Origin of the sequence: Labrenzia sp. R5_0, assembly GCF_017743835.1 — a bacterium.
Classification (GTDB): Bacteria; Pseudomonadota; Alphaproteobacteria; order Rhizobiales; family Stappiaceae; genus Roseibium; species Roseibium algicola.
On sequence record NZ_JAGHRK010000006.1, the window covers coordinates 56,855 to 172,197 of the forward strand.

Annotated in this window: 92 protein-coding genes (2 of these 92 running past the window's edge); 65 read left to right on the forward strand and 27 right to left on the reverse strand. The window is 59.6% G+C overall.

Annotation, left to right across the window (positions count from 1 at the left end):
- Positions 1 to 1,357: the beginning of an AAA family ATPase gene (locus J7447_RS25570; protein ID WP_209171380.1), read on the reverse strand. The gene continues 1,403 nt to the left of window position 1, outside the view; 1,357 of the gene's 2,760 nt are visible here — the first part of the coding sequence; its start codon is at positions 1,355 to 1,357; its stop codon lies beyond the left edge, outside the window.
- A gap of 218 nt (positions 1,358 to 1,575) precedes the next feature.
- Between J7447_RS25570 and J7447_RS25575 the strand changes: the two genes are divergently transcribed.
- The 15 genes from J7447_RS25575 to J7447_RS25645 all read left to right on the forward strand — a co-directional run bounded on the left by J7447_RS25575 (position 1,576) and on the right by J7447_RS25645 (position 24,279).
- On the forward strand, positions 1,576 to 2,850 hold the full coding sequence (locus J7447_RS25575; protein WP_209171381.1) for a serine hydrolase domain-containing protein: 1,275 nt from the start codon (positions 1,576 to 1,578) through the stop codon (positions 2,848 to 2,850).
- Between the two features lie 14 nt (positions 2,851 to 2,864).
- Positions 2,865 to 4,586: a ShlB/FhaC/HecB family hemolysin secretion/activation protein gene (locus tag J7447_RS25580; protein WP_209171382.1), complete on the forward strand. Its 1,722-nt coding sequence runs from the start codon at positions 2,865 to 2,867 to the stop codon at positions 4,584 to 4,586.
- 93 nt (positions 4,587 to 4,679) lie between these two features.
- Positions 4,680 to 6,242: a serine hydrolase domain-containing protein gene (locus J7447_RS25585; RefSeq protein ID WP_209171383.1), complete on the forward strand. Its 1,563-nt coding sequence runs from the start codon at positions 4,680 to 4,682 to the stop codon at positions 6,240 to 6,242.
- Between the two features lie 290 nt (positions 6,243 to 6,532).
- Entirely contained in the window at positions 6,533 to 7,921 is a 1,389-nt protein-coding gene (locus tag J7447_RS25590; RefSeq protein WP_023003722.1) for a sigma-54 dependent transcriptional regulator, read from the forward strand.
- Positions 7,914 to 9,935 (forward strand): HAMP domain-containing sensor histidine kinase, encoded by a 2,022-nt coding sequence (locus tag J7447_RS25595; protein ID WP_209171384.1) that lies wholly within the window; start codon positions 7,914 to 7,916, stop codon positions 9,933 to 9,935. Before J7447_RS25590 ends, J7447_RS25595 begins: the two co-directional genes overlap by 8 nt.
- A 403-nt stretch (positions 9,936 to 10,338) precedes the next feature.
- On the forward strand, positions 10,339 to 12,078 hold the full coding sequence (locus J7447_RS25600; protein WP_209171385.1) for an OFA family MFS transporter: 1,740 nt from the start codon (positions 10,339 to 10,341) through the stop codon (positions 12,076 to 12,078).
- Between the two features lie 540 nt (positions 12,079 to 12,618).
- Entirely contained in the window at positions 12,619 to 13,635 is a 1,017-nt protein-coding gene (locus tag J7447_RS25605; protein WP_209171386.1) for a substrate-binding domain-containing protein, read from the forward strand.
- 115 nt (positions 13,636 to 13,750) lie between these two features.
- Positions 13,751 to 15,268 carry a sugar ABC transporter ATP-binding protein gene (locus J7447_RS25610; RefSeq protein ID WP_209171387.1) on the forward strand — a complete coding sequence of 506 codons (1,518 nt, stop codon included), beginning with the start codon at positions 13,751 to 13,753 and terminating at the stop codon, positions 15,266 to 15,268.
- Positions 15,269 to 15,339: 71 nt separating this feature from the next.
- Positions 15,340 to 16,284, forward strand: a complete 945-nt coding sequence (locus J7447_RS25615; RefSeq protein WP_051990117.1) for an ABC transporter permease — start codon at positions 15,340 to 15,342, stop codon at positions 16,282 to 16,284.
- Between the two features lie 26 nt (positions 16,285 to 16,310).
- Positions 16,311 to 17,291, forward strand: coding sequence for a sugar-binding transcriptional regulator (locus J7447_RS25620; RefSeq protein ID WP_055661135.1), 981 nt, complete (start codon positions 16,311 to 16,313; stop codon positions 17,289 to 17,291).
- Positions 17,281 to 18,276 carry an aldo/keto reductase gene (locus J7447_RS25625; RefSeq protein ID WP_209171388.1) on the forward strand — a complete coding sequence of 332 codons (996 nt, stop codon included), beginning with the start codon at positions 17,281 to 17,283 and terminating at the stop codon, positions 18,274 to 18,276. The genes J7447_RS25620 and J7447_RS25625 overlap by 11 nt, the downstream gene beginning before the upstream one ends.
- A gap of 60 nt (positions 18,277 to 18,336) precedes the next feature.
- The gene (locus J7447_RS25630) at positions 18,337 to 20,064 is read left to right on the forward strand and encodes a glycerol-3-phosphate dehydrogenase/oxidase (protein ID WP_209171389.1); all 1,728 of its coding nucleotides are present in this window, start codon (positions 18,337 to 18,339) and stop codon (positions 20,062 to 20,064) included.
- Positions 20,055 to 20,897, forward strand: a complete 843-nt coding sequence (locus J7447_RS25635; RefSeq protein WP_031270580.1) for a class I fructose-bisphosphate aldolase — start codon at positions 20,055 to 20,057, stop codon at positions 20,895 to 20,897. The genes J7447_RS25630 and J7447_RS25635 overlap by 10 nt, the downstream gene beginning before the upstream one ends.
- On the forward strand, positions 20,890 to 22,401 hold the full coding sequence (locus J7447_RS25640; RefSeq protein WP_152505467.1) for an FGGY-family carbohydrate kinase: 1,512 nt from the start codon (positions 20,890 to 20,892) through the stop codon (positions 22,399 to 22,401). The genes J7447_RS25635 and J7447_RS25640 overlap by 8 nt, the downstream gene beginning before the upstream one ends.
- Before the next feature lie 258 nt (positions 22,402 to 22,659).
- A complete protein-coding gene (locus tag J7447_RS25645) occupies positions 22,660 to 24,279 on the forward strand; it encodes a GMC family oxidoreductase N-terminal domain-containing protein (RefSeq protein ID WP_209171390.1) in 1,620 nt (539 codons plus the stop codon).
- 271 nt (positions 24,280 to 24,550) lie between these two features.
- Here J7447_RS25645 and J7447_RS25650 read toward each other — a convergent pair whose 3' ends face one another.
- Entirely contained in the window at positions 24,551 to 25,990 is a 1,440-nt protein-coding gene (locus J7447_RS25650; RefSeq protein WP_023003698.1) for a helix-turn-helix transcriptional regulator, read from the reverse strand.
- 131 nt (positions 25,991 to 26,121) lie between these two features.
- Between J7447_RS25650 and J7447_RS25655 the strand changes: the two genes are divergently transcribed.
- Positions 26,122 to 26,424: a LuxR C-terminal-related transcriptional regulator gene (locus J7447_RS25655; protein ID WP_077291702.1), complete on the forward strand. Its 303-nt coding sequence runs from the start codon at positions 26,122 to 26,124 to the stop codon at positions 26,422 to 26,424.
- Positions 26,425 to 26,700: 276 nt separating this feature from the next.
- On the opposite strand, the gene J7447_RS25660 is transcribed toward J7447_RS25655, so the two are convergent.
- Both J7447_RS25660 and J7447_RS25665 read right to left on the reverse strand, forming a co-directional pair.
- Positions 26,701 to 27,639, reverse strand: a complete 939-nt coding sequence (locus J7447_RS25660) for a LysR substrate-binding domain-containing protein (protein ID WP_031270575.1) — start codon at positions 27,637 to 27,639, stop codon at positions 26,701 to 26,703.
- 228 nt (positions 27,640 to 27,867) lie between these two features.
- Positions 27,868 to 28,671 carry a creatininase family protein gene (locus J7447_RS25665; RefSeq protein WP_062486929.1) on the reverse strand — a complete coding sequence of 268 codons (804 nt, stop codon included), beginning with the start codon at positions 28,669 to 28,671 and terminating at the stop codon, positions 27,868 to 27,870.
- 172 nt (positions 28,672 to 28,843) lie between these two features.
- On the opposite strand from J7447_RS25665, the gene J7447_RS25670 reads away from it, so the two are divergent.
- The 6 genes from J7447_RS25670 (at position 28,844) to J7447_RS25695 (ending at position 34,412) form a co-directional block, all read left to right on the forward strand.
- Positions 28,844 to 29,839 carry a putative metalloprotease CJM1_0395 family protein gene (locus J7447_RS25670; RefSeq protein WP_209171391.1) on the forward strand — a complete coding sequence of 332 codons (996 nt, stop codon included), beginning with the start codon at positions 28,844 to 28,846 and terminating at the stop codon, positions 29,837 to 29,839.
- Positions 29,840 to 30,017: 178 nt separating this feature from the next.
- On the forward strand, positions 30,018 to 31,178 hold the full coding sequence (locus J7447_RS25675; protein WP_209171392.1) for an MFS transporter: 1,161 nt from the start codon (positions 30,018 to 30,020) through the stop codon (positions 31,176 to 31,178).
- A 49-nt stretch (positions 31,179 to 31,227) separates the two neighbouring features.
- The gene (locus J7447_RS25680) at positions 31,228 to 32,016 is read left to right on the forward strand and encodes an ABC transporter ATP-binding protein (protein WP_209171393.1); all 789 of its coding nucleotides are present in this window, start codon (positions 31,228 to 31,230) and stop codon (positions 32,014 to 32,016) included.
- 226 nt (positions 32,017 to 32,242) lie between these two features.
- Complete coding sequence (locus tag J7447_RS25685) at positions 32,243 to 32,785, forward strand: MarR family transcriptional regulator (protein WP_062486938.1); 543 nt, start codon at positions 32,243 to 32,245, stop codon at positions 32,783 to 32,785.
- A 149-nt stretch (positions 32,786 to 32,934) separates the two neighbouring features.
- The gene (locus tag J7447_RS25690) at positions 32,935 to 33,174 is read left to right on the forward strand and encodes a hypothetical protein (protein WP_209171394.1); all 240 of its coding nucleotides are present in this window, start codon (positions 32,935 to 32,937) and stop codon (positions 33,172 to 33,174) included.
- Positions 33,175 to 33,431: 257 nt separating this feature from the next.
- Positions 33,432 to 34,412: a hypothetical protein gene (locus J7447_RS25695; protein WP_209171395.1), complete on the forward strand. Its 981-nt coding sequence runs from the start codon at positions 33,432 to 33,434 to the stop codon at positions 34,410 to 34,412.
- Between the two features lie 25 nt (positions 34,413 to 34,437).
- On the opposite strand, the gene J7447_RS25700 is transcribed toward J7447_RS25695, so the two are convergent.
- Positions 34,438 to 35,316 (reverse strand): LysR family transcriptional regulator, encoded by an 879-nt coding sequence (locus J7447_RS25700; protein WP_209171396.1) that lies wholly within the window; start codon positions 35,314 to 35,316, stop codon positions 34,438 to 34,440.
- 117 nt (positions 35,317 to 35,433) lie between these two features.
- Here J7447_RS25700 and J7447_RS25705 point away from each other — a divergent pair, with 117 nt between their 5' ends.
- The 7 genes from J7447_RS25705 (at position 35,434) to J7447_RS25735 (ending at position 45,200) form a co-directional block, all read left to right on the forward strand.
- Complete coding sequence (locus tag J7447_RS25705; protein WP_209171397.1) at positions 35,434 to 35,823, forward strand: glyoxalase; 390 nt, start codon at positions 35,434 to 35,436, stop codon at positions 35,821 to 35,823.
- A gap of 1 nt (position 35,824) precedes the next feature.
- Positions 35,825 to 36,496 carry an SDR family oxidoreductase gene (locus tag J7447_RS25710; RefSeq protein WP_209171398.1) on the forward strand — a complete coding sequence of 224 codons (672 nt, stop codon included), beginning with the start codon at positions 35,825 to 35,827 and terminating at the stop codon, positions 36,494 to 36,496.
- A 20-nt stretch (positions 36,497 to 36,516) separates the two neighbouring features.
- On the forward strand, positions 36,517 to 37,608 hold the full coding sequence (locus tag J7447_RS25715) for an alkene reductase (RefSeq protein ID WP_209171399.1): 1,092 nt from the start codon (positions 36,517 to 36,519) through the stop codon (positions 37,606 to 37,608).
- A complete protein-coding gene (locus J7447_RS25720; protein WP_209171400.1) occupies positions 37,605 to 37,943 on the forward strand; it encodes a hypothetical protein in 339 nt (112 codons plus the stop codon). The genes J7447_RS25715 and J7447_RS25720 overlap by 4 nt, the downstream gene beginning before the upstream one ends.
- A gap of 298 nt (positions 37,944 to 38,241) precedes the next feature.
- Positions 38,242 to 39,975 (forward strand): trypsin-like peptidase domain-containing protein, encoded by a 1,734-nt coding sequence (locus J7447_RS25725; protein ID WP_209171401.1) that lies wholly within the window; start codon positions 38,242 to 38,244, stop codon positions 39,973 to 39,975.
- Entirely contained in the window at positions 39,972 to 43,070 is a 3,099-nt protein-coding gene (locus tag J7447_RS25730; RefSeq protein ID WP_209171402.1) for an AAA family ATPase, read from the forward strand. The genes J7447_RS25725 and J7447_RS25730 overlap by 4 nt, the downstream gene beginning before the upstream one ends.
- A 156-nt stretch (positions 43,071 to 43,226) precedes the next feature.
- A complete protein-coding gene (locus J7447_RS25735) occupies positions 43,227 to 45,200 on the forward strand; it encodes a DNA/RNA non-specific endonuclease (RefSeq protein ID WP_209171403.1) in 1,974 nt (657 codons plus the stop codon).
- Positions 45,201 to 45,288: 88 nt separating this feature from the next.
- On the opposite strand, the gene J7447_RS25740 is transcribed toward J7447_RS25735, so the two are convergent.
- Positions 45,289 to 45,744 (reverse strand): methylated-DNA--[protein]-cysteine S-methyltransferase, encoded by a 456-nt coding sequence (locus tag J7447_RS25740; RefSeq protein ID WP_023003661.1) that lies wholly within the window; start codon positions 45,742 to 45,744, stop codon positions 45,289 to 45,291.
- 133 nt (positions 45,745 to 45,877) lie between these two features.
- Between J7447_RS25740 and J7447_RS25745 the strand changes: the two genes are divergently transcribed.
- From J7447_RS25745 to J7447_RS25760, 4 genes are all read left to right on the forward strand, one after another.
- On the forward strand, positions 45,878 to 46,783 hold the full coding sequence (locus J7447_RS25745) for a DMT family transporter (RefSeq protein ID WP_023003659.1): 906 nt from the start codon (positions 45,878 to 45,880) through the stop codon (positions 46,781 to 46,783).
- A 130-nt stretch (positions 46,784 to 46,913) separates the two neighbouring features.
- Complete coding sequence (locus tag J7447_RS25750) at positions 46,914 to 47,558, forward strand: L,D-transpeptidase (protein ID WP_023003657.1); 645 nt, start codon at positions 46,914 to 46,916, stop codon at positions 47,556 to 47,558.
- 104 nt (positions 47,559 to 47,662) lie between these two features.
- Entirely contained in the window at positions 47,663 to 48,199 is a 537-nt protein-coding gene (locus J7447_RS25755; RefSeq protein WP_228871238.1) for an OmpA family protein, read from the forward strand.
- A 115-nt stretch (positions 48,200 to 48,314) separates the two neighbouring features.
- Entirely contained in the window at positions 48,315 to 49,406 is a 1,092-nt protein-coding gene (locus J7447_RS25760; protein WP_055661151.1) for a LacI family DNA-binding transcriptional regulator, read from the forward strand.
- 156 nt (positions 49,407 to 49,562) lie between these two features.
- Here J7447_RS25760 and J7447_RS25765 read toward each other — a convergent pair whose 3' ends face one another.
- The 4 genes from J7447_RS25765 to J7447_RS25780 all read right to left on the reverse strand — a co-directional run bounded on the left by J7447_RS25765 (position 49,563) and on the right by J7447_RS25780 (position 55,440).
- A complete protein-coding gene (locus tag J7447_RS25765) occupies positions 49,563 to 51,191 on the reverse strand; it encodes a BCCT family transporter (protein ID WP_055661152.1) in 1,629 nt (542 codons plus the stop codon).
- 29 nt (positions 51,192 to 51,220) lie between these two features.
- The gene (locus tag J7447_RS25770) at positions 51,221 to 51,661 is read right to left on the reverse strand and encodes a universal stress protein (protein ID WP_208984754.1); all 441 of its coding nucleotides are present in this window, start codon (positions 51,659 to 51,661) and stop codon (positions 51,221 to 51,223) included.
- A 274-nt stretch (positions 51,662 to 51,935) separates the two neighbouring features.
- Positions 51,936 to 54,107, reverse strand: coding sequence for a diguanylate cyclase (locus J7447_RS25775; protein WP_209171404.1), 2,172 nt, complete (start codon positions 54,105 to 54,107; stop codon positions 51,936 to 51,938).
- Positions 54,108 to 54,258: 151 nt separating this feature from the next.
- The gene (locus tag J7447_RS25780; protein ID WP_077293365.1) at positions 54,259 to 55,440 is read right to left on the reverse strand and encodes a pyridoxal phosphate-dependent aminotransferase; all 1,182 of its coding nucleotides are present in this window, start codon (positions 55,438 to 55,440) and stop codon (positions 54,259 to 54,261) included.
- 230 nt (positions 55,441 to 55,670) lie between these two features.
- Between J7447_RS25780 and J7447_RS25785 the strand changes: the two genes are divergently transcribed.
- From J7447_RS25785 to J7447_RS25805, 5 genes are all read left to right on the forward strand, one after another.
- Complete coding sequence (locus J7447_RS25785; protein ID WP_209171405.1) at positions 55,671 to 56,759, forward strand: GTP-binding protein; 1,089 nt, start codon at positions 55,671 to 55,673, stop codon at positions 56,757 to 56,759.
- A gap of 12 nt (positions 56,760 to 56,771) precedes the next feature.
- Complete coding sequence (locus J7447_RS25790; protein ID WP_152509494.1) at positions 56,772 to 57,749, forward strand: WD40 repeat domain-containing protein; 978 nt, start codon at positions 56,772 to 56,774, stop codon at positions 57,747 to 57,749.
- A gap of 36 nt (positions 57,750 to 57,785) precedes the next feature.
- Entirely contained in the window at positions 57,786 to 58,286 is a 501-nt protein-coding gene (locus J7447_RS25795; protein WP_023003636.1) for a DUF2937 family protein, read from the forward strand.
- A 99-nt stretch (positions 58,287 to 58,385) separates the two neighbouring features.
- Positions 58,386 to 59,285 carry a LysR family transcriptional regulator gene (locus tag J7447_RS25800; protein ID WP_209171406.1) on the forward strand — a complete coding sequence of 300 codons (900 nt, stop codon included), beginning with the start codon at positions 58,386 to 58,388 and terminating at the stop codon, positions 59,283 to 59,285.
- Positions 59,286 to 59,456: 171 nt separating this feature from the next.
- Positions 59,457 to 60,020 (forward strand): TetR/AcrR family transcriptional regulator, encoded by a 564-nt coding sequence (locus J7447_RS25805; RefSeq protein WP_209009354.1) that lies wholly within the window; start codon positions 59,457 to 59,459, stop codon positions 60,018 to 60,020.
- 133 nt (positions 60,021 to 60,153) lie between these two features.
- Here J7447_RS25805 and J7447_RS25810 read toward each other — a convergent pair whose 3' ends face one another.
- Positions 60,154 to 61,227: a Glu/Leu/Phe/Val dehydrogenase dimerization domain-containing protein gene (locus J7447_RS25810; protein WP_023003630.1), complete on the reverse strand. Its 1,074-nt coding sequence runs from the start codon at positions 61,225 to 61,227 to the stop codon at positions 60,154 to 60,156.
- Positions 61,228 to 61,467: 240 nt separating this feature from the next.
- Here J7447_RS25810 and J7447_RS25815 point away from each other — a divergent pair, with 240 nt between their 5' ends.
- On the forward strand, positions 61,468 to 63,387 hold the full coding sequence (locus J7447_RS25815; protein WP_353653819.1) for a DUF1007 family protein: 1,920 nt from the start codon (positions 61,468 to 61,470) through the stop codon (positions 63,385 to 63,387).
- Here the strand turns inward: J7447_RS25815 and J7447_RS25820 are convergent, their stop codons facing one another.
- From J7447_RS25820 to J7447_RS25830, 3 genes are all read right to left on the reverse strand, one after another.
- Positions 63,388 to 64,146, reverse strand: a complete 759-nt coding sequence (locus J7447_RS25820) for a gamma-glutamyl-gamma-aminobutyrate hydrolase family protein (protein WP_023003626.1) — start codon at positions 64,144 to 64,146, stop codon at positions 63,388 to 63,390.
- 82 nt (positions 64,147 to 64,228) lie between these two features.
- The gene (locus J7447_RS25825; RefSeq protein ID WP_031270556.1) at positions 64,229 to 64,897 is read right to left on the reverse strand and encodes a response regulator transcription factor; all 669 of its coding nucleotides are present in this window, start codon (positions 64,895 to 64,897) and stop codon (positions 64,229 to 64,231) included.
- Positions 64,898 to 64,904: 7 nt separating this feature from the next.
- Positions 64,905 to 66,266: a cache domain-containing protein gene (locus tag J7447_RS25830; protein WP_055661157.1), complete on the reverse strand. Its 1,362-nt coding sequence runs from the start codon at positions 66,264 to 66,266 to the stop codon at positions 64,905 to 64,907.
- 189 nt (positions 66,267 to 66,455) lie between these two features.
- On the opposite strand from J7447_RS25830, the gene J7447_RS25835 reads away from it, so the two are divergent.
- From J7447_RS25835 to J7447_RS25845, 3 genes are all read left to right on the forward strand, one after another.
- On the forward strand, positions 66,456 to 67,556 hold the full coding sequence (locus J7447_RS25835; RefSeq protein ID WP_077291725.1) for a TRAP transporter substrate-binding protein: 1,101 nt from the start codon (positions 66,456 to 66,458) through the stop codon (positions 67,554 to 67,556).
- 75 nt (positions 67,557 to 67,631) lie between these two features.
- Positions 67,632 to 68,666 (forward strand): TRAP transporter small permease subunit, encoded by a 1,035-nt coding sequence (locus tag J7447_RS25840; RefSeq protein ID WP_023003617.1) that lies wholly within the window; start codon positions 67,632 to 67,634, stop codon positions 68,664 to 68,666.
- A gap of 21 nt (positions 68,667 to 68,687) precedes the next feature.
- Positions 68,688 to 71,354 carry a TRAP transporter large permease subunit gene (locus J7447_RS25845; RefSeq protein WP_152505488.1) on the forward strand — a complete coding sequence of 889 codons (2,667 nt, stop codon included), beginning with the start codon at positions 68,688 to 68,690 and terminating at the stop codon, positions 71,352 to 71,354.
- An 80-nt stretch (positions 71,355 to 71,434) separates the two neighbouring features.
- Here J7447_RS25845 and J7447_RS25850 read toward each other — a convergent pair whose 3' ends face one another.
- From J7447_RS25850 to J7447_RS25860, 3 genes are all read right to left on the reverse strand, one after another.
- Positions 71,435 to 72,124 carry a hypothetical protein gene (locus J7447_RS25850; RefSeq protein WP_209171408.1) on the reverse strand — a complete coding sequence of 230 codons (690 nt, stop codon included), beginning with the start codon at positions 72,122 to 72,124 and terminating at the stop codon, positions 71,435 to 71,437.
- Entirely contained in the window at positions 72,121 to 72,843 is a 723-nt protein-coding gene (locus J7447_RS25855) for a response regulator transcription factor (RefSeq protein WP_023003610.1), read from the reverse strand. Before J7447_RS25855 ends, J7447_RS25850 begins: the two co-directional genes overlap by 4 nt.
- A gap of 152 nt (positions 72,844 to 72,995) precedes the next feature.
- A complete protein-coding gene (locus J7447_RS25860; RefSeq protein WP_209171409.1) occupies positions 72,996 to 74,966 on the reverse strand; it encodes a PAS-domain containing protein in 1,971 nt (656 codons plus the stop codon).
- Positions 74,967 to 75,134: 168 nt separating this feature from the next.
- Here J7447_RS25860 and J7447_RS25865 point away from each other — a divergent pair, with 168 nt between their 5' ends.
- On the forward strand, positions 75,135 to 77,048 hold the full coding sequence (locus tag J7447_RS25865) for a S8 family peptidase (protein WP_208993453.1): 1,914 nt from the start codon (positions 75,135 to 75,137) through the stop codon (positions 77,046 to 77,048).
- A gap of 33 nt (positions 77,049 to 77,081) precedes the next feature.
- On the opposite strand, the gene J7447_RS25870 is transcribed toward J7447_RS25865, so the two are convergent.
- Together J7447_RS25870 and J7447_RS25875 are read right to left on the reverse strand one after the other, a co-directional pair.
- Complete coding sequence (locus J7447_RS25870; protein WP_209171410.1) at positions 77,082 to 77,342, reverse strand: hypothetical protein; 261 nt, start codon at positions 77,340 to 77,342, stop codon at positions 77,082 to 77,084.
- 56 nt (positions 77,343 to 77,398) lie between these two features.
- On the reverse strand, positions 77,399 to 77,821 hold the full coding sequence (locus tag J7447_RS25875; protein WP_023003602.1) for a MucR family transcriptional regulator: 423 nt from the start codon (positions 77,819 to 77,821) through the stop codon (positions 77,399 to 77,401).
- Between the two features lie 728 nt (positions 77,822 to 78,549).
- Here J7447_RS25875 and J7447_RS25880 point away from each other — a divergent pair.
- The 12 genes from J7447_RS25880 to J7447_RS25935 all read left to right on the forward strand — a co-directional run bounded on the left by J7447_RS25880 (position 78,550) and on the right by J7447_RS25935 (position 92,714).
- Positions 78,550 to 79,680: a porin gene (locus J7447_RS25880; protein ID WP_023003600.1), complete on the forward strand. Its 1,131-nt coding sequence runs from the start codon at positions 78,550 to 78,552 to the stop codon at positions 79,678 to 79,680.
- 238 nt (positions 79,681 to 79,918) lie between these two features.
- Complete coding sequence (locus J7447_RS25885; protein ID WP_023003596.1) at positions 79,919 to 80,947, forward strand: LacI family DNA-binding transcriptional regulator; 1,029 nt, start codon at positions 79,919 to 79,921, stop codon at positions 80,945 to 80,947.
- A 279-nt stretch (positions 80,948 to 81,226) separates the two neighbouring features.
- On the forward strand, positions 81,227 to 83,155 hold the full coding sequence (locus J7447_RS25890; RefSeq protein WP_286189604.1) for an AMP-binding protein: 1,929 nt from the start codon (positions 81,227 to 81,229) through the stop codon (positions 83,153 to 83,155).
- The gene (locus tag J7447_RS25895; RefSeq protein WP_023003592.1) at positions 83,152 to 83,979 is read left to right on the forward strand and encodes an ABC transporter ATP-binding protein; all 828 of its coding nucleotides are present in this window, start codon (positions 83,152 to 83,154) and stop codon (positions 83,977 to 83,979) included. The genes J7447_RS25890 and J7447_RS25895 overlap by 4 nt, the downstream gene beginning before the upstream one ends.
- A gap of 12 nt (positions 83,980 to 83,991) precedes the next feature.
- The gene (locus tag J7447_RS25900; RefSeq protein WP_023003590.1) at positions 83,992 to 84,945 is read left to right on the forward strand and encodes a branched-chain amino acid ABC transporter permease; all 954 of its coding nucleotides are present in this window, start codon (positions 83,992 to 83,994) and stop codon (positions 84,943 to 84,945) included.
- A gap of 13 nt (positions 84,946 to 84,958) precedes the next feature.
- Positions 84,959 to 86,035 (forward strand): branched-chain amino acid ABC transporter permease, encoded by a 1,077-nt coding sequence (locus tag J7447_RS25905; protein WP_023003588.1) that lies wholly within the window; start codon positions 84,959 to 84,961, stop codon positions 86,033 to 86,035.
- A gap of 104 nt (positions 86,036 to 86,139) precedes the next feature.
- Positions 86,140 to 87,471, forward strand: coding sequence for an ABC transporter substrate-binding protein (locus tag J7447_RS25910; RefSeq protein ID WP_209171412.1), 1,332 nt, complete (start codon positions 86,140 to 86,142; stop codon positions 87,469 to 87,471).
- A 61-nt stretch (positions 87,472 to 87,532) separates the two neighbouring features.
- Positions 87,533 to 88,387, forward strand: coding sequence for an ABC transporter ATP-binding protein (locus tag J7447_RS25915; RefSeq protein WP_023003584.1), 855 nt, complete (start codon positions 87,533 to 87,535; stop codon positions 88,385 to 88,387).
- 40 nt (positions 88,388 to 88,427) lie between these two features.
- Positions 88,428 to 89,666, forward strand: coding sequence for an AMP-binding protein (locus J7447_RS25920; protein ID WP_077291732.1), 1,239 nt, complete (start codon positions 88,428 to 88,430; stop codon positions 89,664 to 89,666).
- A 299-nt stretch (positions 89,667 to 89,965) separates the two neighbouring features.
- Entirely contained in the window at positions 89,966 to 91,045 is a 1,080-nt protein-coding gene (hemH, locus tag J7447_RS25925; protein ID WP_209171413.1) for a ferrochelatase, read from the forward strand.
- Between the two features lie 227 nt (positions 91,046 to 91,272).
- Positions 91,273 to 92,262: an SPFH domain-containing protein gene (locus tag J7447_RS25930; protein ID WP_209171414.1), complete on the forward strand. Its 990-nt coding sequence runs from the start codon at positions 91,273 to 91,275 to the stop codon at positions 92,260 to 92,262.
- Positions 92,259 to 92,714 (forward strand): NfeD family protein, encoded by a 456-nt coding sequence (locus J7447_RS25935; RefSeq protein ID WP_077291733.1) that lies wholly within the window; start codon positions 92,259 to 92,261, stop codon positions 92,712 to 92,714. Before J7447_RS25930 ends, J7447_RS25935 begins: the two co-directional genes overlap by 4 nt.
- 53 nt (positions 92,715 to 92,767) lie before the next feature.
- Here J7447_RS25935 and J7447_RS25940 read toward each other — a convergent pair whose 3' ends face one another.
- From J7447_RS25940 to J7447_RS25950, 3 genes are all read right to left on the reverse strand, one after another.
- Complete coding sequence (locus tag J7447_RS25940; RefSeq protein WP_023003573.1) at positions 92,768 to 93,625, reverse strand: flagellar motor protein MotB; 858 nt, start codon at positions 93,623 to 93,625, stop codon at positions 92,768 to 92,770.
- Between the two features lie 126 nt (positions 93,626 to 93,751).
- The gene (locus J7447_RS25945; protein ID WP_023003571.1) at positions 93,752 to 94,519 is read right to left on the reverse strand and encodes a MotA/TolQ/ExbB proton channel family protein; all 768 of its coding nucleotides are present in this window, start codon (positions 94,517 to 94,519) and stop codon (positions 93,752 to 93,754) included.
- Positions 94,520 to 94,676: 157 nt separating this feature from the next.
- The gene (locus J7447_RS25950; RefSeq protein WP_023003569.1) at positions 94,677 to 95,690 is read right to left on the reverse strand and encodes a KpsF/GutQ family sugar-phosphate isomerase; all 1,014 of its coding nucleotides are present in this window, start codon (positions 95,688 to 95,690) and stop codon (positions 94,677 to 94,679) included.
- A 205-nt stretch (positions 95,691 to 95,895) separates the two neighbouring features.
- Here J7447_RS25950 and J7447_RS25955 point away from each other — a divergent pair, with 205 nt between their 5' ends.
- The 3 genes from J7447_RS25955 to J7447_RS25965 all read left to right on the forward strand — a co-directional run bounded on the left by J7447_RS25955 (position 95,896) and on the right by J7447_RS25965 (position 100,019).
- Complete coding sequence (locus J7447_RS25955) at positions 95,896 to 97,359, forward strand: outer membrane beta-barrel protein (RefSeq protein ID WP_055661168.1); 1,464 nt, start codon at positions 95,896 to 95,898, stop codon at positions 97,357 to 97,359.
- 76 nt (positions 97,360 to 97,435) lie between these two features.
- Positions 97,436 to 98,707: a lytic murein transglycosylase gene (locus J7447_RS25960; RefSeq protein WP_055661264.1), complete on the forward strand. Its 1,272-nt coding sequence runs from the start codon at positions 97,436 to 97,438 to the stop codon at positions 98,705 to 98,707.
- 34 nt (positions 98,708 to 98,741) lie between these two features.
- Positions 98,742 to 100,019: a GDSL-type esterase/lipase family protein gene (locus tag J7447_RS25965; protein ID WP_209171415.1), complete on the forward strand. Its 1,278-nt coding sequence runs from the start codon at positions 98,742 to 98,744 to the stop codon at positions 100,017 to 100,019.
- Positions 100,020 to 100,097: 78 nt separating this feature from the next.
- Here the strand turns inward: J7447_RS25965 and J7447_RS25970 are convergent, their stop codons facing one another.
- Complete coding sequence (locus J7447_RS25970; RefSeq protein ID WP_031270545.1) at positions 100,098 to 101,528, reverse strand: glutamate synthase subunit beta; 1,431 nt, start codon at positions 101,526 to 101,528, stop codon at positions 100,098 to 100,100.
- Between the two features lie 91 nt (positions 101,529 to 101,619).
- The gene (gene gltB / locus J7447_RS25975) at positions 101,620 to 106,296 is read right to left on the reverse strand and encodes a glutamate synthase large subunit (protein ID WP_286189605.1); all 4,677 of its coding nucleotides are present in this window, start codon (positions 106,294 to 106,296) and stop codon (positions 101,620 to 101,622) included.
- A gap of 668 nt (positions 106,297 to 106,964) precedes the next feature.
- Here gltB and J7447_RS25980 point away from each other — a divergent pair.
- The 5 genes from J7447_RS25980 to J7447_RS26000 all read left to right on the forward strand — a co-directional run bounded on the left by J7447_RS25980 (position 106,965) and on the right by J7447_RS26000 (position 110,868).
- Positions 106,965 to 107,264 (forward strand): DUF2282 domain-containing protein, encoded by a 300-nt coding sequence (locus J7447_RS25980; protein ID WP_023003557.1) that lies wholly within the window; start codon positions 106,965 to 106,967, stop codon positions 107,262 to 107,264.
- 190 nt (positions 107,265 to 107,454) lie between these two features.
- Positions 107,455 to 108,351: a DUF692 domain-containing protein gene (locus J7447_RS25985; protein ID WP_209171417.1), complete on the forward strand. Its 897-nt coding sequence runs from the start codon at positions 107,455 to 107,457 to the stop codon at positions 108,349 to 108,351.
- Between the two features lies 1 nt (position 108,352).
- Positions 108,353 to 109,138: a DNA-binding domain-containing protein gene (locus J7447_RS25990; RefSeq protein WP_209171418.1), complete on the forward strand. Its 786-nt coding sequence runs from the start codon at positions 108,353 to 108,355 to the stop codon at positions 109,136 to 109,138.
- 43 nt (positions 109,139 to 109,181) lie between these two features.
- Positions 109,182 to 109,766 carry a DoxX family protein gene (locus J7447_RS25995; RefSeq protein ID WP_023003550.1) on the forward strand — a complete coding sequence of 195 codons (585 nt, stop codon included), beginning with the start codon at positions 109,182 to 109,184 and terminating at the stop codon, positions 109,764 to 109,766.
- 43 nt (positions 109,767 to 109,809) lie between these two features.
- On the forward strand, positions 109,810 to 110,868 hold the full coding sequence (locus tag J7447_RS26000) for a low specificity L-threonine aldolase (RefSeq protein WP_209171419.1): 1,059 nt from the start codon (positions 109,810 to 109,812) through the stop codon (positions 110,866 to 110,868).
- Positions 110,869 to 110,976: 108 nt separating this feature from the next.
- On the opposite strand, the gene J7447_RS26005 is transcribed toward J7447_RS26000, so the two are convergent.
- Entirely contained in the window at positions 110,977 to 111,423 is a 447-nt protein-coding gene (locus J7447_RS26005; protein ID WP_023003544.1) for an Hsp20 family protein, read from the reverse strand.
- Positions 111,424 to 111,697: 274 nt separating this feature from the next.
- On the opposite strand from J7447_RS26005, the gene J7447_RS26010 reads away from it, so the two are divergent.
- Together J7447_RS26010 and J7447_RS26015 are read left to right on the forward strand one after the other, a co-directional pair.
- Positions 111,698 to 112,117: a hypothetical protein gene (locus J7447_RS26010; protein WP_145915714.1), complete on the forward strand. Its 420-nt coding sequence runs from the start codon at positions 111,698 to 111,700 to the stop codon at positions 112,115 to 112,117.
- Positions 112,118 to 112,332: 215 nt separating this feature from the next.
- A complete protein-coding gene (locus J7447_RS26015; protein ID WP_209171420.1) occupies positions 112,333 to 113,406 on the forward strand; it encodes an alpha/beta hydrolase in 1,074 nt (357 codons plus the stop codon).
- A 30-nt stretch (positions 113,407 to 113,436) separates the two neighbouring features.
- Here J7447_RS26015 and hisN read toward each other — a convergent pair whose 3' ends face one another.
- The gene (gene hisN / locus J7447_RS26020; protein ID WP_286189607.1) at positions 113,437 to 114,243 is read right to left on the reverse strand and encodes a histidinol-phosphatase; all 807 of its coding nucleotides are present in this window, start codon (positions 114,241 to 114,243) and stop codon (positions 113,437 to 113,439) included.
- Positions 114,244 to 114,511: 268 nt separating this feature from the next.
- Positions 114,512 to 115,343 carry the 3' portion of an N-formylglutamate amidohydrolase gene (locus J7447_RS26025; RefSeq protein ID WP_286189641.1) on the reverse strand. The gene runs 14 nt beyond the window's last position, so the window shows 832 of its 846 coding nt (coding positions 15-846); its start codon lies beyond the right edge, outside the window; its stop codon occupies positions 114,512 to 114,514.

Sequence of the window (115,343 nt, forward strand, 5' to 3'; positions counted from 1 at the left end):
TGACGCTTGCAAGGCGGTCGAGAACCGCTTCGCCTTTTTCCACCTCGAACCGATCATCGCTCAACATGGCAGCGGAAAAGCGAATTCCGGCAACGCTGGCAATGTCGAGTAATTGCCGCTCGTATGGATCCAGCCGACCGATTTCGCCCGCGATGAATTTTCCGGCTCCGCGTGAGATTGCCGAAACGATTTCATTGATGTCCTGCTCGGGTGCCTGCTGATTTTCGGACCTCTCCAGGACCCCGTCCCGATGCCACTGGTCGATGATCGCATCGACCAGGATGGCATGCCCTTCCGTTCTTCGCCTCAACTCGCCCGCAAGGGAGGCAGGCAGTCTGTGGTCCGGAAAGCGTCGCTTGAGAAGGTCTGCCACGGCTGTTTCGTCGAGGCCGTCCAGCGTGACCGGGCTAAAGTCCTGAACACGTTGAAGGTAATGCAATGTCGTTTGAAGATCTCCGGACTTGTCCAGTTCATCAAACCTGTAGGTTCCAACCACAAGGGTTCTGGCAGGAGCGCGGCGCTGAGCCCAGGAAAGAAGCCATGCGAGCGTGCTCTGATCGGCCCAGTGCAGGTCTTCCAGAATGATGACACCGGGCTGCTGCTGAGAGAGACGCTCCATGAGTGCGGTCAGCTCCCGCAACATTGAGTCCGGGTGCGTGTCCGTCAATCTTGTGGGCAGGGGGGCGGGCTCCCGGCCAGAACGAAGCTGAGGCAACAGGTCCCGCCAGGACGGTGCGACATCCTCAAGAAGTCGTAGGACCCGTTTTCGTGACGCACCTTCGGCGAGCTGTGTCACGATCTCGATCAGTGGGCCATAGGGTTCCCGGGCACCTGGATGGGGAATGCACTGCCCCCGGGCAGACCAGAAGTCTGCCGTGCGTGGCAGCGTGGCGGCGAACGTCTCCACCAGCCTTGATTTGCCCGATCCAGCTTCCCCGGCGACAAGGCTCACAATGCGCTTGCCAGCGCGCACTGCCGCTGCGCAGTCCGCAAGGGACTGCAGTTCCGTGGTTCGGCCCACGCAAAGAGGGGCTGTTCCGGTGGTGTCCGTGCCGGAGTTCAGAACCGTGATCTTGCCGACAAGGCGGTAGCCCTGCCTGCCGACCGTTTCGATGAACCCGGGTGTTTCGGCGCTGTCCCCCAGCAAGCGTCTAAGCTCGCGGATACACTGCTTTGGACCGGTCTCGCGTCCATGCTGCTGTCCCCAGATCAGATGTCTCAGCTCTTGCTGGCTGACGACCTCTCCCTCGCGGGCGTGCAGCTCGACCAGCACGGCGAGAGTCTTGGGGCGCAAACGAACGACTTCCCCGTCACGCAGTAGTTCACCGCGAGAAACATCAAGTTCGACTTTTTGCACTGGGACGCAGATTCCGATGTTCCGGTGAGGCACGAGGACCGTGCCCCGATGAAGAATTACACTGATTGACGAACTACTTATACCATTTTTGCACCGTTGCCGACTTTGTTTGCCATCCTGATTTCCCTACCACCAGTCCTCATGGAGACGCGCCCCTGCGGCATGCCCCGCCGCAAGCGCGATCTCCCGTCTGCAACCGGAAAAGAGGACAGCCCAGTTTGACAAGATCGGTCACAACAGGCCCGGTGACAGCACGGGCCGTGCAATTGCTTGCGGTCCTGCTGGTGTCGGTATGCAGCGTTAACCCCGTCGCAGCGACCGTAACATGTGTTGAAGATTTTGACCGGGGTGTGACTTCCGAGGCAGCGGGTGCCAGGCCCGGCACGCTGCTCTCCGCAGCACTCTCGCAAAAGCTGGATGATGCGGTGCTGGCCGCGCTTCCGCTTGCCGAAACGCCGGGCGTCATTGTTGGTGTCCAAACACCAGACGGCACATGGAAAAAGGGGTACGGCGTTGCCGACCCGGCAACCGGAACTCCGATGGGGCCGGGCATGCACACGCGCATCGGGTCCGTGACGAAGACCTTTACCGGAACAATGCTGTTGCAGCTTGCAGAGGCCGGACGGCTTTCTCTCGATGACACGATCGACGCCTATGTCGAGGGAATTCCCAACGGAGACAGGATCACGCTGCGCCAGCTTGCGGACATGACCAGCGGTGTGGCGAGCTACACCGCTTCCGAACGGTTTGTGGAATTGTTTCTCGATCAACCCGGTGTCGCGTTTTCGCCCGAGGACCTTTTGACCTTTGCCGTCGAGAATTCGCCGCTCTTCGAGCCGGGAACGCGATACGATTATTCCAACACGAACACGATCCTCCTTGGCATGGTCATTGAAAAGACCACGGGCCAACCCTTCGAAACGTCTTTGCGGAAGATGATCCTGGAGCCTCTCGGACTGGAGAAAACAGTCTGGCCGGGAAGCAGGACCGAACTGCCGGAGCCCTACGCGCAGGGCGTTACCCTTCAGGGCGTCGATGCACCGCAGGCAGCACCTCTTGTTGCCACACACTGGAACCCGGCTTCGCTCTGGACAGCGGGGGAGCTGATTTCCAACCTTGACGATCTGCTCGTCTATGGCCGAGCCCTTGGGTCCGGCCAAGGGCTTCTCGGTACCGAGATGCAGCAAGCGCGGCTGCGATCCTTCCGTCCGCCTGATGGGTACGGTCTGGCGCTTCGGTGCAACGGAGAGTGGGTTGGCCACACGGGCGAAGTGCCCGGATACACCACGGTCGTTTTCCATAGCCCGCGGACCGACACGACCCTTGTTGTCCAGGCGAACAGCGACATGCCTTCCGGGGATTGCGAGGAGGCAAAGGAGACGCAGGACGTCGACGAAGCCTCGGGTCTGTCCTGCTCGCTGCCTGCCATGCGCATTTTTAACGCCGTCGCTCCGTTACTCGGCGAAACGGCTCCCCAGAACACCGCTGAATAAGAACGGAGCCGTCCGTGACAAGACAGGTGCTGCCTCCCCCGGCAACAAAAACCCTGCGCGGTGCCGCCGCTGCTAATCCCAAATCTACCTTTCGGCTTCGGGCTGCTTCGGTTCTGGCCGTCTCTTTCGTGGCCGCGGTGTTTTCTCATTCTGCACCGGCTCAAACGCTTGATCAGGCCGTCGCCGGGCAGACCGTCATTATCGAACGGTTCACGCCGCCTACAAGGCCGGGCACGGTCGACATCACTGTGCAGGATCAGCGCAAGCGTGTTTCAGAACAAGATGCCGAGAGGGTACGCTTCACCCTCCGCTCGGTATCGATTGCCGGCGCTCATTCGGTTTCGAACACCGATCTGTCGGCCATCTGGCAGGGCAAGATCGGCAAGGACATGTCTCTTGCGGATCTCTACCGGATCGCCGAGGCGGTTGATGCCGCTTATCTGAGAGCCGGCTATTTTTCGATGACCGTCGTTCCGGTGCAGGACTTTGCGTCCGGCGCGGTCTCGCTCCGGGTCTACGAAGGCTATGTTGAAACCGTCGAGATCACCAGTTCCATCCCGCGCATCAGGGAGCGCCTGGCGCCCTATATCAACCGCCTGACCTCCATGCGGCCCATTCGGATCAAGGAAGCGGAACGCGTCCTGCTGCTGATGAGCGATCTCGCCGGTCTGCAGATCGAGGGAACAATTGTGCGCCCGGAAACGCCCACAGGTGGCGGTACGCTGAAGCTCGCGGTTGATTTCAGCCGATACAACGCCGGCGTCGGTCTCGACAACCTTGGAACAGATACGGTCGGTCCGCTGGAACTTTCCGGAAATGCCACGGTCAACGACATCTTCGGGTTGTTCGAAACGACAAGCCTGGTTGGGGTGACCGTTCCGGACGCGCCCGAGGAAATGGTGCTGCTGCAGGCTTCGCAGTCGGTTCCAATCGGGTTCAACGGGCTCTCCGCTGGCTACGACCTGACCTATGTGACACAGAAGCCCGGCGCAGACCTGAAAGAGCAGGACATCCACATCGAAACCGTTATCGGTTCGGCTCATCTCCAGTATCCGCTCATTCGCACCATCGACCAGAGCCTTTACGGCAAGGTGGAAATCAATCTTCGGAACGACCGGATCGACGTGATGGGCGCACGGGCTGCCCGTGAACAGGCGCGTTGGGCGACGGTGTCCCTCCGGTACGACCTTGATGCAGGCCCTGCCTCATTTTCCGCTGGAGCCGAACTGGGTCAGAGCCTGAACCACAAAGGTGAAATGGAAATTGACCCGGACGACTATCGCTTTGGCCGGTTCAACTTCGGCGTCTCATACGATCTGGCGTCCATCGCTCGGCTTCAGCTGCGCACGGCCAGCCAGTATTCGCCGACACCGCTGCCCGGTGCGGTCCGGTTCGCTCTCGGCGGCGATCCCTACGGCTGGGCGTTCGATGGCGGCAGCCTCTCCGGTGACAGTGGCTTTGCGTCGGCGTTTGAAGTCAGTCACGACATCGAAACCGGATGGTCTGCGCTTCCCGGTCTCACCCTGACGGCCTTTGCCGATTATGGTGTCGTCTGGAACGTGGATGAAGCCGCCGACTTTGCCCGCGACGAACTCGGTTCAGCCGGTGTCGGTGTCAGTGGCATGGTTGCCGACCGGGTGAATTTTCAGGTTCTCACCGCCACACCCTGGCATCGGCCGGAAAACGCCGAAGATCCGGGGACCCGGGTTTTCTTCAGGCTGGGGCTGGCGCTTTGACGACACAGGAAAGTATCGCCCCGGCCGGACCGGCCGAAACCCATCTGCAATGACCTGCACGCGCGAACAGCAAGACTGATTGAGAGGTTACACATGTCGTTCTTCCAGCTCACACGGCGCCGGTTCCTGGCGTCCGCGTCTCTCGCGGTTCTGGCAGCACCAGCCCTTGCCGAGGACCTGCCGCCATCCAGAACGGCGGGAACCGATGTTCCGCCTGGCCAGATCGACAAGGCGATCGCCGGGCTTGACGGGATCGTTGAAGACATCAAGGCACGCAGCAAGGTGCCGGGCCTAGCGGTTGCCGTCGTCCACAAGGGAGAGACTGTCTACGCGAAAGGCTTCGGAAAGCGGGGCGGCGAGGGCGATCAACCGATTGACGCCGACACCGTTTTCCAGATGGCTTCCGTGTCCAAGTCGATCGGAGCAACAGTCGTTGCCCGGCAGGTCACGCGCGGCGTTGTTTCGTGGGACAGCAGGATGCGCGACCTGCTGCCATGGTTCAGCCTTGCCGATCCCGATATTACCGAACGTTTGACAGTGGGGGATCTCTACAGCCACCGTTCCGGCCTGCCGGACCATGCTGGTGACGATCTGGAAGACATCGGCTTTGACAGGCAGACGATCCTCGAACGTTTGCGTCTGCAGCCCCTGCGCGCCTTCCGCACGAGCTACGCCTACACGAATTTCGGCCTGACCGCCGGCGCCGAGGCGGTTGCCGAAGCATCCGGGGCCGAATGGGCCGACCTTTCTGACGAGGCCCTGTTTCAGCCGCTTGGCATGACCAGGACCAGTGCGCGGTTCGATGATTTCATGGCACGGGAAAACCGCGCGGTGCCGCATGCCAGAAGCGGCGACGGTTTCGAGGCGCTGTACCAGCGGCAGCCGGACGCCCAGTCGCCCGCCGGCGGGGTGAGTTCTTCCATCAACGACATGGCAAGATGGATGAAGATGGTTCTGGCCGATGGTGGAGAGCTTATTTCTCCCGAAGCCTTGCAGCCTGCAATCAGTCCGCAGAGCTTTTCCAGCCGTCCCCATACGCCTGACGAACGCGCCGGGTTCTACGGCTATGGTTTCAATGTCGGCACTGACCCGTCCGGCCGGGTAATCCTCAGCCATTCAGGTGCTTTCATCCTTGGTGCGTCGACCTATTTCCTGATGATCCCCTCGCTCGACATAGGGATCGTGGTCCTGTCGAATGCGGCTCCTGTCGGTGCCGTTGAATCCATCGGCGCATCCTTCTCCGACATGGTTCAGTTCGGGCGTGTGACCCGAGACTGGTTCTCCGGATACGAAGGCCTGTTCGCTTCCTTCTATACGCCTGCCGGTTTCACGGCCGGTGAACCTGCGCCTGCTGCTGCTGCACCTGCTCCTGCGGCTGGCTATTGCACGGGCCGTTACGGCCATCCCTACTTCGGCACGGTCGAGGTGCAAGAGGAGGACGGCGGGCTCGTCCTGCTTGCCGGTCCCCAGCCAATAAAGCTGCCGCTGCATGCCTGGGACGGGTCGATGATGGTGTTTGACATTGCGAACGAAAATGCCGTGGCGGGTTCGCGCTCGACGGTGACTTTCTCAGGCGATGGCAAGGAAGCAAGCACCCTGGAAATCGAGCTCTTCGTGCTGAACGGGCCTGCGCGGTTCGAAAGGCTTGCGCAATAGAGTGAGCTGATTCTGCGACGCACATTCAAACCCCGCAGGGACATCCTGCGGGGTTTTTGCTTTCGCACACCCTCAGCACCTGATCCGCAGAGAGAACAAGCAGAAGACGTCGGGATACTTGAGAGCTCCGGTGCTGAGGCAGCTTCCCGTTCGGGCAATTGGTCGCGCGATTTCGGATAGTTGCAATTGCACGTGCGTCTCCGGAAGACATTGCATACTGGAATATGCAATGCTCCGGGCCGGAGGATGGACCATGACAAAAGAACGGATGAAACTGCCGGGGAGGGGCTATGAAGAGCGGTGTTTCCAAACGTCCTGAAGAGGCAGATTCACAGCCGGAATTCGGTCCCTGGCTACCGCAGGCGTCGATCTTGATCGTCGACGACGAGCCTGGCATGCGCAATTTTCTGGTCCGCACGCTCGAGCCTTATTGCAAACGCATCGAGCAGGCCGCCGACACGGTCGAGGCCTCGGCGCTTCTTGATACCCACCATTATGACGTGGTGATCCTCGACAATATCATGCCAGGCAAATCCGGCGTGGAATGGCTTGGCGAACAGCGGCGGATCGGGTTTTTCGCCGATGCGATCCTGATGACGGCCTATGCGGATCTGGAAACCGCGATCCAGGCCTTGCGGGCAGGTGCCGTGGATTTCATCCTCAAGCCCTTTCGGTCCAACCAGCTGCTGAACGCGGTTGCCAGGTGTCTCGACCGGGTCACGTTGCTTCGGGAAAACCAGCTGTTGCGCCACCAGTTGCAGGCAACATCCGACCATCTTCTTCTGCGTGACAAGCTGATCGGGCATTCGCGCCAGATCGGCGAGATCCGCGAAACGATCTCCCGCGTCGCGCCACTGCCGACATCCGTTCTGATCACGGGGGAATCCGGGACCGGAAAGGAAGTTGCTGCCAGGTCGCTTCACGATCTTTCTGATCGGGCGGACAAACCCTTCGTTCCGGTCAATTGCGCCGCCATTCCCGGAGACATGATCGAAGCTGAATTGTTCGGACATCTCAAAGGCGCTTTCACCGGTGCCGGTTCCAGCCGCGACGGCCTGTTCATGCACGCGCATGGCGGCACGCTGTTTCTGGACGAGATCGGCGAACTGCCCATGGCACTACAGAGCAAGTTGCTGCGGGCAATCGAAGACCGGAAAATTCGGCCGGTCGGATCCGAGCGTGAAGTGCCTGTCGATCTGCGGTTCGTGTTCGCGACCAACGCAAATCTGGAGCAGGCCGTGGAGGAGGGCCGGTTCCGGGCGGACCTCTACTACCGGGTCAACGTGCTTCAGCTCGAAATGCCGCCGCTGCGCGAGCGTGGTGACGACATCCGTGAACTTGCCTCGCTGTTCATGCAGAAGCTGTCCGTGCAGCTTGGAATGCCGCCTGTACCGTTTACCGATGAGGTCGTCTCCGGGCTGCTGGCTTATGAATGGCCGGGCAATGTTCGCGAACTGCGCAACACGATCGAACGAACCTTGATCCTTGGCCGCTTTCCGGCGGAGTTCCACAGCACGCAGAGCCTGTTGCTGCCCGGCGGGGAAACGCTGCAGGACATGGAGAAGCGTCATATCCTGATGGTGCTCGAGGAAGCCGGTGGAAACCGTGCCGAAGCGGCGCGGCGGCTCGGCATTTCGCGCAAGACCATCGACAGGAAGCTGATGGACTGGAATGGCTGAGGAGAGACGACGCCGGAAATCGGGAAGCCGCCTGTCCGTCAGGGTCAGGCTACTGGCCATCGCCCTGTTGCCGACACTTGTGGTTCTGCCACTCTTTCTCGGCTGGGCGATGGTGCGCTGGAACGCGAAGTTCGATTCCCTGTTGATCACCAAGGTCAATGGCGACCTGACCATTGCCCATCAGTACTTTTCGAGGATCCTGGAAAATTCGGGTGAAAAGATCGATGCGCTGGGCCAGTCGGCCTCCTTTCGCGACGTTGCAGACAGTGGTGATGCCGCACTTCTGGCAGGGCTGCTGGAGCGTCGGCGTGAGGAGCTGGGTCTCGATTTTCTGTATGTCGTGCGCAGGGACAGGACAGTTGAGGCGGCCGCTCCGCCAAGTGCCGTTCCGCCGGTCTCCAAGGACTGGCCGGTCATCGAACAGGCTTTTGCAGGATCTGCCGCAACAAGCGTGGATATCTTCGAAGCAGATGATCTGACGGCGATTTCTCCGGCACTAGCAGATCGGGCCCGGCTGGATCTCGTCCCGACACCCAATGCGGTGCCGACCGAGAGGGCCGCGGAAACACGCGGCATGGTGGTTCACTCCGCAAGCCCGGTCACCGTGCCGGGAGCGCCCGTGGCAGCTCTGGTCGGTGGCATTCTGCTCAACCAGAACCTCGTCTTTATCGACACGATAAACGATCTCGTCTACCGCGAGGCGAGCCTTCCCGAAGGCAGCCAGGGCACCGCGACGCTGTTTCTCGAAGATGTCCGCGTCAGCACCAATGTCCGCCTGTTCGAAGACAAGCGCGCGCTTGGGACGAGGGTGTCCGCCGCCGTTCGCCAGAAGGTGCTGGGCGAGGGGCAGGTCTGGCTGGACAGCGCGTTCGTCGTCAACGACTGGTACATCTCGGCCTATGAACCGATCACCGACAGTTTCGGCGAGCGGGTGGGCATGCTTTATGTCGGCTTTCTGGAAACGCCGTTCCGGGAAGCCAAGCTGGCGACACTGGTCGCGCTGCTGCTGGGCTTTCTTGTCGTGACCGCTGGCAGCGTGCCGCTGTTCCTGAGGTGGGCTCGCGGCGTTTTCAAGCCACTGGAAAAGATGACGGACACCATTGCCAGCGTCGAAAAGGGAGACCTTGGCGCCCGCACGCGGTCCGAAGGCAGCGGTGACGAGATTGCGCGTGTCGCCCAGCATCTCGATCATCTGCTCGACCTGGTTCAGGAAAGCGACCGGCAGCTCAGGTCCTGGAACGAGGAGCTGAACACCCGCGTCGAGGAACGCACGCGCGACCTCAAGATGGCGAACAGGCAGTTGGAAGACACCACCAAGCAACTGATCATGTCGGAGAAGCTTGCCGCCATCGGCGAGATTACAGCCGGTGTTGCCCACGAGATCAACAATCCGATTGCGGTGATCCAGGGCAATCTGGAAGTGCTGCGCATGCTGCTCGGCGAGCATGCAAAGGTTGCCAGTACGGAAATCCGCCTGATCGACGAGCAGGTGGACCGGATCAACCAGATCGTCATGAAGCTGCTGCAGTTCGCCAAGCCCGACGAATATGCAGGCTATGCCGATCGGCACGCGCCGGACGAGGTGATTTCTGACTGTCTTCCGCTGGTCCGCCATCTCTTGCGCAAGACCGATATCGAGGTTGTCCGCGAGGCCACTGCCTCCCGTCTGGTGCTGATGAACCGGACGGAACTGCAGCAGGTGCTGATCAACCTCATCGTCAATGCCATCCATGCCATGCCCGGCGGCGGCACGCTGACGATGAAAACCTGGGATATGAAAAAGGAAGATGTCGCCGGAGTGTCGATCGAGATTTCGGACACCGGCGTCGGCATGAGCGCGGATGTTATCGCGCGTATATTCGACCCCTTCTACACGACGAAAAGCCGGCAGGGCACCGGATTGGGGCTTTCGATTACCCAGACGCTGGTCAGCCGTCAGGGCGGCGATATCAAGGTGGAAAGCATCGAAGGGACCGGGACCGTTTTCACAATCTGGTTGCCTGAAAGCGCTTGACGTTGCGGGTGGGCTGCCCCTGAGTTGCGCCCGGCATCTAGGCCGTTTGGGCGATCAAGGGCTTCTGGACAGATTGTCCCAAACGGCCGGAAAACAACTTTTGAATGTGGACAAAATGTCCACTCATCGTTCTTCCTGAAAATCTAACTGTCTGAAATTCAACAGAAAAGAAACTGGCCCCGAACTTGCCATCAGCAAGGAGCTGCCGGAAGGCGCGGGACGGTGCAACCGTTCCTGCGCTGCGGACCTGAAGCGGGAGGCTTCGACAGGTGCGCGTCTGCCGGGAGCGGGGCATCCGGCTTTGTCTTGCCGGACCGGGGGAGACATGACAGGCCGGCCGCAAAGGGACCGGCACCTTCCCGGAGGAATGCCCGACAACCGTGCATGGGAGGAAAATAAGTGCATGTTTGATCGGTTGAAAAAGGAACATATCGTCGCAGAGGACGGTTTTAACCGCTGGAAGGTTCCGCCAGCATCCATCGCCATCCATCTTTGTATCGGCTCCGTCTACGCCTGGAGCATCTTCAACCCGCCTCTGATCAAAGAGTTCGGGGTGGTTGCCGCAGCGCCGGAAGACTGGAGCCTGTCTTCGGTCGTCTGGATCTTTTCCGTTGCCATCGTGTTTCTCGGGCTTGCGGCCGCCTTCGGTGGCAAGTGGCTTGAGGAAGTCGGCCCTCGCATGGTCGGCGTCGTTGCCGCCATCTGCTGGGGCGGCGGATTCATCATCGGCGGCTTCGGCATCATGACGCACCAGCTCTGGCTGCTTTACCTCGGTTACGGCGTGATCGGCGGCTGCGGTCTGGGGCTTGGGTACGTATCACCCGTTTCCACCTTGATCCGGTGGTTCCCGGATCGGCGCGGCATGGCCACTGGCATGGCCATCATGGGCTTTGGCGGTGGAGCGATGATCGCAACGCCGATCAAGGAATATCTGCTCGGTCTGTTCTACAAGGCGCCGGAATACCTGGGGCCTGAAGGATCTGTTGCCCTGATCACCGAAGGCGGCAAGCGCCTTGCGGAAGTCAACGGCCAGATGGTGGAAGTGGTTATCGCAGGCGCCAAGCAGGTGGCAGCAGCGCCTGTTGCGCTTCAGGAGGGGATCTATGTGGTCGGTACCGGTAACACCGGGGCTGCAGGGACGTTCTTCACGCTCGGCATCGTCTATCTGGTCGTGATGATCATCGCGGCCTTCTCCTACCGGGTTCCGCGCGAAGGCTGGCGTCCGGCCGGCTGGACACCACCAACTGCCGATGCTGCGTCCCGCAAGATGATCACCCACAACAACGTTCACATCGATCAGGCACTCAAGACACCGCAGTTCTATCTGCTGTGGATCGTGCTCTGCTTCAACGTGACGGCGGGTATCGGCGTGATCGGCGTTGCCAAGACCATGATGACGGAAATCTTCGGCACCACCTTGCCGCTGATCGTGAATTCGGCCTTTGCGGCAACCTATGTGTTCATGATCTCGGTCTTCAACATGGTCGGACGGTTCTTCTGGGCTTCCACTTCGGACTTCATCGGCCGCAAGAACACCTACCACTGCTTCTTCGTGCTCGGGATCATCCTTTACCTATCGATCCCCTTTGCAGCAGAACAGGTGAGCGTCAATCCGGCCGTCACCTGGCTCGTGATGTTCTATGCAGCCACCATGATCATCTTCACGATGTATGGCGGCGGCTTTGCGACCATCCCGGCGTATCTCGCTGATATCTTCGGCACGAAATATGTCGGTGGTATCCATGGGCGTCTGCTGACGGCGTGGAGTACGGCAGGCGTTCTGGGGCCGCTGGCGATCACCCAGCTGCGGAACATGTCCCTGAACAATGCGATCACGGATCTTGCCGCCAAGGTGGACCCGAGTGCCTTTGCCGAGAAATTCGGTGCGGGTGTCGATCAGCTCGACCAGCTGGTGGCCGCAAAGACGGTGACTGTTGCCCGGCTGATGGAAATCGCTCCGGCCGGCACGGTGGATCCCACACCGAGCCTCTACAACACCACCATGTATGCCATGGCAGGCTTGCTCGTGATCGCGTTGATCGCGAACTCGCTGGTGAAGCCGGTGCACGACAAGCATCACATGGAAGCCGGTGCCGACGGGACCAGCCCGGTTCCGGACGGTGCGGAGCCGGCGAAGGCCTGATCAAGGCTTCTGCCATCACGATCAACCGGCCCGGAAGCATCCGCTTCCGGGCCTTTTTTTGTGTTCATATGCATCACAAAGCTGAGGGGCTGGGGGTCGGATTTCGGCTTCGTCAGGGGCGTTCCATCAGTTTGCCGGCACGTTCATGGTGAGCGATTTCAAGTGGTCAGGTGCAGCGCCTGCCACGAAAAGATATTTTCTCTCAATGGCTTGTGTTCTCTTTCTGGTCTTCACTCGGCAATGTCTTATTTGAGGTGTTGGTTGAAATAAATTTCAGAAAAAGAAATAAATACCAAAACAGTTTGACGGCTTTCGGGGGCTGCCCTTATCCATGGTCTCGCTGGGATAAAAACCAGTGTTTGAAATTTCTTGCAGTGAGCTGATCTCTTTGACAGGCTGACCTGCAAGACCGGGAGGAGCAGCGTCAGGCTCCCTGCGTTGAGAGGAACGCAGACTGGATGTCCTGACAATCTGAAATCGATCACCCATCGGGCATTCGACCGTTCGCGGTTGGCAGCCCGTTGGTCCAGGGAGGAAACCATGGGCACTTCTATCTTCAAGGGAATTCTCGCGTCGACCATACTGTCGGCTGCAGTTCTGACCGCAGCTCCGGCCGCGGCAGACGGTTTGAAATGCGAGCCGGGCGAAACCTACATCATGAACGTGATGGTTTCCGGCCATCCCTACTGGGTGCCGGTCTATCAGGGCTTCAAGCAGGCTGCGTCCGCATTCGGCTGCGAGACGATCTTCTCCGGCACGCCGGACTATGACATCACCAAGCAGATCGCTTCCTTCGAGCAGGACATGGTCAAGCAGCCGGCTGGTGTCTTGCTGCACCCGATGCAGTCCGATCCGTTTATCGAGCCGATCGACCGGGCCGTCGACAACGGCACGCAGGTCGTGACCTTCGCGGCGGATTCTCCGAAGTCCAAGCGCAGTGCCTATATCACCTCCGACAACCTTGCCGAAGCCAAGTTTGCCGCCGAAGAAATCGTCAAGCAGGTTGGTGACAGCGCGGAATATGCGGTTCTTGAAAACCCGGGTCAGTCGAACCACGATCTGCGCGTGACCGCGCTGCTCGACTACATGGGAGAGCACTACCCGAACATGAAACTGGTCGGCCGCCAGGCGACCAACCAGGACAGCAATGCCGCCTACCGGGCAACGGCCTCAATCCTTCAGGCCAACCCGAACCTTGCCGCTCTCTGGATCCCGGAAGCGGGCTCTGCGGAAGGAGCTGTCGCAGCGGTGCTGGAAGCGGAAGCGAAAGTGCTGATCATGCATGCCGATGTGACGCCAACCACTCTTGAGCACATCAAGGCGGGCAATATCCACATGGCGCTTAATCCGAACCAGGGCATGCAGGGGTTCATGGGCTTCATGGCCGTGTTCCTCGCCGCGCACTCCGACGTGTTCGATCCGTTCAACGACTACAAGGTGTCCGGCTACAACCCGGTTCAGATCCCTTACGTCGACAACGGCTTTGCCGTGATCACCAAGGAAAACGCCGACAGCTTCGACCTCAACGCCTACATGGAAGGCCGCGACCCGAGCTGATGAACAGACCGGGGCTCCTTTGGAGCCCCGGGTGATACGGCGGGCTGCCTGCAATCGATGCAGCAGATCAGGCAGCCCGTTCCTTCTCCGGAATTGCGAGCAAATCGGCCCTGTCATGACTGACGATGTGATCCTCAAGATCTCCAACCTCTCGAAATCCTTCGGGCCGGTTCAGGCGCTCAAGGGGGTAAGTTTCGAATTGCGCAAGGGCGAGATCCATGCGCTTGCCGGGGAAAACGGCGCCGGCAAATCGACGCTGATGAATATCATCGACGGCATCCTGCAGCCGGACAGCGGAGAAATCCGCTTCGATGGCGAACCGGTGGTCATTTCATCTCCGGCGATGGCGCAGAAGCTCGGCATCGGCTTCGTTCACCAGGAGATTGCCCTGTGTCCCGATGTGACGGTTGCCGAAAACATCTTCATGGCGACGACCAATGTCAGCCGTTCGTTCCTGATGAATTATCGTGCTCTTGAAAAGAAGGCCGCTGAAGTGCTCGGCCAGCTTGGTGACATCGAGCCGACGACACTCGTGCGGGATCTGTCGATTTCCCACCAGCAGCTCGTCGAGATCGCCAAGGCCCTGACACTCGATTGCCGGGTGCTGATCCTGGATGAGCCGACCGCGGCGCTGACAGAGAAAGAAGCGCAGATCCTCTTCAAGATCATGCGCCGTCTTGCCGACAAGGGCATCTCGATCATCTACATCTCCCATCGCATGGTCGAGATCTTCGACAACTGCGACCGGGTCTCCGTTTTCCGGGACGGCACCTACATCACTACCCGCAATGTTGCGGAGATCCAGCCCGATGACGTGGTCAATGCCATGGTCGGCCGGGTGATCGACGAGCTTTACCCGCGCAAGCAGTCCGAAAGCGAAAAGACGGACGATATCATTCTGGACGTTCAGAACCTGAGTGAACGCACGCGTTTCAAGGATGTCTCGTTCCAGCTCCGCAAGGGCGAGATCCTCGGGATTGCCGGGCTGATCGGTGCCGGGCGCAGCGAGATCGTGAAGGGCATCTGCCGGCTTGAAGGCGACGTGACCGGGGAGGTTTCGCTCAATGGTCGCAAGCTGTCGCTGAAGACCTATCGGGACAGCATCTCCGAGGGCATCGTCTATTTGTCCGAAGACCGCAAGGGTGACGGCATCTTTCTGGATATGTCCATTGCCGCCAATGTCTCCGCCCTGAAGCCGGAACAGGTCGCGAATGCCTTCGGTCTGATTGCCGGAAGCCGGGAGGAAGCGCAGGCAGACACGCTTGGCAAGCGTCTCAATCTCAAATGTGGCTCGCTGTCTGACCCGGTGTCATCGCTTTCCGGAGGCAACCAGCAGAAGGTTGCGATCGCGAAAATGCTGTCGGTCAATCCGAAGCTGATCTTCCTGGATGAGCCGACGCGTGGTGTCGATGTCGGCGCAAAGGCCGAGATCCATCGCATCCTGCGCAATCTCGCCGGCAGCGGGGTCGGAATTCTGGTGATCTCGTCGGAGTTGCCGGAACTGATCGGCGTTTGTGACCGTGTGCTGGTCGTCCGGGAGGGACAGATCAGCGGCGAAGTCACGGGCGATCAGATGACCGAAGAAAACATAATGCACCTGGCGTCCGTGGGCGCCCAGGCAACCATAAACTAATCGTGGGGGAAACCATGGAAGACGCCGTCTCCCTGACAGACGCGCCGAACGGCAAACCGGCAGACGTATCGATGATCCGCAAACTGTTGCGCATGCGTGAAACGGGACTGATCGCGATCATCCTAGTGCTGTTCATCGTGATGTCCTTCGCCTCGCCCTACTTCCTGACCTGGGTGAACATGCGCGCCATGGTCATGGCCTTTGCGGTGGAAGGCATCGTGGTGGTCGGCATGACCATCCTGCTGATTTCCGGCGGGATCGATCTTTCGGTTGGCTCGGTGACAGCGCTGGCCATGGTGATTGCCGGCTGGCTGTTCCTGAACGGGGTCGACCCCTGGGTCGCATCGGCGATTTCGATTGCCGCCTGCACGGCCATCGGGGCGTTCATGGGGTTCTTTGTCACCCGCGTCGGCCTTCATCATTTCATCGTGTCGCTGGCGATCATGGTGATCGCCCGGGGGGCGTGTCTTCTGGGTACGGGCGGGCGTCCGCTCGGTCTGTTCACGCTGCCGCCCGAGTTCAAGTTCATCGGCCAGGGGTCCATCGGACCGATCCCGGTCGTGATCCTGATCTTCCTTGTGGTGGTGATCGGCTTCGACTTCCTGCTGCGCCGCACGACCATGTTCCGCAAGGTGTTCTATACCGGCAGCAACGAGAAGGCCGCCGCCTATTCCGGCATCCGCACCAAGCGCGTGGTGTTCTTCACGACCACCCTTTGCTCGGCTCTGTGTGGTGTGGCCGGCATCATCTACATGGCCCGCTTTGGTTCTGCCCAGCCGACCTTCGGCATCGGCATGGAACTGAACGTGATTGCGGCGGCCGTTATCGGCGGGGCGAGCCTCAAGGGTGGTTCGGGTACCATTTTCGGAGCGATCCTGGGGGCGGTGCTGCTTTCAGTGGTCTCCAGCTCGCTCGCGCTTCTGGATGTCTCGGTCTATTGGCAGGACATCATCCGCGGCTCGATCCTGCTGGCGGCGGTCTCCATAGACCACTATCTCGTCAAGAAACGCGCCTGACCCGGCTCCAGCGAAGAGGCAACCAGATGGCGGACAAGAAAAACGATATCGAGCTGATGCGCCAGATGCACACGGTTCTCGTGCTGCATTTCCTGGAAGGCAAGAAACAGTCGGAAATCGCCGAACTGCTCAACCTGTCGACGTCCAAGGTGAACCGTCTGATCACCCAGGGCCGCAAGATGGGCATGATCAAGATCGATATCGAGAACCCGTTCCAGCGGTTGACGGATCTGGAAAACCTGCTGGAACAATCGACGCCCCTTTCAAAAGCGCTGGTCACATCGTCCGTCGAAGGCAGCCCGAACACGACGCTGAAGCAGGTCGGGCTTGCCGCTGCCAACCATCTGGTGGAGACCATCCGCGATGGCGACATCATCGCCATCACGGGTGGCAAGGCCGTCGGGGCGGTGGTGCAGAACATCGAGACCGACCGGAAGTTCGACGTCACCGTGGTGCCGCTCACCGGAGGGGTGCAGGGCAAGTACCACACGGATGTCAATCATCAGGCCAGCCTGATGGCCGAGAAGCTGGGCGGCAAGGCGCTGCAGCTTCATGCGCCGCTCTTTGCCGAAAGCCGGGAACAGCGCGACATGCTGATGGAAGTCGGCTCCATTCGCGAGGTCCTGGACCTGGCACGGCAGGCAACGATCGCTCTGGTCGGCATCGGATCCATCGCGACGCCCGGCTCGAGCTACTACGACCTGCATCCGATGCCTGAATCGGACCGCAAGATGCTGGTTGGCAGCGGTGTCAGCGCCGAATTCCTTGCCTACCTGATGCGGCAGGACGGCACGGTTGCCGACTACGCCCTCAATTCGCGGCTGGTCGCACTGGCGCCAGAAGAGCTGCGGCGCTTCAAGCGCGTCATCGGGGTGACCTCGGGCGACGAAAAGATCTGGCCGATCCGGGCCGTCCTCAACGGAAACTATCTGAATTCACTCATCTTGGACGAGGACACCGCGGGAGCGGTCCTTGCAACCATGGAAGGCAAACAGAATGTTGCATGAAATGCTGACACGCGAGATCGGACGTTCAGGCATCGAGGCGTCGGCTATCGGGCTCGGCACCTGGGCCATTGGCGGCTGGATGTGGGGTGGCACGGATGAAGCCAAGTCGATTTCCGCAATTCAGGCTTCCATCGATGAAGGCATCAGCCTGATCGACACTGCTCCGGCGTATGGCCAGGGGCTGTCGGAAGAGATTGTCGGCAAGGCGATTGCGGGCCGCCGCGAAAAGGTGGTGCTGGCAACCAAATGCGGTCTCGTCTGGCACACCCAGAAAGGCAATCACTTCTTTGATTACGACGGCAAGCCGGTACACCGGTATCTCGGCAAGGATGCGATCGTCCATGAGGTAGAGCAGAGCCTGAAGCGGCTTGGGACCGATTACATCGATCACTACATCACCCATTGGCAGGATCCGACCACGCCGATTGCGGAAACCATGGAGGCGCTGGAAACCCTGAAGACCCAGGGCAAGATCCGCTCCATCGGTGCCAGCAACACGACCGCCGACGATGTGAAAGCCTATGTGTCTGCAGGGCAGCTGGACGCGATCCAGGAAGAATATTCGATGATCAAGCGCGACATCGAGGACACCCTGGTGCCGCTCTGCCTCAAGGAAAAAGTTTCGGTGCTGAGCTATTCATCGCTGGCGCTGGGCCTTCTGACGGGCAAGATCGGTCCTGACAGAGCCTTCGAAGGTGATGATCAGCGCAAGGACAATCCGCGCTTCTCGGTCGAAAACCGCCGCAAGGTTGCCAGGCTGATGGACGCCATCGCACCGATAGCGGAGACCCATGGAGCCACCAAGGCCCAGGTGGTGATCGCCTGGACGCTGCAGCAGCCGGGCATCACCTTCTCCTTGTGCGGAGCCCGCGATCCGGAGCAGGCGCGGGAGAATGCCAAGGCGGGGCGCCTCAGGTTGACCAGTGAAGAAATCGGGCTCATCGGCGATGCCGCCGCGACCCATCTGACCGAACTCGCCGCTTAAGAGACTTCGAAATTGAGATTGGAAAGGGCACCGGGCATCCGTCCGGTGAACGGGGAAGGCATGTCCGAACAACGGCAAGGAAAATGGGACCGTATCGCGCGTGACGGCGCGTTCGACGCCGTTGTCGTCGGCGGCGGTATCAACGGGATCGGGGTCTACCGGGATCTGGCGCTGCAGGGTGTCAGGGTGCTGCTGGTGGAACGGAACGACTTTTGTTCGGGGTGCAGTTCTGCCTTGTCGCGCATGATCCATGGAGGATTGCGCTATCTGGAAAACGGCGAGTTCGACCTGGTGCGCGAATCCCTGCGCGAACGCGACGCACTGCTGGTCAATGCGCCCCATCTTGTCCATCCGCTGCCGACCGTCATTCCCATCGGCTCGCTCTTTTCCGGACTTCTGAACAGCGCGGCAAGTTTCTTCGGCTTTTCAGGTCAGCCCTCCAGCCGGGGAGCGGTTCCGATCAAGCTCGGGCTGACGCTTTATGACTGGGTGACACGCAAACGCCGGTTGTTGCCGAAACACCGTTTCCGTGGAGCGAAGGCGACCCGGGATACCTGGCCTGGACTGACCGGTGCCATCCGGTGTTCGGCCACTTATCACGATGCCTGGATCAGCCACCCGGAGCGGCTTGGTCTGGAACTGGTCAGGGAAGCGGAAGAAGTGGTTCCGGACTGTGTCGCCCTCAACTATGCCTGTCTTGAGCCGGCCGGGAGCGGTTTTGTTGTGCGAGATCAGGTGAGCGGCCGAACGGAAGAGATCTCGGCGAAGATCCTCGTCAATGCCACTGGCGCCTGGCTGGATGATGCCATTGATGAGCTTGCCGGCAATTCCAGCCACGAACGCCTGGTGTCGGGTACAAAAGGATCGCATCTCATTCTCGACAATCCAGCGCTGGAGAAGGCGCTTGGCGGCCATATGGTCTATTTCGAGAATTCGGATGGCCGGGTCTGCATTGTCTTTCCGTTCTTCGGCAAGGTGCTGGCCGGGTCAACGGATATCCGCGTCAAGACGGCCGAACGTGTGCGCTGTGAGCCGGAAGAAGAAGCCTACATTCTGGGCTCGCTCCGGCTGGTCTTTCCGGAGATCGACTTCAATGCGGATGATGTCGTTTTCAGTTACAGCGGCATTCGGCCATTGCCGAAGAGCGATCATGATTTTACCGGCCGGATTTCCAGGGGCCATTTTACCAAGCGTATCGAAGGACCCGTTCCGCAGATCTGCATGATCGGCGGCAAGTGGACAACGTTTCGTGCCTTTGCCGAACAGGCGACGGACGAAGTGCTCAGCGAACTTGGTCGGACCAGGCAGGTCGGCACCCTGTCGCGCCCGATCGGCGGCGGAAAGGATTTTCCTGATGCTGCCGTGATCCTGGAGCGCGACCTGATCTCGAACCATGGCATTGGTCCCGCGCGCGCCGCGCACCTGGTGGCGACCTATGGCACCACAGCGACGGAGCTGCTGGCCTTTTGTCAGGGCCGGTCGGACGACGAGGCACTTTCGCCGCAGACAGAAATCACAGCGGCGGAGATTGCCTTCCTCGCCTCCCGCGAAAGCGTGGTGACCCTTGCCGACATCGTGTTGCGGCGGACGACGCTCGCCATCCAAGGACTGATGCGTGAAGAGCTGCTCGACAAGCTGGCGGTGATCGCCGGTGAAGAACTCGGCTGGTCCGACGCAGAGCGCGGGCTTCAGCGCGACCGGCTGATCGAAGACCTTTCCACCTATCACGGCGTTTCGTTTGAAGATCGCCGGAACCAAGACACAAGCAGGAGCAGAATATGCGTTTGAGCCCCAAAGCCCGGATGAACCGGATGTTCACCCACGGCGGCTGCCTGGATGTCGCCGTTGATCATGGCGTGTGCAACGAACCGAGCTTCATGGTTGGCCTGGAAGACATGGCCGGGGTTGTCGACACCCTGGTCAAGGCCGGGCCTGATGCGATCCAGATGGCCTATGGCCAGGCGGATCTGTTGCAGTCGCGTCCGGAGAAGGACAAGCCGGCGCTGGTGATGCGCATTGACATGGGCAACCCCTACAATGACCAGCGCCACCGGGTGATGTGGTCGCTGCTGCAGAATGCCGACGAGCCGATCATCGGGGCTCTGGAAATGGATGCGGCTTGTGTCGTGGTGAACCTGTTCATGTTGCCGGACGAGCCGGAGCTGTTTCGCCAATGCGTGGAGAATATCTCCAGGGTGCGCGCTGCCTGCCACAAGTACGGCATGCCGTTGATGATCGAGCCGCTGGTGATGCTGCCGAACGACATCCGGGGTGGCTATCAGGTTGATGGCGACGCAGACAAGATCGTGACACTGGTTCGGCTGGCAAGCGAGATGGGAGCTGACATCATCAAGGCGGACCCGACCGATAACGCGGAAGATTTCCACCGGGTGGTCGAAGCGGCGCGCGTTCCGGTTCTGGTGCGTGGTGGTGGCAAGGAAGACCTGAAGACCGTTCTCAGGAAATCCGCTGCACTGATGCGCCAGGGTGCCAAGGGCATGGTCTATGGACGCAACATCTATCAGCACGACAACCCGAAAGCGGTGGTTGCGGCACTCATGGCGATGATCCACAACGGTGCCGACGGTGACGAAGCATGGGACATCTATAATCGTGGCTGACGACAGGACTTATCTGCTGGGGCTTGATGCCGGCAACACGGTGATCAAGGCTGTCCTGTTCGATCTGGCGGGCCGCCAGGTGGCGATGAGCGCACTGGACGGCCAATCGTTTTCACCTGCTCCCGGACATGTTGAACGCGATCTCGGAGAGTTGTGGCGCAATGCGCAAACGGTTATCCGCGAGTGCCTTGACAAAGCCGGTGTCGAGCCTTCGCAGATCGCGGCAGTTGGTTGTGCCGGGCACGGCAATGGTCTTTACCTGCTGGACAAGGACCATGAGCCACTGCTGGGCATCCAGTCGCTGGATACGCGCGCCGCGGATCATGCAGGCAAGCTGCGTGAGGCGCATGGCGACAGGCTGCACGCCCTGAGCCTGCAGGAGCCCTGGCCATCCCAGACCCCGACGCTGCTTGCCTGGATCAAGGATAACCGGCCGGATCTTTATGCCCGGACCGGAACCGTGCTCCTGTGCAAGGACTTCATCACCTTCAAGTTGACCGGAGAACGCGTCAGCGAGATCTCCGACATGTCGGGGTGCGGTCTGCTGAGGTTGCCGGACAATCTCTACGACAGGGAGCTGCTGGAACTTTATGGTCTCGGCGAGGCGGAGCCGATGCTGCCGCATCTGGTCGAACCGGCGGATGTGGCCGGGCATGTCACGGCAGAAGCCGCGGCTGCGACCGGACTGAAGGAAGGGACGCCGGTTGTCGGCGGCTATTTTGACGTGATCGCCAGCGCGCTCGGGTCGGGCGTTGTCCATCCCGGCGAAGCCTCGATCATTGCAGGCACCTGGAGCATCAATCAGGTCTTTTCGGAGGCCCCGATCGTCGACAAGGCAATGTTCATGGCCTCGGGTTTTGCCCCCGGCCGGTTCGTCAATATCGAATCGAGCGCAACATCGGCTGCCAACCTGGAATGGTATGTGCGGGAGCTGGTGGAGCGCGGGAAACATCACGACGATCCGTTCGGCTATTGCAACGCGAGGATCGCGGAGGTCGCGCCCGCGGCGGACGACCCGTTCTTTCATCCGTTCCTTTACGGCTCGCGGCTTGGGGCGGACTTCCGCGCCGGGTTCTATGGTCTCGCCGGCTGGCATTCGGAAGGGCACCTGCTGCGGGCCTTGTTCGAAGGGGTTCTCTTTGAACATCGCCGCCATATCGAGGTGCTCGGGAGAACCGGTGTCACGTTCGACCGGGCAGTGCTCTCCGGAGGCGGGTCACGCAGCCCGGTCTGGCCGCAGATGTTCGCCGATTGCCTGGGCGTTCCGATCACCGTTGCGGAAGCCCGTGAGACGGGTGCGCTGGGCGCGGCCATTGGAGGCGGTGTTGGTGTCGGTCTCTTCCCTGATTACGAGACGGCTGTTGCAGCCATGACGAGGGCGCAGAAGGAATACCTGCCGGTGGCTGCGATGAAATCGCACTACGACCGGCGCTACCGGACCTACTGCAAGCTGACAGATGCTCTTCGGTCCTTCTGGGCCGATATGCATGTCATGGACGAATAGTCCTCTTGGAGGAATTGCCGAAACGTCAGGATCTTCTAGTGTGAGGGAAACAGCCGGGCGAATTCGCATCGGCGAGCGCCCACATATGTCTCTTTTCGAGTTTGCGAAGAAACAGAAAACCTGATCAGGATGAGGGTGTTAAAGGGTCACATCAGTGCCGGCGGAAGATTGCCTGGTCCGGCATGATGCAGATCATCGAAGTTTGGACCGCAGCAGGAAAGACTGCGGACGGGAAATGGGCAGGAAACGGGAAACGACATGAGCGGTCCGACTTCACTCGATGGAACCTACGATTATGTGATCGTCGGAGCCGGAACGGCCGGCTGTGTTCTGGCAAACCGGCTGACCGAGGATCCTTCGGTCAAGGTGCTGCTTCTGGAAGCAGGCGGTTCGGACAATTATCACTGGGTACATATCCCGGTCGGATATCTCTTTTGCATCGGCAATCCGCGCACCGACTGGATGATGAAGACAGCCAGCGAGCCGGGCCTCAACGGACGCAGCCTGGTCTATCCGCGTGGCAAGGTTCTGGGTGGCTGTACGTCCGTCAACGGCATGATCTACATGCGCGGCCAGGCGGCGGATTACGACCATTGGCGTCAGCTTGGCAACGTCGGCTGGTCCTGGGATGATGTGCTGCCCTATTTTCTGAAGTCGGAAGACCATCATGCCGGAAAGTCAGGTTTGCATGGCGGTGGCGGTGAGTGGAAAGTCTCCAAGCAGCGCCTGAAATGGGAAATCCTCGAAGCCGTTCAGAAAGGCGCACGGGAGTTCGGTGTCGAACCGCGTGCGGATTTCAATGACGGCAGCAACGAAGGCAGCGGTTTCTTCGAGGTGAACCAGAATGGCGGCGTTCGCTGGAACACGGCGAAAGGTTTCCTTCGCCCGGCACTGAAACGGCCGAACCTGCGCTTGATCACCCATGCCGAAACCAGGTCGATCCTGCTGGAAGGCAAGCGCGCAACCGGTGTTACCTTCACCGTGAAGGGGCAGGAAAGGACCGCGCGGGCGGAGCGCGAAGTTCTGTTGGCTGCCGGTGCGATCAATTCACCCAAGATCCTGGAGCTTTCCGGCATCGGCAATGGCGCGGTGCTGTCGCAGCACGGCATCGAGGTGAAGCATGAACGTGCTGGCGTTGGCGAGAACCTGCAGGATCACCTTCAGATCCGAACGGTCTACAAGGTCAAGAACGCCAAGACCCTGAACACGATGGCCAACAGTCTTTTCGGAAAAGCCTCGATCGCGCTTCAATACGGGTTGATGCGATCCGGGCCTATGTCGATGGCACCCAGCCAGTTCGGCATGTTCACCAAGTCAGATCCGTCACTTGAAACGCCGGATCTCGAATATCACGTCCAGCCTCTCTCGACCGACAAGCTCGGCGACCCGCTGCATCCGTTCCCGGCAATCACGGTTTCGGTGTGCAACCTTCGTCCGGAAAGCGTTGGTGCGTCACATATTCAGAGCGGTGATAGTGGGCGGCAACCCGACATCAAGCTGAATTATCTGTCGGCGGAAAAGGACAAGCTCATTGCCCTCAAGTCCGTACGTCAGGCGCGGGAGATCATGACGGCCAAGGCCTTGCAGGCCTACCAGCCGGAGGAAATCCTGCCGGGGCCTCAGGTCGACAGCGACGAGGACCTTCTGAAAAAGGTCGGCGATATCGCCACCACGATTTTCCACCCGGTCGGAACCTGCCGGATGGGTCCGGACGAACAGTCGGTCGTCGATCCTCAGCTGAAAGTTCGCGGTCTCGACGGCCTTCGGGTCATCGATGCCTCGATCATGCCGAAGATCGTTTCCGGCAACACGGCTTCGCCCGTGGTGATGATCGCGGAAAAGGCTGCTGACATGATCCAGGCGGAACGGCGGGTCTGAGGGGACACTGGTCGGAGAAATTGGGTGTGGTTGGTCCATTCTGCTGAAATCTGCCCACCCACTGCCTCATCCTGAGGAAGCGCCTTGGCGCTGTCTCGAAGGATGGGCGGCATATTCTGGGCAAGCGGCCCATCCTTCGAGACGGACCTGACGGTCCTCCTCAGGATGAGGGGGAAGTTGGTTGGGCTGAACTGAGTCGCGCTAACATAAGCTGAGCAAACCTGTATTGAGCTGCTTGCAGCGTGTCCGGCAAGCCTCTGAAATTTCACACCTAATCAGCCGCCTTCACCCGATATGGCACAATGCCGCGCTGGCCTGAATCGATGAAAGGTTCCTTGTCGACAGCCGGGAAGGCGCGCTGGTCGCAATTGTCCCTCGGGCAGATGCGGCAGTTGACGCCAATGGGCTCGGGCGAGGAGATCTCGTCGACCGCAAGCCCGTCGGCATAGACGACCGCATCGGCATATTGCACCTCGCAGCCGATACCAAGCGCGTAGCGGCGCTCGCCGCTGCGGTAGTCCGGCTGGTGCTTGGTGATGCTGGTCGCCACGCAAAGATAGCGTACTCCGTCAGGCATCTGGGCGACCTGCGAGGTGAACTTGTTGGAGTTCTGTTCAAAGGCCTGATGGACGTTCCAGCGCGGGCAGGAGCCGCCGAAGCGGGCGAACTGGAACCGGGTTGCGCTGTGGCGTTTGACGACGTTGCCGGCCCGGTCGATCTTCACGAAGTAGAACGGCAGACCTTTGGCGCCGGGGCGTTGCAGGGTCGACAGACGGTGGCAGACGGTCTCGATACTGGCGTCCAGCCGGTTGGACAGAAGCTGGATGTCGTGCCGGGTTTCCGCAGCGGTTTTCAGGAAGTCGTCATAGGCCAGGATCAAGGCGCCCGCGAAATAGTTCCGCAAGGCCAACCGCGCGATGCTTTCCGCCGACTTGGTCTTGAACCTTGCCTTGGTGACCTCTTCCGAAATGAGGTCCCGGACACACAGTTCGGCGACGACTGACCCAAGCAGGAAGCTCTTGGTCGATTGCGGAATGGCACTGTAGAGCGCGATGGTGCGGGCGAAATCGTCCTGACGGATCAACGTGCCTCGATAGTCCGGAAATTCCGTGACTGATATACCGAAGCGTTCCTGAAGCCAGGTGGTCAGGGCGGTGAACTTCGAAGGGGCTTTCGAAAGTCCGATCTCCAGCGAGAGCTTCTCCGCGGCCCGGTCGATGCTGTCGACGTAATTGTCCATGTAGTGGAAATAGTCGCGGACCTCTTCATAAGCGGATTTCCGAGGTCCGGGACCGCTTTCCGGACTGCCGCCGAGCTGGACCAGATCGTCCTCGTTCGCTTCCCGGTCGTGATAGGTCCGCAGCGCGCCGTAAAGATCCATGATCGCCTTGGTGACGCCTGGTGCCCGAGTGACCAGTTCATGCACTTCCTGCCGGCCGACGGAAGCCGTCAGAAACTGGGTGTCGGCGAAAATTTCCTGAAGATCCTGCACCACCCGGTCGAGGTCGTTCTGCTCGAAAGCCGACAGATCGACGCCAAAGATCCTGTTAATCGTTAGCAACACCGAGGCGGTGACCGGGCGGTTGTTGTTTTCGATCTGGTTCACATAGGCGGTGGAAAGGCCGATTTTCTTTGCAAACTCCACCTGGGAAAGGCCGAAATCCGAGCGGATTTGCCTCAACGTGTGGCCGGAATAGAGTTTTTTGCTCACGCTTGGCACCCTTCAGGATCAAATTGCAAAACTTTAACATTATGCAGTATGCATTTTAACATTTTACAATAGCCGGATAATCATGAAAAGTCCTGCCACCACGGAGGAATACAAACCCAAGGAACATAGTGATGACCGCTCATTTCGCCTTGCCGACAAGTTCCGCAGTCAATGGTAGCGCCGGCCCGTTCGCCGCAGGCATCCGTTGGCCGATCAACCTCACCGACCTGGTGACGCCGCGCCAGCTGGAAATCATGGTGAAGCTGTGCGAAGGCAAGGTGAACAAGCAGATTGCCTATGAGCTGGACGTGTCGATTGCGACCGTCAAAGCGCATATCCGCAATGCGATCACTCGTCTCGGGGCGAAAAATCGCACCAATGCGGTTGCCATCGTCGCTGCCAACAGCGCGATTTTCCAGAACGCAGCCGCCTGATCTGGTGACAGACCAGTCTTCCGGACATCCAGCCAGAAACTTGTGGGTGTCCGGAGGTGGGTCAAACTGAAATACCGGTGCAGCCAGCTCGACTTTGTTTGATCAGGCGTGCGTCTGACAGATTGTGCAAGCCCCATCGACCGCGGCATAACGCGAGAAAATAACCGCGAACCGCAGCCTGTTTGACGGCGAGACCGCCGTCAGTCGCTCGCATTTCGTCGAAAACCTGCTCCCCGACACCACTGAACTTACGAGCCGGACGTTTCCGGCAAACTATCAGGCTGTCCGCTTGATCATGGATGTGCGGATGCTTTCCACCTCCGCGGCGAGGAAGTCGCAAAAGTCCTTGGCGACAATGGAAATCGGCCGGTGGGTCGGTGTGAGGATCGACAGGCTGTTCTGAATGCGCGGCCGGAACGGACGAAAGACGATCATGGGCGGGCCCATGCCGAGCCGACCTTTTTCCTGCGCGTTGTAGGCCGTGATCATGTCGCACATCAGGGCGCAGAGGCCTGCTTCGACGAAGCGGAGCCCAAGCCAGGCCGTCTGAAGTTCGAAGCGCTGGTTGAAACGAACTCCGGCATCGCGAAAACGGGCGAGTGTCTGCCGGTGGCTGCGATGTTCTGAATGAAGCAGCGCCAGCGGATATCCATCCAGTTCAGTCGGGGTAATGACTTCCTTCGAGGCCAGGGGATCGGTCGCGGGGATCGCGCACATGCATTCCAGGTCGAAGTCGATCTGGTCGAAGGAATTTCGGGCTCTCGGTGTTTCTGCAAATCCGATATCGAATTGCTGCGCGGCGATCAGTTCCTCGATTTCGGCTGACGTTCTGCTGGCCAGGGCAACCTTGACGCTTGGCTTGTCGGCAATGAACTTCGACAGGCTGTTGGGCAGGAAATCGGCCGTCGCTTCCGGTATGCCTGCGACCCGCAGTTGGCCGTGTTCCCGGTTGGCGAGACCGCGCAGGGTGCGCTTGGAAATTTCCAGCCGCTTGAGAATGGCTTCCGCTTCTTCCAGGAAGAATTCCGCTTCCGGTGTCGGAACCAGACGGCCTTGCTCGCGAACGAACAGTTTCAATTCCAGTTCGGTTTCAAGACCCGCGATTGTGGAGCTGACTGCAGGTTGCGTCCGGCCAAGCGTACGCGCGGCTTCAGAAATCGAGCCACTTCGCATGACCTCTCGAAAGGTCGCCAGTTGTCGAATAGAAAGATTCATGGTTCTGCGAGAACCGCCCTCTCAAATCTCCACCTTTATTAATGTGTCGCCTAAACAGGTGCAGGTCAACACATGCAGAGAATTGTTGTGTATTCTTGTGGGTTTAGCTGAATAAACGCGAATAATACCTGCTTCGATTCCGTAATATTGCTATATTACGAAATCGAATGCTTCCCTTTGCGTAAGCTCAAGCCGTCCCGGCAAGCTCGGGACGATTTCCGGCTGGTCTCAAGGTGCCGGTGACCAGAGCCTTGCAAGATCGAAGTTGTTGACGTCCTCAAGCAGCTCGATAAAGCCGCGTGCTGCGTGATCGAGCGATTGCCGACCCTTTTCAGCCGTGGCCAGCGAGGCGTTGCCGAGCGCGCCCGTTACGTTTAGGTCCTGCGCCTTCCATCCGTATTGGGCTTTGCCGTGGCCACGCAGATGCTTGAATTCCTGCAGATAGGTTTGCTGTTCCGACGGAAAATCGGTGGCAAGCTCCATGCGGACAAGATCAGGACGCAGATGTAACATCAGTGATGTTTCGATGTCGCCGCCATGTATGCCGTAGGTGAATTCCGCGTCGGCATACAGCCCGTCGGGCTGACCGAACCGCAGCCAGTTGGTGGCGGTGACGAACATGTCATGTTTCACGCGTAGCTCCCGCGCCACGATATCCAGAACAGGAACGTTGCCGCCGTGGGAATTGATCAGCACAAGTTTGCGAATTCCGGCACGAGCGACGCTCTCACCCAGCTCTAGCCAGGCACGTGTGACCGTGTCCCAGGCCAGGGTCAATGTGCCGGGTGAAGAGATGTGTTCGTCCGATTTGCCGACGGCCTGTACGGGTAGGAAAGTGACAGGCAGACCAGTGGGCAGAAGCTCGAGTACCCGCTTGACCTGACCTTCTGCAATCGTCGTGTCCGTCGACAGTGGCAAATGCGGGCCGTGCTGTTCGATGGCCGCAACGGGAAGAACCGCGATCCAGTCTTCAACTCCTTGCGACTGAAAGTCGAGGGTTGTCATGTCTTGCCAATACGGCTTGGGCAGCATGGATCCGTTCCGCTTTGAAGATACGTCACTTTCTCCTTTGCATAGCGTGTCCGGGCAGGCAAGAGGCGGCAGAAGAACGGCCATTGAGCGAGTGGGTCTTCACGAACTTATGATGCCGGATTCTTAACCGGTGTTTAGAATTTGCTGACGCCTTTTTGGGACAATCCGCGCCATGATCGGCGCAATCCTGTCAAATACGCCGGCAACGATCCTGAGAGGAAGCGGTGTCGCGGCTGAACGCGATCCTGGTTCTGGGGAAAATACCCAGGGCCGGGACCAGGCTTCTGCGCGCGCGAGCCAGGCAAGTGCCCAGGCAATCTCTGCCCGTGCCGGCAATACGCCGATCCTGACCGCACAAGCCGTGATCGCCCTGCAGGAAGCCGACGGTTCTGCCGATGCGCCGGGTAGATCCCGCCAGGCAACTGCACTTGGAACTCCCGAGAGCGAAGAGACCGAGACCGGAACGCCCGCAAATTCGGCGCCTGCTGGCGACAGTGCTGATGCTGAGACCGAAGCCGCCAGCGGTGGAGCTGGTCAGGCACAGGATGATGCTGCAAAGGACGAAGACCCAGATGGCGACGGCCTTGACCAGGCCGAGGAAAAGCAGGTCGACAAATTGAAACAGCGGGACCAGGAAGTCCGTGCCCATGAGCAGGCACATGCCCGTGTTGGCGGTGCTTATGCCGGGGCGCCCAGCTACACCTTTCAGCAGGGACCGGACGGCAAGCGGTATGCCATAGGGGGCGAGGTCCAGATCGATACCTCCAAGGAACGCACACCGGAAGCCACGATCCGCAAGATGCAGGTTGTCATTCGCGCTGCGACCGCACCTGCCGATCCGTCTTCTCAGGATCTGAAGGTGGCGCAGCAGGCAAGGGCCCAGATTTCCGAAGCGCAGGCAGAAGTCCGGCAGAAGAAGTCGGAAGAACTGTCCGGGGATGATGACGACGGGAATGTCAATTCCGCCTCCGGTCCCGATCTTGAGACTGTCGGTGCGGACAGCACGACTAGCCGGAACAATTCTGGCGGCTCGGATAGTGCCGAGACTGTTGGCGGAACGAGCGGGGACAGGGCCCGGGCGGAAACCGCTGCAGCCATTTCCGCCTATCAGTCCGCAGTGGAGCGGACCAATGAAATCCAGTTCCGTCTGTCCGGGCTGGCCACTTGAGCCGGCAATCCTGGTCCTGCGTAGAATCGAGGGCTGGCTGCAGGCATTTTTTCCTATCGCGGAAGCTGGTTTAAGGCGCTGCTCATTTCACCCGGAATGATGCTTGTCAGGCCGGCACTCGCGTGACAGAAAGACGGCTCCCTTTCGGGCGCTCGCCCTCCCAGAAAATGTTAGCTCCATGTCAGTTTCAATTCAGCGCCAAGCCATTGCCGCGCGTCGTGTCGTTTCGGCGATCTTCTTCATGTGCGGAACCAGTATCGGTACGTGGGCATCACGAATTCCCAATATCAAGTCTGCAACCGGGCTCGATGAAAGCGGCTTCGGCATTCTTCTGCTTGTCATGGCTTGCGGTGCGTTTGTCGCCTTTCCCATAACCGGAATGCTGATCGACCGCCTGGGCGCGGCCCCCATGACAAAGTTGCTGGCGGTCGCCAACATCATCAGTTTCGTTCTGATCGGTCTTTCGCCCAACGTGGCCTTGCTGACAGCGGCATTGTTCCTGGCAGGGCTGAGCATTGGTGCGCTGGATATTTCCATGAACGGCTGGGGTGCTGAAGTGGAAAAGGCGCTGGAGCGTCCGATCATGTCCTCCTATCACGGGCTGTACAGCCTGGGTGCGGGGGTTGCCGCCCTGGCCGGCGGGCTTGCGATCATGGCGGATCTCAGCGTGCTGTCGCATTTTGTCCTGTGGGGCATCGTCGCGGCGCCATTCCTTGTCTGGTATTGGCGCCAATCCTGGCCGCAGTCCAAGACGGAAAACGAAGATGGCAGCAAGGCACCGCTTTTCGCTCTGCCCAAGGGGGCTCTGGTGCTGGTCGGGCTGATGGCGCTGGTGGCAGCGCTGGGCGAGGGCGCAGTAACGGACTGGGCCGCGCTCTATCAGATAGAGGATCTTGGCATTGCCGAGTCGATCGCGCCCGCCGCTTTCACGATTTTCTCTATCGCCATGGTGATCATGCGCCTGTCCGGTGACAAGGTGATCGCCCGCTTCGGGCCCGTGCCGACCGCGCGGGTCAGCGGTATCGTCGCGCTGCTCGGGTGCATCCTGCTGGTCTCCGGCGCAGGTCTGTGGTCTGTGTGGGCCGGCTGTTTCGTGATGGGCCTAGGGTATGCGGTGCTGTTTCCGCTGGCCATGTCGCGGGCAGCCAGTGATCCGCACATGTCGAAAGGGGCTGCCCTTGCGGCCGTTGCGACACTTGGCTATGGAGCTTTTCTGTTCGGTCCGCCGCTGCTGGGCTTTGTTGGCGACTATCTCTCGCTGAGAGCGTCGTTCATCACCGTTGCGGTGCTGACGGTTGCCATTCCGCTGCTTGCAGGGGCGCTCAAGGTCAAGGACTGACGGGCACTGTGGAGACGGTTCACATAACGGGAACGCTGGAAGCGATCACATGACTTCACACAAAAAGGCCCCCGTCGTCGTATCCCTGAACGGTATCGGCAAGGTTTTCGAAAACGGCACGACCGCGCTCGACGATTTCTCCCTGGATGTGCGTGAAGGTGAATTCGTGTCCCTGCTTGGGCCATCCGGGTGCGGCAAGTCGAGTGCGCTCAGGATCATCGCCGGATTGTCAGATCCCAGCACGGGCACCGTTTCCTGGCCGGCGGAGCGAAGCGGGCAGGAGGAACATGAGCTCGGGTTCGTGTTCCAGGAGCCGACCCTGATGCCGTGGGCAACGGTTTTTGCCAATGTCTGGTTGCCACTGCGGTTAAAGGGCGTATCTCGCCAGGCTGCCCGGGACAGGGTGATGGAAGCACTTGCGACCGTCGGACTGGCCGACTTTGCCGAAGACTTTCCCCGTCAGTTATCCGGCGGCATGAAGATGCGGGTCTCGATTGCCCGGGCGCTTGTCACCCGGCCAAAAGTTCTTCTGATGGATGAACCCTTTGCCGCGCTTGATGAAATCACCCGGTTCAAGCTTAACAACGACCTGCTGCACCTGCAGAAGACCTTCGGCTGGACCGTGCTTTTCGTGACGCATTCGGTATTCGAATCCGTCTATCTCTCCAGTCGCATCGTGGTGATGGCCGCCCGGCCAGGCCGGGTGATACGCGAGATGGAAATCGACGCGCCTTACCCGCGAGACGACAGTTTCCGGACTTCCGCCGAATACAGTCAATATTGCCGCGAGGTTTCCGATGCGCTGCATGGCGCACTGGAGCCGGCTGACGCGCTTTGAAAAGGCGTAGATGTCCATGGTAATGGTCTGTATCACCGTTCGACAGAGGCACGTCAGCGGTCGGTACATCAAAAGTTAGCTGGATAACAGGCGCCAAGTCTGCGCAGTCTCAGTAAAATCGACTTTTCCCGGGCGAGTGTCATTTGACGGTTAAATACTCCCGCTAGGGTTCCGCCGCATCATAGATGAACGTGATTCGAGTTGATTGGAAGACGGGGTTGCTGCGATGGCTTTTAATTACAAGAAAAGCATAACGTTTCGGCTGGTTCAGGCGGCGAAGGCGCAGCGGGCCCGGTCCGGGGCGCATCTCATGCGAATCGGGCTGCACCCCGGCCAGGAACTGGTGCTGAAGGTTCTGGCAGATACGGACGGGCGCACAATGAGCCAGCTGGCTCTCGCGCTCGGTGTGCAGCCGCCCACCGTCACCAAGATGGTGACCCGGCTTTCCAGTCAGGGATATGTTCGCCGCCAGGTTTCCGACACGGACGGCCGTCTTGCCCGCGTTTATCTGACCGATGTCGGCCGTGAACTGGTGCTGTCGGTGGACAAGGCTTGGAAGCGTCTGGAACGGGAAGCCATGTCCGGTCTGGAGGACAAGGACCGCAAGAAACTGCGGAAGCTGCTGCGGCAGGTGGAGAAGAACCTGTCGATTTCCGTCGACGACGACCCGGAACACGAGGCCGATTTCGACACAGACGGCGATGAAGTCGCGGAAGCCGAAGCCAAGGAAAAAGACAAGGCCAAGGAGAAGGAACTTTCAGTGGCCTGATCCGCGTCTGGCTCCCGAAACTCCCGTCAGCCGCCAGATGGCACCATGTGCAGGGCGGCCGGGAAAGATTACAAATCCGTCATTTGAAAAGGGGCGTTGTGCTTCTTACCTCCGTCGCAGCCAGACTGGCACATACGGAGGATGCACACATGCAACTGAGGTATCGGACGATAAACGAGGACCGCGGTGCCCGCCGGGCAGCAGAGCTGCGAGACCGGTTCCGGCACGTGTCGGATGCTTCCATCAACCACCCGCAATTCGGATTGAGACACGGTGCGCAAGCCCGCACCTGGAGCGAGGTCAAATCCCGTCAGTCTCAATTTCAGGAGGTCATGGCCTGGAGCGTGCTGGCGGTGGTGATGGTCTTCATCGGATTGATGATGCTCTAGACATCGCTGCCATCCTGGCTTGAAACCCACCGGTGACGCTTCGGACAAAGCGGCGCCGGCACGAGATGAACACGCGGCGAACGGCTGGACCGTTCGCCGCTTTTTTGTGTCTACCGGCCATGGCCCATCTGGGGGATGCAGGGCTCAGGTCTCCGGCGCTAGAGCATTCGCGTATCACAAACGGTTGATCCGGCTTATGAAGATTGTCGAGGACGTCGCAAGCAACCGCTGTCGTCAACAGCAACTGGGGGAATGTCATGAGTGCCACGATGACTGGCGGGAGAAAGAATTGGCTCGGGCAATCCACAGCCGTCAGGCGCGGCAAAGCTGCCCGGCTCTCTGCGACGCTGGATCACGGCAAAACCCTCCGGCCTTTCCTGGCATTCATTGTTCTCCTTGCCGGAACAGGTTCAGCGGCAACCGCGCAGACGCCTGATCCCGAACCGAAATTGCCGGCGGGTCTTGAAGCCGAGATTGCGTCTTGCAAGGCGGATCCAGCGAACCGGATCGGCGGCGCCGCGATTGGCGAGTGCCTGGAGGACCGGGCTGCGGAACGGCGGGCGGAACTGGACCGCAGACGCGAAAAACTCGCTGAACGGCTCTGCAATCCCGCGCATACGAAACAGCTGTTTGAAGGTGGAAAAACCTGGGAGGCGCTGCGCCAGAGCGAATGCGGATTGCTTGGCAAGCTCCCGGGAAATACCGCGTCCTATATCAACATGGCGTCCTGCGAGATGACGCTGGCACTTCAGCAAAGCGAGGCGCTGGCTTTACTGGAGGATTTTGCCAATCCGTGGTGCCCTTCCTACGAACTGGTCGAAGACGCAAGCCGGAAGGGCGAGCCGGTGCCAGGCGAAGCAGTCGAGATTGTGGGCAGCTCCCTGTCGTGGACATTCGAGCCCACGCCAGACGCCCGGATCGTCGTGTCGGACAGTGTGTCCGGAGAGGTTGTTCCACTCGATATCTCTGGCTGCTCGTTTTGTTCGGGTGATGCGGACAATTGCGAGCAGGATGGTATCTACACCATGCGCGAAGACCCGGAACGTCCGCTTTTTGTCGCGGTTTGCCACAAGGGCGCACATTCCCAGCGTCTGACCCTGTTCGACCCGGTTGTCCGGGGCGCTGAACCCGTCGTCGAGAGTACGGGCGAATATTTCATCGAATGGCAGATTCAAAAGGGACGGCTGGAGTACCGGCCGGACGGGGCTGGGGGAGGAGTCTGGCCCGAATACGACTGACCAATCGCTGTCGGCTGGACTGCCTTCATTTGAACGCAGTTTCCAGTTCCTCCAGCAAGGCCTTGATCCGCCGCACCCCTGACCGGCCTTTTGGATAAACAGCCTGTAGCCCGGCGGGGGGCAGCTCGAATTCCCGCAGCAATGGCACGAGTTTGCCCGCTGCCAGGTCTTCAGCAACATCCCACTGGGACTTGCGGGCAATCCCGAACCCGGCGAGACACCAGTCGCGCACCAGCCCGCCGTCATTTGCCGTGCGCCGTCCACTGACCGGGCAGCGCACTATCTTGCCGTCGATCAGGAACTGCCAGGAATTGTCGGGCTCGGAGCCAAAACGCATCAGCAGGCAATCGTGCCGGGCAAGGTCCCGGGGATGGTGCGGACGGCCATGGCGTTCCACGTAGGACGGAGCGGCACAGACAATCCGGGCGTTGGCCGCAAGCTTGCGGACGATAAGTGTTGAATCCTTCAACTCGCCATACCGGATCGCAACGTCGTACCCCTGCGAGGCAACGTCCACGAAACCGTCACTCAGGTGAAGATCGATCGTCACGTCCGGATGAGTTTCCAGAAACCGATCCAGCACAGCCCGAAGGCGTGTTCTGCCGAGGTCAAGAGGTGCCGACAGGCGAATGGGTCCGGCCAGTCTTTCCGCGCCTAACCGGATACGGACATCCAGCTCTTCCGCCTCGGCAAGCAGGCGGCGGGCGCCGTCCAGCAGCAAACGTCCTTCCTCGGTCAGACTGAGGGCGCGCGTGCTCCGTGTCAGTAACCTGACGCCATAGTGAGCCTCAAGTGCTGCCAGCCGCTCGGACGTCGTAGCGGGGGAATAGCCCATCTCCCTGCCCGCGGAGGCAATGCCTCCCGATTCCGCAATGCGCACGAACAGTGCGAGATTGTCCATCATTATTCGAGAATTCCGAATTTAAGTTTCGGAATTGTCTCAATTATCTGGCTTTGTCGCAAGCATTAGGTTCGTGGGCAACAACGGCAGTCCGATGATTGCTGCCGGAAAGGAAACGGGATGCTGCTCGATCATATCACCATTAGAACCCACGATCTGGTGACAACACGTGCCTTCTTCCTTCGGGTCTTCGACGATCTGGAGGAGCGTCCGCGTCCACGCCCCATCCGCCAAATTCCGGGGCACTGGCTCTACTTCGGAAATGAACCGCTCATTCATCTGATCGGAATTCCTCCACACGCAGAAGAGGATCGGCAGGCGGACGGCTGGGACCATATCGGTTTCCGCCTCGAAGGTTACGGGGCTTTCCGGGCAAAGCTGGAACGGCTTGGCATTGCCTATTCTCCCATGGAGCTGCCGGAACTGGGCGAGCGTCGTCTGTTCTTCCGCACGCCCACCGGTCAGCTGATTGAAACCGTCTTTCGGGAAACCGACCAAAGGAGTGCGTGAGATGGCATTTACCCAGGAAACAAGAACCGTCGTCATTGGCGGCACATCCGGCATAGGAAGTGCTGTGGCCGATGCGCTGGAAAGCCGGCCCGGAGAGGTCTTGCGCGCAGGGCGCTCCAATGGACTGGACGTTGAAGACCCGAAAGAGGTTGCTGTCTATTTCACCGCGATCGGACCGCTTGACCATGTGGTTTTCACGGCCGGCAGCCAGGCACCGGGTGGACCCGTGTCCGGTCTTGATCTCGAGGTAGCCAAAACCGCTTTCGACACGAAATTCTGGGGTGCGGTCGCGGTGGCACAGGCTGCGGCCAAGCATGTTCGACCGGGCGGTACCATAACATTCACCAGCGGTTTTCTGGCGCGGCGAACGGTTCCCGGTACCTTTGTGAAAACCGCAATGAATGCGGCGCTGGAGGCAGGTGCCAAGGTGCTGGCGAAGGAGCTTGCTCCCGTCCGGGTTAACGTCGTCAGCCCGGGCCTTACCGATACATCCGCTTACGCCGCAATGGATCCGGCCGCCCGGACAGCCATGCTGAACAAAGCTGCAGAGACCCTCCCCGCCGGGCGGTTCGCAAGACCGGCGGATGTGGCGGCAGCCTATCTCCTTCTGATCGACAACCCTTCCATGACCGGTGCCGTGATCGATGTCGACGGCGGCGCCCTGATCAACTGACGTTTGTGAAAGGACTTTCCATGACCAGCCTGTTCGACCGATATGACCTCGGTCCCCTTGCCCTGCCGTCACGTATCGTGATGGCTCCCATGACGCGCTCGCGCAGTACGCAACCGGGCAATGTGCCCAATGACATGATGGCGGATTACTACGCCCAACGGGCAAGCGCCGGGATGATTGTCAGCGAGGCCACGCAGATCTCACCGCAGGGCCAGGGTTACAGCTTCACTCCCGGCATCCATTCGGCGGAACAGGTCGATGGCTGGCGCAAGGTGACGGACGCCGTTCACCAAAAAGGCGGACGCATGGTGTTGCAGCTCTGGCATGTCGGCCGCATGAGCCATGCCCGGTTCCAGGGTGGAGGTCAGCCGGTTGCTCCCTCGGCCATTGCCCCGGGTGCGTCCATCTGGGCAGTTGATCCGGAGACGGGGCAGGGTGGCATGATCGAATGTCCCGTTCCGCGAGCACTCACGGCTGAAGAGGTTTCTGCCATCGTCGAGGACTACCGGACAGCTGCAGCCAATGCCAGGGCAGCCGGGTTTGACGGTGTCGAGATCCATGCCGCCAATGGGTATCTGATCGACGAATTCCTGCGAACGACCTCCAATCGGCGGACGGATGCTTATGGCGGCAGTCAGGAAAACCGCATCCGGTTTGCGCGGGAAGTGGCCGAAGCCGTTTCAAAAGTCATCGGGGCGGAGCGGACCGGCATTCGCTTCTCACCCTTCATCACCCAGCGTGGCATGGACGATCCGGCCGCACCGCAGACGATCCTGAAGCTCGCCGGGGAACTGGACAAGATCGGTCTTGCCTATGTTCATCTTGCCGAAGCCGATTGGGACGACGCGCCTGAAACACCCGAAAGCTTCCGGGCTGCCTTGCGAGAGGCCTACTCCGGTACCGTCATTGTTGCCGGCGGCTATACCAAGGTGAATGCAGACCGGATCCTTGCAGATGGATATGCGGACCTCGTTGCCTTCGGTCGTCCTTTCATTGCGAACCCGGACTTTCCGCGCCGCCTGGCGGACGGAGTGCCGCTTGCCGATTTCGATGGGTCGACGCTCTTCGGTGGAGATGCCGCAGGTTACACAAGCTATCCGGTGGCAGCATGACCAACCCAATGAGCAAGGCAGAGATCGCAAAGGCGACCGACAGGGTCGGGACGCATCTGGTGTCGGAAGAAAACGGCGTGAAAGTCTGGCATCTTCGACTGGCGCCGGGAGAGACGCTGCCCGCCCACCGGCACGAGCGGCCTTATTTCTGGAGCGTCCTGACCGATGGCAAGGCGACTTCTCGTCAGGCGGATGGCCGCATTCTGGACGTGACCTACAGGGCGGGTGATACCCGGCATATGTCAGATCTGTCGCCGGATACGGCCTTCGTGCACGATCTCACCAACACGGGCGAAGCGGAACTTGTTTTCGTGACCGTCGAATTCGTTCGGTAAACGGGTTTCGGCGTCAGGACGAGTGGAATGAGGACGATACCTGTTGCTTTGCTGCGAGCACAGGATCGTCCTTTTCAGCGTCTGCGGCAGCATCAGGCGGCGTATACTTGTGCGTTTATTTTCAGCTTGAATGACGCTATAATTGTGTCCTTGGGTTCCGAAGCCTGGGAGAACGTGCGGTTGGCCGTATTTTGACCGACAAGACGCATATTCTCATCCGACCGTCGGCGGTTGACTGACGTGTCGGCTCGAAGAGACAGGCTCGATTGATTTAACGATTCTCGATACGGTGTTGGTCATGCCGGTAACCAGTGCAGAGCTGAAGCAGCATCTGGAGCAGAACGAAGCGGCTGTCGACAGGGTGTTGCGCCGGGTTCAGGGGTTCACGGATTCCCTGATGACGCTCGACGCCTTGCGCAGTACGGCGGGCATCACCGGGCAGCCTCTTGAAGAACTGCTGGCTGATTATCTGAACGAGGAAAATCTTGGCTGGGAGTTCATGTTCCACCTCACCCAACCAATCGAGCCGATCAACGCGGCCAATTTCGACCTCGAGGATCTCGGTGATTTCGCGCACAAGATGCTGGGCTTCAAGCTGTATGTTTTCGATGAAATAGGGTTTTGCGGTATCGCGACACTCGTGTCTCACCGGCTCGCGCTGACCGCCTGGCATGTAACAGTCAAGGACAAGCGGAAGGAGCGCCGGTCCGGCCTCACGGTTCGCACGCAAGAAGGGAGCAAGTCGCTGCGCGTGCTTGGTGTGCGTTTCGAGATGCCTTGCCATGACGATCAATGGGATGTCGGTCTGCAGGACGGGGATATCCTGCGTGCCAACCCGGATGTCGCCTTGCTTGCCATCGAGCAACCGATGACAACGTATTACGAATTGCCGGCGAAACCTCCGGCGTGGATCACCGGGCGGAGAAAGCTTTGCCTGAGCCACAGACAGGACGACAACGGCAGGGGTGTCACCTTCGTTACCGGTCGTGCGACGATCGATGATCCGCCTCGTATCCAACTGGAATGGGAGGACGGTGTCACCAGACCCGGGTCGTCAGGCGGGTCGGTTTTCGACACGGATCTTGCATTCGCCGGCTTCCATCAGGGACAGCTGAACGGCGTTTCCGAGATCGTTCCTTACGCCACCTTCGCCGGCATAGAGGAATTTACCCAGGCAATTGCGGAGGACCGGGCACCGCCTTACATCTATTCGCTGACAGGGCGTGTCGATGGTCATCTGATTATCGGACGGCAGCGCTATTGTCATGCCATCCATGACGTGGTGCGGGGAGCCGCCCGTCACTTGCGCGGGATCTGGATCAAGCGGATGGAAATCGACCAGACGACCGGTCTTGAATTTTCCTACGATCTCTTGTGTCAGGTTCTGGCGCAGAACGGTCAAGCGGCGCAGGTGTTCAGGGTTGAACTGTCTCTGGGAATGGAAGACCTGCTGGAAACGCTGAACGAGAGATTGCACGGCGGAACGCCGCTGCTGGCACGGCCGGGGGCTGCGGACGACGAAACCAGTGAAGGGGCAAGCGACAAGGACCGCGCCAGACAACTGGTGGACCTCCTGGCCAAGACGACCGGCGCAACCGCGGACAAGCCGAGCTGGATTTATTTCGACAATCCGCGCGGAGGCTTGCGCAAGGCGGCACAACAGCAACTGGAACTGCTTCTGGCAATGATCCTGAGCGATACGCGCCTTCGATTTGTCATGGCCGGTGGAGAGACATACAGCGTTCCGGGGCCAAAGGCGGAAAATGCCAGTGCGCTGACCGGGCCGGGGGTGATGGTGGATTACATCGGCCAGTTCGACCGCGAGGATGTGCGTCATACGCTTGAGGCGATCAACCGATCGCTGGGGCTTGGCCTGCCGACGCATGTGGTCGATTTCGTTCTGATGCAGGCCCTTCACGGCGTGCAAGCCCAGGGAACGGTCTATCGCAGTGCGGAAGTGAAAACCGTCTCGGAAAATCTGCAAAGGTCTCTCGCACCGTTGCTTCCGGCCGAAGGAGCATCATCGCCATGAGCAAGGACGGTGACCAGCTCGCGGAAGGCCTGAAGGCGGCCATGCGGTTTGCCGCAACGCGCAAAACCTTCACGCCGCGTGATGCGGTGGAGGCGGCCTCCAAGGTCTTGCAGGACAAGCTGACGCCATTGACGATTGCCCGGCTGCTGACAGAGCTCAACAAGGTCGTCCTGGAAATTTCCTCCGAGCCGGTCTGGTCTCTTCGCAACGGGCCTCGCCATGGTGTGCTCAAGACCATCGAAACACCGGAGGAAGACACACCTGTTGCCAGAGCCCTGCGTGGTGACGAACCGTTCTCGCAGGAGACCATCGAACGACTGATTGCGGAGACTCCGGATCTGCCCGAGCAGGATCAGCTCAAACGGATCGAGGAGATATCCGATGACCTCGACAGGGCCGGACCGAGTGCGCCTGCCTATCCGTTGCTGGTGCGCCTGCGCGGTGTCATGAACCGCGTGGATGCCGCAAGGCGGGCCAATGCCATGCTGAGCCGGGAGTTTTTTGGCCGGGAGAAGGAACTGGCCCGCTTGCTCGACTGGTGCACGCGGCCCCAGGAAAAAACACCTGTCAGCGCCTTGTTCATCACCGGCCTGCCGGGCATCGGCAAATCCTTTCTGATTGACCGGGCAATGGCGGAACACAGGTCTGTTCAAAAGGCGCCAATCGTTCTGCGCCTGGACTTCGACCGGCGCGGGCTGAACCTGGAAGATCCCGACAAGCTGGTGCATGAGCTCTCCCGCCAGCTGGGTGACATCCTGACAGACGAAGCCCCCAGACTGCGCGACCTGAGGCTCAAGTATTCCGGCAATGCGGAAACGACCGGCACGACGGTGAGCAGTACCCTTTTGCCGACCGAGCTGGTCGATGCCATGGGCGCTGCGGTGCGGTCGCATGGCGGGCAGGTGGTCCTGGTGCTGGATACGCTTGAAGTGTTGCGCGGTCATGGCGAAACCCGGCCCATTCTGCTGTTCGAGGTTCTGGACAATCTGGTGCGGGCCGGGCTGTCGCCGATCTCGATCATTGCGGCCGGACGGGGAGATGCGCTCGATTCCGTTCGTAAACGCATCGAGGGGCCGCCTCTGGAGCTGGAAGGCCTGAGCGAGACGGAATCCCGCAATCTTCTGGACAAGTTGGGGGCTCCCCCGGATTTGCATGACAGGATCTTCGAACTTTCGCGTGGCAACCCGCTGATGCTGCGGCTTTCAGCCAAGGTAACGCAGGCGGAGGACTTCGATCCGGGTGAACTGGAATACGGCGAAGCAGGCAGCATCACGGAAGCCTATCTTTACCGGGCTATCCTTTCGCGCATTGACGACCCGCTGCTGGCGAAGCTGGCACATCCTGGTCTTGTCCTGCGCCGGATCAGCGCCGAGGCAATCCAGTTCGTTCTGGCGCCGGCGCTCGGGCTCGGTGAGGATATCGATGAAGCTGCGTCCAGGCGACTTTGGCAGGAACTCAGCAGCCACCATTGGCTGGTGGCCGTTGACGGTCAGGACTGGCTGAAACACCGCAGCGACCTGCGGCGGGAAATCCTGCCCATGCTCTACGTCGAAAAGCCGGAGCTGGCCGCAAGAATAGACCGGGCGGCGGCAAACTGGTTTGCCGGGTTCGACCGTGAGACCGCGCTCTATCATGCCTTCCAGGCGACGCGGGCCGGAGACCCGATGCCCGAATTCACCGCAGCCGACGTTGCGGGCCTCAGCGAAGATGAACTGGACGAGCTTCCTCTTCCGGCGACGAATGCCATCCTGCAGGAGCGCGGCGAGCGCTCGCGCCGGGCGCGCTATACCAGCAGCGAGCAGGGAACATCCGAACCGGTTCCGACTTCGAAAGCGGAGGAGGTCGAGCCGGAACTGATCCGCGAACTCGAACTGACCCTTCGGCGGGGCGATGTGTTCGAGGCCGATCATATCTTCACCCTCAACAACGCCTTTCCGCGAAATCCGTCACCTTCCCGTCCCGAAGCTGCTGCCACGCTTGCCTATTTCTGGCTCTCCGGCCAGTGGGCGCGGGCCATGTCCCTTTGGCGGAAGCTGCCGAAATCCTTGCTGGAACGATTGAGCCGGGAAGACCCGGGCCTCTACGGGCTGGTCCTGCTGGATATCGAGGCGGAAGCGGATTTCGACGGACTTGTCGCCCGGTTGCGGGGTGATGAAAAACTGGCGGCAACAGCCTGGCAGGCGCGTTCCGAGGGTTCCAGGATTGCCCTGAAGGGGGCGCTGGAATTCGCTCTCATGGCCAGCCAGGAAGGGCGGCCGGAGTATGTGGAGATCCTGGATCCGGTTGCCATGTCCGTCTTCAGGTTCGGCGAGAGGGTTTCGGAATACCCGGCAGATGCAATCCGGCAGGGTGCCAACCGCGCCGAGCGGTTTGCGATCATGACCGGACAGCAGCATCCCGACACGGATCAGCACACCATTGCCCGAATGAACCCTGCGATCGCGCCCTTGAGCGTTCTTGCACGCATTCAGCACAGTCCGCGCATGGCGCAATATCTGCGCGGGTTTTACGAGGGGTTGCATGAAACGCTGGAGATGCTGGGAACGCCTGATCTCTTCGACAGTTTCGAACGCTATTCCAGCGACATCGAGATCGAAGGACCGGAAATTCTGGGGGCACTGGGCCTTACTTGCGACTGGGTAGGGGCATTTGCAGTGTTCAATGCTGTTCCGGATGCGCCGACGGTTGCGCGGGCGGCCGAACGCTGGCGTCGCTTCAGTGGCGGTATCTGGTCCTACCCGGGTACGCCGCCGTCTTACTGGGGTAACGGCGAGAGCGATGTCTTGCTGATGGCGCGGGTCAACAGTCTGCTTTCGCGGAAGGATCCGCCGGCAACCGCCCGGGCGCTGTTGCGGCGATTGGCCTATGCGGCCGACTATCCCGACACGGAAGAAGGGGTCCGGCGTGCCCGGAGTGTTTTCGAGCGACGGCTGATGCGGCCTCTGGCAATGGCGATGACCGCGGGCTCTGCCCAGGACATTGCAGCTGCCCTTGCACCCAGGCTCATGGGGCCAGCCCTGACAGCGGCGTTGGCCGTGATCGGGGCTGATGCTGCGAAAAGAAACGAACCGGTCGACGCGTCGACATTGTTCTAGTCGCGTGCGTTTGCAGGTTCGTCAAACACGAAAGAAAGGAGAGAACCGGGCACTGTTCAGGTTCCGTGTTTCCGGCAAGGCCGCAAGCCTCGTCGATGCCCGAACCTATGGGGAATACCGGACAATAATACAGACATTGATATTGGAGGAATTTCCATGAACACGCGAGCATTATTGGAAAGTCAGGGACGGCTCGAAGCATTGAAATCGGGCGGACGGCTTGAGGCTGCGAAACGCGCCATCGAGGCAGGACACCCCTTTGTTGAGCAACTTGGACTGGACATACCGGATACGCTTGATGCGCTGGATATGTCCCTCGGCCAGCTTGAAGCCGCCGGCACGCCGTTGACGCAACTGGAAGCCATCGTGCGACTGGTTACCCGGCCGCCGATGGTTGTTGAAAACGGCGCGGTCTCGCTGATCCCGCTGCCGGATGAGTTTGGTGCCGACATAGACATCAAGATCAAGCGGAACGAACACTGGATCGGCTCGGTCGGGCGGGTTGAATTCATCAACCACTCGATGACCTGGGGCGGAACCGCCTGGGTGGTTGGAGAAGAAGCCGATGGCCGGCATCTTCTTGTCGTGACCAACCGGCACGTCGCCAAGATTGTCGCACGCCGAAACGCCAGGGGAGAGGGCGTCTTCATGCGCTCGCCCTTCACGATGGTCCGTTACGGTGCGCGCGTGGATTTCAACGAAGAGGTTGGCGCGTTGCCGTCAGACGAGCGCCCGGCCGAGATCCTTCGCTTCACCTATCTTGCAGATGATGCCAGCGCCGATGTCGCGATCGGGCGGATCGAAAAACCTGCCGGCTTCGCCGTGGCGCCCTTGCCTCTGGTGGATACGGACGCGGAAACGGACGAGATCGTTGCGGTGATCGGCTATCCGGCCTTCGACAGCCGAAACGACCGCACCGAAATGGAGAAGTATTTCAAGGGCCTCTACGATGTGAAGCGGTTTGCTCCGGGCAAGATGATGCCGGTTGCGCCGGGAACCGTGCTCAGCCACGACTGCACCACGCTCGGTGGAAACTCCGGCTCACCGATCCTGAGCCTTGATCGCAACAAGGTGGTGGGGTTGCACTTCGCCGGAGCCTATGGAATTGCCAACAGCGCTGTCAGGGCGAGCACGCTGCGGGACCTTCTGTCAGGCAAACGGCCCACACAGGTTCTGGTCGAGGCTAGCCTTGAACAGGAGGTGGCCGACGGTTTCCACGACCCGAACCATTTTATCGGCCGGAACGGCTACGATCCCAACTTCCTGTCGGAAAAGGTCGACTTTCCGAAGTTGCCGGACGGCATGTTCAATCTGGCCAGCCCGACGGATGCGCTCGCCGACCGTCCGCATGAGCTGCGCTATACCCACTTCGGGCTTCTCTATGATGTCGATCGCAGAAGCCCCGTGGTCACCGTCGTCAACATCGACGGCGAAAAGGCAATCAAGATCAAACGCAAGAAACCGGACAAGTGGTTTTTCGATCGGCGCATTCCTGTGGAAGCGCAACTCGGCAAGGGCGACTTCCCGGGAGATCTGGACCGGGGACACATGGTCCGGCGCGAGGACCCGAACTGGGGCGATGACCGCCCGGTGGCGCAACTGGCAAACGACGATACGTTCCACTACACGAACGCCTCGCCGCAGCATTCCTCCCTCAACCAGAACCGGTCCACCTGGCAAGGTCTGGAAAACCATATCCTCGACAGCACAAAGACCCATGCCTTCCGTGCAACGGTCTTTACCGGCCCCCTTTTCGACGACGACGAGGATCCGTTCCTCGATGGGGTCGGCATCAATCTGCCCTTGCAGTACTGGAAAGTGGTGGTGATGGATGCCTTGCAGGACGACGGCAGTCTTCGCCTGCACGCGACCGCCTATCTGTTAAGCCAGGGACAGGCCATTCAGAAATACCTGCAGGACCGCCGCGAGTCGGAAGCTGTCGAAGGGTTCGCCTTTGGTGAGTACAAGACGTTCCAGGTGTCCGTTGCCTTTCTGGAAGACCTGTCGGGCTTCGATTTCGGACCGTTGAGGGATGCAGACCCGCTGGCGGCGCTTGCAGACGAGCTTGAGCTGCCCGACAGCGGACCGCAGTTTGTCGAGATCACGGGAGCAGATTCTCTGGTCCTGTGAGGAAATGTGAGCCTGCCGCCGCTCCGGTCTTTGCCTTTATCGACAGGGCCGGAGTGGCAGGTGTTTGACATCGACGACTTGAGTTGCGCTAGACCAGGAACGGGTAGCCACCCTCCAGTTTCAGAAGGGCGATCTTTGTTTCCGTACCGCCCGAGCCGGAATATCCGCCAAGGCCGTTCGCCGACAGGATCCGGTGGCAGGGAATGATGATCGGTATCGGGTTGGCGCCGCAGGCCTGGCCGATCGGCTGACCGTATGTGTCCAGTTCCCTGGCAAGGTCGCCATAGGTGCGGGTTCCGCCATAGGGGATTGCGAGCATTGCCTTGAACACCGCCTGGTGCAGCTCGCCGCCTTTCGGGGCGAGCGGCAGGTCGAAGGTTTTCAGATCACCCGCAAGATAGGCCTGTACCTGGCGTGCCGCTTCCTTGAGCAACGGTGTTTCTTCTTTGCCAGAGGGCCCGTTCCAGTGTAATTGGGTGATTGCGCCGTCAACTTCCGTAATGGAAAGGCGTCCCAGCCATGTTTCAATTTCTGCAACCGGCATAACCGTCCCCGCTTGTCTTTTAAGGTTAGGTAGTGGGTTGGTGCAATTATCTCAACCGGACCGTTCCTGCCGGGACAGTGTCCGCTACTCTCTTTTTCATCTGCGGATGATCGTTTGAAAAGGGCCGCCGCCGATGGCGCATGACAGTCAGCACCGTTCGACCGGCAATGCCGCCGCTGCCACGGCGCCGCTCGCCGGGATCGGTCTCATCGTGCTGGCTTGCCTCAGTTTTTCCGTTCTGGATGCAACGGCCAAATACATGTCGGCCAGCCTGCCGACGCTGCAGATCGTCTGGATGCGGTTCGTCAGTCATGTGATCCTGTCGCTGGTCCTGTTCCAGGTCTGGAAGAAACCTTCGCTCCTGAAGACGAACCGGCCGGTTCTGCAGATCGTGCGGTCGTTCTGTCTGCTCGGCACCACCATTTTCAACTTCCTGGCGGTTCGTTACCTGCAACTTGCCGAAACCATGTCGATCATGTTCGCCGCGCCATTCGTCATCACGGCCCTTGCCGGGCCGCTGCTTGGGGAATGGGCCGGATTACGCCGCTGGATTGCGATCATTGTCGGCTTCATCGGGGTTCTGGTGGTCACCCGGCCAGGACTTGGCGGCATGCACTGGGCGGCGATCTATTCGGTTGCGGCCATGTCCTTTTACGCGGTCTATGCGCTGCTGACACGCCAGCTCACGGCAACGGACAGCTCTGCCGGAATGCTGATCATTTCAGGTATTGTCGCAGCCATTGCCATGGCGCCGGCTGGTATCTCGGTCTGGGTCACGCCTCCGGACCTGTGGACATGGGTTCTGCTGTTCGCGACCGGCGCTTTTGGTGCGGGTGGGCATTTCCTGTTCATCATGGCGCACAGGATCGCGCCTGCACCGGTGCTGGCGCCCTTCATCTATACGCAGATTGTCTGGATGATCGCGCTTGGCTTCCTGATCTTCGACGACGTGCCCACGTATACGACCATTCTCGGGGCAGCCATCGTTGTCGCATCCGGCCTCTACATCCTCTACCGGGAACGCGTGAAGGGGATCTGATCAAGGCTGCATCTGCCCGTACGCTGGCCTTAGGCGGTTGACGGGATTGGATAGTTCCCGTCTTAATACCCGCCGGGGTTAAAACAACCGCCGGTCAGGAAGGATCGCCAGCCTTTAAGGGAGGTGTGGGATGGAGCTGAACCGCCGCAGGTTCTTGACAGGGGCAGCAGCCACGGCAGGCACATTGGCCTTGCCGCAGGTGGCGCACGCCAATGCAGCTGCAAACGCTTATTTCAGTGGCTATCAGGAAGATAGCGGGTTTCAATACAGAAGAACCAACTTCAAGAAGATCGATCCCGTCTGGCATCGGCAGATGGTGAAGTATTTCAGTGACGAGCCACCCGGCACCGTGGTGGTCGATACCAACAATCACTTCCTGTACTGGGTATGGGAAAACAACACCGCGCTTCGTTATGGCGTTGGCGTCGGGCGTGAAGGCTTCCAGTGGTTCGGCCGCGCCCGGATTGACCGCAAGGCCCTTTGGCCGCGGTGGGTGCCGCCACCGGAGATGCTGAAGCGGCAGCCGGATCTGCCAAGAATGGTCGAAGGCGGAGCTGCCAACAATCCACTCGGGCCACGGGCCTTGTATCTCTATCGGGATGGAAGCGATCTCGGGTACCGGCTGCACGGCACGCTGGAGCCCTGGAGCATCGGCCATGATGTGTCGAGTGGCTGCGTGCGCATGTTCCCGGAAGACATTGTCGACCTTTACCAGCGCTGCCCGAAGGGGACCGGCGTTCTGGTGCTGGAGCATCTTGGAGAGAAAGCGGGCTGAGCCCGTTCATTCGGAGCAATTTGCAATCGACCGGCGGAGCTGCAGTCGAAAGGGCTGAGGGCTGCCGGGCGAGGGGGAAACTTAAAGAGGATTTGGGGGCTTCCTTGGAAAATACATTTGGCCGGATCGGCCGGGGCGCAGTCTTTGCGTTCATGATCGGATTTGGAGTCGCCGGCTGCAATAGCGCCGGTGGATTGTCGTCACCCGATGTGACCAACGCACCGGCCGCCGGTTTCGGAAATATTTCGTCGGGTTCGGAAGAGGAATTCATCATCAATGTCGGTCGCCGGGTCTATTTCGACCAGGGCTCGGCTGTGGTCACCGATGAGGCTCGCATCACAATCGAAAATCAGGCCAAGTGGCTGAAATCGAACAAGAAGTGGCTGGTCAAGATCCAGGGCCACGCCGACGATCCGGGCAGCGAGGCTGCGCAGAAGACATTGTCGACCCAGCGGGCGAACGCGGTCATGGCCGAACTGGTCAAGCTGGGGGTCAATCCCAAGCGCATGTGGGTGAAGGGGTATGGCGTGGAGCGTCCGGTAACGGATTGCGACAAGGTCACCTGTCAATCGCAGAACCGCAGGGTTGTCGTCAATCTACGTGAGGAATTCGACGATTCCGCTCCCGCTGGACGGCGCTGATCTTTGTGAGGGGCTTCGATCCCAAACTTCGGAAAAACAGAAAAACCTGTTTACCCAGAGGGGAGAGGGCTATAACGGTCTCTCCCAACGCCGCTGCGGTTATTGAGAAATAGGAATGTCTGAAGACAACGGTTCCCCTCCCTCCCAGCCGGAATTTCCGCAAAAGCCTGGTAAAAGGCTCACTCTCGGGCACATTGCCGACCAGCTCGGTATTTCCACGGCAACCGTGTCGCTGGCGCTTCGGGACAGTCCGCTTGTTGCCGAGGAAACCAGGGCGAAGGTCAAGCAGACCGCGGAGGAGATCGGATATATCTACAACCGGTCGGCGGCTTCTCTCAGAACCGCCCGCAGCCAGATTGTGGGCGTTGCCGTTCATGACATCCTGAACCCTTACTTCGCCGAAGTCTTTTCTGCGCTCGAGGATGTTCTGGAAGAGCAAGGACAGATGATCTTCATCTGCAACCACCGTGATGACGTCAAACGCCAGCGTGCGTTCGTCAACACGCTGCTGCAGCACCGCGCGGACGGATTGATCCTGTGTCCTTCGGTCGGAACCTCGGCCGAAGAGATCAACAGGCTGGTGGACCAGGGGATACCCGTGACGCTGGTGGCGCGCGAGGTTCCGGGGGTCTGGGCACCGTGCGTACGCGGTGACGATCTTGCCGGCACCTATCAGATCACCAAGCACCTGATCAAACAGGGGCACAAGGACATCGCCATGGTTGGCGGTCGCCGTGGCAGCTCGACCGGCCGCTACCGCAATGCGGGCTGGCGCAAGGCGCTGGAAGAAGCGGGGATCGATCCCGCGAGCCAGCTTGACCTGCCTGAGCTGATGACTCAGGCAGATGGCCGGGCCGCAGTGCCGAAGATCCTGGAAGCCGAACATCGCCCCACAGCCATCGTCGGCTTCAACGATCTCGTCGCCCTTGGAATGATGACCACGTTCCGGCGAGCAGGGATCGAGCCGGGGCCGGACATGGCGATTACTGGTTACGACGATATCGACGGCGCCGATGCGCGTACGCCCGCGCTGACGACGGTGTCAGCCCAGCCGGACAAGATCGGACGGTTGGCAGCACTGACTCTGCTGCGCCAGATCGCGGGTGACCGCGTGCCCAATACGCCCATCGTGATCGAACCCGATGTGCGGATCCGTGAAAGCTCGCCGCCTCCCGGCGTGCGACTGGCCCCCAAGCTGGCCGACTAGACAAGTCGGCTGGCGATTGCCGCCTGCTTTTAAGAGGCCGTCGGATCATCCGGTCGCCCTTCGCCTGTCCGCGATGACTGCAACGTGGCTCGTCATGTTCGGATGCAAAAACGGGCGGCCAGAGCCGCCCGTTCCAGGTGTTCCTGCTGTCTCAGGTCAGCGCGGCTCGTCCGCCAGTCCCTTGAAGATGGCGTAGCAGGCCAGCAACAGCACGATCGTGAAGGGGAACCCGGTCGAGACCGCCATTGCCTGCAGGGCTCCCAGGCCCCCGCCAAGCAGAAGCGCGATGGCGACCAGACCTTCGAAGGTGCACCAGAACACGCGCTGCGGCACCGGCGCATCGACCTTGCCGCCTGCCGTGATCGTGTCGATCACCAGAGAGCCGGAGTCCGAGGAGGTGACGAAGAACACGATGACCAGAATGATGGCGATGAACGAGGTGATCGATGCCATCGGCAGATCGGCAAGCATGCCGAACAGCGACAGTTCAGGGCTGTAGCTCGCGATCACGTATTCATGCACCTGGCTGTCGTTGCTGGCCAGGACCTGTTCGATGGCGGTGCCGCCGAACGCTGTCATCCAGATTACGGACACGATGGTCGGAATGATCAGGACGCAGACGATGAACTCCCGAACAGTGCGGCCACGGCTGACGCGTGCAATGAACATGCCGACAAACGGCGACCAGGAAATCCACCAGGCCCAGTAGAACGATGTCCAACCCTGGCGGAAGCTGTCGTCCTCGCGGCCGAACGGCATCGACAGCGGTACGATTTCCCTACCGTAGGCAATAATGTTGGAGAAGAAGTCGGAGACCAGCGTTGCGGTCGGACCAGCGGCAATCACGAAGACCAGCAGCAGAGCCGCAATCAGCATGTTGATTTCCGACAGAACTTTCACGCCGCCGTCGAGACCACGCAGAACCGAGACCAGCGCAACGCCGGTGATGCCGATGATCAACACGACCTGTGCCGTGGTGCTGACAGGAATGCCGAAGACGAAATCGAGACCTGCATTTGCCTGCTGGGCGCCAAAGCCAAGTGAGGTCGCGAGACCGAACAGGGTCGCGAACACGGCCAGGATATCGATGACATGGCCCGGCCAGCCCCAGGTGCGCTCACCGAAGATCGGATAGAACACCGAGCGCATGGTCAGCGGCAGACCCTTGTTGAAGGAGAAGATCGCAAGAGCGAGTGCAACCACGGCGTAGATCGCCCAGGGGTGCAGGCCCCAGTGGAAGATGGTTGCGGCCATGCCCATGGCCTTCGCGGCCGCGACATTTTCCGGAATGATATTGCCGTCGGCGTCGAAGGGCTTTGGCACACCGATCGGCTCGGAAAAGGCCATGTGATAGACCGGTTCCAGAACGCCGAAGAACATCAGGCCAATGCCCATGCCGGCGGCGAACAGCATGGCGAACCAGCCGAAGTAGGTATAGTCGGGCTCGGCGTCCTTGCCGCCGATGCGGACGTTGCCGAGGGGTGTGACGATCAGCGCCAGGCAGACGAGGACGAAGACGTTGCCGGAGATGATGAAGAACCAGTCGAGGTTCGATGTCAGCCACTTGCGCAGATGATCGAACATCGGGCCGACTTCGGTCTGAAAGGCAAGGGTCAGAAAGACGAAGGCAACGATGGTCAGGCCAGAGACCAGGAAAACCGGATTGTGGATGTCGAGGCTGAAAGGGCCGACAGAAGTTTCGATGTTGTCCTGGCCAATCTCGTATTCGGTGTCGATGAGATTGGCGGCGCCTTCCGGATCCGGAATGCCTTGATTGTCGCTCATGGGAGCGCTCCTTTTGTTCGGGAAACGGGTTATCTCACGAGGAAGACGGAAACATCTGCATGGCTCGCGACGCGTCCACCGTTCGACGGCCAGAAGTGATCCGGCACGTGCGGGATGTGCGTTGCCATGACCACGAGATCCGCACCGGTATCGTGAACAGCCTTCAGAATCGCGTTTTCCAGGTCGACAGCCGGATCGTGAGAGAAAACGGCATGACCGGTAGCGGTGATCCCGTGTTTCTGCCCTTCTGCGGCAGCGTAGGCAGCCAGCTTTTCCCGAAACTCGTCCGGAGTGTGGGCAAGGGCGCTTGGGGTGTTTGAAGTTACCGCCGCAAATACCACGGGAATACTATTGGTTTTTGCTATATAAGCACCCGTTGCGATGGCTTTTTCAAGTTTATCCGCATGACTGAGGTCAATCGGAACTAGTATTTTTGTGAACAAATGTCCCTCCAAGATCTGTTCAGGCAAGAATATACAAGATTCAAGCCGTAGAGGTCCTTGCGCGGAGGGTCCGCTTCAGTATTGCATTCTAGTGTAATGTCGTCTTGTCCCGCTCCGCTACGATTACACTACTGTTGCATATACGGAGGGCGGCGTCAAAAGAACGGCAAGAATACGTCCCGATGCGACATATTGGCGCGTTGGGTTCGAATTAGCGCGAAGTTTGGCGCGGGAGGCCGGGAAAACGCTACGGCATCGCGTGTCAAACGTGGCCGCGAGCAGGCCAGACGGTCTGGGCCGGTCAGAGGGCCGGAGCGTGTTCCGGATACGAACTCTTGTGGGCAACGCATTTGTTGCGGCCCGTCGCCTTTGCCTCATAAAGCGCCGTGTCGGCCTTTTGCATGAGGGTCGAAAATTCCAGATCTTCGCGGACGACGGTGGCAAGGCCCATGCTGCAGGTGACCGTCTGTTTGACGATGTCGAGCTGGCATTCCTCGATAATCTTCACCCGCAGGCGTTCACACACCAGCATGGCATCTTCGATTTCTGCGTTGTGCAGGATCATGCAGAACTCTTCGCCGCCGACCCGGCCGAAGATGTCGACGGCACGCAGGGCGCTGCTGACGGTATCGGAAAATTTTTTCAAAACTTCGTCGCCGGTGGCATGGCCGTACAGATCGTTGATCTGCTTGAACTTGTCGATGTCCATCATCACAGCCGTGAAGGGGCGCTTGGTGCGGCGGAAGCGTTGCACTTCGGTATTGGCCCGTTCCAGGAAAGCGCGGCGGTTCAGGATCTGGGTCAGGTCGTCGATGCTGGCGACCCGCTCCAGGTTGATCTTGGCGTTCATCAGGGCCTGGTGATCGCGCTGGCGGGCGATCTCATGTCCGACCCAGTCCGCGAACTGACGCACGATCTGAAGATCCGACGGGGAAAATGCCCTTTTGCGCACGTCCGGGGCGGTGAAGTTGATTGTCCCATGAACTTCACCATCCACGAGAATCGGGGCGCCGATGTACGTCTCCAACTTGAAGATCTCGTGGCAGGGATGCCTGGCGAACTCCGAGCTTGCGGCATTTGCGGTCGCGATCGGCTCTTCGGACTTCAGCGTCAACAGACAATAGGTGTCCTGCAACGGGAACGAAGTGCCCGGAACGAGTTCTCCTTCAGGGCTCTGGGCGTGTGTGATCGTGTAGTGGTCGTCAATCACGTGACTGATAATGCCGAAGGGAACCTCGAAATGTTCGGTCCCCAGACGCAGGATTTCGGCAATCTTGTCTTCGTGGCCGAGCTCGCGGGTCGAGGTGATGGCATAAAGCTCGGCCAGCGTACGTTCCGTTTTCTTCCGGTCGGTTATATCGGAAATCAGAACCACGATAGCTTCAACGGCACCATCATCGCCGAAGCGCGGGTTACAGCTCATCAGGCATTCGCGCAAAATGCCGTCGGGAAAATGGAAGCTGACTTCCGATGAAACCTTCTCACCGCTCATCGCTTCCTCGAAGATCGTGCGAACGGCTTCGCGTTCCTTCCAGGGCAAGCGGTCACGAAGCCGGGTGCCGATGAGAGTTTCCGGTTTTTCGTTGAACCAGTCACACGCGGTCTTGTTGATGAAGACGCATCTGCCCTCCAGATCGACTTCGGTGACGCTGGCGACAATGTTGTCGGCCATGAGCGAAAGGTTCTTGTAGGCGTTTTCGGCCTTGGCCTGAGCGTGTTTGAGTTCCGTGATGTCGAACCGGATGCCGGCGATGCCGCCGGCGCGGGTGCGGGTTTCCGAAATGCGCAGCCAGCGGCCGTCACTGAGGTTTTGCTCCAGGATCGAGCCATCGCCGGCCTGATGCCGATCGAGGCGCTCCGCCAACCATTCGTCGTCCGTCTTGCCGCCCGTCTCGTATTGCTTGCGGTTCAGGCCGAACCGCAGGATGTCCTCGAAACGATTGCCGGGGAACATGGCCGGTGCCGAATGGGCATAGATCTCGCGATAATTGTCGTTGCAGATAACCAGCCGGTCATCCTTGTCGTAGAGTGCGAAGCCTTCCGAAATCGCGTCCAGGGCATCTTCAAGCGTCAAGGCGATGTCGCTCAGTTTGCTTTCCAGCGCCTTTCGTTCCGCCTGATCCCGCGCGATAAACAGGATGCCGGTCAATGTGTGATCTGTATCGAACAGCGGTGCGCTGACAACCTCTACGGATACGGTCGACCCGTCTTCGAGCGCCAGATCGATTGAATAGGCTTTGCGGTTCCGGTGATCCGTTGGCGATTGGTAGAGTTCCGCCATCTGGGCAAACTGGTTCGGATCGGCGAAGAACCGTTTCGTTGTCGTGCCGACGACCTTTTCGCGATCCACCTTCAGCAGTTTGGACATAGCCTTGTTTACGAAAACGATGGTGCGTTCGGGGTTGGTCACGAGGACACATTCGTTCAAATCGCCGAACGTCTGTTCAAGATCCAAAGTGATGTTCTTGGTCATTTCCGTCCCCATTATCCGACCTTTGTGCGGGTCGCGGTGTCATTCAAGACAATAAAAGTTTAATAAAAGGGATACGTAACGGAAGACTCCTTGAAGAAAATACGCATGTTAACCTTGGTCAGGTCTAGCGATCAGTATTTGTGCCAAGTGTTCAGTTCTTGCGGTTTTCGTTCAGGAATTTTTCTATCCGTCCAAGCGCATCGCGTATGTTGTCCGTGGAATTCGCGTAAGACAATCTGATGTAGCCTTCGCCCAATACACCAAAGTCGGGGCCGCCGATGGTCGCAACGCCGGTTTCTTCCAAGAGGGCGGATGCAAGTGCCTTGGCCTTCCAGCCGGTCTGCTTGATATTCGGAAAGGCATAAAAGGCACCAAGCGGAACGCGGCAGGAAATGCCCTCGATGGCGTTCAGGCCGTCAACGGTCACCTTGCGCCGGCCGTCGAATTCCCGAACCATGTCCGCCACTGCGGTTTGCGGTCCGGTAAGCGCTGCAAGAGCGCCGAACTGGGCGGGGGCGTTGACACAGGACCACGCGTTGACCGCGAGCTTGCGCGCCTTGTCGATCAGGCCTTCGGGCCAGAGGGAAAAACCCATCCGCCAGCCGGTCATGGCATAGGTCTTCGACCAGCCGTCGAGCAGGATGAGCCTGTCGCGCAGCGACGGGAACCCCAACAGGGAGACGTGTTCCATGCCGTCATAGGTCATCTGCGAATAGATTTCGTCGGACATGACGGCTACATCAGGAAAGCGTTCCAGCCCGGCGACGAGCTTTTCAATTTCATCGCGGGGGGTGACGCCGCCGGTGGGGTTCGCCGGCGAATTCAGGATCAGCAGACGGGTCTTGTCGGTGATCAGCGACAGCGTCTCTTCGGCAGAAAAGGCAAAGTCGTTTTCCTCGCGGATCGGAACCGGCACGGGCCGGGCGCCGGTGAACTCGATCATCGAGCGGTAGATCGGGAAGCCCGGATCGGGATAGAGAATTTCGCTTCCCGGTTCGCCGAACATCAAGATGGCCATGAACATGGTGACCTTGCCACCGGGAACGATCAGAATGTTGCCCGGGTCAGTCTCCACTCCGTGACGTTTCAGAAGGTCGGCGGAGACTGCTTCGCGCAACGGTGCAATGCCGGTTGCGGGCGTGTAACCGTGCTGACCGTCGCGCAGGGCCTTGATGGCCGCTTCAACGATGTGATCCGGCGTTTTGAAGTCCGGCTGACCGATGCCCAGGTTGATGATGTCGCGGCCTTGTGCGGCAAGTTCTGTTGCCCGCGCCAGCACGGCGAATGCGTTTTCCTCGCCAATCCGGTCAAATCCGCCAATCGTGTGCAGCATTTTGGTCTCCATGCCTTTGCGCGCTTCCTCAAGCCGACGTTAATGCGGTGGACAAGGATTTGAAAAGGCTGAAGAACGGTCAAAGCGTTCGGGCGAGTGTCCACAGGTATGCCGGGAAAAGGGAAATTTCCGTACCGCTCTCCCAATACGGCGGTGAAATGCTTATATTCGCGCCCAAGCGGCCCGCCGACCGGCGGGCGACCCTTTATCTTCTGCCAGGAAAGCGCGCAATGACTGCGACCCAGGACAGCCAGGCACAGATCCCCGTTACCGTTTTGACGGGGTATCTGGGTGCCGGCAAGACCACACTTCTCAACCGGATCCTGACCGAAAACCACGGTCAGCGTTATGCGGTCATCGTCAACGAGTTCGGCGAAGTCGGTATCGATAACGATCTGCTCGTGGAATCCGACGAAGAAATCTTCGAAATGAACAACGGCTGCATCTGCTGCACCGTGCGCGGTGACCTGATCCGCACTGTGCAGAACCTGATGAAGCGCAAGAATGCCTTTGACGCGATCATCGTCGAAACCACCGGCGTTGCCGATCCGGCTCCGGTCGCACAGACCTTCTTCATGGACGACGATGTGCGTGCCGCCGCGAAACTCGACGCGGTCGTCGCCGTTGTCGATGCCCGCCACGTGCTGCAGCGTCTGGAAGACACCGAAGAGGCCGAAGACCAGATCGCCTTTGCCGACGTCATCCTGATCAACAAGACCGATCTCGTCTCGGGCGAAGAGCTTGCCACCGTCGAGGCGCGTATCCGTTCGATCAATCCGTATGCCGTGCTCCACCGGAGCGAGCGTTGCGGTATCGAGATCGCCAAGGTGCTGGATCGGGGGGCGTTCGATCTCGACAGGATCCTGTCGCTCGATCCGCATTTCCTCGAGCATGGTCATCATGCCGACGAATGCGGTCCGGACTGCGACCATGACCACCATCATCACGGCCACGACCATCATCATGACCATGGACACGATCATGGACATGGGCATCAACATCATCACCACGATGAGGATCCCCATTCGGTGAAGAGCATTTCCCTGAAGGCAGGCGACCTTGATCCCAACATGTTCTTTCCCTGGATCAACCAGGTCACGCAGGTTCAAGGCCCAAACATTCTGCGCCTGAAGGGCATCATTGCCTTCAAGGGGGATCCGCAGCGCTATGTCATCCAGGGGGTGCACATGATCGTTGAAGGCGATCATCAGCGCGACTGGAAAGAGGATGAGCCGCGAGAAAGCCGCCTGGTCTTCATCGGACGCGATCTCAACTGGGATGTCCTGAGAGACAGTTTCCAGGCCTGCGCCGCGCAATAAGGAAGAAGAGACTTGCCGACAGTTGCTCCCGTGGAGGTGGACGGCTTCGTCGTCCGCGCCGGCTATCTGAAAGACACGGCCTTTTTTGCGTCCGGAGAAGGCGACATCGTCCTGTCCGGACAGGGTGAAACGAAACTGAAGCCGCACAAGGCCGGGCTTCTGGCTGCCGAGCCGACAATCGACGGCAAGGGGCTGATCACATCGGGTGACGACGGCTGCATCTTCCTGAGTGCGGCGGACGGATCGAGCGAATGCGTTGCCGAACGGCCGCGCAAGTGGATCGACCTGATCGCTGCCGGACCGTCCGGTGCGCTTGCCTTTGCCAGCGGCCGCACCGCCTGGGTGCGGTTCGCGGACGGGCGCGAAAAGGAATTCGCGCATGAACGGGCCGTCGGCGGTCTTGCCTTCGCGCCCAAGGGCATGCGGCTGGCAGTCGGGCGCTACGACGGAGCGACGCTCTGGTGGGCCGGCACGGACGGCGCACCGGTCGAGCTCAGCTGGAATGGCGCGCATCTGGGCGTGAGCTTTTCGCCCGACGGCAAGTATGTTGTTACAGCCATGCAGGAAAACGCGTTGCACGGCTGGCGCCTGTCGGACAGCCAGGACATGCGCATGACCGGCTACCCGGCCAAGGTCAAGTCGTTCAGCTGGTCGGTCAAGGGGCGATATCTGGCGACCTCCGGTGCCAATGCCGCGATTCTCTGGCCGTTCTTCGGCAAAACCGGGCCGATGGGGCAGACACCGCTGCAGTTGGGCACAAGGGGTGACAACCTGGTCAGCGCCGTTGCCTGCCACCCGAAGGAGGATGTCGTTGCTGTCGGCTATCAGGACGGCATGATCCTGATGTGCCGGTTCGAGGACAATGCCGAGGTACTGCTGCGGCGCCCGGGCCTGGGGCCGGTGTCCACAATGGCCTGGGATGCCGATGGAGTTCGGCTGGTCTTCGGAACGGAAACCGCGGAAGCCGGGATCATCAGTCTGCAGGACTGACGGGCCGTAACCTGGAAAGGGAGATCCTGACACGCGATGGCACGTATCATGATGCTGATTGTCATGTTGCTGAGTGGAACCGCGACGTCCCAGTTGCCGGAGTTCACACAGCAATATCGCCAGCGACTTGGTGGGGCCATCGACGCTCTGGAGGAAATTCTGGCCGATTTCAATCGTGACGCCGCGCGTTACGGGCTGACGTCGGCAGAAGCCATAGCGCGTCAGAAATCCTCCGAAGATCCCTTTATCAGAGCACGCGGCGACAGCATGCTGAACGCCGAAATCCGCTTGAGCAGGCTGAAACTGCAGCGGGAAGAGCTTGAAACGGCCGGGCCGCTGGATCGCATGATCATCTTTGCGCGCGGCTTCGACCCAACCCTGGCGCAGGCAACGGCCGAAGACTACGAGCCAGCCGTTCCGGTAACGCCGGCCGGCTTTGCCAGTGCAGGTGTCGGTGCGCTTGGCGGGCTCCTTGTCATGCGCCTGCTGATCGGCGCAGCGCGCCTTGGGCGCCGCACCAGACCTGCCCGGCACTAAACGCCCCCGCCAGGCCGGCCTTTGGCGAAGCCTTTGACCGGCCGCCGGAAAATACGCTAAGCAGGGTTTCTGGAATGGCCCCAACGGGAAGGATGCCGGATGGACGCAATCACGCGGATGCGCTGCTTCATTCAAGTTGTCGATTCAAACGGATTTTCCGCAGCGGCCCGTGAAATGGGGCGTTCCAAGGCGCTGGTCTCGAAATATGTCGGCGAGCTGGAAGACGAACTGGGCGTGCGTCTGTTGAACAGGACCACCCGTCAGGTGTCGCTCACCGAAGTCGGCGAAGCCTATTACAAGGAAGCTGCCGAAATCCTGCAGCGGATCGATGACCTGCAAGCCTCGGTTCAGTCCTCGCACCAGGAAGTCCGTGGGCGTTTGCGTGTTTCGGCTCCCCGTTCGATGGGCGACGACCTGCTGAATCAAGCCATGATGCATTTTCTGGTGAAGTATCCGGAAATCAATCTGGACCTCAGGCTGGAAGACCGTTTCGTCGATCTCGTGGAAGAAGGTTTCGATCTTGCGGTCCGGGTCACCCAACTGGAAGATTCCAGCCTGATCGCCCGCAAGATTGCTCCCTTTCGCACCGTGGTGTGCGCCACGCCTGAAACGATCGAGACCTATGGGGCGCCGAATGTGCCCGCCGATCTTTCCACACGGCCTTGCATCATCGATACGAACTACCGCTTCAAGCAGAACTGGGCCTTCTACACGAATGGAGAGCGGTCGTCGGTGGCAGTGAAGGGCCCGCTGGAAGTCAACAGCGCTGCCGCGGCGCGCGAAGCGGCGTTATGTAACCTCGGTTTCCTTCGTACACCGCTGTTTTTTGTGTCCAAAGATATCCGCGACGGCAAACTGGTTACGCTACTGGAGGCCTATGAGGAGCCGATGCGCGGTATTCATGCAGTTTATCCGCACCGCCGGCACTTGAGTGCCAAGGTTCGCGCCTTTGTTGATTTTCTGGTCGAATGGTATTCGTCAGGTCAAAACGACTGCTGATTTTTTTTAGCTGGTTCAGCTATTTTCCATTCCTTTGAGAATACGTTTTCGGATTTTTTTTCCGTTTCGTTTTTCTTGGTTAAATGAATGTATTCTGTAAATTTCTATCTATGGTTATTTAAGGGAAATTACTTACAATAAGTTTCGGTGAAGGTTTTCCTTGAAAAGCCGATGTATAAATCCCAAGGTTTACTCATGGAAAACGCGCAGGAACATATTGCCGCTCGCCTGGAAGAGGTTTTCTGGAGCCGGGGTTTCGCCGAGCCGAGCGTTCCCGAGCTCAGGGCCGGCGCGGGTGTCAGCATGCGCACGCTTTACCGTCATTTTCCCTCACGCGAAGCGATGGTTCTGGGCGCCCTTGAATACCGGCATCGGCGCTATCTCTCCTATGTTCGCGAAGGTGTGACGTCGCCCGGGCTTGAAGCCGCCGTTCAGCTGTTTGACAAGCTGGGTGGCTGGATGCGCATGACGGCGGGCAAGGAGTGTCTGTTCCGCCAGGCGCTTGCAGCAAATCCCGGCAGCACCGAAATAGCGGCGATGGTCAAGCGCCACAAAGGCGAGCTTCTGCGTTTCTTCGGCGAATTGAGCGGGCAGGAAAGCTTCGCCTCGCGTCTTTACCTCCTGCATGAAGGCGTCACCGCCTGTTATGCGGAAATGGGGGAAAGAGCCGTTGAGGACGCGAAGAACCTCGTGAGGCAGATGTTCAAGGCAGCCAACGAAAGCCAGCTTTCCTGACCTGAGCATTAAATCAGGCGCACTGTTGCAGTGCTTTCTTCTGCCGACCGTATGCAGGCTCGACAACCGGAAACAGGCAAAGCAAAAAACGGCGGCTCAAGGCCGCCGTTTCCGTCTTTCGTGAAAGTTTTAATCAGGCCGACTTCGCTTTTGCCAGACGCTCTTCCGCCATTGTGTCGGCCACGCGTTCCGGGGTGCTGCCTTCGCGGGCGGCCCGCTCGAAAATCGTTGCCAGGGTTTCGCCGATCGCGATCGTCTTTTCACGCACCAGCTTGTCGCCGCTGTCCGCTGTTGCCAGGGCAATGGAGATCACGCCGCCGGCATTGATCGCGTAGTCGGGAGCGTAGAGGATGCCGCGTTTCTTCAGGGCCTCGCCGTCCGCCGGCGTCTGCAGCTGGTTGTTGGCGGCCCCTGCAACGATCTTCGCCTGGATTTGCGGAACGGTGCGAGCATTGAGGCCTGCCCCGAGAGCGCAGGGAACGAAGATATCCGCCTCCACCATATGAGCTTCGGCCGGATCAACCGCTGTGGCTCCGAACGCATCGATGGCACGCAGCACAGCCGGTGCATGAATGTCGGAAACAATGAGCCTTGCACCGGCTTCGTGAAGCTGGCGGGCAACGTCATGTCCCACGTGGCCCAGCCCCTGCACGGAGACAATCTTTCCGGAAAGGTCGCTGCTGCCATAGACAAATTTTGCGGACGCCTTGATACCTTCGAAGACACCGAGAGCCGTATAGGGCGACGGGTCGCCGAGGCCGGTTGCCTTGGTGCCGCGCACATGGGCGGTCTGGCGGGCAACGGCTTCCATGTCGTCTGGCGACACGCCGACGTCTTCTGCGGTGATGTAGGTGCCGGACAGGCGCTCCACATGGCGGCCGAACGCCTCCATCAGGGCTTCGGACTTGTCCTTGCGGGGGTCGGCAATGATGACGGCCTTGCCGCCGCCGAGATCAAGGCCTGCCAGAGAGTTCTTGTAGGTCATGCCACGGGACAGGCGCAGGGCATCCGTCAGCGCATCCGCCGGGTTCTCGTAAGGCCAGACGCGGCAGCCGCCAAGTGCCGGGCCGAGCGTGGTGTCGTGGACGGCAATGATTGCCTTCAGGCCGGTGGCCTTGTCCTGGACGAAAACGATGTCTTCGTGATCGCCCATCTCCGGATGATCGAAAACGGCACTGTGGTGAACTGATTTATGCAAGGCGTTCATGGCTGGCTCGGTGCAGTGGTTATTGTTGTGAATATTTTAGGCTGCATCCCGGGAATATTGTCTTTTTTCTCCTAATTTTGAACGTTGTATGAGTTGAAACATTCCTCATTTGATTTCTAAGGGTGAAAATTGTTCCTCGGGCGTTTTGCGCCGCGAAATTGTCGCGGTCATCTTCCTGCCGTCTTCTCTGGTCAAACAACGCACTGCGTGTCATGTAAACATATTACATCTGATCAGTGGGTGATCCCGTTGCGCTTGCTTTCCACCTTTCGAGCCAAGGTTCTTCCTACGGCCTCTCGCCGTTTCCTGTTGGGTCTGGGTCTTCTGTTGGCTGCTCTTTCCGGAGCCAGTGCGCACCCGCATGTCTTTGTCGAGGCACGAAGCAAGCTGGTTTTCGACGATGCTGGACAGGCGATTGCGCTTCAGCACGTGTTTCGTTTCGATGATGCGTTTTCCGCTTTCGCCATCCAAGGCTTCGACAAGGATGGCGACGGTCACTATTCCCGTGAAGAGCTGAGTGAACTGGCGAAGGTCAACGTGGAGAGCATGGCCGATTACGGCTATTTCACGTTCGGTGACAATAGCCGGGTCGAATTCGATTTCGATGACCCGACGGATTACTGGCTGGAAGTGGTCAAGGTTCCCCTCAAGGACTACTGGGTGATGAAGCCCGAGGACTTCGAGGCCATGGAGGAAGATGTCCGCATGAATGGCGGCTCCATGCCGGAGGATGTGAACCTGCTGGAACTGCATTTCACGTTGCCGTTCAAACAGCCCAGCGATACCGAGAGCCTGATCACGCTCGACGTTTACGATCCGACCTATTACGTCGATTTCCGCTTTGGTGCGGGGGACGATGCACTGGGAACGGAAAACGCACCGGGCACTTGCCGTGTGAGCCGCAAGGAACCGCCGCCGCTGGATGATGCCGAAGCCTATGCACTTGCACAGATCGGTGCAGACCAGCGTGACCTGCCGCCCGAGCTTCAGTCCGCTGCCGCCTCGCAGGTCAATCAGATGCTGGTTGCCTGCGGTGATGCAATGGCCGCCGCGAGCTCCTCGTCCGGAACTTCGGAAGCCGCAACGCCCGAAACCACGTCCACGGACACTGCTGCCAGCTCGCCCGCCGATGCTGCCGCCGCAATTACGGCTGCACTCGATACGGCGAAGGCTTCAGAAGAAGCGGTTGCCGCGCCTAAGGCGGGTTTCCTCGATACGGTTTTCGGGACAATTGCAGTCAAGCAGAAGGAATTCTACCAGGAGCTGGTCGCCAGTCTCAGGGCCTTCCGCAACAATCCGCATGCGGCCTGGCTGCTGATGGGGCTTTCCTTCGCGTATGGCATCTTCCATGCCGCAGGGCCTGGGCATGGCAAGGCCATCATCACGTCCTATGTGGTTGCCAACAACGAGACCCTTCGCAAGGGTATTTATCTCTCCTTTGCCTCGGCATTCGCACAGGCGGTGACCGCGATCCTGCTGGTTGGCGGTCTGGCCGTCGTTTTCAATCTCACCAGCATCGCGATACAGGATACGGCGCGGTGGTTCGAGATCGGATCCTATGTGCTGATCACCGGTCTGGGCGGCTGGCTGTTGTGGCAGAAAGCCCTTCGTCCGCTGGCCATGAATGTGGCGCCCCGTCTGTCAGGCTCGCAACTCGCGCTCGCGGGCGCTTCGGCGGCCGGTCATCACGGTCATGGCCACAGTCACGATGGCCACCATCATCATGGTTACGATCATCACCACCATGACCATCACCACCACGAGATCGGTGCAGATGGCGTGTGCACCACATGCGGTCATGCCCATGCCCCGACGCCGGACATGCTTCAGGGCAAGATCACCCTTGCCCGGGCCGTGTCGATCATTTTTGCAGTTGGTCTTCGGCCCTGTACCGGTGCGCTGGTGGTGCTGGTCTTTGCTCTTTCGCAAGGCATGATCGCAGCCGGCATCACTTCCACCCTGGCGATGGCGGTTGGCACCGGTATAACCGTCTCGCTGCTTGCAGGCATGGCAGTCGGGGCCAAGGAACTTGCCGTGCGGCTTTTCGGCGAAGGCAGTCCGATGGCGGTGAAGGTTCACCGGACGATCGAAATCGTCGGGGCAGCCATCGTCTTCCTGCTGGGTCTCACGTTGCTGATCGCAACTCTCGGCTGGGGCTGATTACAAACCCAGGCGTTTGACGCGGTAGGCCCGGACGGCATCACCGAAGGCGGCAAACAGCTTCTTCGACGGGCCGTCCGTCGACACCCAGTATTCCGGGTGCCACTGTGTCGCGAGGACGTAGCCGGCACTATCCTTGACGGAGGCCGCTTCGATGGTCCCGTCTTCAGCTTCCGCTTCCGTGATCATGCCATTGCCCAGCCTGCCGACAGCCTGGCGGTGGAGTGAATTCACCTCGAAAGGCTCGCTGCCGACAACGGTGGCCAGACAGCTGCCTTCGGCGACTTCCACCGGATGGGCAATCCGGAAACGTTCGTCCTGCCGTTCTGATGTCGGCGCGCGGTGATCGGCGCGACCTTCAAGGGACTGGATCTCGGTCAGCAGCGTACCGCCAAGGGCAACATTCAATTCCTGCATGCCGCGGCAGATGGCAAAGACGGGAATGCCGCGTTCGACGGCGCGCTTGAGCAGCGGCAGTGTCGTGGAATCGCGGGACGGATCGTATGGACCGTTCTCTTCCGTCGGCACTTCGCCATAAAGTTCCGGATTGACGTTGGACCGGGAGCCGGTCGCCAAAACGCCGTCGACCTGGTCCAGAGCCGCATCCAGATCCAGATCTGCCCCGAGGGACGGCAGGATCATCGGGATGGCATCGGAGCCTTTCAGCACGGCCTGCAGATAGGTTGAGGTCGCGGCGTGCCAGTTGTAGCCCTCGATGGTTTTCACATCGGCGGTTACCAGGACAAGTGGTTTGGTCATTTCATGCCTGTCAGATGGGAGATCCATGTCTCCGGAAGTGTTTGGCCAGGGTGTGGACCCAAACAGATTTAGCCGAGCCGGATCAGTCCAGCAATCCCAGATCCTGCGCGACCTTATAGAGCTGAGCGGCATTCTTGTTGCCGACCTTTTCCCGCAGGTTCAGGCGGTGGGATTCGACAGTGCGTACGCTGATGCCCAGTTCCTTGGCGACTTCCTTGTTGGGCTGGCCTTTGGCAATGGCTGTCAGCACCTGGCGCTCCCGATCGGTCAGCCCGTATGGGTCTTCCACCGGTGCGGATGTGCCGGCACCAACCAGCGTCGGGCCGACCGCGGAGGAGAAATAGTACCCGCCATTGGCGACACTGGTGATCGCAGTGATCATCTCGGCTGCGGAGATATCCTTCAGGATGTAGCCGCGGGCACCTGCCTGGACGACGCCGCGCACATACTCCGGGTTGTCGTAGACCGACAGGATCAGTACAGCGATTTCAGGCAGCGTCTTGCGCATCTGGGTCGCCGCTTCCAGCCCGTTCATGACCGGCATGGACACATCCATCAGGAGAACGTCGGGGCGCAGGTCTCGGGCGAGAGCCAAGGCATCGCGGCCGTTTGTCGCTTCACCGACCACTTCCAGGTCGGCCACCTTTTGCAGCCGGGCCCGGATACCGTCCCGAACCAGCTCATGGTCGTCTGCCAGAAGAACGCGGATGGGCCTGGTAAATGACCGGGGTGAAGGTGAATGCACTGTCATCTTTGCATCATGCCGCTTTTGCCGCCGCATTGTCGAGCGGCATCTGGACTTTAATACGGGTTCCGCCGGAAGCACGTCTGCTCAGGGTTAACCGGCCACCATAGGTTTCGATCCGCTCACGCATGTTGCGGAAGCCGAGGCCGCCGGATTTCGGCAGCGGGCGGGGGAGGCCGACACCGTTGTCTTCCACCGAGAGCACAAGCTGCTGCATACCGACCTTGAGGGAAATTGCGACCTCACTGGCGTGGGAATGGCGCGCTACATTGGTCATGCATTCCTGAACCACACGGTAGAGGGCGGTCTTGGCGCCTTCCGACAAGCGGGCGTGGCATTGCTCCGCCTGAACGTTGACGGTGATGCCCGACTGGTTCTGGAACTCCTTGCCGAGACTGCCGAGCGCCGCCGCAAGGCCCATGTCGTCAAGGACACTGGGTCTGAGATCTCGCGATATCCGCCGGACCTCGGCAATGGTTCCATCCAGTGTCTTGAGGCATTTGGCTGCCTGAACCTGAAGATCCGGATCCCGGTTGGCCTCGCTATGGATCATTTCAACGCCGTAGCGCACGGACACAAGAAGTTGCGAGATACTGTCATGCAGTTCGGTGGAAACGCGTTTGCGCTCCTGTTCCTGCACCTGGAAGATCCTGTTGGTCAGTTCCTTCAGCTTGGTGTCCGCAAAGCGCTGTTCGGAGAACCGCACACCGGCGATGAGGAAACCCGCAATGACGATGGCCGCAAGCGTGATCATGAAGGTGACGAACAGTGTCTGGCGGATGGAGCGGGCAAAGTCGGTGCGGATCGCGGTGACCTCGCGGGCGATGTCATCGGTGTAAAGGCCGGTGCCAAGCATCCAGCCCCATTTGTCGAGCAGGATTGCGTAGCCGAGCTTTTCCTCGACCGTGCCTGTCGAGGGCTTGTGCCAGACATACTGGTGGAAGCCGCCGCCGTTCTGGGCCGCCTCGATCAGGTTGCGGATGACGTAGTCGCCATTGTCATCCTGGAGCTGCCACCAGTTTCCCCCCACCAGGTGCGGCAGCTTGGGATGGACCAGGTTGGTGCCGTCGAGCGTGTAAACGAAGAAATAGCCGTCGTAGTCGAAGGTCAGATGCTGCAGGATCATCTTGACCTTTTCCTGCGCCGCTTCGCGACCTCCCGGTTCTTCCTTGTAGATCTGCTCGATCGAGGTGAGAGCGAGACTGACGTAGTTCCGGATTTCCTGACGCTTGGAGGACAGGATGCGCTGTTCCACTGCCTGGGTCTGCGTGTTGATCAGTTCCCGAGACTGATAGTACGTGGCCGCACCGATGAGTACGGAGACGGCGATCAATGGCAGGATCGTGATGAGCAGCAATTTGGTCTTGAAGGTCACGAATTTTGCTCTCTTGTTGCGCGAACATGCGGCAAACGATTATCTCTCTTGCGTGGTTCTCGGTAGTATTACTGAGAAGCTGCGCAGAACCACGAATAGCGCTTCAGACACTCGGTCAACTAGACATACCTCGAGATCGGTGCAAGTGTGTACCCGGTCCGAAATCGGGTCCGATTAGGGAGGAAACTAATGGATCGTCGTTCGTTTATCAAAAAGGCTGGTATTGGTGCCGGCGGTGTTGCCGCTGGATCCTTGCTGGCTGCTCCGGCAATTGCGCAGGGCACCAAGGAAATGGTCATCGTGTCCACATGGCCGCGCGACTTTCCGGGTCTCGGTATTCCGGCACAGCGCCTCGCAGCCCGTATTGCAGAGCTGACCGCAGGCCGCCTCAACGTTCAGTATTTCGCCGCTGGCGAACGCGTTGGTGCCTTTGACTCCTTCGACGAAGTCGCTTCCGGTAACGCGCAGGCCTACATCGGCGCCGATTACTACTGGAAAGGCAAGCATCCGGGCTGGGCAGCATTCACTGCCGTGCCGTTCGGCCTGACCCAGGCTGAAATGGACGCCTGGATCAAGTACGGCGGCGGCCAGGAACTGTGGGATGAGCTGGCTGGTGAATTCGGCCTGAAGAACTTCGCCATGGGCAACACCGGTGTCCAGATGGGCGGCTGGTTCAACAAGGAAATCGAAACCGCTGACGACCTGAAGGGTCTGAAGATGCGTATTCCGGGTCAGGGCGGCGACGTCATGGCGAAACTCGGCGCGTCTCCGGTCTCCCTGCCGGGTGGCCAGATCTACGAAAACCTTGTTTCCGGCGCGATCGATGCAACCGAGTGGGTTGGTCCGTTCAACGACTACTTCATGAAGTTCTACGAAGCTGCCAAGTACTACTACTATCCGGGCATGCACGAGCCGGGCGCCATGCTTGCTCTGGGCATGAACAAGGCATTCTGGGATAGCCTCGACAAGGTCGATCAGCAGATCATCGTTGCAGCGTGTGCGGAAGAAAACTCCAACACGATGGCTGAAACAAACGCCAACAACGGTAAGTACCTGACCCGCCTGATCAACGAGCACGGCGTTGAGCTGCGTGAATTCTCCGACGAGATCTACGACAGCTTCGGTGAAGCCGCTCAGGAAGTTCTGGAAGAAGCGATGGATCATTCCCCGCTGTCCAAGAAGATCTTCGAGAGCGTCATCAACGCACGTCAGGAAATCGGCAGCTACATGGCGATCGCCGACATTGCCTACAGCAACAAGCGTAACCGTTACCTCGGCATTCCGAAGTAATCGGTTGAGCAAATAAAAGGGGCGGGAGAAATCCCGTCCCTTCTTCTTAGACAAAGATAAAAAGGCACAGCCACGATGACGGCCTTGGACAATGTTCAAGACGGCTCGCCTGTTATGAATTCCGGTGGTAAAGCCTCGCCGGAGAGCGCCCGCTTCTTCCGCCTGTGCGGCTGGATCGTATTGGCGATCATGACGGCGTTTCTGCTCAACAACTACCTGACCTATTGGCAAGACCTTCCAGGCATTGCGCCCATTTTCGGCGGCGCGGCCAATGGATCCATGCCGATTCTCTGGTCCTGGTTGCAATTGGCGCTCTATGCGGCGTTTGTCCTGTTGGCCTTCGGCTATGTGCGGACGAACGGAAACACGCTGCGTGAAGACAGCGTCCGGATCACCAACATCAACGCCTATCTCATCAGGGCCTGCTTCTTTGCGGTGCTGATCGTCGGGCTGGTCGACAGCGCGATCTCGTTCCTGCGCATCGAGGGCTTTCTGCCCGATGTCGTCGGGCAGGCGCTTGCCGACGATCTCGGCAAATCGCAGTTCCGAGGCCCTTATGTGCACATGCCGCTGATCGCGCTTTCATTCGTGATTGCAGCCTTCACCCGCACGCTCGGCTTCACCTGGCTTGCGCTTCTGGTGGTTGCCGCCGAACTGATGATCGTGATCGGCCGTTTCGTCTTCTCCTACGAGCAGGCCTTCCTCGCCGATCTCGTGCGGTTCTGGTACGCGGCGCTGTTCCTGTTCGCCAGTGCCTACACGCTGCTTGAAGAAGGGCATGTTCGGGTCGACATCTTCTATGCGGGCCTGTCCTCGAGAGCCAAGGGCATCGTCAACGCGGTCGGTTCCGTTGTGCTCGGCATCAGCCTTTGTACCGTCATCCTGGTCATCGGCATGGGCGGCAAGCAGAACATCATCAACAGCCCGATCCTGACCTATGAGACCACGCAGGCCGGCTTCGGTCTTTACGTGAAATATCTCATGGCGGGTTTCCTGGGCGTGTTCGCCGTTTCCATGATGATCCAGTTCGTGGCCTATTTCCTGGACGCGGTTGCCGATATTCGCGGCGAACCGGGTGGCCGGGATCATGACAGCCACACTGTTCAATAGAGCCTGACGAGACCGCTTGATATGGAACTTTTCTTCCTTCTTCTCCTGGTCGTCCTGATGGCGATTGCGCTTGGTTCGGGTTTCCCCGTCGCCTTCGCGCTCCCCGGATCGGCCATCCTGACCATCGGCATCGCTGCCGGATCGGGCTATCTGTTTGCCGGCGACCCCGGCGCGTATTTCTCTCACGGTGGCCCAAGCCAGTGGCTCAGCGCTGGGGTGACGAACTTCCGTGGCATCTACTGGGAGGCCGAGCGAGATACGCTCATAGCCATTCCGCTGTTCGTCTTCATGGGCATCATGCTTCAACGATCCAAGATCGCTGAAGACCTGCTGGTGACGATGGCACGGCTGTTCGGCCCGGTGCCGGGTGGTCTCGGTATCTCCGTGGTGTTCGTGGGGGCTCTTCTGGCAGCCACCACGGGCATCGTCGGCGCAACCGTTGTCGCCATGGGCCTGATCTCGCTGCCGGCCATGCTGCGCAACAAGTATTCGGTGCCGCTGGCAACAGGAACGATTGCCGCTTCCGGGACACTGGGACAGATCATTCCGCCGTCGATCGTTCTGATCATTCTGGCCGACCAGCTTGCCAGTGCGGTCGATCAGGCCGGTTCGCTGCGCCAGACACTTTACAAGGCGAGCACCGGCGAGCTGTCGATGCCGTCGGACTACTCTGTCGTGTCGACCAGTGCCGGCGAAATGTTCCTGGGTGCCTTCCTGCCGGGTCTTGTCCTGGTTGGCCTCTACATGCTGTTCATTCTGGGTTTCGCGCTGTTGAATCCGAAGTCGGCACCGGCAGTCCATGAAGAAGGCACCTTCACGCGTGCGTTCGCAGGCAAGGTGGTCCTGACCCTGGTGCCGCCGCTGGCCCTGATCTTCTTGGTGCTTGGTTCGATCATCGCCGGTGTCGCTACCGTGAACCAGGCTGGCGCCATCGGTGCCGTCGGTGCGATGGTCATGGCCGGTTATCGCCTTCGTGACGGCAAGCGCGGAGCCTACAGCCCGGCGATCCTGGCCATTCTGGCCTTGCTGGGGCTGGCCGTGGTTGTCAGTTTCTTCGGCTCGGTCAACATCAAGCTGATCCAGACCAGCGACGATGTTCTCGCCCTGGTGCTGGCTATCATCGCCGTTTCGCTGCTGCTGATCGCGGTCCTTTGGTCCGGTTGGCGTACGCTGAAGTTCGAAGACACCATGCGCGGAGTGATGGTGGAAACCGCCAAGACCACCGCGCTTGTGTTCATCATTCTTCTCGGCGCTGCCATGCTGACTTCTGCCTTCCGTGCCTTCGGCGGGGAAGAGCTGGTCAAGAACTTCCTGCAAGGCCTGCCGGGCGGGTTCTGGGCTCAGTTCCTGATCGTGATGCTCGTGATCTTCATCCTCGGCTTCTTCCTCGATTTCATCGAGATCGCCGTCGTGGTGGTGCCGATCGTTGCACCGATCCTGCTTGCCGATCCTGAAGCAAACGTCACCGCCGTGTGGCTTGGCGTGATGATCGGTCTCAACATCCAGACCTCGTTCCTGACACCGCCCTTCGGCTTCGCGCTGTTCTATCTGCGCGGCGTTGCACCGGCCGTGGTCAAGACGCTGGACATGTACAAGGGCGTGGTTGCGTTCATCTGCCTGCAGTTGCTGGCACTCGGCATCGTCGGGCTCTATCCGCAGCTTGTGAACTATCTGCCGAACCGCTCGTCGCTGCTGTCCGAGACAGCTCCTCCGCCAAAGAACCCGCGTTTGCAGTACTGCATGGAGACCCTGATCTACGAGGACTTCCAGCAGAACGGCGACAAGATCCTGTCGGCAATCCAGTCGGTCGAATCCATCGACATGAGCTATCTGCCGGAAGATCTGCGCGATGATGTCATGGACGGTCTGGAAAAGGCGAAGGAAGCCATGCCGCAGATGGAGGCGATCCATCAGGCTGAAGCTGAAGTAGCAGCAGCGGCAGGGGCCTACAAGCCGGTGCACACACAGGTTCGTGCCATCGAACGCGATGCCCGCCGTCTTGATGACCGGATCGCCGACCTTCAGGTCATCGTTGACCGGTCGGGAGAAACCGGCATCTACACGGCTGCACAAGGTGAGCGTGCTCAGGCTCGCATTGACGAGCTGAAAGCCCGGCATGAAGCCCTGATGGCTCAGGTCCCGTCCGATTGGCAGGATACCTACACAACCTTCGCCAAGATCCAGAAGGCAGAGGATGTGGCCCGGATGACCTATCGTCGGACTGTCGATCAGGCTTACGAGCCGATCGCGGAGCTGAAGGCGATCCTCAACGGTGCTGATCTTGTTGCAAGCTTCAAACCGGAACTCGAAGCCCTGAAGGCCGAAGTGCCGACGCTTGAGCCGGAAGCGGCCGAAGAAGCGATTTCGGCCATGCGTTCACGGGTTGGAGATGCGGAAGGCACGAGCGATATCCGCGATGGCCTGAACGAAGCCCGCAAGATCATGCGCAGCCGTCAGCCGAACGCGGAAGAAGCTGTTGCTGAAATCGACAAGTCGATTGCCGCTCTGGATGCGGATCTTGCCTGGCGCCGCAAAGGGGCCGAGGAAATCCTGCCGCAGCTGGAAACCTTCGATGACACCGTGGCAGCCAATATCGGTGTGAGAGCCCAGAACCGTTTGCCGACGGATATGGCTCTGGATGTTGCCGGATGTCTGTCCGGGCATCGGGATATTTCCCTGAGCTTCTGATCTTCAGAAGCTTTCCAAGATGCAAAAAGGGCTGCCCCGGTGGGCAGCCCTTTTTAATTGTCTGATTGGCCTTGCGGAAGTCAGGCGAAGCGCTGCCAGGCGGACGTGAAAATACCGGCGGCTTCGGGCGCTTCAACAATTCGGCCATGACACATGACGATCCGTTTCACGGGCCAGCTGCCAACGGCTTCCTGAAAGGGGACGATGCCGGATTTGTCGCGGATCGCGTAGCGGTGATAGAAGGCCACTCCCGGCGCGCCGTAGCAACCGATTGCCCTGAAGAACAGTTTTTCGGTGAAATTGTGTTCCGGTTGATAGTTATAGAGCAGGTCAGCCGTTACCAGTGTGCCCGAACGCCGGTGAAAGAGAACCGTTTCGTTCAAGTCGTGCCCGCTCAGTGTCGCATGCTCGATTTCTCCATCAGCCACGACTGTTTTGTCAGTGACAATTTCCGAGTTCGTGATCTTGCCGATCTTCCGTTCAAGCCCTTTGGGAACAAGTACACGGGCATTGGGAAAATGGTCCTGTGCGGCGCGCAAATACATGTGATGGAAAAGGTTCGGCGCAAAGAGCACCGCGATCTCGCCCAGGCTGCGGAGGGCGTTCCTGACATCCTCGTCCAGTGCCACCGGAGAGTGGAGCACCAGTCCGCCGGAGGTTTCCAGAACGGTCATGCGAAGGCTGCCCTTGCAGCCGAGCCTGGTAAAGGTGGTATCGAGCGTCCAGAGCCCTTCGTCGAGTTTTCGGAGTTCCTGTGCGGAGTTGCTCATGACCACTTCACATCACAGGCCAGCATGTAGCCGGAACCGTAGATGGTGCGAATGTGGGCGGGCTCGTTCTTGCGGTTGAGCTTCTTGCGGATGCGCGAAATACGCACGTCGATGGACCTGTCGAGGCTCTCGTCACGGCCGCCATGTTCAAGCAGGTAGTCTCGCGACAGCACGCGCTTGGGAGCTCTCAGCAGAGCTTCCAGCAACGTGGCCTCTCCGGTGGATAGAAAAGTTTCCTCGCCTTCCGGAGAGGTCAGGCAGTGGGAGGCGGGCTGGTAGGTCCAGCCTTCGAACCGGGCGCAGTCGACGCTGGCCTTCACCGGTGCCTGGTCTGACGAGCGACGCAGAATGGAGCGGATACGCGCAACCACTTCGCGCGGGTCAAACGGTTTGACCACGTAATCATCCGCGCCAAGTTCCAGCCCCATGACACGGTCGGTGGAATGTCCGCGCGCCGACAGAACGATGATCGGCACTGATGACCGGCGTCTGATCTCGTTGATGAGCGCCATGCCCTCCATATCAGGCAGGCCGAGATCGACGATGCAGGCATCCGGTGTTTCCAGGCCGAGTGCGATCAGCATCTGTGAGGCCGTGGAAAAGACCTTGCCTTCCATCTCGAACTGGAGAAGGGCATCCAGCAGCAAGTTGCCGATTTCCGGTTCGTCGTCGACGATGAAAACCGTGCGTTTGGTTGCCTGGAGGGAGCGTGTCTGCAAGGCGCGTTCCTGTGTCCTAGATCAAGGGTTACTGATTTCGATCCGTCTGTGGGATCGTTTGAGCGGAAAAGCCTGGCAACTGAGACCGGCAAGTTGGAAAGGGGCTCGGGACCAGAACTGATGGGTCAATCGCAATACTCTTTGCATAACCTTCAGGCCGGATCTGGTGTGGGGCTGAGAATCTTTTGCAGGGTGTCTGCAAGTTGAGCATCTGCGAAGGGTTTCGCCAAGACCGGAAATTCACAGGCGCATTCCTGTCCTGCAAGGTCGGACCAGTCGGCGTAACCTGACATCAGTGCAATGCCCAGATCTTGACGCTTCTGCTGGATCTCGCGCGCGAGGGCCAGACCATTGATCTGCCCCGGCATGATGATGTCACTCAACACTCCCCGCAATTCGGGAAGGTCCAGCGCCAGGCTCCGGGCGTCCTCCGCGTTTTCGGCTCTCAGCACCGCGTATCCGAGGTTCTGCAACTGGTCCGTCACCGTGTTGGCAACATCCGGGTCATCCTCCACCAAAAGCAGAAGTTCACCCTGACCCGGTTTCAAGGGGAGCGTTTCGCCCTCGTCCGCGTCCCGGCCAGTAGTTGGCGTGATACGCTTATAGGGCAGATAAAGGGTCAGATAGGTGCCGACGCCCAGGGCGCTGGAGATGTGGATCGCGCCGCCTGACTGGCGAATGAAGCCATAGACCATGGACAGGCCGAGCCCGCTGCCCGTGCCGAAGTTCTTGGTGGTGAAAAAGGGTTCGAAGACACGCAGTTGCGTGTCCGGATCCATGCCGCCGCCAGTGTCGCCTACGGTAATACGCGCAAACCTGCCGGATGGAATGCCCAGGTCTTCGGCTTCGCGGGTGTCCAACTCGCATGCATCCAAAGTGATAGTCAGCGTGCCGCCTTCCGGCATCGCATCGCGTGCGTTGAAGGCCAGGTTGATCAGCGCTGTTTCCATCTGCGTCGGGTCGATGCAGGCGCCGATTTCCTTGTCCTGAGCGGTAATCGTCACGTCGACCGAAGGCGGTAGGGAACCTTCCAGCAATCGGCCGGCACTGGCTATAACCTTGGCAAGCGACACATTCTGGGGATCGATCGCCTTGCCACGGCTGAAGGCAAGCAGGCGCTGGATCAGATCCGAGCCGCGCTTGGTGGCTTCGAGCATCGGTGACAGCTTGCTGTCGAGGGTTTCGCGGTCGAGCGGCGTTTCCATACGCCCGAGAGACAGAAGATTGCCCATCAGGATCGCAAGCAGGTTGTTGAAGTCGTGGGCGAGCCCACCGGTGAGCTTGCCGACGGCATCCATGCGCTGGGACTGCACAAGCGCTGCTTCTGCCTGCTTCTGGTCCGTGGCGTCGAGCGACAGCACAAAAATGCCCAGGGTCCTGCCGTCCTTGGTCATGTCCGGAATGAGGGTCGAGCGCATGTAGGCGGTACTGCCGTCCGAACGATTGCGCTGATATTCGTAGCTGACGGCATTGCCTTCAAAGGAGCGGTTGATATGAGGCTCCAGCTCCTTGAACAGCTCCTCGCCAACCACTTCCGGTGCCGGCCGTCCCGCGATCGAGGCAACCGAGTGGCCGAACCAGTCGGCGTAGCGGCGATTGGCGAAGCGGAAGACGGGGCCGGGAGACAGATAGGCAATCAGGGCAGGGATGTTGTCCGTCACCAGACGGAGCCAGTCTTCCGACTGCTGCAGTGCCCGTGTGCGCTCTTCCACCGTTCGTTCCAGCTTTTCCTGCCGGCGGCGATCCTCGGTGACGTCCGAATAGGTTGTGACGAACCCGCCCTTCGGCAGTGGGGTGCCTGAAACGGCGATCACCTGGCCATTTGGACGGATGCGTTCGAAATAATGCGGTTCGAACAGCTTGGCCCGTTCCAGCCGGCGCTGGATCTTGCCTTCGATATCGCCGGGGCCATATTCGCCGCGCTCGGCGTTGACACGCAGGAACGCTTCCAGATGTGTGCCACGACGAGCCAGTTCCTGAGGAAAATCAAGCATTTCCCAAAGGCCACGATTCCACGCGACAAGTCTGAGATCGGCGTCGAAGGCCGAAAAGCCCTGATTGATGTGGTCAAGCGCGGCCTGCATCAGATCGAGCTGCGTCTTGAGCTGTTGTGTCTCCTCCATGGGGGGAGAGTAAGCCCGAAAAGCAGGTTTGACCATTCATCCGAGAAGAGAATGGCAGTCCTTGCCGACAAGACCCGACGGGGGTCACGTGCAGGCCGAAAAACTTCGCCTTTCATGATATGCTGGCCAAGTATTTTTGACTTTGTTTTTCCTGCGATGGAGGGATCCATGCAATTAAAGAAACTTGATCCGAGGCTGCGCCGGTATGCGGCCGAGGCAGAACTGAAATCATTTGACGACGAAACCGCCCTCGACACCTTTCCGTCCGCTCCCGCGTCCCTGGAGAGCACTTCTGCCGGGTCGCCGCCGCTTGGAGAGGTCCGGCGCGTTCTGGTCGAACTGCAGGCGGATCAACCGCCCGCGGCCTTTGCTGACTTTCATTGGGTACATGTGGCCGGGAAGATCTATTCCGTCTCGCTTCCGATGAACAGGCTGGTGGAGCTGCATGCGCATCCGTCGGTGGAAACCGTCGAAGCCGGACGGCGCTGGTTTCCGATGCTCGAAACTTCCCTTGCCGAAACCAGGGCGAATACGGTCCATCAGGGCAGTACCGGCGTCCCGGGCCGAACAGGGGCCGGTGTTCTGGTGGGCATCATCGATTACGGAATGGATTTCACGCTCGACGATTTCCGCAAGGCGGACGGCACCACAAGGCTGGCCTTTCTCTGGGACCAGCGCCTCGACGCCCGTCCGGGCGAGAGCGCGCCGGATGATTTCGCCTATGGCGTGGAATATGGGGCCGACCAGATTGACCAGGCGCTGAATGCGTCTGATCCGTTCAGTGTTGTCCGGCACAGGCCGGATCCGGCTTCGCATGGCACACATGTTGCGGGAATCGCGGCAGGCAATGGCAGATCGCACGATTCCGACTTCGCAGAAGGAGCGCATCTTGGAGCAGCGCCCGAAGCCACGTTGATCTTTGTTCAGCCGGATACGCGCGACGGGTCCGGCACATTTACCGATTCCAGCCACGTGGTCGATGCAGTTGCCTACATCATGAACAAGGCGGATGCGCTCGACATGCCCTGTGTCATCAACATGAGCCTCGGGCAGAATGGCGGTAGCCATGATGGGGAGAGCCTTGTCGAAAGGGCGATCGACCGTCTGCTGGAGCCTCTGGGGCGGGCGTTCGTGAGCGCGGCGGGAAATGAACATGTCTGGCATGGGCATGCCGCCGGAAACATCAAGACGGGCGAAAGCCGGGAACTGCGCTGGAAAACGGGTGGTGGCATGCCTTTGCCCGATGGCACCATCACCCAGACCGGAACGGACAGGACGTCGAGCGAGCTGGAGATCTGGTATTCGAGTGTCGACAGGTTTGCCGTGACACTGACTGCACCGGATGGAACACAGTACGGACCGGTGACCCCTGGTAAATCCCTGCTGCAGGACGAGGTCTTTATCGATTCGGAGCGCTTTTCGAGCTTGAACGGACAAGCGCGGATCTACATGCAACTGGAAGCGCCATTCGGGCTCGGGATGCTGAGGTCCGGTGTCTGGACCTTGAAACTGGAGGCACTGGAAGGAGAAAACGGCCGGTTCGACGCCTGGATCGAGCGTGATCTGCGTGACCGGGACAACAATTATGCCGATCAGTCTTTCTTCCAGGGAGGCGATTTCGACCCTGTCCGCACGCTCGGCACTCCGGCAACAACACGCAGGGCAATTGCGGTTGCCAATTACAGCCACTATTCACTTTCGCCGGCGGCTTCCTCCAGCCGCGGGCCCACACGCGACAATCGGAACAAGCCAGAGGTTGCCGCCCCTGGAACAAATATTGTTGCGTCCTGCGCGCAAGGCGGACGGAACAACGGCAACGGCGGAGTCCACCCGATGCGTGTGTTGAAATCCGGCACCAGCATGGCTGCCCCGCATGTTGCCGGTATTGTTGCCTTGCTGTTTCAGGAAGCGCGCTCCTTGTCGGCGCCCCAGATCGCAAACATCCTGATGGCGACGTCGGACAATCCGGACGGCATACCGGGGTTCGATGTTGCCTGGGGCTTTGGCCGGGTGAACGCGGCGCGTGCCCTGCGGCTGCTGCGCGATCCCGATCAGCCGGGGCGCACCGATGCAGTGATTTGAGCTTTTTGATGTGAAAAACAGGATGCGGCGTCGTTAGCGCCGCATCGCACCGCCGACCTGGATATAGGTGACAGCGGTATCCTCAGCGAGCGAGTTGAGGTTTTCTGTGGTGACGAGCAACGTCATCAGGTGGCTTTGAGGGCTCCAGGACAATAATTCAGGAGTGCCCGCGCTGGTGGTGCGCATAGCCAGGTCGTCCGGGGTCTTGCCCGGTGCAAGTTCGACCATCGCCTTCATTTGCGCCGAGGGATCGTTTCTCATGATCGCCTTGCGCGCCTGCGGGCTGAGTTTCATCTGCCTGAAGTCCATACCTGGAATATAGCACTGCGCTGTCGGTCTTCAAAACCGGGTTAGCGTTTCCGATGCCCCAGTTTTGCGGCCTTGGCCATTTCGGCCCGTTTTTGCGCGTAGTTGGGTGCAACCATCGGGTAATCCGCGCTCAGGCCCCATTTGCGCCGATACTCGGCGGGGGTCAGGTTGAACTTCGTCTTAAGGTGGCGTGTCAGAAACTTGAATTTCTTGCCGTCCTCGAGACAGACGATGAACTCCGGAGTAACCGAGTGCTTTATAGGCACAGCCGGCACGAGGGGAGCCCGGAATACGGTCGGGGTGTTGTTGGTCGCGGTTTCCAGGGCAACGTGGACATCCAGAATCAACTCGATCAGATCCTGCTGCGGGACCGGGTTGTTCGTCACGTAGTTGGAAACAATTCCCGCGGTGAGCGCCATCAGGTTCGGCGAATCGAAGCTCTCGCCTTCTTCTGGTTCAGCCATGGGAGTTCCTTTTCCGAAATTGGGGACTGGAGAGGGCCGTGGGCGGGGCGGTGCCGGGCGCGCAGGCAAACCGTGCCAAATAGATTTGTTTTACGACTTCGCTTTTCAAGTAGCGATCACGTTTTTATCAAATAAAAAAATGTATGAGGAAATTTGGCCGATTTCGGAAACCGGAGAGTTTTCCATTGGCGCAATCTCAACTGTAGTTCTCAAGAAATACTGGACTAAAAATTCTGGTTGTTCCAAAAACCGCTGAAATCTGCAGGAAAAATAGACAAAATCGAAAATGCGATTTCTTCTCTATAGAAAAACTTGCTTTTCAAAACTGTAAACTGAACAGTGTAGTCATGAAGTTCGCATCTGCAGCAAAAGCAAATGTAAGAAAAACAGCATAAATAAACACAAAGTATTTAAAGTAGTGCAAGGGCGGGGGATATGGGGATGCGGTTTCGGGAGTTCAAGGGCAAAAATGAAAAAGTGAGAAATTGTAAAAAATGTTGGATTATCAATGTGTTGCAAAAATATGACTCCAAATGCCAATGTGCGCCAGAGAAAAATTCTGGCTTGAATTCCGGCGTCGGAACTGGCTTTTTGATGCGGAGACGGCCAACGGGGTGCAAGTAAACGCTTGTTGTTGGTAGTCTAAAGGTTAGTTTGAAGGGGTCGCGTTAAAGTATTCGAATCCGTTCCTTCAGCCTTCCGACTGAATTTGAAACTGGAGTAATGTAATGAAACTCAAGAGTTTGATGCTCGGCGCGGCCGCAGCTGCTGCTGCAACCACCGCCCAGGCGGCTGACCTTCCGGTCGCTCCGGAGCCGGTCGACTATGTTCGCGTTTGTGACGCATACGGCGCGCGCTTCTACTACATCCCGGGCACAGAAACCTGCCTCCGCGTTGGCGGCCGTGTTCGTACCCAGGTTGTCGTCAACAACGTTCTGGAAGACGGTGCCTTCAGTGACCGTGATTCCGACGGCTACTCCTGGCTGTCTCGCGGCTACCTGTACCTGGACGCTCGCACGGCTACCGAATTCGGTACCCTGCGCACCTACGTGTCCATCTACTCCACCGTGACCAACGGCGAAAACAGCACCACGCTGGAAAACGCCTACATCCAGTGGGGCGGTCTGACAGCTGGTCGTCTGACCTCGAACTTCGACATCTTCACCGGTCAGGCCTTTGTCGGTGTCGTGGATCGTGACTGGTCCGACGTAACGTCCAACCAGATTGCCTACACCGCTGCTTTCGGCAACGGCTTCTCCGCGACCATCGCTCTGGAAGACCGTTCCGATCGTGAATATGGTGATTACGGCGGGACCCGTGCTCCGGACTTCGTTGCCGCTCTCGGCGTTTCCCAGGGCTGGGGTTCTGCACAGCTGTCCGGTGCTCTGCACCAGGTTTACCCGGATGCAGCTGCCAACCGCACCAACAATGGTGGTGAAGACTCCCTGGGTTGGGCAGTCGGTGGTGGTGCTGCCATCAACCTGCCGATGCTCAACTCCGGTTCGAACATCTTCTTCCAGGGCTTCTACGCTGATGGCGCACTGTCCTACATCACCACGTATGACGGCGTAGCCGACTACAACGGCGACGACACCTCCACCGGTTACTCGCTGTCTGCTGGTGCCTACATCCAGGCAACTTCCACGATCGGCCTCGCGCTTGACGGTTCCTATGCCGACATCGATGCCGCAACTGGCCTGAACGACGTAACCCGTTACGCAATCGACGGTTCGGTTCAGTGGGAGCCGGTCTCCGGCTTCGTCATGGGTGCAGACGTTGGTTATGCAAACACCGACATCGACACCCAGGGTGACCAGGACGAACTCCTCTTCGGTGTTCGTATGCAGCGCACCTTCTAATCTTACGGTTAGACTCTGACTGACTAAAAATGACCTCCAGTCAGTCAATCGGCCCGGCAGACTCCAAACTGCCGGGCCTCCCCCGTTTTAGGGCACCCGCAGTCGCCAAGAGGAAAAGCGCCGTGTCTGCTGTGCTGTGGTTTCCGCGGCAACACCGAGCCGGTGCGACTGAAAATTCTTTGCCTCTCCAATTGAAAAGACGTGCGACGCCAGAATGTTCTCGGCTAACATTCGCGGAATGCCAAAGTCTGAATACAAAAAGAAAAATCCGACGGTTCAGGACGTCGCCCGCGCTGCCAATGTGTCGACGGCAACTGTCAGCCGCGTGTTGACGACACCCGACAGGGTATCCGCGGAAACCCGGCGCCGCGTGTCGGAAGCGGTCGAAAAGACCGGCTACGTCCTCAATCATGCCGCGCGCAATCTTCGCCGCCGGGACACGGGAACGATCGTTGCGCTCGTTCCGGACATCGGCAATTCCCACTTTTCGAACATTCTCCAGGGCATTGAGACGGTCTGCGCGGAAAGACAGCTGAAAGTGCTGATTGCCGACACGCGCAAGCCGTCCATGTCGCATTCGAGCCTGAGTGACTATTTCAGCAAGAACAATTGCGACGGGATCGTTATCCTGGACGGGCATTTCTCGATTTCCCGAATCAGATCTTCCAATCCCAAGTCCCCGCCCATCGTGCTGGCCGGCGAATGGAGCGACGATCCGGCGGTGCCAATTGCCGTTGTCGACAATCTGATGGGGGCGGATCTGGCAGTGTCGCACCTCCTCGAACTGAAGCACTCGAATATCGGCCACGTAACGGGCCTCCTGTCGCACAAGCCGGGACGGGACCGGCTCGACGGATTCCGGGCCACGTTGGGCGGTGCGGGTCTCGATCCGGCCAGTGCCTGGATCTTCGAGGGGGACTACACGCTGGAAGCCGGCGTCAGGGCCGCAAAGGCATGGCTGGACCTGCCGAACCGTCCGACCGCCGTCTTTTGTGCCAGCGACCGGTCGGCCTTCGGCTTCATTTCATTCCTGAGCGAAGCCGGCATCCGTGTGCCGCAAGATGTTTCGGTTGTGGGGTTTGACGACATCGACATTGCCGGCCATTTCGTGCCGCCACTGACAACAATCCACCAGCCTCGCCGGGCAGTTGGCGAGCAGGCTGCGAAACTGTTGCTCAACCTGCTGGGTGGTGCAAAGCCGGACAACGGCAGCGTTCAACTGGAGCCCTGGCTGGTGGTTCGCAAGAGTGCAGTTGAGCTGGTCTAGGCATCAGTCATTCGCACATGCAGCGCAAATGAAACAATTCGACACGATTGAAACATATTGCTGAAAATCCGCCGTCCTAGCCTGATTTTCAACGGGTTGGGACAGCGTCCTTCTTCGCCTTTAACAATTTACCGGTTGAAGGTTCGGTCGGCACGGCGTTTCATAGCCCCACAGGAAACGACCCTGGAAAACCGGGGCGCCTTCTAAAGGGAAGAAACATCTATGGTAGGGTCGGCCAGCGCTGCATCGCGCGGGGAGGACACCTTTCCGAAGATTCTCATGCGCAACGCGCAAGTCTTCGGAGACCGGACGGCGTTCCGGGAAAAGGATTTCGGGATCTGGCAAAGCTGGACCTGGTCCGAGGTGTGTGAAGAAATCCGCGCATTCTCCATCGGTTTGAAATCTCTGGGCCTGAAGGCTGGAGACAAGATCGCCATCGTCGGTGCAAACCGTCCAAGGCTCTATTGGGCGATGGTTGCCGCCCAGGCACTCGGGGCCGTTCCGGTGCCCGTCTATTCGGACAGTGTCGCCGAGGAAATGGCCTTCGTGCTCGGCCATGCCGAAGTCACCTTCGCGGTGGTCGAGGATCAGGAGCAGGTCGACAAGCTCCTGTCGATGGCGGACGAGGTAAAGTCGCTCACCGAGATCATCTATGATGAAGTGCGCGGCCTGCGCGACTACGATCATACCCACCTGCATGGCTATTCCTCGGTACAGGAAAAGGGACGCGAGCTGCTAGCGGCAACGCCGTCCCTGGCAGCCGAGTGGGAAGCCGGATTCCGCGACGCCAAGGGCTCTGACATTGCGGTGATGCTGTATACCTCCGGCACCACCGGGAGACCGAAGGGCGTGATGCTGTCCTTCGACAATCTGGTCATTTCGGCGCGCAACGGCAACAAGTTCGATCATCTGGACGAGACCGAAGAAGTGCTCGCCTACCTGCCGATGGCCTGGATCGGCGACCACGTGTTCTCCCTGGCGCAGGCTTTCACGGCGGCCTATTGCGTCAACTGTCCGGAAAGCATGGACACGATCGACGTGGACCGGCTTGAAATCGCGCCGACCTATTTCTTCGCACCGCCGCGCGTTTTCGAGAACATGCTGACCCGCATCATGGTGCGCATGGAAGATGCGGGGAAAACCAAGCGTGCAATCTTCGACTATTTCATGGAAGTCGCCCGCAACGTGGGCGAGAAGATCCTGAATGGCGAAACGGTCGGCCTGAAGGACCGGATGCTTTACGCCCTCGGCGAGTTCTGCGTCTACGGACCTCTCAAGAACCGCATGGGTCTCACCCGAATGAAAGTCGGCTACACGGCCGGTGAAGCCATCGGGCCAGAGATCTTCCGCTTCTTCCGCTCGCTCGGCCTCAACCTCAAGCAGCTCTACGGCCAGACCGAAGCCAGCGTCTACATAACGCTGCAGCCGGATGGCGAGATCTACGGCGATACGGTCGGCAAACCTGCTCCCGATGTCGAGCTCAAGATCGCCGACAGCGGTGAAGTGATGTACCGCTCGCCGGGTGTCTTCGTCGGCTATTTCAAGAATGACGAGGCTACCGCCAGCACCAAGACGCCGGACGGCTGGGTGCATACGGGTGATGCCGGCATCATTGCCGAGAACGGCCACCTGAAGATCATCGACCGCGCCAAGGATGTGGGCAAGCTCAATGACGGGGCACTGTTCGCGCCGAAATACATCGAGAACAAGCTGAAGTTCTTCCCGAACATCAAGGAGGCGGTCGCCTTCGGTCACGAGAAGGACATGGTGGGGGTTTTCATCAACATCGATCTGACCGCGGTCGGCTCTTGGGCGGAACGCAACAACGTCAACTATGCCTCCTACCAGGAACTTGCCGCGCATCCAGATGTCTACGGCATGATCGAAAGCCATGTCGATCAGGTGAACCGGGACCTTGCCCGCGAACCGATGATGGCGGGTGCGCAGATCAAGCGGTTCCTGATCCTGCACAAGGAACTGGACGCGGATGACGGCGAGCTCACCCGCACGCAGAAGGTTCGCCGGAGCTTCATCGCCGAACGCTATGGTCCACTCATCGACGCGCTTTACGACGGATCCACCTCCAAGCATGTGCGTACGGAAGTAACCTTTGAAGACGGCCGCAAGGGCGCAATCGAAGCCACCGTCGAGATCCGCGACATGTCCACCCATGACGCCGGAGCGGGCGTACAGGAGGCCGCCGAATGAACGCGATCGTTTCCGACAAGACACTGTCGCCAAATGGTGCGCAGGAACCGGCAGAGCGCGAGGTGCTGCTGCGGGTCGATAACGTGTCGCTGTCCTTCGGCGGCGTGAAGGCGATCACCGACATTTCGTTCGACATCCAGAAGGGCGAGATCCGCGCGATCATCGGTCCGAACGGGGCCGGCAAGACGTCGATGCTCAACGTCATCAACGGATTTTATCATCCGCAGGAAGGCACGATCACCTGGCAGGGTCAGGTGCGCCGCAAGATGAAGCCTTACGAGGCTGCCAGCCAGGGGATTGCCCGGACCTTCCAGAACGTGGCGCTGTTCAAGGGCATGACCACGCTGGACAACATCATGTCCGGCAGAACCCTGAAGATGCACAAGAACTTCTTCTGGCAACTTCTGTGGCGCGGCCCGGCGGAGCGCGAGGAAATCGAACATCGGCGCAAGGTCGAGGACATCATCGATTTCCTTGAAATTCAGGCAATCCGCAAGACACCTGTCGGGCGCTTGCCCTACGGGCTGCAAAAGCGGGTCGAGCTTGGCCGCGCGCTGGCGATGGAGCCGGACCTGTTGCTGCTCGACGAGCCGATGGCCGGTATGAACCTTGAAGAAAAAGAAGACATGAGCCGGTTCATCATCGACGTGAACCAGGAATTCGGCACGACGATCGCCCTGATCGAACATGACATGGGTGTCGTCATGGATCTCTCCGACCGGGTGGTCGTGCTCGACTACGGCAAGAAGATCGCCGACGGGCCACCGGAGGAAGTGCAGGCCAGCCAGGCCGTTATCGACGCTTATCTCGGTGTGAGCCACTAGGAGGGACGAACCATGCTCTACGACATTTTTATCGATCCCTTCGTACAGATGTACCAGATGCCGGATTTCTTCCTGCAGGTCCTGTGGGAAGGTTTCGTCGCCGGAATTCTGTATGCGCTGATCGCGCTGGGTTTCGTGCTGATCTTCAAGGCCTCCGGCGTGTTCAACTTCGCCCAGGGCATCATGGTGGTGTTCGCCGGCCTGACGCTGGTGGGCCTCAACGAAAACGGTGTGCCTGCCTATCTGGCACTGATCCTGACCATCGGCGTGATGGGGGTTCTGGCATACGGAGTGGAACGGGTGGTCATGAGACCCCTGGTCAACCAGCCGGAAATCATCCTTCTGATGGCGACCATCGGTCTGACATATTTCCTGGTCGGCTTCGGTGAATTCGTCTTCGGCGGCGAGCCCAAGCAGATGATCACCGAGCAACTGGGGCTGCCAACCGGCTCGACCGCGTTCGAGTTCGGTGACCGGGGTCTCGTGATCCTGCAGCATATCGATATTGCGGCAGCCGTGATCGCGGTGGTGATGGTGACGGCGCTCGGCATCTTCTTCAACAAGACGCGGATCGGCCGGGCCTTGCGGGCCGTTGCTGACGACCACCAGGCTGCCCTTTCCGTCGGTATCTCTCTCAACCAGATCTGGGCGATCGTCTGGTTCGCAGCAGGCCTCGTGGCCCTGGCGACCGGTATCATGTGGGGGGCGCGGTCCGACGTGTCCTTCGCGCTGGAAATCGTAGCGTTCAAGGCGTTGCCGGTGCTGATCCTCGGCGGCTTCACGTCGATCCCGGGTGCCATTGTCGGCGGCCTGATCATCGGCTTCGGCGAGAAGATCGGCGAACTGTACTGGGGTGGTCTTGTCGGGGGCGGGATTGAATCCTGGCTCGCCTATATCATCGCCCTGATCTTTCTTCTGTTCCGGCCACAAGGCCTCTTCGGCGAACGTATCATCGAGCGGATCTAGGGATATCTGACCCATGTTTTATCGCGAAGCTGGCCAATTCAAGACGAGCTACAAGGCGGATCAGGCGCTGTTCCCGATCCTCCAGGACCGCGTCGGCCTGGCCGTTATTCTGATCACGGCGTTTGCGGTCATTCCGGCCCTTGCAAACGACTTCTTCCTGACCTCCATCATGATCCCGTTCCTGGTGTTTTCGCTGGCGGCGATCGGGCTGAACATCCTGACCGGGTTCTGCGGACAGTTGTCCCTGGGAACCGGTGCGTTCATGGGGGTCGGTGCCTATGCCGCCTACAAGCTGACGTCGATCTTTCCCGATGCCAATGTCATCGTGATGGTTCTGGTGTCCGGCGTGTTCTCGGCTGCCATCGGTGCGGTCTTCGGACTGCCGAGCCTGCGCATCAAGGGGCTTTACCTGGCGGTGACGACGCTCGCCGCGCAGTTCTTCCTGGAATGGTGCTTCATCCGTATTCCGTGGCTCTACAACTACAACGCCTCCGGCGCGATCGAAGTGCCGCGCCGCGAAGTCTTCGGCATCATCGCCACGGGGGCGGAAGCAACGCCGCTGGCACGCTACTTCATCGTTCTCGGTATCACGGTGCTGATCGCCTTCCTGATGGCGAACGTCCTGCGCGGCCGAATCGGCAGATCCTGGATGATGATCCGCGACATGGACATTGCGGCTGAACTCATCGGCGTTCGCCCGCTGCAGACCAAGCTGATGGCCTTTGCCGTGTCGTCCTACATCTGCGGCGTGGCCGGTGCGATGATGGTCTTCTTCTGGCTGAATGCCGCCGAGCCGTCGTCCTACTCCATCCGGTTGTCCTTCCAGGTGCTGTTCATGGTGATCCTGGGCGGCCTGGGCAGCCTCGGCGGAGCCTTCATGGGGGCCGCCTTCATCTGGATCCTGCCTGTTGTTCTGAAATTCGTACCCGGCCTCCTCGGCATCGACCTGGCCGCGGAGACCGTGGAGCACGCGACCTTCATGATCGTTGGCGCTCTCATCATTTTCTTCCTGATCGTCGAACCGCACGGCTTTGCGCGGCTTTGGCAGATCGCGAAGCAGAAGCTCAGGGTCTGGCCGTTCCCTTACTAGGGGCTGCCAGCCTTTTCGCCCGCCATCCGGACATGGACCGATCCGGTGAGGAATGGCGCAACCGGTCCGGCGGTATTCATTTCGATGCCGCGTGGGAGGAGAATATGAAAAGCATTAAGCAATTTGCGCTGGGAACCGCTGTTGCGCTCGGGGTCGGTCTCTCCGGCGCCATGACGACCGCGGTCCAGGCACAAGATACCAACTATGTGCCGCTCCTGACTTACCGGACCGGGCCTTACGCCGGCTCCGGCATCCATATCGCCAACGGCATGCATGACTACCTGCAGATGCTGAACGAGCGCGATGGCGGCATCGGTGGCGTCAAGCTGGCGCTGGAAGAGTGTGAAACCGGCTACAACGCCCAGAAAGGCGTCGAGTGCTACGAAGCCACCAAGGGCAAGGGCGCGCTGGTCTACAATCCGTATTCCACCGGTATCACGCTTCAGCTAATCCCCAAGGCCGGTGTCGACAAGATCCCGGTTCTTTCGATGGGCTACGGCCTGTCGGCTGCCGCTGTCGGTTCCACGTTCCCGTGGATCTTCAACGTGCCGGACACCTACTGGGACGGCGCTTCCGTGGTCATCAAGTACATCGGTGAGCAGGAAGGCGGTCTTGAAAACCTCAAGGGCAAGAAGATCGGTTACATCTTCCTTGACGCCGGTTACGGCCGCGAGCCCCTGCCGCTTTTGGAACAGCTGGCCGAAAAATACGGCTTCGAGCTGCTGCAGTACCCGGTTCCGGGTGCGGAAATGCAGAACCAGTCCTCACAGTGGCTCAACGTACGCCGCGACCGTCCGGACTACATGATCATGTGGGGCTGGGGTGCGATGAACCCGACCGCCGTCAAGGAAGCCGTCAAGATCCGCTTCCCGATGGACAAGTTCATCGGTGTGTGGTGGTCCGCGGGTGACGACGATGCTGCTGCCGGTGGTGAAGGTGCCAAGGGCTACAAGGCACTGAACTTCTCCGGTGTCGGCGCCGACTTCCCAGCTCTCGATGACATCAAGAAACACGTCATCGATACAGGCAAGTCCTCCACCGATGCGGAGACGATCGGAAGCACGCTCTATAACCGTGGCGTCCTGAACTCGGTCATCATCGCGGAAGGTATTCGCAGCGCCCAGCAACTGACCGGCAGGACGGTCATCACGGGCGAAGACATGCGTCTTGGTCTCGAGGCTCTCAACCTGGACGAGGCTCGTCTGGCTGAGCTCGGCCTGAAGGGCTTTGCTCATCCGATGAAAGTGACCTGCGATGACCATGCCGGCAGCCATCCGGTGTTCATCCAGGAGTGGGACGGCAAGAAGTGGCGTCAGGCTTCTGACTGGATCGAACCGATGACCGATGTGGTCCGTCCGCTGCTGGAAGCAGCCGCTGCGGAATACGCAGAAAAGAATGCGCCGTGGCCGGCGCGCACCGAACCCTGCCCGAACTGATAGGCAGTCCGCTCCGCCGCGCCGCATAAACGTGCGGCGGAGCAACCAGGGAGAAGAGGGAATGGCATTGCTGGATGTAGAACAGCCTGGTTCGCAGGGCGCTCGGGATGCTGCCGGGACAATCCTGTCGGTCAACAATATCGAGGTCATTTATGACCACGTGATCCTGGTGCTGAAGGGCGTGTCGCTGACGATTCCCAAAGGCGGGATCGTGGCGCTGCTCGGCGCGAATGGAGCGGGCAAGACGACCACGCTGAAAGCGATTTCGAACCTGCTTGGTGCCGAACGTGGCGAAGTGACAAAGGGCAAGATCCTTTTCGATGGCGAAGAAGTCCAGGCGCTGTCGCCAAACGATCTGGTTCGCCGGGGATGCATCCAGGTGATGGAGGGCCGGCATTGTTTCGGTCACCTGTCCATCGAGGAAAACCTGCTCACGGGCGCCTACACCCGCAAGGACGGGTACAGCGCCGTGAAGGCTGACCTGGAGATGGTCTACAATTATTTTCCGCGTCTGCGCGAGCGGCGTGGCAGTCAGGCGGGCTACACCTCCGGCGGCGAACAGCAGATGTGCGCTATCGGCCGTGCCCTGATGAGCCGGCCGAAGATGATCCTGCTGGATGAACCGAGCATGGGGCTGGCGCCTCAGCTTGTGGAGGAAATCTTCGAGATCGTCCGCCAGCTCAACCAAAAGGAAGGCGTGTCCTTCCTGCTTGCCGAACAGAACACCAACGTGGCGCTGAAATACGCGACCTACGGCTACATTCTGGAATCCGGCCGCATTGTGCTCGACGGCGACGCAAAGGCGTTGCGCGAGAACGAGGACGTCAAGGAATTCTATCTGGGCGTTGGCGGCGAGGGCCGTCGGTCGTTCCGGAATGTCAAACATTATAAGCGAAGGAAGCGCTGGCTGGCCTGACGGGGTTTCAGACACAGGGCCGAAACAGGCGGAGACGACCATGAGCGACATTCAGTTTGACGCGCGCGAGCGGCAAGACGCCGCTCAGCGCGAACGGGATCTTTTTGCCCGATTGCCGGATCTTCTGGTCCATGCGACAGGCAAATCCTCCGGGTGGGCCGCACATCTGGACGGATGCGATATTGCTGGCGTTACAGACCGGACAGCGCTCGCGGGACTGCCGGTTCTGCGCAAGTCGGACCTTCTGGAAAAGCAACGGGCACAGCCCCCCTTCGGCGGATTTCTGGCAGGTGAACTTTCCGGTGCTGCAAGGGTTTTCATGTCGCCAGGACCTATCTGGGAACCGCAGGCACCCGGACTCGATCCCTGGAATGGTGCGCGAAGCCTGTTCGCAGCCGGTTTCCGCAAGGGCGATGTGGTTCTCAACGCGTTTTCCTATCACCTGACACCGGGTGGTTTCATTCTGGATCAAGGTGCCATTGCACTTGGATGCACGGTGTTTCCCGCCGGCGTTGGCAATACGGACAGTCAGGTCGAAGCGATCGAGGTGCTCAAACCGTCCGGTTTCGTCGGCACGCCGGACTATCTGAAGATCCTCCTCGATCGTGGCCGGGACCAGGGCCGGGATGTCTCCTCCATCAAGAAGGCCCTGGTCTCGGGTGGTGCACTGTTTCCATCCCTGCGCGAAGAATACGAGGCAGGCGGCATTCGTGTCGGACAGTGCTACGCGACAGCGGACCTCGGCGTCATCGCCTATGAAAGCGAGGCAAGGGAGGGCATGGTCGTCAACGAGGACTACATCGTGGAGATCGTGCGCCCGGGCACCGGCGAGCCGGTGGCAGATGGTGAGGTCGGCGAACTGGTGGTCACCAACTTCAACAGCCTTTATCCGCTGATCCGCTTCGCAACCGGCGATCTGTCCAAGATCATTCCCGGACAGTCGCCCTGCGGACGCACCAACATGCGGCTTGCCGGCTGGATGGGACGGGCAGATCAGCGCACCAAGGTCAAAGGCATGTTCGTCGACCCGGCGCAGATCGCGCAGATCGTTGCCGCCCATCCGGAAATCAGCAAGGCCCGCCTTGCCGTCAGCCGCATAGGCGAGGCCGATGCCATGACACTGACCGTGGAAACCGACGCCTCCGGCAACGGCTTGCCGGAACGGGTTGCGGAAACACTGCGTGAAGTGACCCATCTGAAGGGGGACGTCCTGACCGTTGCTCCGGGCGGTTTGCCGAATGACGGCAAGGTGATTGCGGATGAACGGGAGTACGGTTGAGGCTCGGAACAACGTGCAGGCATGCCTCCGGAGTTAATGCAAGTTTCAGTGTCATCCTGAGGAAGCGCGCAACCGCTATTTCGAAGAATGGGCTGCATACTCCGGAGCAGGTTGCCCATCCGACGGGACGAAGCTGGCGGCTCTCCTCAGGTTGAGGTCTTTTGTTGTTGCACTTCCGCCTGAAATTCGGTGATCTGCCTGCTCAAATCTGCGTATGACAAATGCCGCATTGGCCTCGGCATGTGCTTGGCCTATGTATGGCGTCAGACAGACAGATCGTTTTAGGACCAATCCCGCAGATGACCGTTCAACCGACCGCGCCGATCGCAGCCGACCAGGAAGCCGCATTCAGAAAACTCGTCCTGCCGAAGGACCATCCTTCGGTCAAGAGCGGCAAGGTGGGCGTGCTTCTGGTCAATCTGGGCACACCGGACGGCACAGACTATTGGCCGATGCGTCGGTATCTGCGCGAATTCCTGTCCGACAAGCGCGTTATCGAGTGGCCCCGGGCAATTTGGTATCCGATCCTCTATGGCATTGTTTTGATGACCCGGCCGGGAAAGTCCGGCAAGGCTTATGAGGAGATCTGGAACAAGGAAAAGGACGAGTCGCCTCTGCGCACGATCACGCGCAGCCAGTCGGACAAACTGTCCGAGATGCTGGGCGATGCGGACGGCAAGCTGAAGATCGACTGGGCGATGCGCTATGGTCAGCCGTCGATCCCGGACAGGTTGAAGGCGCTCAAGGACGAGGGCTGCGACCGGATCCTGATCTTCCCGCTTTATCCGCAGTATTCGGCAACCACCACGGCGACCGTCAGTGACGTTGTTTGCAAGACACTTTTGAAGATGCGCTGGCAACCGGCGATCCGGACCGTGCCACCCTATCACGACGACCCGGTCTATGTGACTGCCCTCGCAAAATCAGTTGAGCGGCATCTGGAAAGCCTCGATTTCAAGCCGGACGTGGTGCTGACCTCCTACCATGGCATTCCGCAATCCTATTTCAAACGCGGCGACCCCTATCATTGCCACTGCATGAAGACGACCCGTCTCATGCGCGAGGTCCTGGGCTGGGACGCCGAGAAACTGCGCGTGACCTTCCAGTCCCGGTTCGGTCCGGAAGAATGGTTGCAGCCCTACACGGACAAGACCGTCGAACAGCTGGCCAAGGACGGCGTGAAAAACGTTGCGGTGATGAACCCGGGTTTCGTTGCAGACTGTCTCGAGACGCTTGAGGAAATTGCCGGCGAGGCCGGGGAGATCTTCGAAGAGAGCGGCGGCGAGAATTTCAGCCATATCCCCTGTCTGAACGACAGCGATCTTGGCATGGACGTGCTGTCCCATATCGTACGGCGGGAACTTGGCGGCTGGATTTGACCAGCCGCAAATCCACAGGCGTTTAACCTTGCTGGTGGAAAATACTCGTAAAATTTCGCGATACTGCCCATAAGTCACGGCACTGTTTCACGAGCGCCTTAAGTGTTTGTGCGAACAGGGCTAGCGGACGCGTGTCCGTATCGGCTCAACGCCGCAAATACGCTGGAAACGCTCTGGTATTCGGCGCATAGTGACGGTGCTATTTTAGAAAATTACGGGAGACGTATATGCCAATCGCGGGATTTGACATTTTCCTGATCGGCCTTGTCGTGCTGGTCATTCTGGTCTTTTTCGCCGGCGTAAAGACGGTGCCGCAAGGCTACAATTATACGGTCGAACGTTTTGGCAAGTACCGGAAGACGCTGACGCCGGGTCTGAACTTCATCATCCCGTTCATCGACAGGATCGGCCACAAGCTCAACATGATGGAGCAGGTGCTGGATGTTCCGACCCAGGAAGTGATCACCCGCGACAATGCGACGGTGAGCGCGGACGGCGTGACCTTCTACCAGGTGCTCGATGCTGCGCGTGCTGCCTACGAAGTGCTTGGTCTTCAAAACGCCATTTTGAACCTGACCATGACCAACATCCGCTCGGTGATGGGGTCGATGGATCTCGACAACCTTCTGTCCAACCGCGATGAAATCAATGCCCAGATCCTGCGCGTCGTCGATGCGGCTGCAGAGCCATGGGGCATCAAGATCACCCGTATAGAGATAAAGGACATCAATCCGCCGCGCGATCTGGTGGATGCCATGGCCCGCCAGATGAAGGCGGAGCGTGAAAAGCGTGCCTACATTCTCGAGGCCGAGGGCAAGCGCCAGTCGGAAATCCTGAAAGCCGAAGGCCAGAAGCAGTCGCTTATCCTGGAGGCCGAAGGCCGCCGCGAATCCGCGTTCCGTGATGCGGAAGCCCGCGAACGCGAGGCGGAAGCGGAAGCCAAGGCAACGCAGCTGGTGAGCGCGGCCATTGCCGCCGGTGACGTTCAGGCGATCAACTACTTCGTCGCCAACAAATATGTCGAAGCCTTCAAGGAACTGGCGACCTCGCGCAATCAGAAGACGCTCATCCTCCCGATGGAAGCGACTTCGCTGCTGGGGGCCTTGAGCGGTATCGGCGCCATTGCCAAGGAAGCGTTCGGTGAAGACGGCTCTTCCAAGCGGTCGTCCGCGCGCATTCCCAATACAAGCAGTGATCAGGGAGACGAGAACCGGTGAGCCTGATTGAAAGCACGATCGCGGCCCTCGGGCCCTGGAGCTGGTTCGTTCTGGGGCTTCTGCTGCTGGGACTCGAGATCCTGGCGCCTGGCACGATTTTTCTCTGGTTTGGCCTGTCGGCGCTTGTCGTCGGTGTCGTGGCTCTGTTGTTCGATTTCGCCTGGCAGGTGGATGTTGGGCTGTTCCTCGTGCTGTCACTTGTCAGCCTGCTGATCGGACGCCGGCTGATGCAGAAGCTTGCGTCGGAAAAGGGTGATCCGGGCTTAAATCAGCGCGGCAGCCGTTATGTCGGCCGGGAATTCACCCTTGCCGCGCCCTTGAACGAGGGTGCCGGAAACCTGTCCATCGATGACACGATCTGGCGCATTACCGGACCGGACATGCCGGCTGGCACGAAAGTTCGTGTCGAGGCAATTGACGGGGCGCGGCTGGTGGTCTCGCGGGTCAGCTAGATCTCACCGGCATCGTACGCGTTTCCTTTGCAGGGGGCTCTTGCCGTACGGGACTAAAGTTTGTGGCCTGCCGGCAGCGGCGGTTCTTCAGCCTTGAGCAGAATGCCGATCCTGCGGTTTGCCGCCAGGTAGGGGTCGTTGGGGAACAATGGTTCGGTGTCGGCCTTGCCAACCACTGAATAGAACTGATTGTCCGGCACGCCGTATTCGGACAGGATCTGCCGGGCGACATTGGCGCGTTCGCTGGATAGCTCCCAGCCGGTATAGCTTGGATCTATGGACTGGCGGCCGGCAGTCGTGTGGCCTGTAATCTCGATGCGATTTGGCATCTGCGACAGCACAGGTGCCATCTTGGCGATCAGGCGGCGGGTCGTCTCGTAAGGATACTTCGAGCCTTCCCGGAACATTGAGCGCCCGTCCTGATCGACGAGCATGATGTTCAGTCCGTCCTCGGATTCTTCCAGAATGATGTTGCTGGAAATCTCGGTGATTTCCGGCATCTCCTGCCAGGCCTGGCGCAGCGAGGCGGCAGCCGTCGCGAATTGCCGCGGTTTTTCGATATCGGCTTCCAGCGTGTCGTGGGTGTTGGCTTCCGGGCCCTGTTTGCGCCGCTGTTCATGGCGCACCTGGGAGAAGTCGGAATCCATCTCCTGTTCGACCTGGCTGATATCCTTCATGTAGTCGCGGATCGGAATGCCCTCGACCTCGATGATACCGGTCTTGCGGGACGTGTCTTTCACACCGAAGGCTTCGCGCATGGACCCGGCGACCACCTGAAGCTTTTCCTTGTCCTGAATGGAAAAGGAAATGATCAGAACGAAGAAGCAGACGAGCAGGGACATCAGATCGGCAAAGGTCACCAGCCAGTCCGGTGCGCCGCCGCCGCCTTGAGGTTTCTGTTTCTTTGCCATCGCGCTGTGGTCGCTCTTTTGTCAGTTCCGGATCAGACTTGGTACGATCGATTGCGATTTAGCCCTTACCAATCGCTTCCAGGGTTGGCGAACAATCTGCCCGGGTTCATCTGAACGCTTCCTGCTCTAGGCCGCGTCCGCCAGTTCGGCGCGCAATTTGTCCGGCAGGTATGCAATCAGCATTTCCTTGATCAAGGCCGGGCTCTTGGATTCGCGGATCTGGCAAACACCGTCGATGATCAGCGTCTGGTTGAGATCGTCGACGTCGAATTTCGCATCCAGCTTGTCCACCAGAGGCAGACAGAGGATGTTGGAGATCAACGCGCCGTAAAGGGTCGTCAGAAGGGCGACGGCCATGGAAGGGCCGATTGCCGCAGGGTCGTCCATGTTGGCAAGCATCTGCACCAGGCCGACCAGCGTCCCGATCATGCCGAAGGCGGGAGCGGAATCGCCAAGTGCCTTGAAAACGCGCTTGCCTTCCGCGAGCCGGGAAAGCTGCAGGTCGCGCTCGCGTTCCATCGATTCCTTGATGAATTCCAGCTCATAGCCGTCCGCAATATATTGCACACCCTTGGCAAGGACCGGATCGGAGACGTCCACGTTCTCCAGGCCAAGCGGGCCGGACTTGCGGACGATTTCACCCAGGTTGCTGATTTCGGTAATCAGGTCGCGAGGGCTTGCGTTCTTGCCCGCAAGCGCAACCTTGAAGCCTGTAACGAAAGCAGTGGCGATGTCGGTAAGCTGGAAGCGGATCAGCGTGGCGGCGAGACCGCCGCCGACCACGATGAGGACCGACGGCACGTCAATAAACTGACCGAAACTGCCACCAAGAAAAATAGCGGTCGTCACGATGCCAAAGGCACCCACAATGCCGATTAATGTCGCCAGATCCATTCTGTACACACACCAAGGTCTGCGGCGTCAAGCCGATGAAACTTTGGGGCAGTGTAAGAGGCTTATGGCTAATCAAATCCTAATGACGCGCCACTTGCGGGTCGGAAAAGAAACTTTTTCGACCCCGTGAGGCAATATTGCCTGCTTCGGTAAAAGATCAGGCTGCGCCGATGCGAAGAAGATCGTGCAGATGGACAATGCCGACGGGGCGACCGTCCTCGATCACGAACACGGAGGTGATCGACAGGCTGTTGGCCAATTCAAGAATTGAAGCCGACAATGTGTCCGGAGAAACGGTCTTTGGAGCACGCGTCATGATTTCACCGGCGGATTTTGCCAGGAGATTTGACGAAACATGGCGGCGCAAGTCACCGTCGGTGATGATGCCGATCAACTGTTTCAGCTCGTCGACGACACCCAGCACACCGAAGCCGCGCTGGGTCATCAGGACGATGCCTTCGCTCATCGAGGTGTTTGCGGACACCAGCGGCATGCGTTCGCCGGTGTGCATGATGTCCTTGGCCGTTTTCAGGCTGGCGCCCAGGCGGCCGCCCGGGTGGAACACGCGGAAGTCCTGCGCGGTAAACCCACGTCCTTCCAGAAGAGCCACAGCGAGTGCATCACCGACGGCCAGCTGAATGAGGGCGGAGGTTGTCGGGGCGAGGCCATGCGGGCAGGCCTCGGTGACAGCAGGCAGGTTCATGACGATATCAGCTGCACGGCCGAGGGTGCTGTCCTTGCGCGAAGTGATCGCGATCAAGGGCACCTTGAAGCGACGGGTGTAGCTGACGATGCCTGCCAGTTCCTGGGTTTCACCCGACCAGGACAGGGCGATCACGACGTCGTCTTCGGTGATCATGCCCAGGTCGCCGTGACTGGCTTCACTGGCATGAACGAAGAAAGACGGCGTTCCCGTTGACGCAAGGCTTGCTGCGATCTTGGTGCCGATATGACCACTCTTGCCGATGCCGGTGATGACAACGCGTCCCTTGCTCTTTTGAATGAGATCGAAGGTCTTCTGGAACGGGATGGCAAGTCCGTTCTTCAGCGCTGCGCGAACGGCACTCAGGCCGGCAATTTCGGTTTCCAGGGTCCGCTCTGCGGAGACGAGGCACAGGGACGTCATGTCTGTATTTTCTTCGGAAACCGGATCACGCAGAACGGTGGTCATGAACATAATTCTTTTTTTATTTAGGATCGCCTAGCTCTATGCCAGTCGCCGACGGGGATCAAGAACCCGTGATCTATTAAATGCATTAGATCAGGTGACTTTATGTAACTTTGTGTAACCTTCCAAATTGCGAAAAAGAAACGAAGGATTAACCATCATTCGTCAGGTTGGACCGGACATTCCACGTCGACTGGTCCCGGAATTCATGCGCAGCTTTCTGCCTCTGATCACTTTTCTTGCCGTTTTGCAGGCCGTTTCCGCGGCTGCACAAACGACGCTTGACGATTTGCGTGGATCGGACGACCCAGGCGGTGCGCAAGAATCAGCAGACCCTTCCGATCAGGCAGCCCAGGCGGCAGACCGCAATCCTACGCAGGCAAATGTCTTTTCCCTTCGTTCGACACTGAATTCGGCAACAGCGGAAACCGGATCGAGCGGCCTTGGAACCAATGGCAGAGCCACTCCTGTCAGGCCATTTGCCGACAGGATTGCAGCTGTCGACAGGGCGGTTCCTCTATCGGACAGCGGTATCGACGACAGCGTTTTTGGCGGAGATACGACCTTCGATGCGGCACAGGGGATCCGGCTCGGGTCCTTCACGCTGACGCCCCAACTGACCGTCTCGACAGGTTGGACCGATAACCGGTCACAGGCGGCAGACGGAACCTCTGGCAAGTTCTACCGGATTTCTCCCGATGTTTCGCTGACCTCGAACTGGTCACGCCATCAGCTGGACACGTCGCTGCGAGGTTCCTTCACCGGATATCCCGGTGATACCGACGACAACGAGGCGAATGTCTTTGCGGCGGCAAACCTGCGGCTCGATATCAGCGAAGCGACACAGGTCACGACCAGTATATCCTACACGCTCAGCCAGGAGGACGACGGCAGCGCAGAATCGGCTTCCGGGACCGACTACGATCACGAACTTTCGGGAAGCCTCAGTGGTACGCGCGCAGTCGGCATCGTTGCCGCAACAGCTTCGCTTGGCGTCGACCGGAATTTCTATACGTCGGAAAGCGGCTCGGAATCCGGACGCAACAACACGCTCTACTCCGCCAGCCTGCGGCTGGACGGCAATACCGGCAGCGTGTTTTCCCCGTTCGTCGAGGGGGCGCTGCTTCTGCGGCGCTATGACGATACCTGTAGCGATGCCTTGTGCGAAAAACGAAATGCCAATGGCTATCAGGTCATGGGTGGTGTCACCATCGCATCAGGCCCCAAACTGACCGGGGAACTCGGTGCGGGGTGGCGGATCGAGGACATTGAGGATGAGAGGCTTGAAAACCTGTCAGGCCTGATTGCCGACGCCTCCCTGGTCTGGTCGCCAAGCCGCCTGACGACGGTTACCGCTGGTCTTGGCACCTCCTTCGAGGCAACCGATATCGACGGTGCCAGCGGTTCGATCATCTACTCCGGCGACCTGCGCCTTGCTCATGCCTTCAGTGATCGTCTGGTGGGCGAGACCGGTGTCGGTTACAGTTACCGGACCTATGAAGGTGTTTCGATCGAAGAGCGTACCCTGACAGGGTTTGGTGGTCTGACCTTCGCTGTGACGAAGAACATTGCGGTGACGGCGGATTATACCCATCGTCGTTTCGACAGTTCCCAGCAGGGGAACGACTATTCCGAAAACGCTGTTGAAGCCGGGTTTAGATTGCGGCATTAACGTCACGGTAACCAAATCAACATCATTCATGGGGCGGGGGCAGAAACTTACGGACCTGGGCATCGAGGAGGCCCTGATGCGGAACCTTGCGCAGCTGACTGCGAACGTGAAAACCATATTGCCCTTTTCAGGAAGACTGAGAACCCTCGGGCGCCGGCTGCTTTTGACTGCCGCGGCGACGGGCGCTTTGCTGGCCGTTTCGGTGCCGGCACAGGCCGATCAGGGGTTCAGCCAGTTCGTTTCCGGCTTCTGGCCGACGGCCAAGGCAGCCGGCATTTCTTCCCAGACCTACAACGCGGTCTTCACCGGCATGCAGCCGGACGATGACACCTTGCGCCTGATGAGCAAGCAATCCGAGTTCGTGAAACCGATCTGGGATTATCTCGATAGTGCCGTTTCAGACACGCGGGTCGAAAAAGGCCGCGAGATGCTGAAGGAGTACAGCCAGGTTCTTGCGGTCATCGAAAACCGCTACGGCGTCGATCGTGAAGCTGTCCTGGCGATCTGGGGCATGGAAACCAACTATGGCGGCTTCATGGGGCGTCATAACGTGATCCAGGCACTGGCGACGCTGGCCTATGCGGCGCCGCGCCGGAAGAGCTTCTGGGAAAAGGAACTTGTTACCGCGCTGGCGATCGTCCAGGCAGGTCATGTGCGTTTCCAGGACATGGAAGGTTCCTGGGCCGGCGCCATGGGGCACACCCAGTTCATGCCCTCCAGCTGGAAGGCCTATGCCGCCGACTATGACGGTGACGGCCGCCGGGATATCTGGACGTCCATACCCGATGCACTCGCCTCAACCGCTGCCTACCTGCAAAAGCACGGCTGGCAGACAGGCAAGACCTGGGGATACGAGGTAGCCTTGCCCAGCGGGTTCGACTATCACATGGCCGATGGCGAAAAGACGCTGACGCTAGGCGAATGGGGGCGATACGGAATTCGCCGGTCAAACGGCAAGGATTTTCCGCGGCCGTCCGACAACGCCATCCTGGTTCTGCCTGCCGGAGCAAGCGGACCGGCGTTTCTGATGCTGAAGAACTTTTACGTGATCAAGCGATACAACAACGCGACTGCCTATGCGCTTGCCGTCGGCCATCTTGCCGACCGGATCATTGGCGGCGGACCGATCGAGGGCGACTGGTCGCGCGAGCACCTTCCGCTCAATCGCTCTGAAACCGCGGAATTGCAGGCGCTTTTGAACCAGCGTGGATTTTCTGTCGGTACGGCGGACGGCAGGATTGGACCTGCTACCCGAAAGGGTATCCGAGCCTACCAGCGCTCACGTGGCATGGTTCCCGACGGTTATGCATCCATTGTTTTGCTGGCACGCCTGAAGCTGGACGGCTAAACTGGGCGCAGTGCAGCTGCAGCAGGAGCACAGCGTGAGAGTTCAGACACGGCAACGGGAAGGGAAGGGGACACGCGCCGCCTCGCTTCGGGTTGTCGTATGCCTTGGCCTTGCGCTTGTTGCCTGCTCTGCCGGACTCTCTTCTGCACAGGACGCGCAGCGCGGTGAAATCGTGGTTGCGCAGAACGGGCCCTTCCGGGGGTTCAACCCGTTTGCTCCATTGCAGCGGCTGTTTGGCGGTGGGGGCGAGAAGCGCAGAAAGCAGCCGCAAAAGACACAGCAGAAGCCGCGGGTTTCCCGGCCCGCGGGTGCACCGCCCAAATTCGACGTTCTCGAAAAGGACCCCAATGCCGGCCTGATCCTGGTCGTTGGGGACCGCATGGCACGCGGTGTCGCCGACGGGTTGAAATACACACTTGCGCAAAAACCACAGATCCGTGTCGAAGCCATTACCGAGGACAAGGAAGGCTTTGTCGGGGAAGGTTCGCCGGACTGGGCGACGCAGGTGGTTTCCAGGATCCGGGGGGCGGACGTTCAGGCCGTTGTGGTGATGATCGGCCGGCAGGACCTGGGTAAATCCTTTTCCGGTGAACCGCCTGTTGAATTCATGACTGCAGAGTGGCTGGAGAGCTACCGCAGGAAGGTCGACGGGCTTGTGCGTGTGGTGCGACAGGAAAAGAAACCGCTTGTGTGGGCCGGCCTGCCGCCCACGGGCGACGAACTGGTGAACGCGGATTTCACGCAGCTCAACTCGATCTTCCAGGGCGCGTCGGAGGACAGGCGGGTCCGCTATGTCGACATATGGGATATCTTCCTGGCTGAAGACGGCAGCTTTTCCTCTTACGGACCCGATGTCGACGGCAAGAACACGCGTCTGCGGACGAACGACAAGATCGATTTCACATGGGCAGGCTATCGGAAAGTCGCATTCTTCGTGGAACGCGAACTGTCCCGCCTGCTCGGAGGCTATGGCGGGCTGGCTTTCGAAGGCGTGGAGGATGATCCGAACTTCATCGTCCTGACCGGACGTACGACGTCGCCCGAAGCACTGCTTCTGGGTGGTGAGGATGAAGAAGAGATCAATTCGGCCAGCAGGACCTATCGTTTCTTTGTCAAAGGCGAGCCCTTGCCACCCATGCAGGGACGGGTGGACGATCCACGGATGCCTGCCGTTGCAGTGTCTGCGCCGGCTGCCGCTGTTGAGGAAGTGTTTGCCCCTACAAGCGCCGATTTGCGTGAGAGCTTGAGTTCAGCAGCCAGCCAGGATGCGCAAGGCCGCGTTTCAGTAACTGTGCGTCCGGGTTCGCAATGACCCTTTGAAATAGGTCCGAAAAACACAAAACCCCGCAGGCGTTTGCCGGCGGGGTTTTTTCATTTCCGGATGTAGAGTTCAGCGCGGCAGGTCGGTCGAGCCGGTCAGGAACTCGTCAACAGCGCGCGCTGCCTGACGGCCTTCGCGGATCGCCCAGACAACCAGGGACTGACCCTTGCGCACGTCGCCGGCAGCATAGACCTTGTCCAGGCTGGTCTTGTAATCGTCGGTGTTGGCCTTGACGTTGGTGCGGCCATCCAGTTCCAGCTTGTCGCCGGCTTCGGCGATGTAGGTTTCCAGCAGCGGGCCGGAAAAGCCGATAGCCGCCAGAACGAGGTCTGCGCGCAGGATGAATTCGGTACCTTCGATCGGGCGGCGTTTTTCATCCACGCGGGCGCATTTGACGCCGGTAACCTTGCCGTCTTCGCCGACAAGGGCAAGCGTTGCGGCGGAGAACTCACGCTCAGCGCCTTCAGCCTGCGACGACGAGGTGCGGAACTTGGTCGGCCAATATGGCCAGATCGCCAACTTGTCTTCCTTCAGCGGCGGGATCGGGCGAATGTCGAGCTGCGTCACCGACAGGGCTCCCTGGCGGAATGCGGTGCCGACGCAGTCGGACGCGGTGTCGCCGCCGCCGATGACGACGACATGCTTGCCACCGGCCCAAATCGGGGCCTCGTCGCCTTCCGGCTCACCGCCGACCCGGCGGTTCTGCTGGACCAGGTACGGCATCGCCCAATGGCAGCCTTCCAGTTCCATGCCGGAGACACCCGGATCACGCGGACGTTCGGCACCTGCGCACAGGATAACCGCGTCGTGACGCTCGGCCAGTTCTTCCAGGGCAACGGTTACACCGACATTGACGCCGTAATGGAACGTCACGCCTTCAGCTTCCATCTGCTTCACGCGGCGGTCGATGTAGTGCTTTTCCATCTTGAAGTCGGGAATGCCGTAGCGCAGCAGGCCACCGGCCTTCGGCTCACGCTCATAGACATGCACGGTGTGACCAGCGCGGGCGAGCTGCTGGGCGGCCGCCATGCCTGCGGGGCCGGAGCCGATGATCGCCACTGCCTTGCCGGTCTTGGTCGCGGACAGCTCCGGTACGATCCAGCCTTCTTCCCAACCCTTGTCGGCAATCGCCTGTTCCACGCTCTTGATGTTGACCGGAATGTCTTCCAGGTTCAGCGTGCAGGCTTCCTCGCAAGGAGCCGGGCAGATGCGCCCGGTGAACTCGGGGAAGTTGTTGGTGGAATGCAGGTTCTTGAGCGCGTAGTCCCAGTCGCCCTGGTAGACCAGATCGTTCCAGTCCGGGATCTGGTTGTTGACCGGACAACCGGTCGGGCCATGGCAGAACGGAATGCCGCAATCCATGCAGCGGGCCGCCTGATTGGTGACGTCCTGGTCGTTCAGCGGAATGGTGAACTCGCGGAAATGGCGAATACGGTCAGAGGCAGGCTGATACTTCTGTTCCTGCCGATCGATTTCCATAAAACCGGTTACCTTGCCCAAGGCGACCTCCTCAAAATTTCATGCGTCTGTCCAGGGTGGCTGCAATCGGCCGCGTCATGCGGCCGAGAGCCAGTTCGTGCGTTTGGCCGGATTATTCGGCGGCGACCATGCCGAGGCGCTGCTCTTCCATTTCGCGCAGGGCCCGGCGGTATTCGACCGGCATCACCTTGACGAACTTGGGCCGGTACTGGGTCCAGTTGTCGAGGATTGCCTCGGCCTTTGTCGAGCCGGTCAGTTCCAGATGTTTCGTCAGCATCTGGCGCAGGCGCTCATCGTCATGGCGGGTCATGTCGCAGGAAAGGTCCACGCGGCCCTTGTGCTCGATATCGCCACCATGGTGGTGCAGCTTCTCCAGAAGATCGTCTTCTTCGGTCACCGGTTCCAGTTCGACCATGGCCAGGTTGCAGCGGGAGCCGAATGTGCCGTCTTCATCGAGCACATAGGCAATGCCGCCGGACATGCCGGCCGCGAAGTTGCGTCCGGTCTGGCCGATGACGACGACGACGCCGCCGGTCATGTATTCGCAGCCGTGGTCACCCACGCCTTCGACAACGGCAACAGCGCCGGAGTTGCGAACTGCAAAGCGTTCCCCGGCAACACCGCGGAAGTAGCATTCACCTTCGGTTGCGCCGTAGAGCACCGTGTTGCCGACAATGATCGAGTTTTCCGGCACGATCCGGGTGTTCTCCGGCGGGCGGACGATCAGCTTGCCACCGGCAAGACCCTTGCCGACATAGTCGTTGGCATCGCCGACAAGATCAATGGTGACGCCGCGGGCGACGAAGGCGCCGAACGCCTGGCCTGCCGTGCCCTTCAGATTGATCTTCAGGGTGTCGGGGTGTTTCAGGCCCTTGTTGCCGTACCGCTTGGCGATTTCACCGGAGAGCATGGCACCAACCGACCGATCGACGGAACAGATCGTCTCGTCGACAATTGTCGGCTCCTTGCTGTCCAGGGCCGGCTTGGAAGCGGCAATCAGGCGACGGTCCAGGATGTCGTGGATCGGGTGATCCTGACGCGTGGTCCAGCGGGTCTCTTCCGGTTTTGCTTCCGGCTGGAAGAAAATACGGGAGAAATCGAGACCCTTGGCCTTCCAGTGATCGATCGCGGCTTCCTTGTCGAGGAAGTCGGACCGGCCGATCATGTCTTCCATCGTTTTGAAGCCGAGGTTGGCCATCAGCTCACGAACTTCCTCGGCGACGAAGAAGAAGTAGTTGATGACGTGTTCCGGGGTGCCCTTGAAGCGCTTGCGCAGGACCGGGTCCTGGGTGGCGATGCCGACCGGGCAGGTGTTGAGATGGCACTTGCGCATCATCAGGCAGCCTGCAGCAATCAACGGAGCGGTCGAGAAACCGAATTCGTCGGCACCAAGAAGCGCACCGATAATGACGTCCCGGCCTGTGCGGATGCCGCCGTCGACCTGAAGGGCGATGCGCGAGCGCAGTCCGTTCAGCACCAAGGTCTGCTGGGTTTCGGCAAGGCCGATTTCCCAAGGAGAGCCGGCGTGTTTGATCGAGGTCAGCGGTGATGCACCGGTGCCGCCGTCGTATCCGGAAATCGTGATGTGGTCGGCGCGTGCCTTGGCAACGCCGGCAGCAACCGTTCCGACACCCACTTCCGACACCAGCTTGACCGAGATATCGGCTTCCGGGTTGACGTTTTTCAGGTCGTAGATCAGCTGCGCCAGATCTTCGATGGAGTAGATGTCATGGTGCGGCGGGGGCGAAATCAGGCCGACGCCCGGGGTCGAGTGACGCACCTTGGCGATCACCGCATCCACCTTGTGACCCGGCAACTGGCCGCCTTCGCCGGGCTTTGCACCCTGGGCGACCTTAATCTGGATCATGTCGGAGTTGACCAGATATTCCGTGGTCACGCCAAAGCGGCCGGAAGCAACCTGCTTGATGGCAGAGCGCTGCGGGTTGGACGAGCCGTCCGGCAGCGGATTGAAGCGCTCCGGCTCCTCGCCGCCTTCACCGGTGTTCGACTTGCCGCCGATCTGGTTCATGGCGATTGCCAGGGTCGTGTGAGCTTCACGCGAAATCGAGCCGAAGGACATGGCGCCGGTGACGAAGCGCTTGACGATGGCTTCTGCCGGTTCCACCTGGTCTAGCGCGATCGGCGAGCGGCCGATTTCGTCCGCGGACTTGATCCGGAACAGGCCGCGGATCGCGTAGCGTCCACTCTTTTCGTTCACTTCCTTGGCGAAGGCGCGATAGGTGTCCGGGAGCTTCGCGCGCACTGCATGCTGCAGCAGCGCGACGGAGTCCGGGGTCCACATGTGGCTTTCACCGCGGGTCCGGTAAGCGTATTCACCGCCAACTTCCAGCGAGCGGCGCAGGATGGCGACGTCGCCGAAGGCCTGTTCGTGGCGCAGAACGGTTTCATCGGCGACTTCGGCAAGGCCGATGCCTTCGATCATGGTTGCCGTGCCGAAGAAGTACTTCTTCACGAAGGACGAGCCGAGGCCGACAGCGTCGAAAATCTGCGCGCCGCAATAGGACTGGTAGGTCGAGATGCCCATCTTGGACATGACCTTGAGGATGCCCTTGTCGATGGACTTGATGTAGCGGTAGACGACTTCGTCCTGATCGACTTCCTCCGGGAAGTCCATTTCCATGTGCATGGAAAGCAGCGTTTCAAACGCGAGATAAGGGTTGATCGCTTCCGCGCCATAGCCGGCCAGAACACAGAAATGGTGGACTTCGCGCGCTTCACCCGTTTCCACCACCAGGCCAACAGAGGTTCTCAGACCCTTGCGGATGAGGTGATGGTGCACGGCAGCGGTTGCCAGCAGTGCCGGGATCGCGATGCGTGAGCGGCTGATCAGGCGATCGGACAGGATGATGATGTTGTATCCGTCCAGAACCGCTTTTTCGGCGCGCTCGCACAATTCGTCGAGAGCGCCTTCCATACCGACAGCGCCTTTTTCGGAATTGTAGGTGATGTCCAGCGTCTTGGCGGAGAACTGGTTGTCGGCGATGTCGCCGATGGCGCGGATCTTCTCAAGGTCCTCATTGGTGAGGATCGGCTGGCGCACTTCCAGGCGCTTGGAGGTCGACAGGCCTTCAAGGTCGAAGATGTTCGGACGCGGGCCGATGAAGGAGACAAGGCTCATCACCAGCTCCTCGCGGATCGGGTCGATCGGCGGGTTGGTGACCTGGGCGAAGTTCTGCTTGAAATAGGTGTAAAGCAGCTTGGACTTGTCGGAGAGCGCTGAAATCGGCGTGTCCGTGCCCATGGAGCCGATGGCTTCCTGGCCGACGGTTGCCATCGGGGTCATCAGAAGCTTGATGTCTTCTTCCGTGTAGCCGAAGGCCTGCTGGCGGTCGAGAAGGCTTTCACCGGCTACCGGCGCGCGCTGGCGCACGCCCGGAAGGTCTTCCAGTACGATCTGGGACCGGTGCAGCCAGTCCTTGTACGGGTTGGCCGTGGAAAGCTGCCGCTTGATTTCGTCGTCGGAAACGATCCGGCCTTCGTCCATGTCGATCAGCAGCATCTTTCCCGGCTGCAGGCGCCATTTCTGGACAATGCGCTCTTCTTCGACCGGCAGGACGCCAACCTCGGAAGACATGATGACGAAGTCGTCGTCAGTAACGATGTAGCGGGCAGGACGCAGGCCGTTCCGGTCCAGCGTTGCGCCGATCTGGCGACCATCGGTGAAGGCAACGGCTGCAGGGCCGTCCCACGGCTCCATCAGGGCAGCGTGGTATTCGTAGAAGGCACGACGGTTGTCGTCCATCAGCGGGTTGCCGGCCCAGGCTTCCGGGATCAGCATCATGGCTGCATGGGCGAGCGAATAGCCACCCATGACCAGGAACTCGAGGGCGTTGTCGAAGCAGGCGGTGTCCGACTGGCCTTCATAGGAAATAGGCCAGAGCTTGGAGATGTCGTCGCCGAGCAGCGCCGACGATACGGACGCCTGACGCGCCGCCATCCAGTTGACGTTGCCGCGCAGCGTGTTGATCTCACCGTTGTGCGCAACCATCCGGTAGGGGTGCGACAGATCCCAGGACGGGAACGTGTTGGTGGAAAAACGCTGGTGGACAAGGGCCAGGGCCGACGAAAAGCGCTCGTCCTTCAGGTCGGCGTAATAGGCACCAAGCTGATAGGCAAGGAACATGCCTTTGTAGACGATGGTCCGGCTGGACATTGAAACGATATAAAAGCCTTTCGAAACCGCATCGGTTTCGGCACGCACACGGTTCGAGATGACCTTGCGCAGTACATAAAGGCGGCGTTCGAAGGCATCTGCCTCACCGCCGGTCTTGCGGATGAAGACCTGACGGGAAACCGGTTCGGTGGCAGCGATGTCCGGCGCCTTGGAAAGCGATGAATTGTCGACGGGCACGTCACGCCAGCCGATCAGTTCCTTGCCTTCGTCTTCAATGACACGCTCGATGATGGCTTCGCACTTGGCGCGCAGCTCATCGTCCTGCGGCATGAAGATGAAACCGACACCATATTCACCGGCATCGGGAAGCGGTGTGCCGGCGTTCGCTAGTTCTTCTGCAAAGAACGCGTGCGGGATCTGCACCAGCATGCCTGCGCCGTCGCCCATCAACGGGTCGGCACCAACCGCGCCGCGGTGCGTGAGGTTTTCAAGAACCTGCAGACCGTCGGCAATAATCTTGTGGGACTTCTCGCCTTTCATGTGGGCGACAAAGCCGACACCGCAGGCGTCGTGTTCGCGCGACGGATTATAGAGCCCTTTGTCGGCGGCCGTGCTCAGTCGTTCCGCAAGTGTAGTGGTTGCGGTGGTCTTCATGTCCACGCTCCCAGCTTGCATGGCTGTGCTCGTCGTCAGCTCTATCTTCGTCATGTGCGCCCTCACTGTTGACCCCAGTGCCGCCGTGGCTGGGAGCGTCCGGTTCCGTTCGGGTCGCATTCCATCAAGAATGCGGTCCGGCGAACCCTGGCTTTCCTGCCCCGGCTCTGTTGTTGTATTAACCACGGCCGTTTATCAAAGCAAACCGCCGCATTGACGCAGCGGTCCTCCGCTGCCGAAACGTTCCGTCTCGCTTCCTTGCGGATCCTCCCCGGATCCGCCCAGTGGTCAGCCTGGCTATCACCGATGCCTTTTTGTCCTGCGCCCTGTCCGGGCCGTTTTGGGCATGGCGATAATTGGGACAGCATACCTGTCCTATTCCAAGCGGCGCGAACATGACAGATTTCGCCGTCGTGAGCAAGAGTGTTTCTGCGTCGCCGCATTATAATTGTTTCGCGCGAAAAGTGCCAATCGTCCGGAAAGGTCAAAACCGACGATAAATATGTAAGAATCTTGCGTTTGTTAAACTTTGTGCAGTTATGCTCGCAAAACAGTCACATGCGTTTGATTTCCTATTTATCTTCAATAGGGTCATCTACGGTGGGTGACTGGCGGCCCAGCAAAAACGCCGGTACGCAGTGATTTTTCAACGACGAGAGGAGATCGAGATGAAGCATAAGGCCATGTCTGCAGCAATTGTTGCCGGTGCGGTGGCAACCGCGGTTGCGGGTCTGTCGTCAACCGTTCCGGCCCACGCCCAGGCCAAGGAAAAATGCTATGGTGTGTCCTTGAAAGGTCAGAACGACTGCAAGGCGGGTGCAGGTACGACTTGCGCCGGTACGTCGACTGTCGACTATCAGGGCAACGCCTGGACCCTCGTCCCGAAGGGCACCTGCGTGACGATGGATGTTCCTGGTGGCCGTCACGGCTCTCTGACCGAACTTACGCGCGACCTGCCGGAAGCCTGATAGGCTTCAGACGGCCGCAACTGCGGCAATCTGGTCAGGCAGGCACCTGCTTATCCCGCACTTGGTGCCGAGGCGGGCAGGGCGCCAGCCCTTTCAAAGTCATGAGCCATGGTGCTTCAGTCAGTCCAGTCTGAAGATGTCCTCAGCCAGTGTGCCTGCCTGACAAAACTTATTCCACCCGGAGGGCTCCATGGTTTCCGATACCCGATCAAACCCGGTACAGCGCTGCGAGGCGGCTGTTCCCGCGCGTGCCGGAGCCGGTCTGAAGCCGGAGCATGTCGCGGCTATTCTGGAAACGTCCGCGGATATCGGTTTTTTTGAAGTTCATGCCGAAAACTACATGGGGGCCGGCGGTCCGCCGCACCGGCAACTGGAGGCAATCCGCGAGCGGTATCCCCTGTCTCTACATGGTGTCGGTCTTTCGATCGGCGGTGAACAGCCACTGGACAAAGATCACCTGCGGCGCTTGTCAGACCTGAACAAGCGATATGAACCGGGACTGTTTTCCGAGCATCTGGCCTGGTCGACGCACGACACAACTTATTTCAACGATCTGTTGCCGGTACCCTATGACGAAGCCACGCTGAACCGTGTGTGCGATCACATAGATGAAGTGCAGGAGACCGTCGGACGGCAGATGCTTCTGGAAAATCCGTCGACTTACGTCGCCTTTGCACAGAGCACGATGAGCGAACTGGATTTTCTGAGCGAGATTTCGCGCCGGACCGGCTGCGGCCTGTTGCTCGACATCAACAACGTGCATGTGTCCTGCACAAACCATGAGAGATCCGCTACAGGTTATCTTGCCGCCTTCCCGATGGCTGCTGTCGGCGAAATACATCTGGGCGGTCATGCCCCTGACCGGGACGACGCCGGACGGCCACTGCTGATCGACGCGCACGACCGGGAGGTGGATCTTGCGGTCTGGCAGCTATACGAAGATGTCATTCGTTTACAGGGGCCGCTGCCGACCCTGATCGAGTGGGACAACAATGTTCCTGCCTGGCCGGTTCTGCTTGCCGAGGCACAAGCCGCGGACCGCATTCTGGCGCAGCCTGCAGAGGCTGGCAGAAAGCAAGCGGTCTGACATGCGTGGTCCGCTCGCCCTGCCGCACGTCAATGCCGCCTCGTTTGGGCGTGCGCTGCTCGACCCGCAAATGGCAACGCCCGACGGACTGACCGGTCCGGATGGAGAAACAGCGCCGAAGCGATTCAATGTCTACCGCAACAACGTCATCGTCAGCCTGTGCGAAGCGCTCGGTGAAAGCTTTCCTGCGGTGAAGGCGCTGTTGGGGGAAGAGTATTTCAAGGCGCTTGCCCAGGCCTTCGTGACAGCTCATCCGCCGGTGTCGCCCGTGTTGATATGGTACGGCGCCGGTTTCGCCGATTTCCTGGACGCGTTTCCGCCGCTCAAGGCATATCCTTATCTCGGCGATGTTGCCCGGCTGGAATGGTCTTGGCTCCAGGCCTATCATGCTGCGGATGCCGCGCCTCTCGATCCGGCAATCCTGGGCAGCATCGATCCGCAAAGACTCGGGGACGTTCGCTTCGTACCGCATCCGGCGGCGCACTTCGTAACATCTGCCTGGCCGATCTGGGCGATTGCGCGAGCCAACAGGTTTGAACCCGATGAGGCTGAAGCTGTCGATCTTGACGAGCCGCAATCGGTCATGATTACCCGTCCGGACATGGAGGTGGATGTCTATCTGCTGCGTCCGGGCGGGGCTGTTTTCACGATGGATCTCCTGCAAGGGCAGACGCTTGCAGCTGCGGCAAGCCGGGCTCAGGAGGATAACGACGGTTTTTCCTTGTCCGATTGCCTTTCGGACTGTCTTGCAGCTGGTGCATTTTCCGCCCTGCAACTGGATGACTAACACGCATGCGGCAAATGGATGCCGCTTGATCATGGGGGATTAGATGGGTGTGTTGATTGGTTTTTTTGTCAGGCTCTACACGATGGTGTTCGGAGCTCTGGAACGGCTGACAAATGGCTGGTTCATCGGGCTTGCTGCCCGGTTCATTTTTGCCGCGATCCTGCTGCAGTTCTTCCTGAACTCGGCGATGACGAAAATCGGCGGCAACATCATGAACATCTTCACGCCAACCGCAGGTGCCTATGCGCAGATGCTGCCCAAGATGATGGAGCAGGTCAGCTACGACACCAGCCAGATTGCGTTCTTCCCGTATGGTCTCATGGTGCTTCTGGGCACCTGGGGTGAATTTGTCCTGCCGGTGATGGTGGTTGTCGGTCTATTCACCCGCTTCGCCAGCCTCGGCATGATCGTCTTCATCTGCGTCATGACCTATGTCGACATCTATGGTCATGGCGCTGACGCAAAGACAATCGGGGCGCTGTTCGACGGTGAACCCTATGCGATCATCGCCGATGACCGGTTGCTCTGGATCTTCCTGTTGCTGGTGCCGGTGCTCAAGGGGCCGGGTGTCGTCTCGCTGGACTGGCTGCTCGGCCGGTCCTATCGCAAGCGCGAGATGTACTACTGAAAAATCGGTTGCCGGTTGTGATGCCAAGTGATTAAACCGGCACATGAATTTTGCCAGTGACAATTGGGCGGGTGCGGCTCCGGCGGTGATGTCGGCGCTGGCCCGCCATAATGACGGATTCTCGCCGGCCTACGGTACCGACCCGTTGACCGACTCCGTCTCCGCCACGTTCAACGAGATCTTCGAACGCGAGGTTGCCGTCTTCTTCGTGGCGACCGGTTCAGCGGCGAATTCTTTGGCGCTGGCTTCCTGTGCCAAGCCGGGCGGGGCGATCTTCTGCCATTCCGGTGCGCATATTCAGGTTGATGAATGCAATTGCCCCGAGTTCATGACCGGCGGCAACAAGCTGTTGAGCGTGAAGGGACCAAACGGCCGGTTCTCCGCCGATGCCCTTCGCGAAAAGATGGCACAGGTTCCTGACGGTGTTGTCCACCATGGTCAGGTCGCATCCGTTTCCATCAGCCAGGCAACCGAATGCGGCACCGTCTACACGCTGGATGAAATAGGCGCGATCAAGGAGGCCTGCCGGTCCCGTTCGGTGCCGCTTCACATGGACGGCGCACGATTTGCCAATGCGCTTGTGACGCTCGGTTGTTCGGCAGCCGACATGACATGGAAAGCGGGGGTGGACCTGCTTTCCTTCGGAGCCACCAAAAACGGCTGCTGGTGCGCGGAGGCCGTGGTTTTCTTTGATCTGGACGCGGCAAAATCCTTTGAGTATTTCCGCAAGCGCGGCGGTCATCTTTTCTCCAAGAGCCGCTTCGTGGCGGCCCAGTTCGAAGGCTATTTCCAGGATGACACCTGGCTGACGACCGCAAGCCACGCCAACGGCATGGCGACCCGTCTTGCCGAAGGGATCCGGCAGGCCGGAGGGCGTACTGCCTGGGCGGTGGAAGCCAATGAACTGTTCCCGATCCTGAAACGCAGCCAGATGGAAGCGCTTCAGGCGGCCGGTGCCAAGCTCTATGAATGGCCGGCAGAGGGCCTCGCCGAAGGCCACGCCCCGGCGTCGGACGAAGTCTGTGTACGTCTCGTCACCAGTTTCGCAACGACGGATGAAGACGTCGATGCGTTTCTGAAAGTGCTGTCCGGGACGATCTGAGGGGCGCCTCTCGCGCGCCGAGATGTCTCGTGACGCGCAGGAACATCAAAAAAGGCGCCTGGTTTCCCAGGCGCCCCGATGATGCGATTGCCGCAGTTGAACCAGGCGTTAGTGAGCCGTGGTTTCGATCTGCTTGGTTTCACCACTGGTGATTTCGATCTTGCGCGGCTTCATGGCTTCCGGGATTTCCCGGACAAGATCAACGTGCAGCAAGCCGTTTTCGAGGCTTGCCCCTTCCACGCGAACATGTTCGGCAATCTGGAAGCGGCGTTCAAAGGTGCGCGAGGCAATGCCGCGGTAGAGAATTTCCCGGCTGGCATCTTCTTCAGCTTTTTCACCCTTGATGGTGAGTGTGTGCTCCTTGGCTTCGACGCTCAGTTCGTCGTCGGAGAAGCCTGCCACGGCCATCGTGATGCGGTAGGCGTTTTCGCCCGTGCGCTCGATGTTATAGGGCGGATAGCTCGGCGCTTCGTTGCCGGCGGCATCGAGCATCGAGAAAAGCCGGTCGAAACCGACGGTGGAGCGGTAAAGCGGAGAAAAGTCCAAGTGACGCATGTGTCTGTCCTCTCTTGAGCAACTGATACTTCACTGATGTTGAGCAGTCCTTCGTCCCCCGGATTGGCGGGACAGGCTGCGGTGCAAACCCGGTCTGGCGCTTGCATGAAGAGATTTGGTTATTCGGATTTTCATTTCAAGAGGCAGGAAATATGGGGCGTCGTGGAAACATGAACGCCACATGAACAGTGCCTTCCGGTTGCGTTCAAGTGGCCCGGTGCATCTTCAATCCAACGTCAGCACGGCGCTGGCGGAACAAACTGGAGATTTGAAGATGTTTGCCAATGTTTCGAAATTGTCCGCCCCGATCGCCGGTGCCATTCTGCTGGTGTCCGCAGGTTTCATCACCACTGCATCCGCTGCCCCGCTGGTCGGAAAAACCCAGATCGAACCGGCGAAAGCCGAGCTGGTGGTCAAGGTCGATCATCGCCGTGGTAACGGGCGTGGCGGCAACTGGAACGGCCGTCACGGTGGCCGCCATTTCGAAATGGGTCCGCGCCAGATCCGCCGCAGCCTGCGTCACCGCGGTTTCGACCATATCAAGATCCTCGACCGCCGTGGCCCGATGTACATTGTACGGGCAAAGGGCTGGCGCGGCATGCCGGTTCGGCTGGTGGTCGATTCCCGCAATGCCAACATTGTCCGCAGCCATCCGATCGGTAACCGTGGTCACTGGCAGCGCCGCTGGTACTAAGCAGCAGCTACAAGCTGTCTGACACTTTCAGGGCCGGCTTCCCAGGGAGCCGGCCTGAAGCTTGTTGTGAGAGGCGCCTGGCACGAGTATCACTTGACGATGCAAGACAAAGCCGGACGGTGCCGGCAGGATCTGCAGGCGTGACGAGTTGTTGACGAAAAACCATTATCTGTTTGAAAAACAAACTCTCAACGAACCCGAGTGATTCGCAGCGCATGACCTTGATCGACCATCCCGACAATCCGGTGCCTGAAGGGGCGCGATCCGGGTTCGTCACGACGCCGGACGACAAGAAGATCCGGTATGCGCATTGGCCCGCCGCCGGTGCCCGGCGCAAGGGTACGGTAACACTGCTTCAGGGGCGGGCGGAGTTCATCGAGAAATACTTCGAAGTGATCGAGGATCTGCGTCAGCGGGGCTTTGCCGTTATCGCCTTCGACTGGCGCGGGCAGGGCGGGTCGCAACGCCTGACCCGCAATCCCAGACGCGGGCACATTTCAAACTTCAACAAGTACAAGCTGGATTTGCGCACCGTCCTGAAGGAAGTCTCACTGGCGACCTACCCCGGGCCTCACTTTGCGCTTGCCCACTCTACCGGAGCGCTCGTTGTCCTGTCCGATACGGACCGTCTGCGGACGATGCTGGACCGCGCAGTGCTGACAGCGCCGCTGCTGGGCCTGCCGACGGGAACATGGTTTCCCGGTCTTGTGTCCGGGTTCCGGTCGATCCTGCGCAAGCTCACTCTGGGGCTGTTTGGCCGCCCGGGCCTGAAGGCAACCTCTCCAAAGACGTCCTGGTTGATCGAAAAGGTTGCCATTCCGGTTGCCCGCCTGTTGTCGATGTTCGGACTTGGCAGGTTGTTTGTGCCCGGGGGCAACGCTGAAATTTCCGTCGCCTACGAAAACAACCGGCAAACGACGGACAAGGCGCGGTTCGAGCGGTTCAACAAGGTGCTGGAACAGGCGCCGGAGCTGGGTGTCGGGTCTCCCACTCTCGGTTGGTTGGGGGCGACCGGTCGCGCCATGCTGGCGCTGCGCCGGCGGGAGGCCGGGCCGAATATCAAATTACCCTGTCTGGTGTTGGCTGCGGGCAACGACCGGATCGTCTCCACACCCATGATCGAGGACTTCGTGGCGCGGGCGAAGGCGGCAGCCTATGTGGAAATCGCAGGCGCCGAACATGAGCTGATGATGGAGCGCGATGCCTTCCGCGACCAGTTCTGGGCGGCGTTCGATGCGTTTGTGCCCGGCCTTGAAGCCGAACAGGCGCTGGAACGGGCCGGAAGCTGATCCCGCGCCCTGATGTGGCCGTGTGGCCGGTCAGGCTGCCTTTGCGAGGTCCCGCAGGAGGATTTCATGCAGACGCGGGTCGCCTGACGCAACGATCTGGCCGCCGTCGGCCGGAGAGCCGCCGGTCCACGTCGTGACAACACCACCTGCGCCTTCAATAATCGGCACAAGTGCAACGATATCATAGGCTTGCAGACCGGATTCGATTACCGCGTCGCCGTGGCCGGCTGCGACCATGCAGTAGGCATAGCAGTCTGTGCCATAGCGGGATAACTGAACGGCCGCTTCGATCTGGTCGAACGCCTGGCGTTCGCCATTCTTGAAAAGTGCCGGTGTGGTGGTGAAAATAGTGGCATCTTCCAGCTTCTGACAGGGCCGGGTCTTGAGCTGCCTGGCACCCAAAGGTCCATCGTACCAGGCCGTCTTGCCGTCGCCACCGAACCGTTCGCCGATATAGGGCTGAACCATCATGCCAAGGCTCGGGACGCCATTGGTCCGCAGGCCGATCAGCGTCCCCCAGGTTGGCAGACCGGTGATGAAGGCACGGGTACCGTCAATCGGGTCCAGCACCCACACATGTTCAGCGTCGAGATTTTCCGGACCATGTTCTTCGCCAAGGATTCCGTGGTCCGGATAGGTCTCGTTGATCAGGGCGCGCATTGCCGTTTCACCGTTCTTGTCGGCGATGGTGACCGGGTCGAAGCCGGCTTCCCACTTGTTGTCGATTGCAAAGCCCTGGCGGAAATGCGGCATGATCGCACCACTGGCTGCTTCCGCCAGCCTGTCCAGAAACGGGGCAAACAAATTGGAACTGGAAACAGGCCCTGCCGTCATCATTACCTCCTGGCTGCGGAAACCGCTCAAAACCCAAATCAACGTGAATTGCCGCTTGTATAACCGGTTCTGCAAAAAAATGAATCTGCAAAACCTGAATGACTGCTCATACTTTGATCAGTTTGAAAGGGCTGTTGGGCTTGACCTTTGTGCGGTGCAATGCGATTTTATTGCGGTGCGATACGTTGTGTCGTACCGCCCTCCTTGGGCGTTTCCTCCCTAGACTCGGGCCGCCTCTTTTGAGCGCGGCCTTTTTTTTGGGTCCGGGGTTTTATTCCGCTGCGATGGGGTCCGCCGGCAAGGCTGCATCCGGCATGGAGGTGAGTTCGCGGGCAAACTGGCGCAGGTTGTGGAAGAGGTCGCCGAAGCCGGGGGTCGGCTGGTGGGTTGCCTCGTCCATATAGAGCCCGCGATTGATTTCGATCTGCAGGGCATGCAGGCCGCTTGTGGGGCGGCCATAGTGTTCGGTGATGAAGCCGCCCGCGTACGGCTTGTTGCGCGAGACGGTGTAGCCCATCTCTTTCAGCACCGCGCAGGCGAACTCCGTCAGGTCGCTGCTGCAGCTGGTGCCATAGCGGTCACCCAGGATGAAATCCGGCCGCGTGTCGGTGGTCTGGCATTTCACGCTTGAAGGCATGGAATGGCAATCGATCAGAACCGCGTAACCGAATGTGACATGGGTCTGGGCCAGAAGCCGGCGCAATGTGGTGTGGTAAGGCTTGTAGATCTCCTCCACCCGGCTGAGGGCTTCGGATACCGGCAGCTTGTGCCTGTAGATCTCGTGGTTCTCGCTGACGATGCGGGCCACGGTGCCAAGCCCACCGGCTACGCGGATCGAACGGCTGTTGGCATAGGTCGGCAGACGCCCGTCGAACATCTTCGGGTCGAGCTCATAGGGCTCGCGGTTCACATCCAGGTAGGCCCTGGGGAAATGCGCACGCAGCAGCGGCGCGCCGAGCGGCACGACATGAGCAAACAGATCGTCGACATAAGCATCCTCCGACCGCCGGATGGCTGTTTCGTCCAGGCGGGAAGACGCTAGAAAGCTTTTGGAATATTGCCTGCCGGAATGGGGCGAATTGAAAACGAACGGAACCCTCTGG

Coding starts and splice junctions, on each gene's coding strand:
- J7447_RS25850 (WP_209171408.1), bottom strand. CDS start 72,124: ATGAGCAACTCCGCACAGGAACTCCGAAAACTCGACGAAGGGCTCTGG.
- J7447_RS25890 (WP_286189604.1), top strand. CDS start 81,227: ATGCGCAACGCGCAAGTCTTCGGAGACCGGACGGCGTTCCGGGAAAAG.
- J7447_RS25595 (WP_209171384.1), top strand. CDS start 7,914: ATGGCTGAGGAGAGACGACGCCGGAAATCGGGAAGCCGCCTGTCCGTC.
- J7447_RS25740 (WP_023003661.1), bottom strand. CDS start 45,744: ATGCCGGTTGCAGAAATTGAAACATGGCTGGGACGCCTTTCCATTACG.
- J7447_RS25800 (WP_209171406.1), top strand. CDS start 58,386: ATGGACGCAATCACGCGGATGCGCTGCTTCATTCAAGTTGTCGATTCA.
- J7447_RS25645 (WP_209171390.1), top strand. CDS start 22,660: ATGAGCGGTCCGACTTCACTCGATGGAACCTACGATTATGTGATCGTC.
- J7447_RS25655 (WP_077291702.1), top strand. CDS start 26,122: ATGACCGCTCATTTCGCCTTGCCGACAAGTTCCGCAGTCAATGGTAGC.
- J7447_RS25600 (WP_209171385.1), top strand. CDS start 10,339: ATGTTTGATCGGTTGAAAAAGGAACATATCGTCGCAGAGGACGGTTTT.
- J7447_RS25785 (WP_209171405.1), top strand. CDS start 55,671: ATGACTGCGACCCAGGACAGCCAGGCACAGATCCCCGTTACCGTTTTG.
- J7447_RS25665 (WP_062486929.1), bottom strand. CDS start 28,671: ATGCTGCCCAAGCCGTATTGGCAAGACATGACAACCCTCGACTTTCAG.
- J7447_RS25865 (WP_208993453.1), top strand. CDS start 75,135: ATGCAATTAAAGAAACTTGATCCGAGGCTGCGCCGGTATGCGGCCGAG.
- J7447_RS25775 (WP_209171404.1), bottom strand. CDS start 54,107: ATGACCAAGAACATCACTTTGGATCTTGAACAGACGTTCGGCGATTTG.
- J7447_RS25590 (WP_023003722.1), top strand. CDS start 6,533: ATGAAGAGCGGTGTTTCCAAACGTCCTGAAGAGGCAGATTCACAGCCG.
- hemH (WP_209171413.1), top strand. CDS start 89,966: ATGACCGTTCAACCGACCGCGCCGATCGCAGCCGACCAGGAAGCCGCA.
- J7447_RS25720 (WP_209171400.1), top strand. CDS start 37,605: ATGACCAACCCAATGAGCAAGGCAGAGATCGCAAAGGCGACCGACAGG.
- J7447_RS25955 (WP_055661168.1), top strand. CDS start 95,896: ATGCGCAGCTTTCTGCCTCTGATCACTTTTCTTGCCGTTTTGCAGGCC.
- J7447_RS25695 (WP_209171395.1), top strand. CDS start 33,432: ATGAGTGCCACGATGACTGGCGGGAGAAAGAATTGGCTCGGGCAATCC.
- J7447_RS25905 (WP_023003588.1), top strand. CDS start 84,959: ATGTTTTATCGCGAAGCTGGCCAATTCAAGACGAGCTACAAGGCGGAT.
- J7447_RS25660 (WP_031270575.1), bottom strand. CDS start 27,639: ATGAATCTTTCTATTCGACAACTGGCGACCTTTCGAGAGGTCATGCGA.
- J7447_RS25745 (WP_023003659.1), top strand. CDS start 45,878: ATGGCGCATGACAGTCAGCACCGTTCGACCGGCAATGCCGCCGCTGCC.
- J7447_RS25980 (WP_023003557.1), top strand. CDS start 106,965: ATGAAGCATAAGGCCATGTCTGCAGCAATTGTTGCCGGTGCGGTGGCA.
- J7447_RS25730 (WP_209171402.1), top strand. CDS start 39,972: ATGAGCAAGGACGGTGACCAGCTCGCGGAAGGCCTGAAGGCGGCCATG.
- J7447_RS25760 (WP_055661151.1), top strand. CDS start 48,315: ATGTCTGAAGACAACGGTTCCCCTCCCTCCCAGCCGGAATTTCCGCAA.
- J7447_RS25615 (WP_051990117.1), top strand. CDS start 15,340: ATGATCCGCAAACTGTTGCGCATGCGTGAAACGGGACTGATCGCGATC.
- J7447_RS25960 (WP_055661264.1), top strand. CDS start 97,436: ATGCGGAACCTTGCGCAGCTGACTGCGAACGTGAAAACCATATTGCCC.
- J7447_RS25810 (WP_023003630.1), bottom strand. CDS start 61,227: ATGAACGCCTTGCATAAATCAGTTCACCACAGTGCCGTTTTCGATCAT.
- J7447_RS25940 (WP_023003573.1), bottom strand. CDS start 93,625: ATGGCAAAGAAACAGAAACCTCAAGGCGGCGGCGGCGCACCGGACTGG.
- J7447_RS25835 (WP_077291725.1), top strand. CDS start 66,456: ATGGATCGTCGTTCGTTTATCAAAAAGGCTGGTATTGGTGCCGGCGGT.
- J7447_RS25750 (WP_023003657.1), top strand. CDS start 46,914: ATGGAGCTGAACCGCCGCAGGTTCTTGACAGGGGCAGCAGCCACGGCA.
- J7447_RS25895 (WP_023003592.1), top strand. CDS start 83,152: ATGAACGCGATCGTTTCCGACAAGACACTGTCGCCAAATGGTGCGCAG.
- J7447_RS25875 (WP_023003602.1), bottom strand. CDS start 77,821: ATGGCTGAACCAGAAGAAGGCGAGAGCTTCGATTCGCCGAACCTGATG.
- J7447_RS25870 (WP_209171410.1), bottom strand. CDS start 77,342: ATGAAACTCAGCCCGCAGGCGCGCAAGGCGATCATGAGAAACGATCCC.
- J7447_RS25710 (WP_209171398.1), top strand. CDS start 35,825: ATGGCATTTACCCAGGAAACAAGAACCGTCGTCATTGGCGGCACATCC.
- J7447_RS25825 (WP_031270556.1), bottom strand. CDS start 64,897: ATGACAGTGCATTCACCTTCACCCCGGTCATTTACCAGGCCCATCCGC.
- J7447_RS25630 (WP_209171389.1), top strand. CDS start 18,337: ATGTCCGAACAACGGCAAGGAAAATGGGACCGTATCGCGCGTGACGGC.
- J7447_RS25765 (WP_055661152.1), bottom strand. CDS start 51,191: ATGAGCGACAATCAAGGCATTCCGGATCCGGAAGGCGCCGCCAATCTC.
- J7447_RS25985 (WP_209171417.1), top strand. CDS start 107,455: ATGGTTTCCGATACCCGATCAAACCCGGTACAGCGCTGCGAGGCGGCT.
- J7447_RS26005 (WP_023003544.1), bottom strand. CDS start 111,423: ATGCGTCACTTGGACTTTTCTCCGCTTTACCGCTCCACCGTCGGTTTC.
- hisN (WP_286189607.1), bottom strand. CDS start 114,243: ATGATGACGGCAGGGCCTGTTTCCAGTTCCAATTTGTTTGCCCCGTTT.
- J7447_RS25820 (WP_023003626.1), bottom strand. CDS start 64,146: ATGACCAAACCACTTGTCCTGGTAACCGCCGATGTGAAAACCATCGAG.
- J7447_RS25670 (WP_209171391.1), top strand. CDS start 28,844: ATGATCGGCGCAATCCTGTCAAATACGCCGGCAACGATCCTGAGAGGA.
- J7447_RS25915 (WP_023003584.1), top strand. CDS start 87,533: ATGGCATTGCTGGATGTAGAACAGCCTGGTTCGCAGGGCGCTCGGGAT.
- J7447_RS25680 (WP_209171393.1), top strand. CDS start 31,228: ATGACTTCACACAAAAAGGCCCCCGTCGTCGTATCCCTGAACGGTATC.
- J7447_RS25840 (WP_023003617.1), top strand. CDS start 67,632: ATGACGGCCTTGGACAATGTTCAAGACGGCTCGCCTGTTATGAATTCC.
- J7447_RS25700 (WP_209171396.1), bottom strand. CDS start 35,316: ATGATGGACAATCTCGCACTGTTCGTGCGCATTGCGGAATCGGGAGGC.
- J7447_RS25920 (WP_077291732.1), top strand. CDS start 88,428: ATGAGCGACATTCAGTTTGACGCGCGCGAGCGGCAAGACGCCGCTCAG.
- J7447_RS26000 (WP_209171419.1), top strand. CDS start 109,810: ATGAATTTTGCCAGTGACAATTGGGCGGGTGCGGCTCCGGCGGTGATG.
- J7447_RS25880 (WP_023003600.1), top strand. CDS start 78,550: ATGAAACTCAAGAGTTTGATGCTCGGCGCGGCCGCAGCTGCTGCTGCA.
- J7447_RS25675 (WP_209171392.1), top strand. CDS start 30,018: ATGTCAGTTTCAATTCAGCGCCAAGCCATTGCCGCGCGTCGTGTCGTT.
- J7447_RS26010 (WP_145915714.1), top strand. CDS start 111,698: ATGTTTGCCAATGTTTCGAAATTGTCCGCCCCGATCGCCGGTGCCATT.
- J7447_RS25990 (WP_209171418.1), top strand. CDS start 108,353: ATGCGTGGTCCGCTCGCCCTGCCGCACGTCAATGCCGCCTCGTTTGGG.
- J7447_RS25900 (WP_023003590.1), top strand. CDS start 83,992: ATGCTCTACGACATTTTTATCGATCCCTTCGTACAGATGTACCAGATG.
- J7447_RS25995 (WP_023003550.1), top strand. CDS start 109,182: ATGGGTGTGTTGATTGGTTTTTTTGTCAGGCTCTACACGATGGTGTTC.
- J7447_RS25605 (WP_209171386.1), top strand. CDS start 12,619: ATGGGCACTTCTATCTTCAAGGGAATTCTCGCGTCGACCATACTGTCG.
- J7447_RS25845 (WP_152505488.1), top strand. CDS start 68,688: ATGGAACTTTTCTTCCTTCTTCTCCTGGTCGTCCTGATGGCGATTGCG.
- J7447_RS25735 (WP_209171403.1), top strand. CDS start 43,227: ATGAACACGCGAGCATTATTGGAAAGTCAGGGACGGCTCGAAGCATTG.
- J7447_RS25930 (WP_209171414.1), top strand. CDS start 91,273: ATGCCAATCGCGGGATTTGACATTTTCCTGATCGGCCTTGTCGTGCTG.
- J7447_RS25725 (WP_209171401.1), top strand. CDS start 38,242: ATGCCGGTAACCAGTGCAGAGCTGAAGCAGCATCTGGAGCAGAACGAA.
- J7447_RS25945 (WP_023003571.1), bottom strand. CDS start 94,519: ATGGATCTGGCGACATTAATCGGCATTGTGGGTGCCTTTGGCATCGTG.
- J7447_RS25805 (WP_209009354.1), top strand. CDS start 59,457: ATGTATAAATCCCAAGGTTTACTCATGGAAAACGCGCAGGAACATATT.
- J7447_RS26015 (WP_209171420.1), top strand. CDS start 112,333: ATGACCTTGATCGACCATCCCGACAATCCGGTGCCTGAAGGGGCGCGA.
- J7447_RS25860 (WP_209171409.1), bottom strand. CDS start 74,966: ATGGAGGAGACACAACAGCTCAAGACGCAGCTCGATCTGATGCAGGCC.
- J7447_RS25715 (WP_209171399.1), top strand. CDS start 36,517: ATGACCAGCCTGTTCGACCGATATGACCTCGGTCCCCTTGCCCTGCCG.
- J7447_RS25625 (WP_209171388.1), top strand. CDS start 17,281: ATGTTGCATGAAATGCTGACACGCGAGATCGGACGTTCAGGCATCGAG.
- J7447_RS25950 (WP_023003569.1), bottom strand. CDS start 95,690: ATGACCACCGTTCTGCGTGATCCGGTTTCCGAAGAAAATACAGACATG.
- J7447_RS25690 (WP_209171394.1), top strand. CDS start 32,935: ATGCAACTGAGGTATCGGACGATAAACGAGGACCGCGGTGCCCGCCGG.
- J7447_RS25610 (WP_209171387.1), top strand. CDS start 13,751: ATGACTGACGATGTGATCCTCAAGATCTCCAACCTCTCGAAATCCTTC.
- gltB (WP_286189605.1), bottom strand. CDS start 106,296: ATGAAGACCACCGCAACCACTACACTTGCGGAACGACTGAGCACGGCC.
- J7447_RS25635 (WP_031270580.1), top strand. CDS start 20,055: ATGCGTTTGAGCCCCAAAGCCCGGATGAACCGGATGTTCACCCACGGC.
- J7447_RS25585 (WP_209171383.1), top strand. CDS start 4,680: ATGTCGTTCTTCCAGCTCACACGGCGCCGGTTCCTGGCGTCCGCGTCT.
- J7447_RS25780 (WP_077293365.1), bottom strand. CDS start 55,440: ATGCTGCACACGATTGGCGGATTTGACCGGATTGGCGAGGAAAACGCA.
- J7447_RS25910 (WP_209171412.1), top strand. CDS start 86,140: ATGAAAAGCATTAAGCAATTTGCGCTGGGAACCGCTGTTGCGCTCGGG.
- J7447_RS25885 (WP_023003596.1), top strand. CDS start 79,919: ATGCCAAAGTCTGAATACAAAAAGAAAAATCCGACGGTTCAGGACGTC.
- J7447_RS25685 (WP_062486938.1), top strand. CDS start 32,243: ATGGCTTTTAATTACAAGAAAAGCATAACGTTTCGGCTGGTTCAGGCG.
- J7447_RS25620 (WP_055661135.1), top strand. CDS start 16,311: ATGGCGGACAAGAAAAACGATATCGAGCTGATGCGCCAGATGCACACG.
- J7447_RS25795 (WP_023003636.1), top strand. CDS start 57,786: ATGGCACGTATCATGATGCTGATTGTCATGTTGCTGAGTGGAACCGCG.
- J7447_RS25705 (WP_209171397.1), top strand. CDS start 35,434: ATGCTGCTCGATCATATCACCATTAGAACCCACGATCTGGTGACAACA.